Source organism: Tenacibaculum sp. TC6 (genome assembly GCF_050606265.1).
GTDB lineage: Bacteria > Bacteroidota > Bacteroidia > Flavobacteriales > Flavobacteriaceae > Polaribacter.
This window is the reverse complement of record NZ_JBOCUK010000001.1, coordinates 1-115,343: the sequence shown is the minus strand read 5'-3', so window position 1 is coordinate 115,343 and position 115,343 is coordinate 1. Positions and strand designations below refer to the sequence as shown.

Annotated in this window: 104 protein-coding genes and 1 other RNA gene (1 of these 105 running past the window's edge); 63 read left to right on the top strand and 42 right to left on the bottom strand. The window is 30.6% G+C overall.

The window, feature by feature from the left end; all coding sequences use genetic code 11:
- From ACQY1Q_RS00525 to ACQY1Q_RS00500, 6 genes are all read left to right on the top strand, one after another.
- On the top strand, nt 1–1,073 hold the 3' portion of the coding sequence (locus ACQY1Q_RS00525) for an AMP-binding protein (RefSeq protein ID WP_431003321.1). It extends 562 nt beyond the left edge of the window; only the last 1,073 of its 1,635 coding nucleotides appear in the window; its start codon lies off the left edge, out of view; its stop codon occupies nt 1,071–1,073.
- Between the two features lie 4 nt (nt 1,074–1,077).
- Complete coding sequence (locus ACQY1Q_RS00520; protein WP_431003320.1) at nt 1,078–2,391, top strand: hypothetical protein; 1,314 nt, start codon at nt 1,078–1,080, stop codon at nt 2,389–2,391.
- A gap of 23 nt (nt 2,392–2,414) precedes the next feature.
- Nucleotides 2,415–3,194 (top strand): enoyl-CoA hydratase-related protein, encoded by a 780-nt coding sequence (locus tag ACQY1Q_RS00515; RefSeq protein ID WP_431003319.1) that lies wholly within the window; start codon nt 2,415–2,417, stop codon nt 3,192–3,194.
- 13 nt (nt 3,195–3,207) lie between these two features.
- Nucleotides 3,208–3,924: a DUF6733 family protein gene (locus ACQY1Q_RS00510; RefSeq protein WP_431003318.1), complete on the top strand. Its 717-nt coding sequence runs from the start codon at nt 3,208–3,210 to the stop codon at nt 3,922–3,924.
- Nucleotides 3,925–4,044: 120 nt separating this feature from the next.
- A complete protein-coding gene (locus ACQY1Q_RS00505; RefSeq protein ID WP_431003317.1) occupies nt 4,045–4,416 on the top strand; it encodes a DUF4258 domain-containing protein in 372 nt (123 codons plus the stop codon).
- Between the two features lie 426 nt (nt 4,417–4,842).
- Entirely contained in the window at nt 4,843–5,097 is a 255-nt protein-coding gene (locus ACQY1Q_RS00500) for a hypothetical protein (RefSeq protein ID WP_431003316.1), read from the top strand.
- Between the two features lie 83 nt (nt 5,098–5,180).
- Here the strand turns inward: ACQY1Q_RS00500 and ACQY1Q_RS00495 are convergent, their stop codons facing one another.
- The gene (locus tag ACQY1Q_RS00495) at nt 5,181–6,890 is read right to left on the bottom strand and encodes a thiol-activated cytolysin family protein (protein WP_431003315.1); all 1,710 of its coding nucleotides are present in this window, start codon (nt 6,888–6,890) and stop codon (nt 5,181–5,183) included.
- Nucleotides 6,891–7,259: 369 nt separating this feature from the next.
- Here ACQY1Q_RS00495 and ACQY1Q_RS00490 point away from each other — a divergent pair, with 369 nt between their 5' ends.
- Together ACQY1Q_RS00490 and purL are read left to right on the top strand one after the other, a co-directional pair.
- Nucleotides 7,260–8,069 (top strand): carboxypeptidase-like regulatory domain-containing protein, encoded by an 810-nt coding sequence (locus ACQY1Q_RS00490; protein WP_431003314.1) that lies wholly within the window; start codon nt 7,260–7,262, stop codon nt 8,067–8,069.
- An 84-nt stretch (nt 8,070–8,153) separates the two neighbouring features.
- Complete coding sequence (gene purL, locus ACQY1Q_RS00485) at nt 8,154–11,825, top strand: phosphoribosylformylglycinamidine synthase (protein WP_431003313.1); 3,672 nt, start codon at nt 8,154–8,156, stop codon at nt 11,823–11,825.
- Nucleotides 11,826–11,973: 148 nt separating this feature from the next.
- On the opposite strand, the gene ACQY1Q_RS00480 is transcribed toward purL, so the two are convergent.
- On the bottom strand, nt 11,974–13,158 hold the full coding sequence (locus ACQY1Q_RS00480) for a hypothetical protein (protein ID WP_431003312.1): 1,185 nt from the start codon (nt 13,156–13,158) through the stop codon (nt 11,974–11,976).
- Nucleotides 13,159–13,928: 770 nt separating this feature from the next.
- Between ACQY1Q_RS00480 and ACQY1Q_RS00475 the strand changes: the two genes are divergently transcribed.
- On the top strand, nt 13,929–14,363 hold the full coding sequence (locus ACQY1Q_RS00475; protein WP_431003311.1) for a helix-turn-helix domain-containing protein: 435 nt from the start codon (nt 13,929–13,931) through the stop codon (nt 14,361–14,363).
- Between the two features lie 4 nt (nt 14,364–14,367).
- On the opposite strand, the gene ACQY1Q_RS00470 is transcribed toward ACQY1Q_RS00475, so the two are convergent.
- Genes ACQY1Q_RS00470 through recQ form a run of 3 tightly spaced genes read right to left on the bottom strand, consistent with a single transcriptional unit; the run spans nt 14,368 to nt 17,614 of the window.
- A complete protein-coding gene (locus ACQY1Q_RS00470; protein ID WP_431003310.1) occupies nt 14,368–14,955 on the bottom strand; it encodes a YdeI/OmpD-associated family protein in 588 nt (195 codons plus the stop codon).
- Nucleotides 14,955–15,389: a VOC family protein gene (locus tag ACQY1Q_RS00465; RefSeq protein WP_431003309.1), complete on the bottom strand. Its 435-nt coding sequence runs from the start codon at nt 15,387–15,389 to the stop codon at nt 14,955–14,957. The genes ACQY1Q_RS00470 and ACQY1Q_RS00465 overlap by 1 nt, the downstream gene beginning before the upstream one ends.
- Nucleotides 15,390–15,418: 29 nt before the next feature.
- Nucleotides 15,419–17,614 carry a DNA helicase RecQ gene (recQ, locus tag ACQY1Q_RS00460; protein ID WP_431003308.1) on the bottom strand — a complete coding sequence of 732 codons (2,196 nt, stop codon included), beginning with the start codon at nt 17,612–17,614 and terminating at the stop codon, nt 15,419–15,421.
- A 141-nt stretch (nt 17,615–17,755) separates the two neighbouring features.
- Between recQ and ACQY1Q_RS00455 the strand changes: the two genes are divergently transcribed.
- The 4 genes from ACQY1Q_RS00455 to lptB all read left to right on the top strand — a co-directional run bounded on the left by ACQY1Q_RS00455 (nt 17,756) and on the right by lptB (nt 20,687).
- Nucleotides 17,756–18,727, top strand: a complete 972-nt coding sequence (locus tag ACQY1Q_RS00455; protein WP_431003307.1) for a KpsF/GutQ family sugar-phosphate isomerase — start codon at nt 17,756–17,758, stop codon at nt 18,725–18,727.
- Nucleotides 18,728–18,729: 2 nt separating this feature from the next.
- On the top strand, nt 18,730–19,551 hold the full coding sequence (tatC, locus tag ACQY1Q_RS00450; RefSeq protein WP_431003306.1) for a twin-arginine translocase subunit TatC: 822 nt from the start codon (nt 18,730–18,732) through the stop codon (nt 19,549–19,551).
- Complete coding sequence (locus tag ACQY1Q_RS00445) at nt 19,526–19,876, top strand: carboxymuconolactone decarboxylase family protein (protein ID WP_431003305.1); 351 nt, start codon at nt 19,526–19,528, stop codon at nt 19,874–19,876. Before tatC ends, ACQY1Q_RS00445 begins: the two co-directional genes overlap by 26 nt.
- Before the next feature lie 76 nt (nt 19,877–19,952).
- Nucleotides 19,953–20,687, top strand: coding sequence for an LPS export ABC transporter ATP-binding protein (gene lptB / locus ACQY1Q_RS00440; RefSeq protein ID WP_431003304.1), 735 nt, complete (start codon nt 19,953–19,955; stop codon nt 20,685–20,687).
- 35 nt (nt 20,688–20,722) lie between these two features.
- On the opposite strand, the gene ACQY1Q_RS00435 is transcribed toward lptB, so the two are convergent.
- The 3 genes from ACQY1Q_RS00435 to ACQY1Q_RS00425 all read right to left on the bottom strand — a co-directional run bounded on the left by ACQY1Q_RS00435 (nt 20,723) and on the right by ACQY1Q_RS00425 (nt 24,871).
- Nucleotides 20,723–21,454 (bottom strand): DUF6503 family protein, encoded by a 732-nt coding sequence (locus ACQY1Q_RS00435; RefSeq protein ID WP_431003303.1) that lies wholly within the window; start codon nt 21,452–21,454, stop codon nt 20,723–20,725.
- A gap of 111 nt (nt 21,455–21,565) precedes the next feature.
- Nucleotides 21,566–23,347 carry a cytochrome-c peroxidase gene (locus tag ACQY1Q_RS00430; RefSeq protein ID WP_431003302.1) on the bottom strand — a complete coding sequence of 594 codons (1,782 nt, stop codon included), beginning with the start codon at nt 23,345–23,347 and terminating at the stop codon, nt 21,566–21,568.
- A 3-nt stretch (nt 23,348–23,350) separates the two neighbouring features.
- Nucleotides 23,351–24,871: a phosphatase gene (locus tag ACQY1Q_RS00425; RefSeq protein WP_431003301.1), complete on the bottom strand. Its 1,521-nt coding sequence runs from the start codon at nt 24,869–24,871 to the stop codon at nt 23,351–23,353.
- A gap of 1,761 nt (nt 24,872–26,632) precedes the next feature.
- Between ACQY1Q_RS00425 and ACQY1Q_RS00420 the strand changes: the two genes are divergently transcribed.
- The 3 genes from ACQY1Q_RS00420 to ACQY1Q_RS00410 all read left to right on the top strand — a co-directional run bounded on the left by ACQY1Q_RS00420 (nt 26,633) and on the right by ACQY1Q_RS00410 (nt 29,612).
- Entirely contained in the window at nt 26,633–26,830 is a 198-nt protein-coding gene (locus ACQY1Q_RS00420) for a hypothetical protein (RefSeq protein WP_431003300.1), read from the top strand.
- 69 nt (nt 26,831–26,899) lie between these two features.
- On the top strand, nt 26,900–28,939 hold the full coding sequence (locus ACQY1Q_RS00415; RefSeq protein ID WP_431003299.1) for a tetratricopeptide repeat-containing sensor histidine kinase: 2,040 nt from the start codon (nt 26,900–26,902) through the stop codon (nt 28,937–28,939).
- Nucleotides 28,929–29,612 (top strand): response regulator, encoded by a 684-nt coding sequence (locus ACQY1Q_RS00410; RefSeq protein WP_431003298.1) that lies wholly within the window; start codon nt 28,929–28,931, stop codon nt 29,610–29,612. The genes ACQY1Q_RS00415 and ACQY1Q_RS00410 overlap by 11 nt, the downstream gene beginning before the upstream one ends.
- Before the next feature lie 71 nt (nt 29,613–29,683).
- Here ACQY1Q_RS00410 and ACQY1Q_RS00405 read toward each other — a convergent pair whose 3' ends face one another.
- Together ACQY1Q_RS00405 and ACQY1Q_RS00400 are read right to left on the bottom strand one after the other, a co-directional pair.
- The gene (locus ACQY1Q_RS00405) at nt 29,684–30,157 is read right to left on the bottom strand and encodes an outer membrane beta-barrel protein (protein WP_431003297.1); all 474 of its coding nucleotides are present in this window, start codon (nt 30,155–30,157) and stop codon (nt 29,684–29,686) included.
- A 929-nt stretch (nt 30,158–31,086) separates the two neighbouring features.
- Complete coding sequence (locus ACQY1Q_RS00400) at nt 31,087–31,617, bottom strand: DUF3575 domain-containing protein (protein ID WP_431003296.1); 531 nt, start codon at nt 31,615–31,617, stop codon at nt 31,087–31,089.
- An 86-nt stretch (nt 31,618–31,703) separates the two neighbouring features.
- Between ACQY1Q_RS00400 and ACQY1Q_RS00395 the strand changes: the two genes are divergently transcribed.
- Complete coding sequence (locus ACQY1Q_RS00395) at nt 31,704–32,612, top strand: site-specific tyrosine recombinase (protein WP_431003295.1); 909 nt, start codon at nt 31,704–31,706, stop codon at nt 32,610–32,612.
- Between the two features lie 26 nt (nt 32,613–32,638).
- Here the strand turns inward: ACQY1Q_RS00395 and ffs are convergent.
- Nucleotides 32,639–32,737: signal recognition particle sRNA small type (gene ffs / locus ACQY1Q_RS00390), an RNA gene on the bottom strand.
- A 176-nt stretch (nt 32,738–32,913) separates the two neighbouring features.
- On the opposite strand from ffs, the gene ACQY1Q_RS00385 reads away from it, so the two are divergent.
- From ACQY1Q_RS00385 to ACQY1Q_RS00355, 7 genes are all read left to right on the top strand, one after another.
- A complete protein-coding gene (locus ACQY1Q_RS00385; RefSeq protein WP_431003294.1) occupies nt 32,914–33,435 on the top strand; it encodes a DUF4199 domain-containing protein in 522 nt (173 codons plus the stop codon).
- A gap of 124 nt (nt 33,436–33,559) precedes the next feature.
- The gene (locus ACQY1Q_RS00380) at nt 33,560–33,718 is read left to right on the top strand and encodes a hypothetical protein (RefSeq protein WP_431003293.1); all 159 of its coding nucleotides are present in this window, start codon (nt 33,560–33,562) and stop codon (nt 33,716–33,718) included.
- A gap of 137 nt (nt 33,719–33,855) precedes the next feature.
- Nucleotides 33,856–34,812 carry a glycosyltransferase family 2 protein gene (locus ACQY1Q_RS00375; RefSeq protein ID WP_431003292.1) on the top strand — a complete coding sequence of 319 codons (957 nt, stop codon included), beginning with the start codon at nt 33,856–33,858 and terminating at the stop codon, nt 34,810–34,812.
- 32 nt (nt 34,813–34,844) lie between these two features.
- A complete protein-coding gene (locus ACQY1Q_RS00370; RefSeq protein ID WP_431003291.1) occupies nt 34,845–36,554 on the top strand; it encodes a phospho-sugar mutase in 1,710 nt (569 codons plus the stop codon).
- Nucleotides 36,555–37,544 carry a glycosyltransferase gene (locus ACQY1Q_RS00365; RefSeq protein ID WP_431003290.1) on the top strand — a complete coding sequence of 330 codons (990 nt, stop codon included), beginning with the start codon at nt 36,555–36,557 and terminating at the stop codon, nt 37,542–37,544. It abuts the gene before it with no gap.
- 11 nt (nt 37,545–37,555) lie between these two features.
- Nucleotides 37,556–39,388, top strand: a complete 1,833-nt coding sequence (locus ACQY1Q_RS00360) for an ABC transporter ATP-binding protein (protein WP_431003289.1) — start codon at nt 37,556–37,558, stop codon at nt 39,386–39,388.
- 2 nt (nt 39,389–39,390) lie between these two features.
- The gene (locus ACQY1Q_RS00355) at nt 39,391–40,338 is read left to right on the top strand and encodes a glycosyl transferase family 90 (protein ID WP_431003288.1); all 948 of its coding nucleotides are present in this window, start codon (nt 39,391–39,393) and stop codon (nt 40,336–40,338) included.
- Nucleotides 40,339–40,490: 152 nt separating this feature from the next.
- Here ACQY1Q_RS00355 and ACQY1Q_RS00350 read toward each other — a convergent pair whose 3' ends face one another.
- The 6 genes from ACQY1Q_RS00350 to ACQY1Q_RS00325 form a co-directional block, all read right to left on the bottom strand.
- On the bottom strand, nt 40,491–41,915 hold the full coding sequence (locus ACQY1Q_RS00350; RefSeq protein ID WP_431003287.1) for a CCA tRNA nucleotidyltransferase: 1,425 nt from the start codon (nt 41,913–41,915) through the stop codon (nt 40,491–40,493).
- A 4-nt stretch (nt 41,916–41,919) separates the two neighbouring features.
- Nucleotides 41,920–42,468 (bottom strand): L-threonylcarbamoyladenylate synthase, encoded by a 549-nt coding sequence (locus tag ACQY1Q_RS00345; RefSeq protein ID WP_431003286.1) that lies wholly within the window; start codon nt 42,466–42,468, stop codon nt 41,920–41,922.
- 11 nt (nt 42,469–42,479) lie between these two features.
- Entirely contained in the window at nt 42,480–43,331 is an 852-nt protein-coding gene (locus tag ACQY1Q_RS00340) for a glycosyltransferase family 2 protein (protein ID WP_431003285.1), read from the bottom strand.
- 204 nt (nt 43,332–43,535) lie between these two features.
- Nucleotides 43,536–44,750 (bottom strand): glycosyltransferase family 4 protein, encoded by a 1,215-nt coding sequence (locus ACQY1Q_RS00335; protein WP_431003284.1) that lies wholly within the window; start codon nt 44,748–44,750, stop codon nt 43,536–43,538.
- Between the two features lie 56 nt (nt 44,751–44,806).
- Complete coding sequence (locus ACQY1Q_RS00330) at nt 44,807–45,748, bottom strand: glycosyltransferase family 2 protein (RefSeq protein WP_431003283.1); 942 nt, start codon at nt 45,746–45,748, stop codon at nt 44,807–44,809.
- Complete coding sequence (locus tag ACQY1Q_RS00325; RefSeq protein ID WP_431003282.1) at nt 45,745–46,506, bottom strand: glycosyltransferase family 32 protein; 762 nt, start codon at nt 46,504–46,506, stop codon at nt 45,745–45,747. Before ACQY1Q_RS00325 ends, ACQY1Q_RS00330 begins: the two co-directional genes overlap by 4 nt.
- A 52-nt stretch (nt 46,507–46,558) precedes the next feature.
- Here ACQY1Q_RS00325 and ACQY1Q_RS00320 point away from each other — a divergent pair, with 52 nt between their 5' ends.
- Complete coding sequence (locus tag ACQY1Q_RS00320) at nt 46,559–47,308, top strand: glycosyltransferase family 2 protein (RefSeq protein ID WP_431003281.1); 750 nt, start codon at nt 46,559–46,561, stop codon at nt 47,306–47,308.
- Here the strand turns inward: ACQY1Q_RS00320 and ACQY1Q_RS00315 are convergent.
- Nucleotides 47,305–48,057 carry a glycosyltransferase family 2 protein gene (locus ACQY1Q_RS00315; protein ID WP_431003280.1) on the bottom strand — a complete coding sequence of 251 codons (753 nt, stop codon included), beginning with the start codon at nt 48,055–48,057 and terminating at the stop codon, nt 47,305–47,307. The two genes, ACQY1Q_RS00320 and ACQY1Q_RS00315, sit on opposite strands and share 4 nt — an antisense overlap.
- A gap of 67 nt (nt 48,058–48,124) precedes the next feature.
- Complete coding sequence (locus tag ACQY1Q_RS00310) at nt 48,125–48,940, bottom strand: 2,3,4,5-tetrahydropyridine-2,6-dicarboxylate N-succinyltransferase (protein WP_431003279.1); 816 nt, start codon at nt 48,938–48,940, stop codon at nt 48,125–48,127.
- Nucleotides 48,941–49,059: 119 nt separating this feature from the next.
- Between ACQY1Q_RS00310 and ruvX the strand changes: the two genes are divergently transcribed.
- The 4 genes from ruvX to mazG are packed head-to-tail and all read left to right on the top strand — an operon-like array spanning nt 49,060 to nt 51,356.
- On the top strand, nt 49,060–49,470 hold the full coding sequence (ruvX, locus tag ACQY1Q_RS00305) for a Holliday junction resolvase RuvX (RefSeq protein WP_431003278.1): 411 nt from the start codon (nt 49,060–49,062) through the stop codon (nt 49,468–49,470).
- A 54-nt stretch (nt 49,471–49,524) separates the two neighbouring features.
- Nucleotides 49,525–50,109: a peptide deformylase gene (gene def, locus ACQY1Q_RS00300; RefSeq protein WP_431003277.1), complete on the top strand. Its 585-nt coding sequence runs from the start codon at nt 49,525–49,527 to the stop codon at nt 50,107–50,109.
- Between the two features lie 35 nt (nt 50,110–50,144).
- Nucleotides 50,145–50,570, top strand: coding sequence for a DUF5606 family protein (locus ACQY1Q_RS00295; protein WP_431003276.1), 426 nt, complete (start codon nt 50,145–50,147; stop codon nt 50,568–50,570).
- Between the two features lie 6 nt (nt 50,571–50,576).
- The gene (mazG, locus tag ACQY1Q_RS00290) at nt 50,577–51,356 is read left to right on the top strand and encodes a nucleoside triphosphate pyrophosphohydrolase (RefSeq protein ID WP_431003275.1); all 780 of its coding nucleotides are present in this window, start codon (nt 50,577–50,579) and stop codon (nt 51,354–51,356) included.
- Nucleotides 51,357–51,411: 55 nt separating this feature from the next.
- Here mazG and ACQY1Q_RS00285 read toward each other — a convergent pair whose 3' ends face one another.
- Genes ACQY1Q_RS00285 through ACQY1Q_RS00275 form a run of 3 tightly spaced genes read right to left on the bottom strand, consistent with a single transcriptional unit; the run spans nt 51,412 to nt 54,646 of the window.
- A complete protein-coding gene (locus ACQY1Q_RS00285) occupies nt 51,412–52,944 on the bottom strand; it encodes a bifunctional metallophosphatase/5'-nucleotidase (protein WP_431003274.1) in 1,533 nt (510 codons plus the stop codon).
- A 36-nt stretch (nt 52,945–52,980) separates the two neighbouring features.
- A complete protein-coding gene (locus ACQY1Q_RS00280) occupies nt 52,981–53,784 on the bottom strand; it encodes a hypothetical protein (protein ID WP_431003273.1) in 804 nt (267 codons plus the stop codon).
- A gap of 4 nt (nt 53,785–53,788) precedes the next feature.
- Nucleotides 53,789–54,646, bottom strand: coding sequence for a hydroxymethylglutaryl-CoA lyase (locus ACQY1Q_RS00275; RefSeq protein WP_431003272.1), 858 nt, complete (start codon nt 54,644–54,646; stop codon nt 53,789–53,791).
- Nucleotides 54,647–54,832: 186 nt separating this feature from the next.
- Here ACQY1Q_RS00275 and ACQY1Q_RS00270 point away from each other — a divergent pair, with 186 nt between their 5' ends.
- The 5 genes from ACQY1Q_RS00270 to lysA all read left to right on the top strand — a co-directional run bounded on the left by ACQY1Q_RS00270 (nt 54,833) and on the right by lysA (nt 59,110).
- Nucleotides 54,833–55,399, top strand: a complete 567-nt coding sequence (locus ACQY1Q_RS00270; RefSeq protein ID WP_431003271.1) for an RNA polymerase sigma factor — start codon at nt 54,833–54,835, stop codon at nt 55,397–55,399.
- On the top strand, nt 55,389–55,916 hold the full coding sequence (locus ACQY1Q_RS00265) for a hypothetical protein (protein WP_431003270.1): 528 nt from the start codon (nt 55,389–55,391) through the stop codon (nt 55,914–55,916). The genes ACQY1Q_RS00270 and ACQY1Q_RS00265 overlap by 11 nt, the downstream gene beginning before the upstream one ends.
- Complete coding sequence (locus ACQY1Q_RS00260; RefSeq protein WP_431003269.1) at nt 55,903–56,991, top strand: hypothetical protein; 1,089 nt, start codon at nt 55,903–55,905, stop codon at nt 56,989–56,991. The genes ACQY1Q_RS00265 and ACQY1Q_RS00260 overlap by 14 nt, the downstream gene beginning before the upstream one ends.
- Before the next feature lie 28 nt (nt 56,992–57,019).
- Nucleotides 57,020–57,751, top strand: a complete 732-nt coding sequence (locus ACQY1Q_RS00255; protein WP_431003268.1) for a head GIN domain-containing protein — start codon at nt 57,020–57,022, stop codon at nt 57,749–57,751.
- A 153-nt stretch (nt 57,752–57,904) separates the two neighbouring features.
- Nucleotides 57,905–59,110 (top strand): diaminopimelate decarboxylase, encoded by a 1,206-nt coding sequence (lysA, locus tag ACQY1Q_RS00250; protein ID WP_431003267.1) that lies wholly within the window; start codon nt 57,905–57,907, stop codon nt 59,108–59,110.
- Between the two features lie 228 nt (nt 59,111–59,338).
- On the opposite strand, the gene rplI is transcribed toward lysA, so the two are convergent.
- The 3 genes from rplI to rpsF are packed head-to-tail and all read right to left on the bottom strand — an operon-like array spanning nt 59,339 to nt 60,445.
- Complete coding sequence (gene rplI / locus ACQY1Q_RS00245) at nt 59,339–59,788, bottom strand: 50S ribosomal protein L9 (RefSeq protein ID WP_431003266.1); 450 nt, start codon at nt 59,786–59,788, stop codon at nt 59,339–59,341.
- 15 nt (nt 59,789–59,803) lie between these two features.
- A complete protein-coding gene (rpsR, locus tag ACQY1Q_RS00240) occupies nt 59,804–60,100 on the bottom strand; it encodes a 30S ribosomal protein S18 (protein ID WP_431003265.1) in 297 nt (98 codons plus the stop codon).
- A gap of 3 nt (nt 60,101–60,103) precedes the next feature.
- Entirely contained in the window at nt 60,104–60,445 is a 342-nt protein-coding gene (gene rpsF / locus ACQY1Q_RS00235) for a 30S ribosomal protein S6 (protein WP_431003264.1), read from the bottom strand.
- A gap of 129 nt (nt 60,446–60,574) precedes the next feature.
- Between rpsF and ACQY1Q_RS00230 the strand changes: the two genes are divergently transcribed.
- Nucleotides 60,575–60,913: a hypothetical protein gene (locus ACQY1Q_RS00230; protein WP_431003263.1), complete on the top strand. Its 339-nt coding sequence runs from the start codon at nt 60,575–60,577 to the stop codon at nt 60,911–60,913.
- Here the strand turns inward: ACQY1Q_RS00230 and ACQY1Q_RS00225 are convergent.
- The 8 genes from ACQY1Q_RS00225 to ACQY1Q_RS00190 all read right to left on the bottom strand — a co-directional run bounded on the left by ACQY1Q_RS00225 (nt 60,907) and on the right by ACQY1Q_RS00190 (nt 73,003).
- On the bottom strand, nt 60,907–61,572 hold the full coding sequence (locus tag ACQY1Q_RS00225) for a glycosyltransferase family 2 protein (protein ID WP_431003262.1): 666 nt from the start codon (nt 61,570–61,572) through the stop codon (nt 60,907–60,909). The two genes, ACQY1Q_RS00230 and ACQY1Q_RS00225, sit on opposite strands and share 7 nt — an antisense overlap.
- Nucleotides 61,573–61,580: 8 nt before the next feature.
- A complete protein-coding gene (locus ACQY1Q_RS00220) occupies nt 61,581–63,143 on the bottom strand; it encodes a tetratricopeptide repeat protein (RefSeq protein WP_431003261.1) in 1,563 nt (520 codons plus the stop codon).
- 74 nt (nt 63,144–63,217) lie between these two features.
- A complete protein-coding gene (locus ACQY1Q_RS00215; RefSeq protein WP_431003260.1) occupies nt 63,218–64,048 on the bottom strand; it encodes a prohibitin family protein in 831 nt (276 codons plus the stop codon).
- A gap of 32 nt (nt 64,049–64,080) precedes the next feature.
- Entirely contained in the window at nt 64,081–66,066 is a 1,986-nt protein-coding gene (locus tag ACQY1Q_RS00210; RefSeq protein ID WP_431003259.1) for a heavy metal translocating P-type ATPase, read from the bottom strand.
- A gap of 104 nt (nt 66,067–66,170) precedes the next feature.
- Nucleotides 66,171–67,352, bottom strand: a complete 1,182-nt coding sequence (locus ACQY1Q_RS00205) for an efflux RND transporter periplasmic adaptor subunit (protein WP_431003258.1) — start codon at nt 67,350–67,352, stop codon at nt 66,171–66,173.
- A 2-nt stretch (nt 67,353–67,354) separates the two neighbouring features.
- The gene (locus ACQY1Q_RS00200) at nt 67,355–71,671 is read right to left on the bottom strand and encodes a CusA/CzcA family heavy metal efflux RND transporter (protein WP_431003257.1); all 4,317 of its coding nucleotides are present in this window, start codon (nt 71,669–71,671) and stop codon (nt 67,355–67,357) included.
- A gap of 102 nt (nt 71,672–71,773) precedes the next feature.
- A complete protein-coding gene (locus ACQY1Q_RS00195) occupies nt 71,774–72,109 on the bottom strand; it encodes a hypothetical protein (protein WP_431003256.1) in 336 nt (111 codons plus the stop codon).
- Between the two features lie 81 nt (nt 72,110–72,190).
- Complete coding sequence (locus tag ACQY1Q_RS00190; RefSeq protein WP_431003255.1) at nt 72,191–73,003, bottom strand: RDD family protein; 813 nt, start codon at nt 73,001–73,003, stop codon at nt 72,191–72,193.
- Between the two features lie 21 nt (nt 73,004–73,024).
- Here ACQY1Q_RS00190 and ACQY1Q_RS00185 point away from each other — a divergent pair, with 21 nt between their 5' ends.
- The 8 genes from ACQY1Q_RS00185 to ACQY1Q_RS00150 all read left to right on the top strand — a co-directional run bounded on the left by ACQY1Q_RS00185 (nt 73,025) and on the right by ACQY1Q_RS00150 (nt 79,817).
- Nucleotides 73,025–73,990, top strand: a complete 966-nt coding sequence (locus tag ACQY1Q_RS00185) for a stage II sporulation protein M (protein WP_431003254.1) — start codon at nt 73,025–73,027, stop codon at nt 73,988–73,990.
- Nucleotides 73,990–74,712, top strand: coding sequence for a hypothetical protein (locus ACQY1Q_RS00180; protein WP_431003253.1), 723 nt, complete (start codon nt 73,990–73,992; stop codon nt 74,710–74,712). The genes ACQY1Q_RS00185 and ACQY1Q_RS00180 overlap by 1 nt, the downstream gene beginning before the upstream one ends.
- The gene (locus ACQY1Q_RS00175; RefSeq protein ID WP_431003252.1) at nt 74,713–75,927 is read left to right on the top strand and encodes a DUF4350 domain-containing protein; all 1,215 of its coding nucleotides are present in this window, start codon (nt 74,713–74,715) and stop codon (nt 75,925–75,927) included.
- Between the two features lie 2 nt (nt 75,928–75,929).
- On the top strand, nt 75,930–76,928 hold the full coding sequence (locus tag ACQY1Q_RS00170) for an AAA family ATPase (protein ID WP_431003251.1): 999 nt from the start codon (nt 75,930–75,932) through the stop codon (nt 76,926–76,928).
- A gap of 4 nt (nt 76,929–76,932) precedes the next feature.
- On the top strand, nt 76,933–78,267 hold the full coding sequence (locus ACQY1Q_RS00165) for a DUF58 domain-containing protein (RefSeq protein ID WP_431003250.1): 1,335 nt from the start codon (nt 76,933–76,935) through the stop codon (nt 78,265–78,267).
- Between the two features lie 42 nt (nt 78,268–78,309).
- Nucleotides 78,310–78,648: a hypothetical protein gene (locus tag ACQY1Q_RS00160; RefSeq protein WP_431003249.1), complete on the top strand. Its 339-nt coding sequence runs from the start codon at nt 78,310–78,312 to the stop codon at nt 78,646–78,648.
- Between the two features lie 59 nt (nt 78,649–78,707).
- Nucleotides 78,708–79,109 (top strand): DUF805 domain-containing protein, encoded by a 402-nt coding sequence (locus ACQY1Q_RS00155; RefSeq protein WP_431003248.1) that lies wholly within the window; start codon nt 78,708–78,710, stop codon nt 79,107–79,109.
- 183 nt (nt 79,110–79,292) lie between these two features.
- The gene (locus tag ACQY1Q_RS00150) at nt 79,293–79,817 is read left to right on the top strand and encodes a hypothetical protein (RefSeq protein ID WP_431003247.1); all 525 of its coding nucleotides are present in this window, start codon (nt 79,293–79,295) and stop codon (nt 79,815–79,817) included.
- A 2-nt stretch (nt 79,818–79,819) separates the two neighbouring features.
- Here ACQY1Q_RS00150 and ACQY1Q_RS00145 read toward each other — a convergent pair whose 3' ends face one another.
- The 3 genes from ACQY1Q_RS00145 to ACQY1Q_RS00135 are packed head-to-tail and all read right to left on the bottom strand — an operon-like array spanning nt 79,820 to nt 82,419.
- Complete coding sequence (locus ACQY1Q_RS00145; protein ID WP_431003246.1) at nt 79,820–80,212, bottom strand: acyl-CoA thioesterase; 393 nt, start codon at nt 80,210–80,212, stop codon at nt 79,820–79,822.
- A 2-nt stretch (nt 80,213–80,214) separates the two neighbouring features.
- A complete protein-coding gene (locus ACQY1Q_RS00140; RefSeq protein WP_431003245.1) occupies nt 80,215–80,397 on the bottom strand; it encodes a CPXCG motif-containing cysteine-rich protein in 183 nt (60 codons plus the stop codon).
- A 3-nt stretch (nt 80,398–80,400) separates the two neighbouring features.
- Nucleotides 80,401–82,419 carry a VWA domain-containing protein gene (locus ACQY1Q_RS00135; protein WP_431003244.1) on the bottom strand — a complete coding sequence of 673 codons (2,019 nt, stop codon included), beginning with the start codon at nt 82,417–82,419 and terminating at the stop codon, nt 80,401–80,403.
- 144 nt (nt 82,420–82,563) lie between these two features.
- On the opposite strand from ACQY1Q_RS00135, the gene ACQY1Q_RS00130 reads away from it, so the two are divergent.
- Nucleotides 82,564–82,899: a hypothetical protein gene (locus ACQY1Q_RS00130; RefSeq protein WP_431003243.1), complete on the top strand. Its 336-nt coding sequence runs from the start codon at nt 82,564–82,566 to the stop codon at nt 82,897–82,899.
- On the opposite strand, the gene ACQY1Q_RS00125 is transcribed toward ACQY1Q_RS00130, so the two are convergent.
- Complete coding sequence (locus ACQY1Q_RS00125) at nt 82,892–83,299, bottom strand: group III truncated hemoglobin (RefSeq protein WP_431003242.1); 408 nt, start codon at nt 83,297–83,299, stop codon at nt 82,892–82,894. The two genes, ACQY1Q_RS00130 and ACQY1Q_RS00125, sit on opposite strands and share 8 nt — an antisense overlap.
- A 67-nt stretch (nt 83,300–83,366) precedes the next feature.
- Between ACQY1Q_RS00125 and ACQY1Q_RS00120 the strand changes: the two genes are divergently transcribed.
- The 7 genes from ACQY1Q_RS00120 to ACQY1Q_RS00090 all read left to right on the top strand — a co-directional run bounded on the left by ACQY1Q_RS00120 (nt 83,367) and on the right by ACQY1Q_RS00090 (nt 92,571).
- Nucleotides 83,367–83,963: a Crp/Fnr family transcriptional regulator gene (locus ACQY1Q_RS00120; RefSeq protein ID WP_431003241.1), complete on the top strand. Its 597-nt coding sequence runs from the start codon at nt 83,367–83,369 to the stop codon at nt 83,961–83,963.
- Nucleotides 83,964–84,055: 92 nt separating this feature from the next.
- Entirely contained in the window at nt 84,056–87,034 is a 2,979-nt protein-coding gene (locus ACQY1Q_RS00115; protein WP_431003240.1) for a T9SS type A sorting domain-containing protein, read from the top strand.
- A 196-nt stretch (nt 87,035–87,230) separates the two neighbouring features.
- Nucleotides 87,231–88,574, top strand: coding sequence for an adenylosuccinate lyase (gene purB, locus ACQY1Q_RS00110; protein WP_431003239.1), 1,344 nt, complete (start codon nt 87,231–87,233; stop codon nt 88,572–88,574).
- A 12-nt stretch (nt 88,575–88,586) separates the two neighbouring features.
- Nucleotides 88,587–89,009, top strand: a complete 423-nt coding sequence (locus ACQY1Q_RS00105; protein ID WP_431003238.1) for a hypothetical protein — start codon at nt 88,587–88,589, stop codon at nt 89,007–89,009.
- A 4-nt stretch (nt 89,010–89,013) separates the two neighbouring features.
- Entirely contained in the window at nt 89,014–89,787 is a 774-nt protein-coding gene (locus ACQY1Q_RS00100; RefSeq protein WP_431003237.1) for a TerC family protein, read from the top strand.
- A gap of 85 nt (nt 89,788–89,872) precedes the next feature.
- Nucleotides 89,873–90,193: a hypothetical protein gene (locus ACQY1Q_RS00095; RefSeq protein ID WP_431003236.1), complete on the top strand. Its 321-nt coding sequence runs from the start codon at nt 89,873–89,875 to the stop codon at nt 90,191–90,193.
- A 113-nt stretch (nt 90,194–90,306) separates the two neighbouring features.
- Complete coding sequence (locus ACQY1Q_RS00090) at nt 90,307–92,571, top strand: TonB-dependent receptor (RefSeq protein WP_431003235.1); 2,265 nt, start codon at nt 90,307–90,309, stop codon at nt 92,569–92,571.
- Nucleotides 92,572–92,660: 89 nt separating this feature from the next.
- On the opposite strand, the gene ACQY1Q_RS00085 is transcribed toward ACQY1Q_RS00090, so the two are convergent.
- Nucleotides 92,661–92,816 carry a hypothetical protein gene (locus ACQY1Q_RS00085; protein WP_431003234.1) on the bottom strand — a complete coding sequence of 52 codons (156 nt, stop codon included), beginning with the start codon at nt 92,814–92,816 and terminating at the stop codon, nt 92,661–92,663.
- Nucleotides 92,817–93,075: 259 nt separating this feature from the next.
- Nucleotides 93,076–95,499, bottom strand: a complete 2,424-nt coding sequence (gene priA, locus ACQY1Q_RS00080; protein ID WP_431003510.1) for a replication restart helicase PriA — start codon at nt 95,497–95,499, stop codon at nt 93,076–93,078.
- A gap of 87 nt (nt 95,500–95,586) precedes the next feature.
- On the opposite strand from priA, the gene ACQY1Q_RS00075 reads away from it, so the two are divergent.
- From ACQY1Q_RS00075 to ACQY1Q_RS00065, 3 genes are all read left to right on the top strand, one after another.
- Entirely contained in the window at nt 95,587–96,441 is an 855-nt protein-coding gene (locus ACQY1Q_RS00075; protein WP_431003233.1) for an alpha/beta fold hydrolase, read from the top strand.
- A gap of 162 nt (nt 96,442–96,603) precedes the next feature.
- Complete coding sequence (locus tag ACQY1Q_RS00070) at nt 96,604–96,948, top strand: hypothetical protein (protein ID WP_431003232.1); 345 nt, start codon at nt 96,604–96,606, stop codon at nt 96,946–96,948.
- 313 nt (nt 96,949–97,261) lie between these two features.
- Entirely contained in the window at nt 97,262–97,597 is a 336-nt protein-coding gene (locus ACQY1Q_RS00065; RefSeq protein WP_431003231.1) for a hypothetical protein, read from the top strand.
- Nucleotides 97,598–97,648: 51 nt separating this feature from the next.
- Here ACQY1Q_RS00065 and ACQY1Q_RS00060 read toward each other — a convergent pair whose 3' ends face one another.
- The gene (locus ACQY1Q_RS00060) at nt 97,649–98,200 is read right to left on the bottom strand and encodes a TlpA family protein disulfide reductase (RefSeq protein WP_431003230.1); all 552 of its coding nucleotides are present in this window, start codon (nt 98,198–98,200) and stop codon (nt 97,649–97,651) included.
- Complete coding sequence (locus ACQY1Q_RS00055) at nt 98,200–99,828, bottom strand: aminopeptidase P N-terminal domain-containing protein (protein WP_431003229.1); 1,629 nt, start codon at nt 99,826–99,828, stop codon at nt 98,200–98,202. The genes ACQY1Q_RS00060 and ACQY1Q_RS00055 overlap by 1 nt, the downstream gene beginning before the upstream one ends.
- 169 nt (nt 99,829–99,997) lie before the next feature.
- Between ACQY1Q_RS00055 and gcvT the strand changes: the two genes are divergently transcribed.
- Nucleotides 99,998–101,080 (top strand): glycine cleavage system aminomethyltransferase GcvT, encoded by a 1,083-nt coding sequence (gene gcvT / locus ACQY1Q_RS00050; protein WP_431003228.1) that lies wholly within the window; start codon nt 99,998–100,000, stop codon nt 101,078–101,080.
- A gap of 64 nt (nt 101,081–101,144) precedes the next feature.
- Here the strand turns inward: gcvT and ACQY1Q_RS00045 are convergent, their stop codons facing one another.
- The gene (locus tag ACQY1Q_RS00045) at nt 101,145–102,581 is read right to left on the bottom strand and encodes a pyridoxal phosphate-dependent decarboxylase family protein (RefSeq protein ID WP_431003227.1); all 1,437 of its coding nucleotides are present in this window, start codon (nt 102,579–102,581) and stop codon (nt 101,145–101,147) included.
- 248 nt (nt 102,582–102,829) lie between these two features.
- On the opposite strand from ACQY1Q_RS00045, the gene ACQY1Q_RS00040 reads away from it, so the two are divergent.
- The 8 genes from ACQY1Q_RS00040 to ACQY1Q_RS00005 all read left to right on the top strand — a co-directional run bounded on the left by ACQY1Q_RS00040 (nt 102,830) and on the right by ACQY1Q_RS00005 (nt 115,190).
- Nucleotides 102,830–104,467, top strand: a complete 1,638-nt coding sequence (locus tag ACQY1Q_RS00040; protein WP_431003226.1) for an OstA-like protein — start codon at nt 102,830–102,832, stop codon at nt 104,465–104,467.
- A 6-nt stretch (nt 104,468–104,473) separates the two neighbouring features.
- Nucleotides 104,474–105,649, top strand: coding sequence for an aspartate aminotransferase family protein (locus tag ACQY1Q_RS00035; RefSeq protein WP_431003225.1), 1,176 nt, complete (start codon nt 104,474–104,476; stop codon nt 105,647–105,649).
- A 38-nt stretch (nt 105,650–105,687) separates the two neighbouring features.
- A complete protein-coding gene (locus ACQY1Q_RS00030; protein ID WP_431003224.1) occupies nt 105,688–107,460 on the top strand; it encodes an AMP-dependent synthetase/ligase in 1,773 nt (590 codons plus the stop codon).
- 72 nt (nt 107,461–107,532) lie between these two features.
- Nucleotides 107,533–109,305 (top strand): AMP-dependent synthetase/ligase, encoded by a 1,773-nt coding sequence (locus ACQY1Q_RS00025; RefSeq protein ID WP_431003223.1) that lies wholly within the window; start codon nt 107,533–107,535, stop codon nt 109,303–109,305.
- Nucleotides 109,306–109,377: 72 nt separating this feature from the next.
- Nucleotides 109,378–110,997 (top strand): RluA family pseudouridine synthase, encoded by a 1,620-nt coding sequence (locus ACQY1Q_RS00020; protein WP_431003222.1) that lies wholly within the window; start codon nt 109,378–109,380, stop codon nt 110,995–110,997.
- Nucleotides 110,998–111,100: 103 nt separating this feature from the next.
- The gene (locus ACQY1Q_RS00015; protein WP_431003221.1) at nt 111,101–111,610 is read left to right on the top strand and encodes a nuclear transport factor 2 family protein; all 510 of its coding nucleotides are present in this window, start codon (nt 111,101–111,103) and stop codon (nt 111,608–111,610) included.
- Nucleotides 111,611–111,895: 285 nt separating this feature from the next.
- Nucleotides 111,896–113,914 (top strand): hypothetical protein, encoded by a 2,019-nt coding sequence (locus ACQY1Q_RS00010; protein WP_431003220.1) that lies wholly within the window; start codon nt 111,896–111,898, stop codon nt 113,912–113,914.
- 187 nt (nt 113,915–114,101) lie between these two features.
- A complete protein-coding gene (locus ACQY1Q_RS00005; protein ID WP_431003219.1) occupies nt 114,102–115,190 on the top strand; it encodes a hypothetical protein in 1,089 nt (362 codons plus the stop codon).
- Nucleotides 115,191–115,343: the final 153 nt, after the last annotated feature.

Here is a 115,343-nt window from a genome sequence, read left to right as displayed (position 1 = left end):
AAATATACAGAAATCTTTATGGCAATATAAAACTCATTAATTATAAAAACAGTAATCCGGATAAAACATGTTTTATCTTATTTACATCCGGTACTACAGGAATACCTAACGGAGTACAAGTAACTCATAAAAACTTATGTAATATTTTATACAACGCTCCCGGTAATCTTGATATTAAACCCGGTACCAAAGTAGCTCAAATCTTAAATATTTCTTTTGATATGGCTGCTTGGGAAATACTGGGGTGCTTAGGTAACGGAGGCACCTTATTAATACGAGGAAAAGACATTAATGAAACAGCTCAAAAAGCTCATGTAATTATTGCTACCCCTACAATTTTAACAACCATTAATGCTGAGAATTGTAAACAAATTAAAACCGTAACTGTTGCCGGTGAGCCTTGCCCTGTTATTCTTGCTGACACTTGGTCTAGAATAGCTACTTTTTATAATTCATGCGGACCTACCGAAACTACGATAGTAAATACGATGAAAAAATGTATACCAGGTGCCAGTGAACTCTCTATAGGTAAGCCAACTCCTAACAATACTGTTTATGTTTTAAATGAAGACCTTTCTCCCACTCCTATTGGTGAAATCGGTATTATGTGGGCCGGCGGAGATTGTGTTACCAAAGGATATGTAAATAATGAAGAATTAAACGCTAAAAAATATGTTGATGATCCTTTTTTAAACAATGGCAATAAAATGTTTAATACAGGGGATTTGGGACGTTGGAATGAATTTGGTGAATTAATTCATTATGGTAGAGTTGATGATCAGGTAAAAATTAAAGGCTTTAGAGTAGAGCTTGATTCTATTTCAAAAATTATTGAAGGTTTTAGCAATGTTAAAAGAGCTGTTACACTCAAACACCAAACATATTTAGTTGCTTTTGTAAGCTTACATTCTAGTAATGATAAAGAAACCTTACTTCAAAGCATACAAGAAGCCATACAAGAAAATCTTCCGTATTACTATTTGCCTGATGAATTTGTTTTTTTAGAAGAATTACCAAAAACATCAAGAGGTAAAATTGATAAAAGAAAATTGAAAGAATCCTTAATCAAATAATATCATGGAAAATATAGTTTTACCGCCAAAAAAAAGTTTTTTATACAGATTAGGTAAAAGCCCTTTATTCATACCTTATCACAGATTATTTATTTTAGTTTCTGTAGTAAATATTATAATCTTTATAAAAGCAACAACAACTTGGAATTGGTTTCATAAAAACGGTATTGCCATTGATAATATAGCTCTAGTTGTTTTAATCAATTTTGCAATAGGTATTTTAATCAGACAACAATACATTATTAACCTATTGTTTACAATAGCTACCAGCGTACCTAAAAATTGGCCTTTGTTTATTAGAAGAATTGCCGCTAAAGTGTATCATTTTGGAGGAATTCACAGTGCCAGTACCACAATGGGGACTTTATGGTATTTAGTTTTTGTGGCTTCATTATATTATCATTATACCAATTCATTACCTGGTGTGAGTACTGAAATAATGGTTATACCCGTATTTATATTGGCACTACTTTTCATAATCGTTCTAATGGCTTTGCCTAAAATGAGAGCAAAGTACCATAATCAATTTGAGCTGACTCATCGATTAGGTGGTTGGACGGTTTTACTGCTCTTTTGGGTGCAAATGTTCTTATTTATCGGTCTTAAAAATGAACAAGTGTCTATTGTGTATAGTGTTGACTTTTGGATATTGATGACCATAACAATTAGTGTTGTTTTACCTTGGTTACGATTAAAAAAAGTAGCTATTGATATTGTTAAACCTTCAAATCATGTTGCCTTAACTTCTTTTAACTATGGGGTAACGCCTTTTGCTGGTTCTTCAACCGCATTGAGCACTCGTCCCTTATTAGAATGGCACTCATTTGCTAATGTTCCGAGTCCGAAAAAAGATGGATTCCGATTAACAATTTCTCGTGCGGGAGATTGGACCGGAAAATTTATTTCTGAAAAGCCTGAAAAAATATGGGTTAAAGGAATTCCTACCGCAGGTGTTGGTAATGTTGACAAGTTATTCAATAAAGTAATATGGGTTGCTACCGGTAGTGGCATTGGCCCTTGTTTACCTCACCTATTACTCAATGAAACTCCTTCAGTTTTAGTATGGGCAACAAGAAACCCGGAAAAAACCTACGGAACCAATTTAGTTAATGAGATAAAAAAAGTACAGCCAAATGCTATTATTTGGGATACGGATGCTGATGGTAAGCCCGATTTAGTCAAACTTGCTTACCAAGCTTATTCCGATTTTAATGCTGAGGCTGTGATTTGTATTTCTAACCAAAGTCTTACTAAGAAAGTTGTTCATAATATGGAGTATAGAGGAATTCCTGCTTATGGAGCTATCTGGGATTCATAATAATCAATTAAACATAATAAATAATGAATGTACTATTTGAACAAATAGACAGGGTTGTCATTGCCAAATTAAACCGCCCTAGTGCTCTGAATGCACTCAATTCTGAAACCATGTATGAGCTGATTTCTAAATTAAAAAAATATGATCAATCACCAAGTGTAGGTTGCATTGTCATTACAGGAAGTGAAAATGTTTTTTGCGCCGGAGCTGATATTAAAGAAATGGCGAGTAAAAATTTTTCTCAAATGTTTGAAGAAGATTACTTTGGGTATTGGGAAGTTTTTTCAAAAATAAAAACACCTGTTATTGCCGCCGTTTCAGGATACGCTTTGGGTGGAGGTTGTGAATTAGCTATGATGTGTGACATTATTTTAGCTTCAGAAACCGCTGTTTTTGGGCAACCTGAAATTAAATTAGGAGTTATCCCCGGAATTGGCGGTACCCAGCGACTTACCTCCTTAGTTGGAAAATCAAAAGCGATGGAACTAATTCTTTCCGGCAGAAATATAGAGGTTGAAGAAGCAGAAAAAATAGGATTGGTTTCTAAAATATTTCCACAAACAAATTTTTTAACCAATGTTATCAAATATGCTAAAGATTTAGCTAACTACTCCAAGACAGCCTTAATAGCTTCAAAAGAATCCATCAACCAATCTTTAGAATGTAGCCTGAAAGATGGGATTGTTTTTGAACGAAGGATTTTTCATTCTCTTTTCAATACCAAAGATCAAAAAGAAGGCATGAACGCTTTCCTTGAAAAACGATCTGCAAACTTTAACTCAATGTACCAATTAAAAAACTAAACCTATATCAATCATGAAAAAAATCAGATTAATTTATATCCTATATCTATTATTAATTTCTTTTGCTGTACAAGCTCAAGAGGAAGGAAAAAAAGGAAAAACTTCTTTTGCCATTATGCCAATTCATAATAGTGGCGCCGGATTTAATAATGTTTTTTTAGGTTCTCATGAGCTTAAACCTAAGAAAAATCTAACCTTTTATAGTGTTTTTTGGGTAAACCCTTCTTTTGGTAATCAAGGGAAAGATTTATTCCTAGAAACCGGTGTTGGTTTAGGGTACTCTTTGGCTAATAATAAATTGTATTTAAACCCTAGTTTAGGTTTTGGGCACGGTAAACTTTTATCAGGAGCACAAGAAACTAAAATTGCCGAAAGTATTATTCCTAGTTTATTTATGGTATATAATTCCGGTAAGTTTGAGTTTGAAGCTTATACAGCCTACTATAAAAGTCTAAGAGGTGAAGGTAATTCTCAAGATTTGTTATTAAACTGGGTAATTCCCGGTTATAAAGTTAACGATCACTTATCTTTTGGGGCATTTTATGAGCATTTAGGACAAACCAGAGCCGATGCCGGTGACACAAAAACGCTTTATCAATTTTTAGGAGCTTATATTAAAACAACGCTTAACAATGGAGTATGGTTTAGATTTGCTGCAGGACCAAATGTATCCGGAGATAATTTAAATTCTAAAGAATTTTATAAAATTCAAGCATTTATACCTATATAATTTTCATTTTAATCATTATTAGAAGTTTTTAGAAAACCGGAGAAAACAAGCTTTCTTTGGTTTTCTTTTTTTAGCAAAACAGTATATTTATTTCTACTTTTGCACCTGAAATATAAAATTATGCAATTACTAAAACGTGTAGGATATTATTTAATAGGGGTAGCTTTGGGATCTGTTGGTGTACTTTATTTTTGGAAAAATAAAAATGTTACTTTCGATTATGGTATGGATGCCCGAACGTTAAAGTCAATCCGAACAAAAGAACGTATTTTTTCTGAAGAAGCTAAAGAAGTATTAGTTACTAAAAAAATTGATACCTCGCTAATTTCTTCTATATTGAAGCATGGTGATGTTGACTTTGGTAAAAGTAAACCTAGAACAAAGCCTTGTGCAGAATATTTTATCACAGGAAAAGATAGCTTACAACATATTAGTTTATATGTTATTCGTTGTGATTCTACAGCTACTATTAAAGAAATTCATGTAAAGTAAATTTCTTTTTATATATAATAAAAAAAGCTATGAATTATTTTCATAGCTTTTTTATTAATCCTACATATAAGTCTATTCACCGTTAAAAAATTTCAAACCAACGATATTTAATTTTTCAAGCGAAAATCAATAGTAATTTTACTATCAGAAACAAGAAAATAAGATTCCCCTTTAAGTATAAAGTTTCCCCTTGATACAGAAAAAGCTCCCATTAGGAGCTTTTTCTCATTTTATTTTATATTTTTATAGCTTAAGCAAATGATTTAAGGGGTATTACCTATTCAATTAAGGGTTAACCCTGATAGATCAACTAGTAATATTGAGTATTTTTATTTAAAACAATAAAAGATATATTTGCTTATATATTAGAATTCCCCCTAGTGTTCTTTGTATCAAATTTTTAACTTTAAAACATTTCCAGAGAATATGACATTTAACAGCATTTTAAAAATGAATGAGTTTGATAGTAAGATTGCTTTACTGGAAAACAACATTAAAAATTATTTAAGGGAGAATAAGTATAGAATTGATTCTAAAAAAATCAAAGAATTAGTTCAATGGAATCATACTATTAGAGATCAAAAAATAGTAAGAATGATTTATCCCAATGAACATTGCCCAGATGATCTAAAAAAAATAGTGAGAGGTTTCATTAGAAATGAATTTAACGGTTTTGAATAAAAACCACATTGTCTCTTCTATTGAATTATATTAACAAAAAAGAAAACCATCAATAAAATTATTGATGGTTTTTTGATTATTACTTATTGAAGAATATAAGTATCATAGTCTAAATAACAAGTATCTCCTTGAACAATAGTTTTAACTCCGTTCCAAGTTCTGTCATTAAAACTGCCTCCTACTGAATAATCATCAACATACGGATTACGCTTAGTATAATCTACCCATTTTTTTACAGTAGCATTATACTCGTATTCATTTGAACTCATAGTTCCATCTGTATACACATAACATCCTGAATCACATTCACCTACTACAGATACTATTCTAAAGCGTTCTCCAATACGAGCTTTTGCTTTAAAATCAACGACTTGTCCATCTGCAACTGATCGCTTTTCACCAAATCGATAATAATCTCTTCCAACATAGCTATCAATACCATAACCCCAGTAAATTTTACGTCCTGTTTGATACCAAGTTCCTAACTCTCTATCATATTTTTCTACATAAAATCTACCAAAAAGTTCTGCCCCGCTAGTTCCATGATCACTTCCGTATAAAGCAACATTCGTAGGATCTACTCTAATGTTATCATAATACACCAAATCACAATCTCTTTTAATATATTCTAAATTAGAAGTTACTTTAAAAGGTCTGTTATCATACGTATAATTTACCTTATAAGAAATAGGATACCCAGGATTATCTATAGACACCTCTGCTCCTTCCTTTAAAAACTCAACAACTTTATCTAAATTATTAGCCATAGCTGCTAATGAAGAAGCTATTCCTGAAGTAGCACTACCTCCTAGCTGTTTTACTTTAACAGAAGATTCGTTAAAAATAGAGCTGTATTTAGCCTTTATTTCTGCATTCACACTTGTGCCTATTGATTTGTAAGCAAAATTTAATGCCGCTTCTACTTCTAATGAGCTACTAGTTGACTCATATATAAGCGTGTACAACTTACCATAAGTAACTGATTCTATATAAGCTGAAGGATTTTGTTGGTCTGCACTTACATTTAAATAATCTGTAACATAAGGAGTTAACCTTTCCGGATTTACATCTTTATCTAACCACCCGTTAACACCAATAATACCTTCTTTAGGCGCTACAGAAGCAGTAAAGAAACGCTGTTTTAATGTTACTGCATATCTAGTTTTTTGCTTTGAAAAATCTAATCCAAAGCTTCCGGCTACACTAACACTTGGTCCTGAATATCCTGCATTTAATGATAATTGAAACTGTTTTTCATCATAAATTCGTTGAATAGATATATCAAAACTAGCCGGAAATTTAGCATCACTTTTATAATAAGCATTTAAAATAGCATTCAAATTATCCTGAACTTTCCCAGGGGTTGGTGCTTCTATTGTTTTTGATGTAGGAGCTGATGTTCCTGATAAAACATTAACTCTTACCTCTACTGAATTTCTATCTGTTTCTGATATAGGTATAGATACAGGTGCTCCTTCTTGAATTGACCTGGAAGCCACTAAATTTCCCGGCCATAATAAAGAGCTATTAGCATCTAAAATAAAAAAATCTGAATCTGTTTGGTTGAAAGAAACTTTAGTATCAACACAATTTTCTTCTACAGCCTCTCCTCTGGCACTCAAACCTTTTTCAGCTTCTTTTATTTGTATATCAGTAATACCATCTGGTATATCTTGATTTATAAATTGCGCTACTTGTTTAGTAGTTGGGGAAATTTCTCGCGCAATTTCGTCATTTTGACATGAAATGATTAGTAGCAAAATACTACTAATTAGTATTGAAGGGTATTTCATTTTTTAGTTTTTATTAATAATGAATAATTAATTTTTTCGCATGCCTATACATGCAAGTTCCTATTTTCTATGTTTTATGATAGAAACATTAAATTGTTGGTTAAAACTTAAAGAATAACATCAATAATATCACACCTGATCAGTAATTAAATATGTGTTTAAGATGTTACAGATACTACATTTAATGCAGCTTACAATATATAGCCGGTAGTAAAACAGTACCTGCGCATGGTACTTTATGTTTTACTATGTATTGCTATATAAGAAGGCTTTTAAAATTATATACTCTTAAAAATATCTTTTTTTTATTATCGCTAATATTCACAGATTATTAACTAAACCAATAGCTTTTATTCTTATTTTCGCAATATGCAAAACAGACATATAATTGCCGTTGTTATTATGTTTTTTTCACTGATAGCAACAGCTCAAAATGATAAGGAAAGTAGCTTAAAAGGACAAATTGTAGATAACGAATCTAAAAAACCTTTAAGTGCTGCCCATATTTTAAATCTTAATACTGTTGTTGGTACTATAACTAATGAACAAGGTTTATTTGAATTAAGTGCTAAAGCAAATGACACAGTATTAGTTTCATTTTTAGGATATTCATCTATAAAGCTTAAGATTACCAATGACCTTTTAAAAGGTAATGAAGTAGAAATTTCTTTAACAGAAAAACCGGAGGAAATTAAAGAGATTATTATTAAATCAACAAAATTAATTGGTGTTTTAGAAGTAGATGTGAAACAAGTTCCAAAAGATAGATTTACCAGAATACATATTAACGGACTACCACAAACTTATGAAGTAGGACGTCCTCAAAAAATAGCTTCGCCAATAGCTAAATTACTTAACCCTGTAGATTTAGTTTACAATTTATTCGGAAAAAAACCAAGGCAACTTCAAAAGCTTCAAAAACTTAAAAAAGAAGATGATTTACGCAAAATGTTAGCCGGTAAATTTGATAGAGAAGTTATGATGGAATATCTTGAAATGGACAGAGCTGAATTAAACAAGTTATTATCTGACTGTGACTATTCTGAATATTTCATTAAAAAAGCCAGTGATTTACAACTAATAGAAGCCGTTTTGAATTGTTATGAAAATTATAAAGCACTCAAAAAAGGTAAAATAGAACGTAATAGAATACCGGAAAAAACAGAAATAGGGCAGTAAAATTTTACTGCTTTTTTTATGCTTCTAATTCGGGTAAAAAAACTAAATTTACACCTTTCAAAAACACACACAAACACAACTATAATGATTCATTTCTTTGGAAACGTAAGCAGTAAAGTATTTGCTGTTCAAACAACAGAAGAATTAACATCTGAAACAATTTCGAAATTAACATGGTTATTTGGCAACCAACCGAAAATAAATGCGGCGTCTCTTGACGCCTTTTTTGTTGGCCCTAGAGCAGCAATGATTACTCCTTGGAGTACCAACGCTGTTGAAATTACCCAAAACATGGGGATTTCCGGTATAATCAGAATAGAAGAATTTGAAGCCGTTGCTGATGATTTTTCTGGCTTTGACCCTATGATTTCTCAAAAGTTTAACGGATTAAACCAAGAGACTTTTACAATCAATATTCAACCGGAACCTATTTTAGTAATTGAGGATATTGCTGCTTATAATGAGCAAGAAGGATTGGCTTTAAGCGAAGAAGAAATTACTTATTTAGAAGAAGTAGCTACTAAAATTGGTAGAAAATTAACAGATTCTGAAGTATTTGGATTCTCTCAAGTAAATTCAGAGCACTGTCGTCATAAAATTTTCAACGGAACTTTTGTTATTGATGGTGAAGAAATGCCTACTTCTTTATTCAAATTAATTAAAGAAACGTCTGCAAAGAATCCTAACGATATTGTATCTGCTTATAAAGACAATGTAGCTTTTATTCAAGGACCAAAAGTGGAACAATTCGCTCCTAAAAGTGCAGACAAACCAGATTTTTACGAAACAAAAGAATTTGAATCTGTTATCTCTTTAAAAGCAGAAACACACAACTTCCCTACTACGGTTGAGCCTTTCAATGGTGCTGCAACCGGTTCAGGAGGTGAAATTCGTGACAGATTAGCTGGAGGTAAAGGATCGTTACCATTAGCAGGTACTGCTGTTTATATGACTTCATATTCTCGTTTAGAAGAGAATCGTCCTTGGGAAAAAGGAATGAATGAGCGTAAATGGTTATACCAAACGCCTATGGATATCTTAATCAAAGCTTCTAACGGAGCTTCTGATTTTGGTAATAAATTTGGCCAACCCTTAATCTGTGGTTCTGTTCTTACTTTTGAGCATGAAGAAGATGCTCGTAAACTTGGTTTTGATAAAGTAATCATGCAAGCAGGTGGTATTGGGTATGGTAAAAAAGACCAAGCCATAAAAGATAAACCACAAGAAGGAGATAAAATAGTAATTCTAGGGGGTGAAAACTACCGTATTGGTATGGGAGGAGCTGCGGTTTCTTCTGCTGATACCGGAGAATTTTCAACAGGAATTGAATTAAATGCAGTACAACGTTCAAATCCTGAAATGCAAAAACGTGCTGCCAACGCGGTTCGTGGTATGGTAGAGAGTGATGAGAATTTTATCATTTCTATTCATGATCATGGAGCTGGTGGGCACTTAAACTGTTTATCAGAATTAGTAGAAGATACGGGTGGAAAAATCGATTTAGATAAATTACCAGTTGGAGACCCTACGCTATCTGATAAAGAGATTATTGGAAACGAATCTCAAGAACGTATGGGGTTAGTGATTGCTGAAAAACATATAAACACCCTTAATAAGATTGCTGAACGTGAACGTTCACCTATGTACACTGTAGGTGACGTTACTGGGGATCACCGCTTTACTTTTGAATCTAAAACTAACGGAAACAAACCAATGGATTTATCTTTAGAAGACATGTTTGGTAGTTCTCCAAAAACGATTATGACTGATCATACAGTTGATCGTAAGTATGCTGATGTGGGGTATTCTAAAGAAAACTTTACTCAGTATTTAGCACAAGTTTTACAATTAGAAGCTGTTGCCTGTAAAGATTGGTTGACTAACAAAGTTGACCGTTGTGTAGGTGGAAAAGTAGCAAAACAACAATGTGTTGGTTCTTTACAAATTCCACTAAACAATGTTGGCGTAATGGCCTTAGATTATAAAGGTAAGGAAGGTATTGCTACTACGATTGGACACTCTCCTATTTCTGGATTAATTGATCCTGAAGCTGGAAGTAAAAATTCAATCGCTGAGGCTCTAACAAATATTGTTTGGGCTCCTTTAAAAGATGGTTTACAATCGGTTTCATTATCGGCAAACTGGATGTGGCCTTGTAAAAATGAAGGTGAAGATGCTCGCTTATATAAAGCAGTAAAAGCGGTTTCTGATTTCTCTATCGATTTAGGAATCAACGTTCCAACAGGAAAAGATTCTTTATCGATGAAACAGAAATATCCAAATGAAGAAGTAATTTCTCCGGGTACTGTAGTTATTTCTGCTGCTGCAAACTGTAACGATATTACAAAAGTAGTAGAGCCTGTTTTACAAGCAAACAAAGGAGATATCTATTATATCAACTTATCACAAGATGATTTTAAATTAGGAGGAAGTTCATTTGGACAGGTAGTAAATAAATTAGGAAACTCTGCTCCTACGATTACTAATAATGAGTTCTTTAAATCAGCATTTACTATTTTACAGAGTTTAATTAAGGAAGGAAAAATCGTTGCTGGTCACGATGTTGCATCAGGAGGATTGATTACTACTTTATTAGAATTATGTTTTGCAAATGTAAATGTAGGTGCAAACTTAGATTTATCTGCTTTAAACGAAGCTGATAGTATCAAATTGTTATTTGCTGAAAACTCTGGAATTGTTTTCCAAGCAACAGATGCTTCTGTTGAACAAACTTTAGCAGATAATAATATTGAATTCTTTAAAATAGGTTCAGTAACTGAATCTGATCGATTAAATATTAAAAACGGATCTGATGTTTTTGCTTTATCGGTTGCTGAATTAAGAGATACTTGGTATAAGACTTCGTATTTATTAGATCAAAAGCAAACAGCTAATGGTTTAGCTAAAGATCGTTTTGACAACTATAAAAACCAACCTTTACAATATACATTTCCAACTCATTTTACAGGAAAGCTTATTGATACTGTGGGTACTGTAACTAACAGACCTAAAGCTGCTATTATTCGTGAAAAAGGTTCTAACTCTGAACGTGAAATGGCAAACGCTATGTATTTGGCTGGTTTTGATGTGAAGGATGTTCACATGACAGATTTAATTTCTGGTCGTGAAACGTTGGAAGATATTCAATTTATTGGAGCCGTTGGAGGTTTTTCTAATTCAGATGTTTTAGGTTCTGCTAAAGGATGGGCCGGAGCATTTTTATATAATGAAAAAGCGAATACTGCTTTGAAAAATTTCTTTAACAGAGAAGATACACTTTCTGTTGGTATTTGTAACGGATGTCAGTTGTTTATGGAATTAGAATTAATTAATCCAGAACATAGTGAACATGGTAAGATGTTACACAATGAATCTAAAAAGCACGAAAGTTCGTTTACGTCTGTAAAAGTTCAAGAAAATAATTCAGTAATGTTATCTAGTTTAGCTGGCACTGAATTAGGAGTTTGGATTTCTCACGGAGAAGGAAAATTCAATTTACCGGAAACTGAAGACAAGTATAATATTGTGGCTAAATATGGATATGAAGGCTATCCTAATAATCCAAACGGTTCAGATTATAACACGGCAATGCTATGTGATAAAACGGGGCGTCATTTAGTAACGATGCCACATATTGAGCGTTCTACTTTCCAATGGAACTGGGCTTACTATCCACAAGACAGAAAAGATGAAGTTTCACCTTGGTTAGAAGCTTTTGTTAATGCAAGAAAGTGGATTGAAAATATTGAAAAATAGTTTTGTAACAAATGTTACAAAACTATTTAAAATTTAATAATACCTTTGCAGATTAATAATATTAGTCTGTTTTAGAAGGGTTTTAGATTAATAATATTAAAAAGGCACGCTTTTGCGTGCCTTATTTTTTTATTGAAATTTTTCCTTATTAATTTCTAAATTTATTTCTGGTTATAATAGCTTTAAGCTTTTCTTTTACATCTTTACCAACATCATAAATCATTTGTTCATTACTAGGAAAAGGAACCGAACGGTACCCTAATAAATCTATATACTGCTTTTCTAAAGCACGTTTATCCCCCTTATAGTTAGCATAAACATGTTCAAAAACAAATTCACTTTGTAATGGAAATGATTCTACCAATTGTTTTGTGTAGTTATTTACAAATCTAACTTGGCCGGTTACCTGAACAGATTTTGATTGTGTAAATTGATAAAAATGACACGTAGCTTTTATAAACTTATCTACTTTAATTTTATTGCCTAAACTATCTTTCACCTGGTTACCATTACTATCTAATAAATATTTATAACCATCTTTTATTTGTTTTTCTTTTACAAATTCTTTTTCATAAATGTGTTCCGGAGAAATTTTGATATCTCTAAAAATCAGCTCAAGCGTAAAATCGTAATTAACTCTTCTATCTTTTTTATTATGATAAACTGTCCAAAAATCATTAAGTTGATACGCTTCAAAATTTAATAGATCTTCTTCCAATCTTTTCGGAATAACTTTATCTGTTTTATTTTTCATTGATACAAATACAAAGTCTGTTCCAATAGCATGAGCTTCATCTAATAATTGTCTTACATCTTTATAATTAGGATTTATTCTATCTAAATATTCTAAGTCCTTATAAACTCTTCTGTAATCTTGTTTATTTTTTGAACCAAAAATATTTTTAGCCTCAGCATATAAATAATCAGAAAAGTCATTTTTTGAATTGATGATTAAATCGTCATAATTTTTAAAATTGAAAGCAGCATTTTTTCCTGAAGAGAAGATTCTTAAAGGTAAAAGAGGTCTGATTCTTTCTTGTCTATTATTCAATGCTACATATAGGTTGAATATTTTTTCTAAGTTCTCAGGGTTGTCATCTTTTTTTAAAAAGTCAATTTCTGATAAATCTCTCGAAGTTGCTTTATTAAATGCATCTTGTAACATTATAACATAAGGCTCATTTTTCTCCTTTGTTTTATTGCTTACTAATTTTTTTAAAGATAAGTTTATGGCCTCATCATAATTTCCTTTATTAATAGCTTCCTGTGTTGATTTAACACTGCTACACGCATAAATTAAAGCACATAATAATAATAGTATAGTTTTTTTCATAAATGGTTATAGTTTCATTATAACTTGTATTTTGCAATTAAAATGCCAAAGAGTACTTTACGGCAAAACTATAGTATTTTAGTTTTATACAACTTAACTTTTGATAATTATTAATGTATATTTTTAAACAATAATATATTGTATTCAGCCTTACCCCATTTTATCAAAGCTAATCCTTAAAATATCAATAAATTTACATTTGTAAATTATGAAATTTCCAGTTTTTACGTAATAATACTCAGTATCACAGTCAGAATTAGCACTATTTTGTCAGTAATTATAGTTTGTTACATACGCTCTACACTATTTAAGTAATCATTTAGTTAATACTATTTATAAATACTGATATTTAGTATATTAAGTGTTATAAAATATTAAAAAATTCGTTTTAACAACTGATATATTAAATGTTACCTGCTTTTTACCACTCATTCATAGTTTACTGTATAATAAAGCCTATTACTTATCCCATGTAAAGTAATTTAGACGAGCTATATGAATATCATTTAAAACAGTGTTAATTACATTTGTAAACACACCCTTATTCGAAAAATGTTATTGACATTTGTAACCAATTAAATACCGAGTTTTTCAGCTGTATTTATAAGATATTTTTATAATACAGTATTAAATACCTATTTTTAAGTGATTTAAGAATCACTATCTTAAGTTTTAGTTTAATTATACTGTGTGTTATTTATAAATCTATTCAATTTTGTTAATCTATTTTATTTTGTTACATTTGTGTATTGATTATATATTTTACAATTGTGAATTTTGATAATTTCATTTTACGTTTAAAAACTATTTTAGATCATTACAATTTAACATCTTCAACTTTTGCTGATACAATTGATGTTCAACGATCTAGTATGTCTCATTTAATGTCTGGAAGAAATAAACCAAGTTTAGACTTTGTACTAAAGATTGTAGATAAATTTCCGGAAGTAGATTTGTATTGGTTATTAAATGGTGAAGGTACATTTCCTAAAAAAAATAATGCAGTAGAAAAAAATAACAATTCAACTCAGGAGTATCAGCTCAAAAAAACAGATATAGTTACTCCTTCATTATTTGAGCAAACAGAACAGAAGGACGATGTTGTTTCAAATATGCAATTCTCAGAGAGGTTGAATTCAACCAAAAAAATTAAAAAAGTAATCCTTTTATATGAAGACGGATCTTTTGATGAGTATAATAAATAACATCTTACCTGTATTTATCATGTAATCCAATACTATTTAGTATTAATGGAATTATTTTTTCTAAACGTTTTTGCTTTGTATCTTCTCGTTTAGCTTCCGTAATATATTCAGAAAACTCTCTTTTTTTACTTAATGAGAAGTTCTCGAATTTTTCTTGTAGAAGTTTATTCTCTATAAATTTCTCTTGTAATTCTTTAGGTAATTCAATAGGAATATTATTCCTTTTAGGTTTCAACACTTTTCCTTCTTCAGCATTTTTCATAGCTTCAAGCACATATTCTTTAACCATTAGAATAGTTATATCTTGAATTGAATAAAATCTCCATTGGCGCATTGCTTTTGTTTTTCCTTCTTGCGCATTTATCAATACTTGGTATTCATCTTTCAAAAAGACTCCTTGATGAAACCATAAACATACATATTCTTTAAAAGCTGCTATTCCTAAAATATTTTTTCCTTTATATAAATATGCTGGTTTTCCCCATTTTATAGTTTCTTCTAAAGAAAGTTCTAATAAAGAAGAACGCAAGAGCGATAACTCTTGCGTCCATGTATTATTTGTTGTTATATATTGGGTAACTTCTGTATTCATTATGAAATTTGACTATCATCTTCCAATGACATCATCCAGCTTACACCAAATTTATCTTTTAACATCCCAAATTTACCACCCCAAAAGGCGTCTTCAAAAGGCATTAATATGGTACCTCCTTCAGCTAATCCATTAAATACAGATAATGCTTCATCTTCATCATCAGCATTTAAACTTATGGCAAAGTTATTTCCGGCATTAAACTTTTCATCGGCATTTAAATAATCAGAAGCTAAAATAGCCATATCGTCACTTACTTCTAATGTGCAATGCATAATTAATTCTTTAGCAAAATCCGGTATATTTTTAAGGACTTCTTCCGGTGCTTCTTTAAATTGCATCATCATGGTTATAGTACCTCCTAAAATATCGGCATAGTAGTTCATTGCTTCTTCACAATTTCCATTAAAATGTAAGTATGTATTAGTTTTCATGCTATTCTTATTCTTTTTAGTTTAGTTTATTAATTTGCTATGTCACTCGTAAACTTTATTCGCATTAAACGCAATTCATCATCATCATAATCTCCATCAAATTCATCTAAAGCTTCTTGAATTTTATCCGTTTCTGCCTCCATAAAATACTCATGAATTTCTTGTTGTTGATCTTCATCTAACAATTCATCTATAGCATAATCTATGTTTAATTTTGTTCCCGAAAAAACAATAGCTTCCATTTCCTTTATCAACTCAGACATTTCCAAACCTTTGGAACTTGCTATATCTTCCAGTGGTAATTTTCTATCTGTATTTTGAATGATGTATAATTTTAACCCTGAGTTAACTCCTGTACTTTTTACAATTAAATCGTCAGGTCGGATAATATCATTTTCTTCAACATAAGCTTTAATTAAACTTATGAAATCACTTCCGTATTTTTTAGCTTTTCCTTCACCAACTCCATGAACTTTGGATAATTCATCTAATGTTATTGGATATTTTAATCCCATATCATCAATAGATGGATCTTGGAATACAGCAAAAGGAGGTACGCCTAGTTTTTTACCTACTTTTTTACGTAAATCTTTCAACATTCCCACCAACTTATCATCTACACCTCCGGAAGATTTGCTATTCGTTATAATGGTACCATCATCATCAGTAGTATATACGTGGTTTTCAGTCATCATAAAAGAAGTTGGATTCTTTATAAAATCTTTACCTTCTTTTGTTACTTTTAAAACACCGTATTGTTCAATCTCTTTTTTTATGAGATCTGCCACCAGTACTTGTCTGATTAATGCATTCCAATAATGTACGTCTTTTTCTTTACCTATACCAAAGAAAGGTTGTTTATGGGTTTTATGTGATTTTAACAACGCATTTTCTTTACCTATAATTGTGTTAACAATCTCTTTAGGTTTGTACATTTCATTGGTTTCAACTATTACAGACAAAAGTTTTTCTACCTCAGTTTGAGCTTCAAACTTTTTCTTAGGATTTCGCATATTATCATCCATGTCTGCACCTTCTCCATTTACTTCATCAAATTCTTCTCCAAAGTAATGTAACAGGTACTTACGTCTGTTCATAGATGTCTCGGCATACCCTACAACTTCTTGTAAAAGTGCATGTCCAACTTCTTGCTCAGCTACCGGCTTATTAGCCATAAACTTTTCAAGCTTTTCTATATCTTTATATGAATAGAACGTTAAACAATAGCCTTCACCTCCATCACGTCCTGCCCTTCCAGTTTCTTGATAATAACTTTCTAAACTTTTAGGTATATCATGATGAATAACATATCGTACATCCGGTTTGTCAATTCCCATACCAAAAGCTATCGTTGCTACCACCACGTCGCAATCTTCCATCAAAAACATATCTTGATGTTTTGCTCTGGTTTTTGCATCTAAACCTGCATGATACGGAACTGCTTGTATACCGTTTACTTGTAAAACCTGAGCAATTTCCTCTACTTTTTTACGACTTAAACAATATATAATTCCTGATTTCCCTAAACGTTGTTTGATAAACTTTATAATATCTTTTTCAACATCTTTTGTTTTAGGTCTTACTTCATAAAACAAATTAGGGCGATTAAATGAAGCTTTAAAAACATTAGCGTCTGTCATTCCTAATGTTTTCAAAATATCTTCCTGTACCTTTTCTGTTGCAGTAGCTGTTAAACAAATAATTGGTACATTATCTATTTGCTTAATAATATTTTTTAAATTCCTATACTCTGGTCTGAAATCATGCCCCCATTCAGAGATACAGTGAGCTTCATCTATAGCTACAAATGAAATTTTCTGAGATTGTAAGAAAGAAACATACTCCTCTTTAATTAAAGATTCCGGTGCTACATATAGTAGCTTAGTTATTCCTTCCTCAATATCAGATTTAACCTGATTGATTTCCGTTTTATTTAATGAAGAATTTAAAACGTGGGCTATTCCCTGTTGTTCTGAAATCCCCCTAATAGCGTCAACCTGGTTTTTCATTAAAGCAATTAATGGAGAAATAACAATAGCTGTTCCTTCCTTCATTAATGCTGGTAATTGATAGCATAGTGATTTTCCGCCCCCCGTTGGCATTATCACAAACGTATTTTTATTGTTTAAAATGCTATTTACAACATCCTCTTGTAAACCTTTGAATTGATTAAATCCAAAAATTTTCTTTAACGACTCATATAAATCCGACTGCTCTATATCCATCTTTTTAATAACAAAATTAAAAACAAAAACTAATTTATAAAAAAACTCTAGATAAAATGTTATAATCTCTTTTTTTATGAGATTTTGTACCTAAAATATTTCTATTTTTACAACTTCATTTTGATAACTAAATTTTATATCTTGAAAAATTCAAGCGATATCCTTTCAACTGCTAAAGATACTATCCTTTTGCAAAGTAATGCTGTTGCTAATTTAATAAATTTATTAGATAATTCCTTTGTAGATGCTGTAAACTTTATACTCAAGTCAAATGGTCGGGTTATTGTTACAGGAATAGGAAAAAGTGCCAACATAGCTACTAAAATTGTTGCAACCTTAAATTCAACAGGTACTCCAGCTGTATTTATGCATGCTGCTGATGCCATTCATGGTGATTTAGGAAATGTACAAGAAAATGACACCGTTATTTGTATTTCTAAAAGTGGAAATACTCCGGAAATAAAGGTATTGGTTCCTCTTATTAAAAATTCTAACAATAAAATTGTAGCCATTACAGGAAATCCTGATTCTTTTTTAGGGAAAAATGCTGATTTTGTTCTTAATTCATATGTTGAAAAAGAGGCCTGCCCTAACAATTTAGCACCGACCACCAGCACAACAACTCAGCTTGTTTTAGGTGATGCTTTAGCGGTTTGCTTATTAGAATTAAGAGGTTTTACCAGTAGTGATTTTGCTAAATATCATCCGGGAGGTGCTTTGGGAAAACGGTTGTATTTACGGGTTTCTGATCTTATAAAAAATAATGAATTACCTAAAGTTTCACCTACAGATCCTATAACAACAGTTATTATTGAAATTTCAGAAAAAAGATTAGGTGTTACTGCAGTTATTGATGATTCAAATAAAATTATTGGAATTATTACTGATGGTGATATCAGGCGAATGTTAAGTAAAACAACTCAAATTGACACACTTACAGCTACTGATATTATGAGTAAAAACCCGAAATCAATTCATGTTGACGCTATGGCTGTTGAAGCCTTAGATACTCTTGAAAATAATAGCATTACACAAATATTAGTTACTAACGACGCTAAAGAGTATGTAGGTGTTGTTCATTTACATGATTTAATTAAAGAAGGAATATTTTAAGTATGGCTTCAAAAGAAATGTCTTTTCTAGAACATCTTGAAGAGTTAAGATGGCACTTGGTTCGTAGTTTTGCCGCTATTTTTATTATAGCTATTTTAATTTTTGCAAACATTAATTTTGTTTTTGACAATGTTTTATTAGCTCATTTAAAGTCCGATTTTTCAACTTATCAATTCTTTTGTAAAGTATTTTCATCAATAGGAATAGATAGTAGTTTCTGTGATATTAAATTTAAGCAAACACTTCAAGCTTTAAACCCTACACAACAATTAATGACCGGAATTTGGTCATCATTAATTTTAGGATTTGTTGTAGCTTTTCCTTACGTATTATGGGAAATATGGCGTTTTATAGCTCCGGGATTGCACGAAACTGAAAGAAAAAAGTCTAAAGGTTTTATTTTTGTTTCTTCTCTTTTATTTTTCTTAGGAGTTCTTTTTAGCTATTTCGTTATCATTCCTATGTCTGTGTATTTCTTTTACAATTTTCAAATCTCAGACGCTATTCAAAACAACTTTAAACTAGAAGCATACATTAGCTTAATAACCAACACAATACTTGGCGTTGCTATATTTTTTGAGTTACCGGTAGTTATTTTCTTTTTATCGAAAATAGGATTAGTTACTCCTCATTTTCTAAAAAAATACCGCAAACATGCTTTAGTACTTGTTTTAGTAATTTCTGCTATTATAACACCTCCGGATGTAGCCAGCCAAATAATTGTTTCGGTTCCTATCATGATTCTTTATGAAATAAGTATTTATGTTTCTAATTTTGTCTTAAAAAAACAACAAAAATATGTCTCAAAAAGTCCAAGAGTTTAATGAATATCGTTCTAAAATGAACGAAAAAATATTAGCATCTGATAACAAAGTAATTAAGCGTATCTTTAATCTAGATACTAACACTTATACAGAAGGGCATCTATCAGTAAAAACTAAAGAGTTACTAGGATTGGTAGCTTCTGCCGTTTTGCGTTGTGATGATTGTATTGCTTATCATTTAGAAACTGCACATAAAAACGGAGTTACCAAAGAAGAAATGATGGAAACCATGTCTATAGCTACTTTAGTTGGCGGAACTATTGTGATTCCTCACTTAAGAAGAGCTGTGGAATTTTGGGAAGCTTTGGAAGAAAACAACCAATAAAATACACAGACGTTTAAGAGTATTTTAAGAGCTTTTTAAGTTATAATAAGTACTTTTAAACGTTTTTTAAAATAATATGAAGTTAAGAGCTAACGATATACAAAAAATTTACGGAAAGAGAAAAGTTGTTAAAGGTATATCCTTGGAAGTTGAACAAGGAGAAATTATTGGGCTTTTGGGCCCAAATGGGGCCGGTAAAACAACTTCTTTTTATATGATTGTAGGCATGATTAAGCCTAACGCAGGGAGTATATATTTGGATAACCAAGAAATTACCGAAGATGCCATGTATAAAAGAGCTCAAAAAGGAATTGGTTATTTGGCGCAAGAAGCTTCTGTTTTTAGAAAATTATCTGTTGAAGATAATATTCTATCTGTTTTAGAATTTACCAATCGTACTAAAACGGAAAGAAAACAACGCTTAGAAGAGTTGATAGAAGAATTTAGTTTAGGTCACGTTCGTAAAAACCGTGGAGATTTACTTTCCGGAGGAGAACGTAGAAGAACTGAAATAGCTCGCTGCTTAGCTTCTGATCCTAAATTTATTTTATTGGACGAACCTTTTGCCGGTGTTGATCCTATTGCGGTTGAAGATATTCAAGGAATTGTAGCTCAATTAAAAAATAAAAATATTGGTATTTTAATTACAGATCATGATGTACAGGCTACTTTGGCTATTACAGACAGGACTTATTTAATGTACAATGGTGGTATTTTAAAGGAAGGAACTCCTGAAGAGCTTGCAGAAGATGAAACGGTACGTAGAGTTTATTTAGGGAAAGATTTTGAGTTGAAAAAGAAAAAATTCTAATTATATAGAATTTTTTCTCTACTTAAAATAGTCGCCTACTCAAAATGTATTTCAATATTTTTCAATTCTATTTCCGATAACTTTTTAAGTTTACCTTCTTCATATAGTTTACCTATAGTATAAAAATCTATAGGCTTATCTTCCGGTTTATAGTTCGTATAATCTACTAAACGAATATTTTTCACATACTGTTCTTTTTTAACATCTCTAAAACGAATTCCTCCTCCGTTAGTATGGTATTTGTACGCTAAAAACTCCACTAAAAAAGTTTCTTTATTAAACCAGTAAAGAAATACATCATCAAAGTCATCACCTCCTCCGTTTTCATTAAATGTAACTTTAACTTTATAGTATTCTTTACCATGAATTGTTTCATTTTCAAGTAACTTCTTGTTAACAGCAGTATCATTTAAACCAAATGGTAAGATTGAAAAATAATGTACTGAATTTATCGAATTACTAAATCGTTTTTTATCAGTATCCGTTAATTCAACTGGTATATTATTAACCAATCGCTCAAACCCTTTATTAGATAAAACATCAATAGTAGTTATAGTATCATTTTGAGTTATTCTTTTTAATTCGTAATTCCCTTTATTTCTGTTAGCTATATAGTGCTTATCTCTAAAATCGAATGAAATTTTAGCATTTTCAATATGATTTAGCCCGGATTTTTGTATTGATAAATCAACAATTTCTTGTGCTGTATAGTTAGGCTTACAGCTTAAAAAAAATACTGTAATGATCCCTAAATAAATTTGCTTCATTTATTTTTTATTTGTTTTGGTCATTATTGATACTCAAAATTACAAGAAACCTCCGGTAGTTAATAATAAAGTTCTGTTAATTAAAAAACGACTACCTGGGTAGTCGTTTTTTTAATCTTCATCTGTAAGAGTTTCCATAAAAGCTATTAAATCTTGGATTTCCTGATCTGTTAACTTTAACTCATCAAAAGGTAATGTTTGAAGTGGCGCATCAAATCCTAAACCTGTTCCTCCTCCATTGTTGTAAAATTCTATAACTTCTTTTAACGTAGTAAATACCCCATTATGCATATATGGCGCTGTTTTAGCAATGTTACGAACGGTTGGGGTTTTAAAAAAATGCTTTCTTTCTTCGGTTTTAAATAAATTATACCTTCCTAAATCTTCACTTATGGCTGTTTGTTTTAAATTAGGAGTTCCTATAAATTCCAATTCTGTATCAGTATAATTCGGAGGTACTGTACCGTTAAAAACGGGAGCAAAATGACAAGTAGCACATAATGCTTTTCCCATAAATAAATTAAAACCATGTTTTTCAGCTGCTGTCAAGGTTTCTTCTTCTCCTCGTATATTCTTATCGAATTTAGAATTAAATGTGTTTAATGTTCTGATATAAGTAGCAATAGCATGTCTTATATTAAAATCTATTCTTTGATTGTTATACAGCTTTTTGAGTTGATCTTTATAACCCTGGTTTTTCATTACTCTGACTACAACAGAATCCATCGTCATATTAAATTCGTTATGATTTTTCACAACACCTACCACCTGCCCTTCTAAACTACCTGCTCTTGAATCCATAAAAAAACCTCTTTGATAAGCCGCATAAGCTACTGTTGGTGTGTTTCGTGTTTGGTTTTCATCAAAAACCCTCTTTCCGTCTGCAAAACCTAAATCTTTTACATGACAGGTAGCACAGGCCATATTATTCTTTTTAGAGAGTGACGTATCATTAAACAAGGCTTTTCCAAAAGCTCTTTTTTCTTCAATATAAGTGGTATCACTTTTTAAATCAGAAAAAAATGTTTGATTCAATGCTGTTTCTGAAAAAAGAGTTGACATGGTATTAGAAAGAGCCATTTCAAAAGGAAAAGTTACTTTCCAATCTTTTTGAATATCAACCAACATAGCTAATTGAGGATGAATATGTTTTTTAATAAATTCATATCTATCAAAAATATCAAAATCACTTTGAAGAGCCTTTTGAGCTTCTTCAATAAGCTGTATAAAGTTGTTTAATAACTCTTCAGAACTAAATTTAGATTGACACGTTTTTACAATAGTGGCAATAGTAGTATACGTATACTCCGATTCTTTTAATGATTGATTGAGTACCGGTGAGTCAAATCCCGTAATTCCTGTTGTTGCTATTCTTACAATCTGATCTCTTAACAACCAAATAATATGATAATCCTTCAACTGTAAAACCATATTATTTTGAATTAACTTCAATCGAGCTTTAGTTACATTAACTAAATTTTTAAGGGCTAAAGTATCTAATGAGTCTTCATACAACGTTTCTTCTATAACTTGAAAACCTATAGGTTTCATTACTTTAGTATCCAGGCTTTCTTCACCTTTAACAATTAATATGTTGGGAGCATTAAGAGATTTATAGTTGCTTTTATCTGAATAAGCTAGTAAAGGTTCAGAAAACTTAAAGTTTTTTCTTGCTTGAATATAGTAATCTTTCTGTTTACTTACTTCATTTGTTGCATTGATACTATCTAAATATTGAATCGTTTTTGTTAAGTATGATGAATAAAGTTCTTTAATATCTCCTTCTATAGAGCTTACAGTTGTATATTTTTCTTTTTTCTTACCGCAAGCTATTAGTAAAAGCAAAAGACATACACAAAGGTATGCCTTAGCTTGATTGAATATGTTTTTCATATATTATCTGTCTAATCCGGTGATAATATGTAATACTGAACCTTCATTACTACTATTAACAACATCTGAATTAGCTAACGGATCTGTAAACACAGTACCATCAGCAGGAGTCCATCCATGATTTTGAGTGATTACCATAAATGTGTTTTTACCATTATTAACAACATCAGTAATATCAAGCATTCCAGTAATTTCCCACGCTGTAGAAACTGAACCGTATCCTTGAGATGCTGCATAATCTTGATTACACTCTAATACAACTTTTAACTCCCCGGTTTTTAAATTATATTGATATAATCTAGCATGGTGATTTTTTTCAGCTACATCAAAATACCCGTTAGGATCTTCTTGAATATATGCGTAGTTTTCAGTAACAGTGATGTTATCTGGGCTGTGGAATTCTTTAGCCTTACCGTCTAAAATATCACCATCTAATACACATGTAATTTTAGCTGCTCCGGTTGGATCATTTTCATTTAATACTAATTTGTATACACGTCCGTAAAAAGTTCCTTTATCTTTTAAACCATCTTTTCTTCTTCCGGTTACACAAAAATAAACTTCTCTATTATTAGCAGCAGAACCTCTTCTCCAATCAATATCTTCTAATCTAGAGAATCCCATTACTCCTTTAGTTTTACATTCAGCATCTAAAGCATTTAATTCTTTTTCAGCTAATTCTACAAAAGTTGCTTCGTATTCTGTACCTTGCTTCATATCTGCTTCATAAGTAACTCCGGCTGTAGTAACTTTTAAACCATATAACTTACCCCCTTGTAAATCTCCTTGATTACCAACATACATACCTAACTGACCAGATGGTACATTGTTATCACTATGATCATCTCCTATAAACACTACTGTTTTTCCTGCATAAGCTTCTTTACCAATGGCTACCGCATTTTCTGTAGACCATTGTCCTAAAGCTGTTAACATTTGAGCTGTACCTGCTTCACTTGCATTCTTAGTTGGTTCAGTAGCAAAAACACCTTTTGAAGCTCCACCCCATTCACCTCCTGAAAGGTATAACGGACCAAAACCATGTTCTTGTGGTGTTATTAATGATCCTGAACATTGCGCTGTTTCAGCTGTAGCAGAAGCATTTAAAATATACTCTCCAGAAATAGGTCTTAAATTCTTGTTTAATTTTATTCTGGCAATAGAATAATCTGCTTCAATATTATTGATTAACGTAAACGTTTCATCAGCTTCAGCAATTAATCCGGCTCCGTCTGCCATAGAACCATAAACAAAATTTGGTGAATTAGGAATTACATCTTCTGAAGATAAAATCGGAGTAATTTTTAAGTGAGAAAACTCTCCGGTAACTTTTAAAAAGTTAGGTGTTTTTGAAGAGGCTAAATATACAGTAGCATCTGTACCGTTTGCTCCATCAACTCCATCCTGACCATCTTTTCCGTCTTTACCATCAATTCCGTCAACTCCGTCTTGACATCCAACAAAGGTCGATAGTACTAATGATAATGACATTACAGTCAACTTACTTAAGTTAAAATTTTTCATTGTGATAATTTTGGTTTCTTTATAAGCGCAAATCAACGTCCATTAAATTACCTTACTCTTATCTCAACTTTAAATTGATATAAGTAAAAAGTTAACAACTTTATTAAATCATAAATAACTAGAATTGTTCTAAATAAAACAAAGAAGAAGATATTTAGCTTGAGTACAAGTATTTAATTGTAAAAAGAACAAAATATAGTGAGTTAAATAATTTACATTAAATAAACATACTTGTCTAAAAAAGAAAAAACGTCAATATTTGACGTTTTTTTACCCTTCATTCATGAGCGAATAAAAATTGCTACAAAGAATCTTCAATTAATACTTTATGCAGTAAATCTGCATCAAATAAACAATGAGAACATCTCCGATTCTTTATAACTCTTTTTCATAAAAATTTTCCCCGACGACACCTAGTATTATTTTTTCATTGTTTATGTAATCTTTTACATATTGTTTTTGTACGTGACAAATATATAGGGCTTATTTTTAAAAGTAGTAAGTCAGTGACTTACTTTTGGTAAGTCACTGACTTACTTTTTACCTCTTTTTTTGCATTTTTTGCCAATTTTTAGAAAATTTACTCAAATTCTATTTTTAAAAACAAATATATTTGCACTCTAATGAAAAAAATAAAATTACATATCCGTTCAAATGCGCAAGAAAGCTCTTGTTTTGTTATTGGAGATCAACCTTTGAAGCAAAAACGGCGTCGTATGTACTAAAAAATGATATTATTTTTAACTATGATATAATTAAAAATTACAGAAATACATAAGCGCCCATAAATTTTGGGCGCTTTTTTTATTTTTTTTTGAACTGAATGAATAAAAATTAAAAACATATACACTAATTGAGTTTTATCATTAAGCAATTGACTAACAAAAAGTTGCAGCTCAGCTCTTTCTCGGGAACTTTCCGAGCAGGTATCTTCTATTTTTAAAACAAAACATAAATTCCTGATAATCAAAATTTTAACACCTTAAAAGTTTGGTAGTTTCAAAAATACTTCACATCTTTGCCCCATCAAATAAAAACAAATATTAACAATTAAAAACAACAATTATGTATTTACACAGACAATTCGGAAGTGAGTTTGCGATGAAAGTTGGATCTGATAATACGATAGTAATTAAGGGTGCTTGTTGGAAAACGGTAAGTATGGTGCGGTAAACGAATCATAAGAATATACGATATATCCAAGGCATCTTTCAAAAAAGGTGCCTTTTTTATTATGTAATAATTAAAAAAATAATGAAATACAGGATATTACATTTAATAAATGTTAAAATATCTAAAAAATTTGCATATATCGTAATTTCTTATTATATTAGAGCATATGAAAAATTGAAAAAAAATATGAAAAGTTTAAAATTGCACATACTAAATGAAAAAGGACGTTTACTCATCCAAATGGAACGCTTACTAAAATTACGTACACCGTAAAATGATAACCCGCTAATTTAGGGTCAAATCAACTAGCGTTCACACCAAAATTGCAAACGCTTCCTAATTTATGACAATGTAGAATTTCCTGAAGTCTGTTGTACTCAATAGGCCTTGGTAGTAAAAAAGTCTTCAATGTTGTTGGGCAAAAAATTTGTCCGTAAAATTCTACTAACACACCCATTGCTATGGGGTGTATGGCTATATCGCTAATTAAACAACGGCGAGTTTATTTACATCGAAAACATCGATGCTACCTAAAGCTGCAATAATGCGGCCAGGGAAATTATTGTCAACTATTTAAATTACAAAGTTATGAAAACGTTAAAAACTATTTTTGTTATGATTATCCTATTCGTGTTTACTACATCTTGTACTGACTTAAGTGAAGATTTAAAATTACACGATAAATTAAAAAAAGAACAAGTTATTTCAACCGATACTCCAACCAACACAACCTTTCAGGATACTGGTGATGGAAATGATGGAAATGATGGAACCGGTAAAGGTTAACAAATAATTTTATAAGTAAAAGTCTTTGGTTATCCCAAAGACTTTTTTCATAGATTTGTATTTTTCGTAATGAATAAAATTATTTTATTAACCATTTCATTATTTTCCATACAACTGTTCGGAAAAAATTATTATACTTCACTCACAAACTACAGCTTGACTCAAAGTATTGATAGTATTGAATATTTTTTGAAAGCATCTAAAAATAAAAAAGATGTAAAACAAAATAGAATTCAATATCTTGAAAAAGCTTTTATTTTTTCTAGTGAAATTAAAAGTGACTCTCAAAAAGCAAAATATTTTAGTTCTATTGCATATCAATTTTATCAACTTGGTGATACAATTAAATTTTTACAGATAAATTCTAAAGCTGAAAAAATTGCGTATAAAGTAAGAGATACATTTTTAATTGCTGATATACATTGGAGTTATGCTGATTACTACAATAAAAAACAAGCTTTCAATAAATCCTATACCCATTATAATCAAGCATATAAATATTTCAGTAATCTAAATAAATTATATGAATCAGCAAGAATGCTTTTTGCTATGTCATATCTTAAAGGTAGATACAGAGATTATATGGGAAGTGAAATCTTAGTTATTAAAGCAATAGAAATTTTTAAAGAGTTAAAAAATTATAAACGACTTCATATTTCGTATAATCATCTAGCACAATTACAAATGGATATAAAAGAATATGATAAAGCTATCTTCTACTACAATAAAGCATTGTTATATTTTAATAAAATTGACTATAAAGAAAAAAACGATCAATATATTGCTATTTACAATAATATAGGCAATGTATATCTTGAAAAAAGGGACTTTACTAAAGCATTACAGTACTATAAAGAAGAACTAAACAATAAAAAATTAAAAATAAGCCAATATGCAAGAGTCATAGATAACAGAGCTTATTGTAAATTATTAATGTGTGATACTACAAATATTAAACATGATTTTTATAAAGCATTGTATATCAGAGATAGTTTACATAATAAAGCAGGTATAGTTTCTTCAAAAATAAGATTATCTGATTATTATAAATATATAAAAGATACGTTAACCTCATTTAAGTTTGCTAAAGAAGCCAATATTTTAGCTAAAGAAATAAAAAACGGAGGTGATTATTTAACTACGTTGCAACAACTTGCTAATTTAGACACCAAAAACTCTAAACAGTATTTAGACCGATATATTGAGTTTAATGATAGCTTGATTAGTGAAGAACGACGTATGCAAAACAAGTTTACCCGTATTGAGTTTGAAACAGATGAATATATTGAAGAAACAGAACGCTTATCACAACAACGTATCTGGATTATCGTTACTAGTATCGGCGGTGTGCTTATTTTAAGTTTGTTATACTTTTTGCGAGTACAAAAAGTGAAAAATGAAAAATTAAGCATCGAAGCTGAACACCAAAAAGCAAATGAAGAAGTGTATATTTTAACCTTACAACAACAAGCTAAACTGGAAGAAGAGCGTATTAAAGAACGTAATCGAATTTCTGAAGAACTCCATGATGGTATTTTAGGAAAATTGTTTGGTACTCGTTTCGGTTTAGGGTTTCTTCCTCTAAAAGGAGATGATACAACTCTGGAAAAACATCAAGAATTATTAAACGAACTCCAAGATATAGAAAAAGAAATCAGAGATGTTTCTCATAAATTAAGTGATAACTTTAATAGCTCTAACATAAATTTTACCTCAATTATTAAACAATTATTAGAAGATAAAGGTTTAATTGGTAAATTTACCCACAGCATTCATTTTTCTCCGGAAATTTCATGGAAAGAGCTAAATGAAATAACAAAAGCCAATATTTATAGAATTATACAAGAAGCTTTACAAAACATTATAAAACATGCTAAAGCCACTCATGTAAGTTTGGATTTTTCTTTAAAAAATACAGATCAGCTTATTATCAAAATACAAGATAATGGTGTTGGATTTGATGTAAAAAAAGGAAAAAAAGGTATTGGAATAAAAAATATAAAATCGAGAATTGAAAAATTAAAAGGAAGCCTTAACATTGAGTCAGAAATTAACATAGGAACAACCCTACATATAAATACCCCTTACATCAAAAAAGATGGAAACTAAACAATTAACCGCTTTAATTATTGATGATCATCCGTTAATCTCAGAAGCTTATAAAAGTGCTTTTAAATATTTAGAAAGTCAAAATAACATGTATTATTTTGATATTCATGTAAAACACAACTGTGATGATGCCTATCAAATCATTTATCAATATGCTACTACGCAAAAAAATATTGATGTTATTTTTCTAGACATGAGGCTCCCTCCTTCTAGTGATGGGAAAATTTTATCCGGAGAAGATTTAGGTATTCAAATAAATGAATTACTCCCTGAATCAAAAGTTATAGTATCAACAACTTTTAATGATAACTATAGAGTTCATAGTATCATCAGGCGTATAAACCCGGATGGTTTTCTTGTAAAAAATGATATTACTCCACAAGAATTAGTCACTGCTATTGAAGAAGTTTTAACCACTCCACCCTACTATAGCAAAACAGTTATGAAAATGATTAGAAATCAGGTTTCCAGTGATTATATTTTAGATGATATTGATAGAAAAATATTATATGAATTATCAATAGGTAATCGAATGAAAAAACTACCGGAAGTAATTCCTCTATCATTTGCAGGTATTCAAAAAAGAAAAAGACAATTGGCTAAAATTTTTGATGTTGATAGTAATGATGATCGCGAATTAATTTTAGCAGCCAGGGACCGAGGTTTTTTATAATAGCATCATACATAAAAAAGGGTGTAATTTAAAATTACTCCCTTTTTTATTCTTATAAGCCTTTAAAATGATTATAAAGAGAAAGAATAAGTTCCACCAATACCTACAGTAGAAGCACTACCTCCATCTAAGCTAACTCCAGTGTAATCAGCATGGATAGTAATTTTATCTGTTACTTGATAACCTACAATCGGACGGTAGTAAAAACCATCTTGAGTTAACCCAGAAGGTCTAACTCCTAATCCGTAACCTAAATCAGCACCAATAACAAATTTATCAGCTACATTGTAACGAGTAGCAACCGCTAAAGGAATAAAAGCTAAATCAGCTCCTTCTCCTTGAAAATGTAAATATGACACAGAAGGACCGATTTTTAACCCTTCAGCAACATTAAATACATAGTTAGCTTCAATAGCTCCTGTAACATTAGCCCCACTTGTATCACCTACAGGTAATCCAATGGTACCACCAACATTAAGTTGTCCTTCTTGTGCACTAACAGCTAAACCAAAAGCCATCATAGCAACTACTAAAAATTTTTTCATATTTTTTAAATTAAATTTTTGAAGTAGCAAATGTAACTTTAAAACATAAAGTTTTACTTATTTTTTGTGTTAAAATTACTTATAAAATAACTTTGAAGTTTAACTTTTTTTTAACATAAAAAAGGTAGGGTCAGTAATTAAATAGCACTTATTTATAAGTTATTATTATTTGGTTAAACAATCGGCTTAACACTTACGTTCTCTCCTAAAAATAAAGCATAACCTACTTGTAAACCAATCCAGTTTATACTTCCTTCTGAAAAAGAATATCTTGTGAGGTCAATCCCTACTGGAATATTACCGTTGATATAGTTTTATAATTAAAAACATCAGAAATACCTAAACTAGCTTATTACAAAGCAACCTCCGTCTAAACCAACTATCCAAACAGTATTACCGTTACATGAAGGTAAAGTAAAAGCCATATTTCCTGTTGTTGCAGAACCTGTGTTACCCTCAATTACAAATTGATCCTTTTGAAGTTTGTTCGTTAGACTCTTGATTGTTAACAGCTATAAACCAAAAACTATCGTTACTATTACTATTTTTTTATATTTCTTAAAATTATATTTTTTTGGACGGCGAATGAACTTCAAAAAAGTTGATTAAACTTCGTTTTTTTTTAATAAATTCTAGATTTAAGGTTGGTTTTACAGTTTAAAGATATATTCATTAAACTAAATGCCATTCTTATTAAGTAGTATAAGTTATTATCAGTTACCAATAAAAGTATCTGAATAAATAAAAAATCAGTTAATGTAATTTTAATCTAATTAACTATAACTGATTATAGCTATATATTAATATCAAATTTTATACAATATTGAATAAGATAGAAAATATATTTATAAAAAAAATCGAAGTAATATGATATTACTCCGATTCAATTATTAATTGATTATATAACCTTACTAAAGGCTTATATTTTTTTACCAAGCGTATCCTATAGACACTCCTAATCTAGGTAAAAACCCATCTATATTTACTGTTGTACCTCCAGTTGCAGAAGTAGAAATATACTGAGCACCGAAGTTTAAATCAAGAGCAAAACCAGTATTTCCTCCACCAAATACCCATTGATAACCAGCTAAAGCTCCTCCTGAAAAAGCTGAGAAACCTACATCTGCACCAGAACTACTCTTTGCAGAAGAAGTTGAATAACTTACAAATGGCGCTGCATACCAACCTCTTGGAGCATCATTTTCTGACGAAAAATAAAATTTATATTTTCCTTCTCCTCCAATAGCACTTGTACTGATAACCTCACTGCTTGTTGTTACTTTAGCTCCAGCATACGATAATCCTATTTCAAATGATCCTTTTTCAGAAATAACTCTTTCATAAGATAAATCAGCAACACCAAAAGCAAGACCTATTGGGTTCGCCTTAATAACATTCTTTTGTGCATAGGCAATAAAACTAAATGCTACCATAGCAATAACTAGTAAATTTTTTTTCATAATTTTATAATTTTACATTTGAATGACAAAAATATATTTATTTTTTTAATAACAAATTTTTAACATAAAAAAAACAATAACATTAAGTGAACTGGGTACAAGCTTTACAAGATTATACTGCTTTTTTAAAAATTGAAAGAGGTTTGGCTAAAAATTCTATTGATAGCTATCAAAGAGATATAAAAAAACTTATTCTATATGTTCAATTGTTACAAGAAACTCCCTCTCCTACTAATATTTCTTCTACAGTCATAAAAGATTTTATATATGACATTAGTAAAACTATCAACCCAAGAAGCCAAGCTAGATTAATATCCGGATTACGTAGTTTTTTTGATTATTTAGTTTTTGAAGATTATAGAGAAGACAATCCAACTGATTTAATTGAAAGTCCAAATATTGGTAGAAAACTGCCTGATACACTATTAAAAGAAGAGATTGATAATTTAATTGCTGCTATTGATTTAAGTCATCCACAAGGAGAACGTAATAAAACTATTATTGAAACTATTTACAGTTGCGGACTCCGAGTAAGTGAAGCCATCAATTTACAATTAGCAGATTTTTTTTTTAATGATGGTTTTATCAGAATTTTAGGAAAAGGAAATAAATATCGCTTTGTTCCTATACATCATACAACTATTAAACGTATTGAACTGTATATAAATGAAGTTCGCTCTGACATTATTCCGCAAAAAAAAGATGAAGATATTCTGTTTTTAAACAGAAGAGGAAAACGATTAACACGTCAAATGGTCTTTATAATTTTAAATGATCTAGCTAAAAAAATAAACCTCAGTAAAAAAATAGGTCCTCATACTTTACGTCATTCCTTTGCTACCTATTTATTGCAAAACGGAGCTGATTTACGTGTTATTCAACAATTATTAGGTCATGAAAGTATTACTACTACAGAGATTTATGTACATGTAGACAGAGAATATTTAAAGAAAACTGTAGAAGAATTTCACCCTAGAAGCAACTCTAATAAGTAAAGAATAACTTAAATTTTAGGCATAAAAAAAGGCAAGCTACCTACATCACACTGCTACAACCTAATACCCTTGCTGCGTTCCCGCCCTGGGGGATTCAAAGGGAGCTAGTTGTGTAGGACTTGCCGAGGCAAATGTACAGTCTTTTTTTTATAAAAAACAACAAAATTTACATAAAATTAATGTAACATTTTTAAGTTTTTGAGTACTAATGATTTGTTATCGTACTTTTTTATGACCTTACAAATTCATTTAAAGTACCATAAAAAAGAAATATATTTGTATAACTAACTAAATTCACACAATGGAAAATCAAACAAACAGTAAGAGTATTATTTTAAAATATGGTTTAATTTATGGAGGAATTGTTATCCTTGCCAATTTAATAATTTATGCCCTTGGTATGACTTATGAAACAACTGGAGGTATTATTAACCTCCTTGCTATTGCTTTTGCTATAATAGCACTACCTATTATTGGAATTGCTAAGTTTAAAAGAGATAATAATGGAAATTTAACGTGGGGAGAAGGCCTTAAAATAGGGGTTGGAATTGTATTTATAGGAGCAATAATATCTATTTTGTACACCAAAATATTCACAGGTATAATAGAACCAGACTTCTACATGAAAGTTGAAGAAATGACAAAAACAAAGCTTTTAGATGCTGGGATGAGCGAGGAGCAAATAGATACTCAGTTAACAATGCAAGCTAAATTTCAAGGTACTATAATTGGTGATGCATTAGGATTATTATTTTATACTTTTTTAGGTTTTGTGGTCTCTGCCATAGTGAGTTCCGTAAAGAAAAAAACAGAAGAATATTAGATATCCTATTGAGCTATAAATTTCATTAATTATTTCCTAATGAATTAGAGCATATGAATACTTTTGATTTATACTTTTTTAATATAAAATAATATATTTGCATTAAATAACAATTATAATTATTATGATAGAAAAATTTAAGAATTTTGAGCTTGACAAGAAAGAACAAAAAGAAATTAACGGTAGTACTATAGTACCTAATGAAGATGCTTGTGCTAGAGCTACAGGATTATATTCTGGTGGTAGTTGGTGGGCCGGTGTAGGCATGTGGATTCATTGTTAATCTTTTAGAAAAACAATAAAGGGTGTCTAAAATTTCAGACACCCTTTATTGTTTACTTCTATAAATAATTATCTTTAATAAAAGTAAATAAATTAAAAAGTTAGTAGGATATTTTTTATCTTTAAGTTTAATAAAACATGAATATATCGGTAGTAATACCACTTCTTAACGAAGAAGAATCTATAAATGAATTATATGATTGGATTGCAAGAGTTATGCAATCCAATCAGTTTTTATACGAAGTTATTTTTATTGATGATGGTAGTACAGATAATTCTTGGCAAATCATACAAGAATTATCTTTAAAAAACGAATCTGTAAAAGGAATTCGCTTCCAAAAAAACTATGGAAAATCTCAAGCTTTAGATGCCGGATTTAACGTGGCTATGGGTGAAGTAGTTATTACTATGGATGCAGATTTGCAAGATAGCCCGGACGAAATTCCTGAACTTTACAAGTTAATTACACAAGAAAACTACGATTTAATTTCCGGTTGGAAAAAAAAGCGTTATGATAATGTAGTTACTAAAAATTTACCATCTAAACTATTCAACTGGGCGGCACGTAAAACTTCAGGTTTGCATCTTCATGATTTTAACTGTGGTTTGAAAGCTTATAAAAATGAAGTTATAAAAACCGTAAAAGTAAGCGGTGAAATGCACCGATATATACCTGTTTTAGCTAAAAATGAAGGTTTTAATAAAATTGGAGAAAAAATTGTGCAGCATAAAGCCCGTAAATATGGTGTAACTAAATTTGGTATGGATCGATTTATTAATGGTTTTTTAGATTTAATTACTATTTCCTTCTTATCAAAATTCGGTAAAAGACCTATGCATTTTTTTGGTTTATGGGGAACACTTATGTTTATTTTTGGTTTTCTGTCTGCCTTTTATATAGGAGCCATGAAATTATACCGAGTAGCCTATGATATTAAAACAATATTAGTTACCAGTAATCCTTGGTTTTATATAGCCTTAACTTCAATGATTTTAGGTACTTTATTATTTTTAGCGGGCTTTTTAGGAGAACTCATTATAAAAAATAATTCTCATCAAAAACATTACAATATTAAAGAGGAGCTAAATCTTTAAAATTGTACCTTTGTCATTTTATAAATTTATCTATGAAAGATATAATAGCTAAAGCAAAAGAGTGGCTTTCTGATACTTTTGACGCTGAAACTAAAAGTGAAATTCAACAATTAATAAATACAAATTCTGAAGATTTAAACGATCGTTTTTATAAAGATCTAGAATTTGGTACTGGTGGAATGCGTGGTGTTGTAGGATCAGGTACTAACAGAATTAATAAATATACTATAGGTAAAGCTACTCAAGGATTGAGTAATTATTTACATAAATCTTTTCCTAATAAAAATATAAAAGTAGCAATTGGTTACGATTGTAGGCATGATAGCAAATGGTTAGCTAAAGTTGTTTCAGATGTTTTATCTGCTAATAATATTCATGTTTTATTATTTGAAGACTTACGTCCTACTCCTGAGTTATCTTTTACCGTAAATCATTTAGAATGTGATGCCGGAATTGTTTTAACTGCATCACACAATCCTCCTGAATATAACGGGTATAAAGTATATTGGAATGATGGTGGGCAAATTGTGCCCCCTCAAGACAAAGAAATTATAGCTGAAGTTAACAAATTAGATTATGCTGACATTAACTTCAATGCAAATGAAAGTTTAATAACTACTATAGGTAAAGAAATTGATGAAACTTTCTGGAACGCTTCTCTACAAAACGGAACTTTTCTTATAAAAGGCAGAGAGGATTTAAAAATAGTTTTTACCTCTTTACACGGAACCTCTATAAAACTAATTCCGGAAGTATTAAAAAGAGCCGGATATACTCAAGTTCACGTTGTTGAGGAACAAGCTGAACCTAATGGTAGTTTTCCTACAGTAAAATCTCCTAACCCGGAAGATCCTGAAGCTTTGCAAATGGCTGTTGATTTAGCCAACAAGATAAATGCTGATATTGTTTTAGGAACTGATCCTGACTCAGACAGAATTGGTATTGCTGTTCGTGATTTAGAAGGTAATATGAAGTTATTAAACGGAAATCAAACGATGAGTTTAATGACTGATTTTCTAATAAACGACTGGAATAAGCAAGATAAATTAAACGGTAAACAATTCGTTGGCTCAACCATAGTATCGACCAATTTAGTAAATGAAATTGCTGATAGTTATGGTGTAGAAACAAAGGTTGGTTTAACCGGTTTTAAGTGGATTGCCAAAATGATTAAAGATCACCCTACTCAAGAGTTTATTGGTGGTGGTGAAGAAAGTTTCGGTTATATGGTTGGTGATTTTGTTAGAGATAAAGATGCGGTTACTTCTGCCCTTTTGGCTTGTGAAATAGCTGCAGAGGCCAAAGCAAAAGGAAGTTCGTTTTATCATGAGCTTTTAACACTGTATACTCAACATCATTTTTATAAAGAACATTTAATTTCTTTAGTAAAAAAAGGAATGGATGGTGCTCAACAAATTCAGCAAATGATGAGTGATTTACGTACAAATCCGTTAACAAGCATAGATGGTGAAAAAGTAAGTTTTTTGTATGACTATCAATCGTCAATCAAAAAAAATATTATTACAAATAAAGAAACTATAATAGATGTTCCTAAGTCAAATGTATTGATATATGAAACCGAAGCTGGTACCAAAGTAGCTGCTAGACCTAGTGGAACAGAACCCAAAATAAAATTCTACTTTAGTGTAAAATCTAAATTAGATACGATCAGTGATGCAAAAGAAATTGAAGCAAAATTAGATTCAAAAATTCAACGCATTATTAATGAACTAAAGTTATAAATGAATATAACCATTGTACATTATAATACAATCCCTGTGTCTCTTTATGGTGGAACAGAAAGAGTTATCTGGTATTTGGGGAAAGAATTAGCTAAACTTGGGCATAGAATAACCTATCTTGTAGAGCAAGGTTCGTATTGTGACTTTGCTACTGTAAAAGCTATCAATCATTCCGAAGATATTTGGTTACAAATTCCAGAAGATACTGATGTAGTACATTTTCAACATCAGCCTAATATTACAGAAAATGCTAAACATCCCTACATTGTTACTATGCACGGCAATGCAGGCAGTAATGAACAATTAGATACCAATACTGTTTTTGTTTCTAAAAATCATGCCGAAAGATACGGAAGTACAACTTTTGTTTACAATGGTTTAGATTGGGATGATTACTCCTCTCCCAATTTAAAAAAAGAAGAATACTTCCATTTTTTAGGCAAGGCCGCTTGGCGTATTAAAAATGTAAGAGGAGCTATTAATGTTGTAACGAAAGCAAAAAATAAACGTCTAAAAGTCTTAGGTGGCCATCGTTTTAATTTTAAAATGGGAGTGCGTTTTACATTATCTCCCAAAATTTCATTTTATGGTATGGTTGGAGGGACTCAGAAAAATGAGTTACTCAATAAATCGAAAGGACTAATTTTTCCGGTTCTTTGGCATGAACCTTTTGGTTTAGCCATTATTGAAAGCTTATATTATGGTTGCCCCATTTTTGGAACTCCTTATGGATCTTTAACTGAACTAATCTCTAACGATGTAGGTTATTTATCTAATAAACGAAGTGACTTAACCAATGCCATTGAAAATGTAACTACTTTTTCTAATGAAAAATGTAGTGAGTATGCTATAGATTGCTTCAATTCAAAAAAAATGGCAATTTCATATGTAGAACTCTATGAAAAAGCTGTTAGCGGAATTATTTTAAACATAGAAAAACCTAAACTTAAAAACGCTCAAAACTCCAAGTTTTTAGAGTGGTATGAGTAATAATTAATTAAATGAAAGATTTACAAAAAGTCATTAAATTTATTTTCCCCTATAAAAGATTAGTCATATTAAATATTATTTGTAATGTTTTTTATGCACTTTTCAGCACTCTTAGTTTTGTTGCCTTTATTCCTATGCTCGATATTTTATTTGAGAATAATAAAAGAGTATATGTAAAACCTACATATCAAGGATTAACAGAACTTAAAGACTATCTTGAAAATAGTTTAAATTATTTTATTACACATCAAATTGAGTCTAAAAGCAACGGTGAAATAGTAGTATTAGCTTATATCTGTATTGTTGTTGTATTCTTATTTTTCCTTAAAAACGTAGCTAATTATGCCTCTTTATATTATATGGCTATTATTAGAAATGGAGTTATTAGAGATATGAGAAATGAAGTGTACTTAAAAATACTTAACCTTCCTATTTCCTTTTTTACAGAAAAAAGAAAAGGTGATGTAATGTCAAGAATAACCAACGACGTTGGTGAAGTTCAATGGTCTTTTTTAAGTGTATTAGAAATGTTAGTTAAACAACCTTTAATTATCATTTTTACATTAGTGGCTATGTTTTCTATTAGTCCGAAACTAACATTGTTTATTTTTGTTTTTATTCCTATTTCCGGGCTTGTTATTGCTTATATAGGAAAAAAGCTACGCGCCTCATCTGATAAAGTACAAAGGGAAAACGGGCAATTTTTATCGCATTTAGAAGAAACATTAAGTGGATTAAAGATTATTAAAGGATTTGTTGCTGAGCCTATATTTAAAAGTCGCTTTTTTAATACTTCTGAACTTATTTTTAAGTTTTCTAATAAACTTATGTTTAGGCAAAATTTAGCTACTCCTCTAAGTGAGTTATTAGGAATAGCTGTAATTGCCGTTGTGCTATGGTACGGTGGAAAAATGGTTTTGGTAGACAAATCAATGAGCGGAGGTACTTTTATTGGGTTTATGGTACTAGCATATAATATTTTAACGCCTGCTAAAAACATATCCAATGCTATGTATAGTATTAAAAGAGCCAGTGCTTCTGTAAACAGGATTTCTGAAATTATGGAAACTGAAAACCTAATAGCTGATAAATCTGATGCTATTGATAAAGAAAGTTTTAACTCAGAAATTAAAATTGAAAATATTTCTTTTAAATATCAAGACGATCACGTTTTAGAAAATTTTTCTCTAAATATTCCTAAAGGAAAAACAGTTGCTTTGGTGGGACAGTCAGGAAGTGGAAAATCAACTTTAGCAAATTTAATTCCTCGCTTCTATGAAGTAAATCAAGGAAATATTTATGTTGATGGCATTAATATAAAAGATATTTCAAAACATTCCTTAAGAACTTTAATGGGTATTGTAACACAAGATGCCATCTTGTTTAATGATACAGTAAAAAATAATATTGCCTTGTCCAATCCAAATGCTACACTAGAAGAAATTCAAAAAGCTGCTGAAATAGCTAATGCTCATGAGTTTATTAAAGATTTACCTAAGCAATATGACACCAATATTGGTGATGGAGGTGGAAATTTATCTGGAGGGCAAAAACAACGCCTATCTATAGCTAGGGCTGTGTTAAAAAATCCCCCAATAATGATTTTAGACGAAGCTACTTCTGCTTTAGATACTGAATCTGAAAAGCTAGTACAAAATGCCTTAGAAAAAATGATGTTAAACAGAACCTCTATTGTTATTGCTCATCGATTATCTACCATTCAAAATGCAGATATTATTGTAGTTATGAAAAAAGGGAAAATCATTGAGCTAGGTAAACATGAAGAACTAATGCTAAAAAAGGGGGAATATTTTAAGTTGGTAACCATGCAATCATTTGAATAATTATGAGTTTTTTAAAAAAAGTTAAACGTTTAAAATTTTATTATTACGCCACTAATATTCTTGAATATATAGTTCCAAAATTTTTTTCTAGATTTTTCCTAAAAAAATGGTTGAAAAAAAAACCAACAGACCAAATTCTTTTTGATAAAAGATTAAATCACTATATCTCCCCTAGAGTTGATACTGAGAAGAAAATTGATTGGATTTTATTAAAAAAATTCAAATTCCCAAAGAAAGCCACACTCTATTTTTTTGATCTTTATAGGATTACCAAATACTTTGATTCGAACAAGCGAATCAAATATAAATTTGGAGATGTGACAGAAGTTTTTGAAGAGCCTACTATTGTTAAAAGTCGTCCAATAAACCATAATGGTAACTCTATTATTATGAAACTTGATTCTTTAAGGCACTTTAATTTTATTGAAGATTCATTAAGTTTCGAAGATAAAGATGATAGAATAGTTTGGCGTGGAGAAATTCATAAAGAAAATAGACGATTACTTGTAGAAAAGTTTCATAATCATGATTCTTGTAATATAGGAGAGGTAAGTAAAACAGGTTATTTTCCAAAACATTGGCAGAAGCTTTTTTTAACACCGAAAGAACAATTAAACTATAAGTTTATTATATCTATTGAAGGAATGGATGTAGCAACAAATTTAAAATGGATAATGAATTCTAATTCATTATGTTTTATGCCAAAACCTAAATACGAAACCTGGTTTATGGAAGGTTTATTGATTCCTAACCATCATTATGTATTATTAAAAGATGATTATTCTGATTTAATAGAGAAAAGAAACTTCTACTTAAAAAATATTAGTGAGGCTAAATTTATCATAAAAAATGCAAATGATTGGGTCAATCAATTTAAAGATTTAAAAAATGAAAAATTATTGTCTATTCATGTCTTAAATCAATACTTTAAACAAACTAGCCAAATTTAAATAGAAGGATGGCAATAACGAGTTTAACTCTTACCAAGAAAAACCAAGCCTCTGCACTTGAGTGGAGTGGGGTTAATCCTTTTTGAGACCAATAAACTTATTATTCCTAATGATACCGTATGTTTATATTGGAACTATTCATTAGCCATCTTTCATTTTACAGGTTGTAATCCTATTTTTTTTCCTCTTTCTAACATAAATTGAAAAGAAGCTTCGTACTCATTAGGTATTTTTCCGTCTAAAATAGCTTCTTTAATAGCTTCTTTTATTTGGCCTATTTCCCTACACGGCTTTAAGTTAAACGTTTCCATAATTTCTTTACCGGTAATTGGTGGTTGAAAATTACGTACTCTATCTCTTTCTTCTACTTCCTTAATTTTTTGACGTACAATTTCAAAGTTTTTATGATATTTTTTAAACTTCTTAGGGTTTTTAGTAGTAATATCAGCCTCGCAAAGGATCATTAAACTTTCCACATCTTCGCCTGCATCAAAAACCAACCTACGAACAGCAGAATCTGTAACATCAGTAGCTAAAACAATAGGTCTGGAACTTAATAATACCATTTTTTGAACAAACTTCATTTTATTATTTAAAGGCATTCGTAAGCGCTTAAATAATTTATATACCATTTTTGAGCCAACAAACTCATGTCCGTGAAATGTCCATCCCTGCTTAGGATTGTATTTTTTTGTTGGTGCCTTTCCTATATCATGTAATAAAGCCGCCCAACGTAACCAAACATCTGTGGTATTTACCGAAATGTTATCTACAACTTCTAAAGTATGATAAAAGTTATCTTTATGCTTTTGTCCTTCAACTTCCTCAACTCCTTTCAAAGCTATTAATTCAGGTAAAATTCTTTTTAACAACCCTGTTTTTTCTAATAGTAAAAAACCTATTGAAGGTACCGGAGATTCTAAAATTTTATGTAATTCAACAATGATTCTCTCTCTTGTTATAATATCAATACGTTCGGCATTTCTAGTAATTGCCTCTAAAGATTGCTCTTCTATTTCAAAATTTAATTGAGTAGCAAAACGTATGGCACGCATCATCCGTAAAGGATCATCAGAATAGGTGATATCCGGATTTAATGGTGTACGAATAATTTTACGTTCTAAATCAACAATACCCTCAAATGGGTCTAATAACAACCCAAAAGTCTCTGTATTTAAACTCAATGCTAATGCATTAATCGTAAAATCTCTTCTATTTTGATCGTCTTGCAGCGTTCCGCTTTCAACTTCCGGATTTCTACTATCTTCAGTATATGATTCTTTTCTAGCTCCAACAAACTCTATTTCAATATCATTAAATCGAAGCATGGCGGTACCATAGGTTTTAAAAACCTGTACTTTGGGCTTATTAGGTAATAAACTGGCTACTTTTTCAGCAAGTTCAATACCACTTCCTACGGCAACTACATCAATATCTTTGGCATTTCCTCTTTTTAATATATAATCTCTTACAAAGCCACCTATAACATAACATTCTAGGTTTAATTCTTCTGCAGCTTTGGTTATGTATTGAAAAATTTCGTTGTTTATGGCTTCTTTAAAATAGTGGTTCGGCATAGTTTTACTCTCTAATCACAATCACATCATCTCCTTCTATTTTTAAAATGGTAGATGATTTTTCTGCTACTTTATCTTGATGCAAATTTACCACATAATCTACATTATTTAAAATAGCTTTGCTTATTTCTGAAAAACACTTTGGCGTAGGCTCTCCACTTACATTAGCAGAGGTAGAAACTATTGGCTTTCCAAATTCTTTAATCAATTGTTTGCAAAAATCATCTTGAGGGATTCTAATTGCAATAGTATTGTCTTGCGCAATGGTATTTTTAGCTAAATTTTTAGGATTATTATAAATAATGGTAGTGGGTTTAGTCGCATTTTGAAGAATTTCCATAACCTTTTGAGGAATTTCTTCTACATACTGTTCTAACATAATTATTGAATCCACCAAAATTATTAAGCTTTTGGTTTCTTCTCTATTTTTTAATGTATATATTTTTTTTACTGCTGTTTCATCTGTAGCATCACAACCTAATCCCCAAACCGTATCTGTTGGGTATAGTATTGTATTACCATTATACAGAGTTTTTAATAAACTATTAATCATTTTTTTATCTGTTATATTCTAATTCTTCCTAAAGAAAAATACCTGATTTTTACTAACCTCTTTATTATTCTAAAAATTGATTTTATGTATATTAATTTGCCCTTTATTCCTTTTTTTTCTCTTTTTTTATTCTCAAAATACTCTTTTACATTATGTTTTGAATAATTATGTATATCAAATACCTTTATTAAACCTTTAGGTATTTTATTTCTAATTAACTTAAAATATTCTTCATGAATTCCACTGGTTCTTTGAAATAATGATTTTCCATTATCAATGAATCTGTATCTGTAAGCACAATAAGGTATATGTTTAAATTTCAAGTCATTAATCCCACATTTAATCCAAAAATCATAATCTTCAAAAGTTTTTAAACTTTCATCATATCCTCCTACCTTCTCCCACGCTTCTTTTTTAAAAAAAGAACAAGCTTGAATAATATTTTTATAAAATAATAAAGTCAGTTTATCATATTCGGGATATTTTTTAATTAAATCTTCATCTCCAAAATGGTGTAAGTCTCCATATAAAATATCAACTTGTTCATTTTTATTAAGATATTCTATAAATATCTTAAAATCTTCATTTAACACATCATCAGAATCTAAAGGAAAAATATATTTTCCTTTAGCCTCTTTTATACCTGTATTTCTTGCTGATCCTAGACCTCCATTTTCCTTATGTATTAATTGGTATTTTTTTTCTATGCTTTTTAAGTAGTTTAACGTTTCTACTTCTTTAGAACCGTCATTTACTATAATAATCTCGTGAGGAATTGAAGGTATATGATTTAGACTTTCTAGACATTCATCTAGAAAAATTTTGGAAGTATTATAAACCGGTATAATAATAGATAAAAACATAATATTTAATTATTGTTATTTCCTTAAATAAGTTAATTCTAATTTAATTTTAATTTTACAATATGATATTCTTTTATTATTTAATTTTACTATACATAAACGTATAACTTTTTGTAGTTAATTTCTAAGCTATTGATCTAAAACACACCCTGTGCGAAAGTAAGTATTTATTATGCATATACTTAAAAGCTAAAAATGTGATATTTATAAAGATTCTTTGCTCATATTAAACTTTTCAATTTCTTCTTTATAAAAAGCTATGGTATTATTTACCATAATTTCGTATGTAAATTTTTCTTTAACTGTAACTCTAGCATTATCAGATATGAGTTTTACATCTATTCTTTTATCCAAAACATTTATTATTTTGTAATAAAAATCATCATCATTTTCAGCTATAAAACCATTTCTGTTATTTTCTATAATTTCATAAGAAGGTTTAATATTACTTACAATTACAGGTTTAGATAAAGACATCGCCTCTAAAAATACAAAAGGAAAATTCTCTCCACGCGTTGGAAAAACAAACATACTTGCTTTAGATAATACTTTTTCTAGTTTATCATAATCTACAACTCCATAATACTTGGTTCTTTTCAACGCCTCGTTTGTTAAAACATGTTTTTTTAAATATTCCCAATATTCATCTCTTCTTCCAACTAAATGTAAAGTGGCTGATTTGTTTTCCTCACATATTTTATTAAATGTAGTACATAAAATTTCCACGCCTTTCTCTTTAGACAGTGTCCCAAAATAAAAGATAGAATCTTCAATAATTTTTTCTTTTTGCTCTTTAAATTTTCCAATATTAACACCATTATAAATAACTTTATAATCATCTCTATCAAAAAAAATATTGACCAATTCTCCAGAAAAATCTGACACTGTAATAAGGCTTTTTGAAGTATCTTTGAAACTCATTACTTCAATTTCATTAAGTATCTTATCGGTTGTCTTAGAAAAAGGATAATGAAAATAATCTGTTAACACTATATTGGTTCCGTGACATCTTACCACTATTGGTTTCTTTTTTCCTATTTTTAAAAAATACCCTCCATAATCTTGAGTTTCAATAATATCTATTTCTTTTCCTTTTATAAATTTTTTGAACTCTTTAGCTATATACTCTCTTTCTTTTATAAATAATCCAAAATATACATTATAAAATCTATCACTATTTTTTGTTAACGACCTTATTAATTCTTGTATTCTATTTGATTTAAAAAAGTTTTTTAGAACTCTAATTTTTACTCCATCATCTTCAAAATCAAAATTTTTCTTTCCTTGATATATAAATACGTATACATTATATCCTCTAGCTATAAACTCATGGGCTAATATTTTAAAAAAAGTTCCTATTCCTCCATATACAGGAGTATTTTCATGAGAATATTCTGTTGTTAAAAAAGCTATATTCATTATAATATATTTCTGATTTCTACTTAACTTATTAAGGTTCTTAACTACTTTTATCTTTACAAAAATAATATTATTTTACATTTAAAATAGAGTATAAGCCCCATATCAAAAAGAGTTAATTCTTTTAAAAACTTTTTAATATTTTGATTTATTTTCTCTTCTTCCTGCAAAAACTCACTTCTATTATGTTGTTTTATAACCCTCTTTTTAAGTCTATAAAATTTCCTTAGAATTTCTCTTTTTATTTTTTTTTGATTGTTATACTTATATTGACTATTAAGAATGTTATTAAATTGATCAAAGAAACTTTCATAATAGTCTTTTTCTTTCTGAATGGAGTTATTTACCTTTGATGTTATATTATCTGTTCGCTGTAGGTAATGTGCTAAAATTTTATTTGTTTTTACAATTTTTTTAGATTTAAAAAAAAGCTTGTAGGTTGTAAAAACATCTTCATAAAACAATCCTTCAGGATAACTTATTTCTTTAAAAAGCGCTGTTTTATACATTTTACCCCAAGCATAATTTTTAATTTTTCTATCTGTAATTAATTCAAAAATAGCTTCTGAAACACTGAAAACCTCTACTCTACCATTATTATTTCTAGATTTAATTTGATTTTTATTTCCTTTTTCTTCAAATACAATATCATATTCCACCACTGCAATATCAGCATCATATTTAATTAGAGAATTATACAAAATTTCAATATACTCTGCTTCTATCCAATCATCTGAATCAATAAATGTTATATATGGAAACTGTGCTGCTTTTATCCCTGTATTTCTCGCTCCTGAAAGCCCTTTATTTTCTTGAGTAATTATGGTTATTCTAGAATCTTCTTTTTCAATTTTTTTACATATTTCTAATGATGTATCAGTTGAGCCGTCATTTACTATGATAATCTCTATATCTTTAAAAGTTTGATTTACAATAGAATTAATACATCTTTCTACATATTTTTCAACATTATATACCGGTACTACTACACTTATCATATTTTATTGTTTATATAATAAAATTTTTCTCCTTTAAATAAATAAACTAGCTTTTCTAACAGTAATAACGGTAGTTTTTGTAGTTTTCTAGTTATACTATCTAAATAATAATTAAATCCTTTCTCTTTATTTTTCCATGAATACTCCCACCAGTGAATACAAATGGTTTCCTGTCTTACACAATCTTGGGTAAACTCTTCATTAATATAGTAAGGATAAAAATATTCTTTTTCTAAAACTAATACATCATTAATTTCCTGTGTTTTATATTCTGACAAACCATAATTCTTCAACACTTTTGTTAAAATAATTGGACTTCCCATTGCATTAAATTTTAAACGCTGTTTTATTTCAGTTTCTTTAATACAATCCAAGATAAATTTGCTCCCTTTTTTTGCCCCTATTATTCCAGCTCCAATAGGATTAGGGGAAGAATCCATATCTGTTTGAAAGCCTGTAAAGTTTTCTTTTTTATGCAAATCATCAAACCTTTTTAAAATTTCAATATCTGTATCTAAATAAACCCCTCCTTCTTTATATAAAGCATATAGTCTCATATAATCAGATACAAAGGCCCATTTCTTTTGTTTATACAGTAGCTTTAGAAAAGGTAATTTATCAAAAGGAGTGTTTTCTTCATTCCAAATTTTAATTGTATAATCAGGAAGTCTTTCTTTCCAAGATGTTATACATTTTTTGGTTAAATCATTAAACTCTCCATTTCCATACCAACAAAAATGAATTATTTTAGGAATCATTTATTATATAATATTGTATTTTTATCCGCGCAATTTACAACAAATATATACAATGGCTGTTAGTGGTTTGATTATTTCTTATAATGAAGAAAACAATATAAAAGACTGTATTACCTCCTTAAAAAAAGTATGTAATCAGATTATTGTGATAGATTCTTTTAGTACAGATGCTACTGTTGAAATAGCTAAAAAAATGGGGGCAACTGTACATTTGCAAATTTTTTTAGGTGATGGACCTCAAAGAGTTTATGGTTTACAATTTTGTGATAATGATTGGATTTTAAATTTAGATGCAGATGAACGTTTAGATAATGATAGTCTTGAATTTATTAAGAGTAAAGTTTACGAAAAATCTCCTTATGATGCTTATAATTTCAGATTTCGTCATTTTTTAGGTAAAGAAGAAATTAATCATTCTGGATGGTATCCTTCCTATACTTGTAGATTTTTTAACAAAAAAACAGCCTTTCCTGCAAAAACAAGAGTTCATCAAAGTATTCAAGCTACCAATATAACTAATACAAAATATCATATTGTTCATTATGGATGGAAAGATTTTCATCAAATCATAAACAAATATAATCTTTACACAACTTGGCAATCAGAAGAATATTTAGAGCAAAATAAAAAGATTAATTCATTTACACCTTTAATTCATGGCATTTGGTCCTTTGTTAGGTGTTATTTTTTTAAGAAGGGTATTTTTAATGGTATCGATGGAATGACTTTCTCTTTAATGCAAGCTTTTTTTTCCTATATAAAATATGCCAAGCTTATAAAACTTTATAAAAACAATCATTAGTTTTTCTTTGTATTCAACACTTCTAATTCTTTATATCTAAAATACACTCCTTTTGCATGTAAAAAGGATAAAATAAACCCTTTTTTGCCGTCTAAAAACCCTAATTTGATAATGTAATGTATAAAAAACCTTATTAGTGGTTTTATGAAAAAATGGTATACCGTAGGTTGTTTTCCTTTTGCATATAATTCTTGTGACTGCAAAATAGCATATTTTTTAAGTTTATTTTCATATTGAAAATACGACTTATAGGAAAAGTGGTTTATTCTTCCTTTTAAGTTTTCTACATTAGTTGGTAGTATGTCTATTTTCTCATGAACCTTACCTACATACTTACAGCTATTTTTTATTAAAAGTCTTATAACACTTCCGTTTCTGAATCCTGAATAAGAAATTTTTTTATTTTTAAAATAGAAAGTTCTATTTATTCTATAAGCACTGTATAAACTTTCATTTGAAATGGTTTTTTGAATCTCTACTCTTAATTCATTAGTAACCTGTTCATCAGCATCTAAAAATAAAATCCATTTATTTGTAGCATACTGAAGGGCATAATTCTTTTGTGATGAAAAATTATCAAAATTACGTTGTAATAATCTCACATCATATTCTTTTACAATAGCAACAGTAGCATCTGTACTAAAAGAATCAATCACTATAATTTCATCTGCAAAAAAAACAGAATCCAACGCTCTTCGAATGTTAGATTCTTCATTAAATGTTGGTATTATTACTGATAATTGGGTCAATTACTTAATTTTTGCCAAATATATCATTTTAAAAATTTAGTTGTTCAAAATATAATCACTTAATATTTTACACAGCTACATCGTACTCGCGTAATGCATCATTTAATGATGTTTTCTTATTGGTACTTTCTTTACGTTTTCCAATAATTAAAGCACAAGGTACATTATACTCTCCTGCAGCAAATTTTTTGGTATAACTTCCCGGAATCACCACAGAACGCGCAGGTACTACACCTTTCATTTCTATCGGAGTATCTCCCGTTACATCAATAATTTTAGTAGAAGCAGTTAAAACTACATTAGCTCCTAAAACAGCTTCTCTTTCAACCCTAACTCCTTCAACAACAATACATCTTGAACCTATAAAAGCATTATCTTCTATAATTACAGGAGCTGCCTGTAAAGGTTCTAAAACTCCTCCGATTCCTACACCTCCTGATAAGTGTACGTTTTTACCTATCTGTGCACATGAACCTACAGTAGCCCAAGTATCAACCATAGTTCCTTCATCTACATAAGCTCCAATATTTACATAACTAGGCATTAAAATAGTTCCTGACGAGATATAAGCTCCGTGACGTGCCACAGCATTAGGAACAACTCTTATTCCTTTAGCTTCATAATTTCTTTTTAACGGAATTTTATCATGATATTCAAAAATTCCAGCTTCTAAAGTCTCCATTTTCTGAATAGGAAAATATAGCACTACCGCTTTTTTTACCCATTCATTTACTTGCCATCCGTTTTCAATAGGTTGTGCAACTCTTAACGCTCCTGAATCTAATAAATCAACTACTTTTCTTATGGCTGCAACCGTGCTTTCTTCTTTTAAAAGTTCACGATTGTCCCATGCTTTTTCTATAATAGATTGTAATTCTGTCATCTTTAAAACTAATTTGCCACAAATATAATTTGTGTTACTGAATTAGGCACGAAGATACATTTTTTAAACAGAAAATAGGCTCTTGTTAAAAATCATTACTTTTGCAAAAAATAAGTTATATGGGCAGAATTTTAGCCATTGATTTTGGAAAAAAAAGGACAGGAATTGCCGTAACAGATGAGTTACAAATCATCGCTTCCGGGTTAACTACTGTAACTACAGATAATTTAATTGATTTTTTAAAAGAATACATTTCCAAGGAAAATGTTGAATTATTTATCATAGGAAAACCTAAGCAGTTAAATAATGAGGACAGCGAAAGTGAAGCACTTATTCTTCCTTTTTTAGAAAAATTGACTAAAGAAATTCCTTCAATTCCTTTTCAACGTGTTGATGAACGATTTACTTCTAAAATGGCTTTTCAAACCATGATTGATAGCGGGTTGACAAAAAAACAGCGGCAAAATAAGAGTTTAATAGATGAAATTAGTGCCACAATTATACTTCAATCTTATTTATATAGTAAATAGTTGTATTCAAAACACCTTTCTTTGTATTTTTGCCGACACTTAAAAATAAAATAAATGATTTTACCCATTGTAGCATACGGAGATCCTGTATTACGTAAAATAGGAAAAGAAATTGATGCTGACTATCCTGATTTAAGTAAATTAATTGCTGACATGAAGGAAACAATGTATAATGCTCAAGGTGTAGGAATTGCTGCTCCTCAAATTGGTAGAGACATACGTTTATTTATAATTGATGCAACACCTTTTGCTGAAGACGAAGATGTTAGTGAAGAAGAAAGAAAAGTTTTAGAAGGGTTTGACAAAGTTTTTATCAATGCTAAAATTCTTAACCAAGAAGGTGAAGAATGGGCTTTTAATGAAGGGTGCCTGAGCATTCCTGATATTAGAGAGGATGTTTTTAGACAAAAAACGATTACAATAGAGTATCAGGATGAAAATTTTAAAAAATATTCTGAAACATTAACCGGTTTAGCCGCAAGAATATTTCAACATGAATACGATCATATTGAAGGAGTGTTATTTACTGATAAATTATCTTCTTTAAAAAAGAGATTAATAAAGAAAAAATTAGAAAGCATTTCTAAAGGGAAAATAGATCCCGGTTATAGAATGCGTTTCCCTAATGCAAAAAAATAATATAGTAACAAGACGTTTAAATATTTTAAAAATATATGGAATTTAGTAAAATTATAGCTGTAACAGGAAAGCCTGGTTTATTTGAAATTTTATCACAAACTAAAACAGGAGTCATTGTAAAATCAATTGTAGATGGTAAGCGTTTTCCTATCACGGCAACACATAACGTAAGTTTATTAGAAAACATTGCTATTTATACCTATGAAGAAGAAGTTCCTTTAGCAAAAGTTATTAAAAATATTGCCGATAAAGAAAATAACGGAGAGTCTATTTCTCATAAAGAAAAAGACAGTACATTAATTTCTTATTTTGGAGAAGTTCTTCCTAATTTTGATGAAGAGCGTGTATATGCCTCAAATATTAAAAAAGTAATTCAATGGTATAATTCTTTAGTTAAAGCTGGTTTTGATTTTAGTACTTTAAATGAAAAACAAGCTGTTTCATCTGAAGAAGAAGAATAAAATAGTATGAATACTCGTAAGCAACAATTAGAAGCTTTTAATCGTTTGTTAGATATTATGGATGAACTTCGTGAGAAGTGTCCTTGGGATAAAAAACAAACACTCCAAAGCCTTCGACATTTAACTATAGAAGAAACTTACGAGTTAGCAGATGCTATTTTAGATAACGATTTATCAGAAATAAAAAAAGAATTAGGCGATGTGCTTTTGCACATCGTTTTTTATGCTAAAATAGGTAGTGAAAAACAAGCCTTTGATATAGCTGATGTAACCAATAGTATTTGTGATAAACTTATTGAAAGGCACCCGCATATATACGGTGATGTTGAGGTTGCTAATGAAGAAGAAGTTAAACAAAATTGGGAAAAGCTAAAACTAAAAGAAGGTAAGAAATCAGTATTAGAAGGAGTGCCAAAAAGTTTGCCTGCTTTGGTAAAAGCTAGTAGAATACAAGAAAAAGTAGCCGGAGTTGGTTTTGATTGGGAAGAGCCCCACCAAGTATGGGAAAAAGTTCAGGAAGAGCTAGAAGAATTAAACACAGAAATCCAAAATAACAGTCAGGAAAAAATTGAAAAAGAATTTGGTGACGTGTTGTTCTCTATGATTAATTATGCTCGTTTTATTGGTGTTAACCCTGAAAATGCTCTGGAAAAAACAAACAAAAAGTTTATTAATAGATTTCAATTTTTAGAAAAAGAAGCTTCTAAAATAGGCAAACAGCTTTCGGAAATGACACTTGCTGAAATGGATGTTTTTTGGGAAGCATCAAAAAAATTCTATAAATAAAAGGCTATTTTTACAATTAAAAACAGCCTTCCTTATTTACTCTTCTTATTTTAATTTACAAGCTTTTTAAATACATGATAACCGCTTTTCTAATGTCAAAAGCAACTTCATCCTTTGTAGGTTCGTTTATTTGTAAAACTTCCGGATTTTTATCTGATAAGAAGGGAATATCAAACCCTTTTAATAAATAATCAGAAAAAGCTACGGTATACTCTTTTTCTAATTCAATTTTTTTGTTCTTTATCAACCACTCTTCTCCTATTTTTTCTGCATTATAGCGTTGTAAATAAGCTCCGGTTCCTGCTGCTTCTTGGCCAAAAGCTAACACTTTTTTAAGTAAACTCCCCTTTATCTTAACATTTAAAACAGCTCCTCCATAAGGTAAAACTCTAAAAATATCAACCGCATTAATTTCTCCTTCCAACTGATCATCTATTCTGATTGAACCACCGTTTACCAAAGCACAGTCAACCTTATCATTATAAGCATAACTCATAGCCTTGGTAATTACTTCTCCCATATTAGTTTGAATGCTTCTCACCGGAGTATCTCTGGCATCTAAAGGAATAGTAGCTGTATAAATTATTTCTGTAGGATTATTAATTACCTCTTTAATTTTTGTGTTTAAAATATCTTGCCATTTAATAACAATAGTTTCAATATTCTTATCTGCAATAATTGTTTTATTAATTTCTTTTAGCTCCGATTTTAGGACAACTTTTTTTGTTTTTGCATCATATTCAAATCTATGAATATAAATTGTTTTAGCATTTGCATCTGCTTTAGCAATAGTAACCTTTCCTATGTGTTCATATTTATGAGTATGCTCATGTCCTCCCATAATCAAAGGTATATCCGGCAACAATTCTGCTATATGCCTATCTTGCTCTACTTTTACATGTGTTAAGCCTAACACTATGTCTACCTTTGGTTTTATCTCATTATATGCTCTTTTTATTTCTTTAAACACATCTCCATAAAACACATAATCTCTAGGGTTTGAAGGAATACATACACTTATGAAACCTACTTTCACCTTTTTACCATCAGGAAAAATAAATTCTTTAATATAAGAATCTTTTAAAGGCTCTTTATTTCCATTTACATCTTTATAAAAATAACTTTTTTGTCCTGATTTATTATGAAGCACGTTGGCTGAAATCCAATCAAATGTACTTTCATTTATTCTTTTTTGTAAGTCTACATAGCTTAAATCAAACTCGTGATTACCAAAAGCAACAACATCAAAATTCATGGCATTCATAACCTCTACCATTTGTTTACCACGAACTCTTTCTCCATTTACTTTAATGGTTCCTAATAAAGACGGATTTAAAAAATCTCCAGCTAAAACTAAAAGGGTATTTTTATTTTCCTGTAGTAGTTGTTTATGAACGGTTTCAACTCTCGCCAAGCCTCCGTATTTTCCATTTTGAATCGGAGCTATTTCATAAACGTCATTCAATTGAATAATATTGAATGTATATTTTTTATCAGATAAAGAATCAGATACTACCTTATGTTGTGTAGTACAACTTAGTAAAAGGTGAAATAAAAATAGAAATAATAAAAACTTTATTGATCTCATTAAAATAGGTTAAAAATGAAATCAAATTTACTAATTCTAATGTAGATAATAGCGCGTATTGTATCTAATTAACTTTCTATACTCTACTAATTCCGGAAATTCATAGAAAAAGTTTATTTTCTTTTGCGCTATTGTTTTTGGGTTTTTTATTTTCTTCTTTAAAACGAAGTAAGTCCAGCTTTCAACAATGTCTTCTTCCGGGCTTTCAGCAGCATAATCTGTTACAAAATCAGCAAAGTTTTCTTTATACAATCCAAATAACTTTTCTACACAACTCTCTTCCGTAAAACAATGTCTTTCTTTAATAACATCCCATTTTTCAAGAAGCTTACCTTTCCAAAACAGCGATACAAATTTATTTAAATAGCTATTTTTATATGCTTCTCCTTCAAGTGTTAAATAAGGTTCTCCTTCTTCCTGGCTTATCTTATTGGTAGGTCTAATTTGGGTATTATTCAAGGTTAGTAAGTGTCCAAATTCATGAACAAGGGTATACACAGATTCTTTTAGCCTTCTTCTGTCTTTAGACCTGAAGTTAACATCTAACGTATCTATAACCAATTGCCATTGATCATTTCTCGTGCTAAGCGCCGCTAAAGCTCCTGTTTTTTCGTCTAGTCCATCAGAAATCAGAACTATTTTTTTGATGTATTTTTTGGTAATAGTTTTAGGAAAAATATCATAAAAGGTCTTCCAATGAAGCTCTGCTAAGTCATCATTTTTGGAATGGTTTCTAATAAATTTTCCGTTTTTAATATTCCATACCCCTATTTTCTCATCATCCGAAGAATAATGGAAAATTGAAAATGTAATAAAAAAAGTAACTACTATTAACTTCATATCTTTAAAATACTTCTAATGCTTTATTATAAGCACTTTCAAAACTCATTGGTTTAATATTAGTTTCGACTTTTATTGAGGTAAAATATGACAACAACTTTTCAGTTGGCATATTACCTGTTAAATCATCTTTTGCCATTGGGCAACCACCATAACCTTTTATAGCCCCATCAAAGCGTTTACATCCTGCTCTGTAAGCACTATCAACTTTTTCAAACCAAGTATCGGGTGTTGTATGCAAATGCGCTCCAAATTCAATGTTTGGATACTTGGGGATTAAATTAGAAAATAAGTACTTTATTACTTCAGGAGTAGAACTACCTATTGTGTCAGATAAAGATAATATTTTTACTCCTAAATCACAAAGTTTTTCTGTCCATTCTCCAACTATGTCAACATTCCAAGGATCTCCATACGGATTCCCAAATCCCATAGACAAATAAGCTACCACTTCTTTATTGGTTCTGTTAGCTATAGATAACACTTCTTTTAATGTATCAATAGACTGATCAATTGTTTTATGTGTGTTTCTCATCTGAAAATTTTCAGATATCGAAAACGGGTAACCTAAATAATCTATTTCTTCAAAATTTGATGCATCGTTTGCCCCCCTAACATTGGCTACAATGGCTAATAATTTACTTTTGGTGCTTGATAAATCTAATTTAGACAATACTTCAGCGGTATCACGCATTTGAGGTATTGCTTTAGGTGAAACAAAGCTACCAAAGTCTATGGTGTCAAACCCTACTTTTAGTAATGAATTTATATATTTTACTTTAGAATCTGTCGAAATAAAATGGCTCTTAATGCCTTGCATAGCATCTCGAGGGCATTCAATAATTTTAACGCTATCACTCATCGTTCAAATATACATATTTTCATTTACTCTTTAATTTATTTTAAAGTTAACCAATATTCAATAATTAATTTTTAATAAAAGGTAGATCTTTCTGTATATTATCTACTTTTACTTCTGTTAGACCCTTTTTTTATAAAAAGTGTCACATTTAAAAAAACAAATTGTCGTTAGTGTAGAAAATATTTTTTGGAAGAGCAAAATTTACATATCAATCAACTAATCGAACGCTGTAAAAAAAACGATACTAATGCTCAAATGCTTTTATATGAAAAGTATTACAAAGCTATGTATAACAGTGCGTACCGAATACTAAAAGACAAGTTTGAGGCAGAAGATTTAATGCAAGAGGCCTTTCTTTCTGCCTTTACAAAACTTCACACATTTAAAGGAGAAGTTACTTTTGGTGCTTGGTTAAAAAAAATAGTTGTAAATAAGAGTTTAACTCAGTTGAAAAAAAATAACAAATATGATATTGTAAAAATGGATGTAATTCCAAATTATGAGGTTGAAGATACAGCCATTGATTATAGCAATTTAAACGTTGCTGATGTTTTACACACCATACAAAGTTTAAAAGAAAATTATCGTATAGCACTTACATTAAATCTCATTGAAGGGTATGATTATGAAGAAATAGCTCAAATACTTAAGTATTCTAACGAAAATGTTAGAACCACAATTTCAAGAGCTAAAAAGAAATTAAAGCAAGAATTACTTGCTAATAACATTAAAAGAAATATTTATGGCAAATGATTTAGAATCTTTTTTCAAGACTAATGACTTTGATATTCATGAGCCACATTCAGGTCATTTAGAACGTTTTAAAAGAAAATTAAACCTTCCTAAAAAGAAATCTCCTTTTCCGTGGCAGTGGTTAAGCATCGCTGCTTCAGTAATTCTAGTATTAGGTTTCTATTTAGGTCAAATGCAAAGAACTAACATCAGTTTAACTGAAATAGCTCCTAATATGGCTGAAACTGAAAGTTTTTTTATGACAACAATTAAACAGGAGCTTAAAGAAATTGAAAAACATAGAAATATTGAAACTGAAACTTTAATTGAAGATGCTCTTGATGAAATTGAAGAACTTGAAGAGCAATACCAAACCTTTATTAAAGAATTATCAAAAAACAATAATAAAAAACTAATGATTCAAAACTTGATTAATAATTATCAACAACGACTCACAGTTTTAGAAAATTTACTCACCAAATTAGAATATCAAAGGAATCCAACAAAATTTGAACTAAAATACGATGAAATTATATAAGACGCTTACAACAATACTAATAGTTTTAACTTCAACAATCATGTTTGCCAACACGGGAAATGGCCCTAAAAAACATGAAAAAAATAAAATAATCAAAAAGCAATTTTCGGTTACTAAAAATGCTACCCTATACTTGAATAATAAATATGGAAATATTAATGTAACTACTTGGGATGAAAATCGCGTAGAAATTGATGTGAAAATTATTGTAAAAGGGAATAATTTAAGTGATGTTAATGACAAATTAGACGCTATTACGGTAGATTTTCAAGCCACAAATGATTTAGTTGAAGCCAGAACGATAATTCGTGAAACTAAGTCTAGCTGGTCTTGGTGGAAAAATAACAACACCTCTTTTAAAATTAATTATTTTGTTAAGATGCCTATTACTAACAATGCCGATTTTAATAATAAATACGGAAATATTGAAATTGATGTCTTAAAAGGTAAATCAAATATTAATTGTGATTACGGAAATATTGATATTGATAAACTATTAAATATTGAAAATAGTATTGATATTAATTACTGTGGTTCTTCAGAAATTAATTTTATAGAGTCAGGAAACATTTCTGCTGATTACTCTACTTTAAAAATTGAAAATTCTGAAAAGCTAAAAATAAATGCCGACTACTCTACTGTTAAAGCAAATAAAATCAATACACTTCACTTTAATAGTGATTATGGAAGTATTATTGTTAATGAAGGGGTTGATGTATATGGAAATTCTGATTATGCTGGAGTTAAAATAGGAACCATTCATAAAAATTTAGAAATTGATACCGATTACGGAGGTGTTAAGGTAGAAAACATAGCAAACGGTTTTGAAAAAATTTCTATTAAAGGAAGTTATGCCGGTATTAAACTAGGTACTAAGGCTTCTAATAGCTTTAAGTTTACTGTAAGTTTAGAATACGCCAGTTTCAATCATCCGGATGAAAAAATAGAATTCTTTAAAAGCATAAAAAAGTCATCTAAAAAATATTATGAAGGGATATTTGGAAGCTCTCATACAAATTCTGTTATAGATATAAAATCTAGTTACGGAGGAGTTTCATTAAACATAAACGATTAACTAAACAACAATAATAAAGATGTATAAAATGAAAAAATTAACTGCAATTCTATTTTTAGCTCTAAGCTATACAGTAACAACACAATCTCAAAGTTGGTGGAGTTCAAAAAAAGTTACCGGAAATGGTACTATGACAACAGAAACAAGAAATGTACAACGTTTTGATAAAGTAAGTGTTGGAGGTTCTTTTGATGTTGTACTAACTGATGGTAACGAAGGAAAAATAACTATTGAAGGAGAAGAAAATATCATTCCTTATGTAGAAACTGAAGTTCATAACGGAAAATTAAAAATTAATTTTAAAAATAACACGAATATAAGAACTACTAGAAAATTACTTGTAACGGTGGCTTTTAACGAATTAGAATCTGTTTCTTTAGGAGGCTCAGGCAATGTTAAGGTTACTAAAGAAATTAGCAATAGTGATGTTTCTTTCAGTGTTGGAGGTTCCGGAAATATTTCGGCTCTTGTAGGTGCAAACAATGTAAAAGCATCTATTGGAGGTTCCGGAAATATTAAACTAGAAGGAAAAACAAATGATTTTAAATGTTCTATCGGAGGATCAGGAAATGTTAAAGCTTATGAATTAAAAGCTAATAATTTAAAAGCAAGTATTGCCGGATCAGGAAGTATACAAACTCACGTTACTTCTAATATTAAGGCTAGCATTGTAGGTTCGGGTAGCATTTATTATAAAGGAAAACCAAATAGTATAGATACTACATCTTTAGGTTCTGGAGATGTGGTTAATAAAAACTAGTCACCTAGTAGTATTTACTATAAAAAGCCTGTTAACTATGTATAGCAGGCTTTTTTTATTTTACACAAAAAATATAGATATGTTTATTTCTTTTAATTAATTTTCCTACCCCATACCCTTCTCTATTTTTGGGCTTTTAAATTTTAACAAATAATGAATAGAAAAGAATTATTAAGGTTGGCAGAGACCTATGGTTGCCCTTTGTATGTTTATGATACAGATGTTATAATTAATCAATACAAAAAAATTACCGGAGCTTTTTCTAAGGTAAAGAATGTAAAAATTAACTATGCTGCCAAAGCACTTTCTAACGTTAATATTTTAAAAGTTTTTAATTCGTTAAAAAGTGGATTAGATACCGTTTCTATTCAGGAAGTACAATTAGGGTTATTGGCAGGTTTTGACCCTAAAGATATTATCTATACTCCTAATGGGGTTTCCTTACAGGAAATTGAAGAAGTAGCAACGCTAGGGGTACAAATTAATATTGATAATTTATCAATATTAGAACTTTTTGGACAAAAGCATCCTAACATACCTGTTTGTATCCGTATTAATCCGCATGTAATGGCCGGAGGAAACAGTAAAATTTCTGTAGGTCATATTGATTCTAAATTTGGAATCTCTATTCATCAGGTACCGCATATTAAAAGAGTGGTTAAAAATACGGGAATGCATATTAACGGAATACATATGCACACCGGGTCTGACATCTTAGATATAGACACATTTTTACGTGCAACTGAAATTTTATTTGATGTTGCTGAACAATTTGAAAATATCGATTTTATCGATTTTGGTAGTGGTTTTAAAGTTCCTTATAAAAAAGATGATATTTCTACTAACATAGTTGAATTAGGAGAAAAACTATCAACTCGTTTTAATCAGTTTTGTAAAAACTATGGTAAAGATGTTACTTTAATGTTTGAACCTGGCAAGTTTTTAGTAAGTCAATCCGGATATTTCTTAGCTAAAGTAAATGTTATTAAACAAACAACATCAACTGTTTTCGCAGGAATTGATAGTGGTTTAAATCACTTAATAAGACCTATGTTTTATAATTCATATCACTACATAGAAAACATTTCTAATCCAAAAGGTAGAGAACGTTTTTACAGTGTGGTAGGTTATATTTGTGAAACAGATACTTTTGGTTCTAACAGAAGAATTTCAGAAATAGCTGAAGGGGATATTTTATGTTTCCATAACGCCGGAGCTTATTGCTTTTCAATGGCTTCTAATTATAATTCAAGATATAAGCCTGCTGAGGTAATGCTATATAAAGGAAAAGATTATCTAATCAGAAAACGAGAAACGTTTGAAGATATACTTAGAAATCAAGAACAAATATCTTTATAAAAACAAGAACTCCAATCATTATGATTGGAGTTTTCTTTTTAAACACCCTTTATCGAAATAAATATTTTGGAGTGTGTTTGCAAATAAACTTCCCCTATTATTCATTTGCATGCGCAATATCATAATAATCTATTAGTTATGGTACAGGAAAATCACCTAATATATTACCATAAAAAAACCCGCTTAAAAAAGCGGGTTCTTAATTTTTATAATGTTATGTTGATTATATTACTTTTCAGCAACAACTTCAAACATAATATCAGCTACAACAGCTCTGTGTAAACGAACAGCAGCATTGTATTTCCCTAATCTCTTAACACTTCCTCCGGTAACTTTGATAAACTTTTTGTCAACTTCAGTTCCTGCTTTTGCTAAAGCTTCAGCAACATCTGCGTTATTAACTGAACCAAATAATTTATCTCCAGCTCCTACTTTAGAAGCAATTTTAAGCTCGTAACCTTTAATAACTTCTGCTAACTTGTTAGCGTCATCAACTAATTTAGCTTCTTTAAAAGCACGTTGCTTTAAGTTTTCTGCTAATACTTTTTTAGCTGAAGAAGTAGCTAAAATTGCATATCCTTGAGGTATTAGGTAATTACGTCCGTAACCATTCTTAACAGTTACAACATCGTCTTTAAAACCTAAGTTTTCTACGTCTTGTTTTAATATCAATTCCATGTTTCTACTTCTTTATTATTTTAACATATCACCAACGTATGGCATTAAAGCTAAATGACGTGCTCTTTTGATTGCTTGAGCTACTTTACGTTGATATTTTAAAGATGTTCCTGTTAAACGTCTTGGTAAAATTTTACCTTGCTCGTTTACTAAATACATTAAGAAGTCAGCATCTTTGTAATCGATGTACTTAATACCGTTTTTCTTGAAACGACAGTATTTAGCTTCTTTTTTAGTTTCAATATCAAGTGGAGTTAAGTAACGTACTTCTCCTTGCTTGCTTCCTTTTGCTTGTTGATCTATAGACGACATAGGTTATTTTTTTGCAGATTTAACACGTTCTTTTCTCTTCTCAGCCCAAGCTGCAGCATGCTTGTCTAACTTTACAGTTAAATAACGCATAATGCTATCGTCACGTCTGAACTCTAGTTCAAATGGAGCAATAACTTCACCTGAAGCTTTAAACTCAAATAAGTGGTAAAATCCACTTTTTTTCTTCTCAATTGGGTAAGCTAATTTTTTTAAGCCCCAATCTTCTTTGTAGATCATTTCTGCACCCTTCGAAGTCAAATAGTCTTCAAACTTTTGTACTGTTTCCTTTATCTGAGCTTCAGATAAAACGGGATTCAAAATGAAAACAGTTTCGTAATGATTCATAATTAATGTTTTTATTTTTAAGGGTGCAAACATACTCTTTTTTTTCTTATAAAACACAAAAAAATTATTTTTTATATTTCATTATTTAGACTAATTTTGCTAATCGGTTTATCATTTAAAAATTAGATTATGAAAAAACTCTCCATTTTTTTACTATTTTCAATGTTAACATTAACATATTCATGTTCTTCTGAAAAAGATACTCCTCTTTCACTTACATGTGAGGAAGCAGAAGATAAAGTTAAAAAAGCATTTACAAATGCTATCGAATTAAATACTGTTGAGGCTTGTAACGAATATAAAGAAGCTGTTTTGAATCAGTCAGGACCTTGTGGTTACAACAAAGAATGCATACAAAACCTTCTAGAAGAAGGGGGCACATCATGTATTGATACAGGTAGTGGTATTCTTATAGGCTCTGGAATTGTTATAAACGATGGATCTTTCTTTGGCGGTTGTAATCAATAGTTTTTAACTAGAACATAAATAGCTCTAATACCATCTTTCCAATTAATTTTTTTCCCATCTTTTTTTGTTCTAGGAAAATAATTAATTGGAATTTCTCTTATAGAAATGTTCCTTTTAGCTATTTTTGCTGTCACTTCAGAACAAAACCCAAACCTATCTTCTTTTAAGCGTATAGATTTTAACAAAGTACTTTTAAACATCTTATAACATGTTGCTTGATCATTTAAAGATGTTTTATAGAGAAAATTAGTCAAACCAGTGATTATTTTGGCACCTAAATAATAATGAACACTTCTTTTTCCAAGTTTATCTTTCCTAACACCATAAACAACCCCTGTATCATCAACAATATTAAGTAGTTTAGAATAATCATTTGGATCATATTCCAAATCCGCATCCTGAATTAAAATATAATCTCCTGTACAATATTTAATACCTTTTCTTATACAATATCCTTTACCTTTATTTATGTTATTAAATAATACTTTACAATTACTATTTTTTTTAAGCAGCTCTATTGTTCCATCAGTAGATTTATCATCAACTACAATAACCTCAATTATGGTGTTATTTAGTTTTAAATTTGTAATTACCCCAAGTAACTTTGATATTGTTTTAACCTCATTGAAACAAGGTATTATAATTGATAATTTTTTCATATTTCAACTTATTTTATATTGCCCTCAAATAAAAACTCCAAATCTTTTTTAATAATACTTCTATTTCCTTCTATTGCAATTTTATTTATTAAAGAAATTAGTTTTTCTCGTTTTAAAATTTGGTAATCCTTATATATTAAATACAATAGTACATAAGCATTGATCATATCTGGTTTTTTATCCACTATCTTCAATAATAGCTCTTCTGCTTTACTTTCTTTTTTTAACCGTATATAAACGATTGACATATTAAATAAAGCAGTTATGTTATTTGGATCGATTTTTAAAACCTTTAAATAGCTCTCTTGTGCTAAATTGAACTTATCTTCATTTAAATATATATTCCCAAGATTATTATTCATTCTCTTACTATTTGGAGAATATCTCAGTTCATTTTTGTAGAATAACTCAGGAGATGACCACTCAATATTTCTAATAATTGTTCTTCCTCCAAATAAAACTAACAAAACAACTAAAACACTTTTAATTCTCCTTCCAATAATATATTTATCATAAAAAGTGCTTAATAAAATTAGTATTCCAAAAAATGGAATATAAAACCAATGCTCGAGGAAATTAGCATTCAACCTTATAATTCCTGTATAAGGGAACAAAGTTATAGCCAACCAACTACATGCTATAATAATTCTATTATTACTTTTTAATATTGCTTTAAAAAGTGTGACTGTGATAAGTATTATCAATAATACTCCTAAAATTACGTTGAACTTATCCCATGAATCATAAAGATTCATTGGCTTCTCTATATATAGGTCAATTGGATAAATTAGAGTTTTTAAATACTCAGGTAGAGTACCTATGAAATTAATTATTCGTTTAATTAGCCCTACATTTACGTCATCTGATAGACCAAGAAAACTAGTGAAGTTAAAAATTGTAAATTTGGCCCATAGATAAACCCCAAGAATTAAAAAATTGATAAAATGGATAATCAAACATTTTTTTGTTTTTAATTCAACTTTGAACAGAACAATTTCAATTAATAACATTATCAGAGGAAAAACAACAGCGATTTCTTTAGATGTAAGTCCTAATATAAAAATTACAGGTAGAAAAAATAGTAGATTTCTTTTTTTAAAATCAATATAAGTCCCTAATAAAATAAAAAAAAGCGCTAATGGATCGGAAACACCTGAAACATAAGAGATTGCTTCACTATTAATGGGATGTACAATGAATAACAATGTTGACAGTAAGGCCGCATCTGGAGTAAACTTCAATCCTCCCTTCAGTATTTTATAAATTAAAATTGAATTTAGTAAATGAAGGAATATTGAAAATATATGATATGGTTTGGTATTATATTCAAAAAAAAAGTAAAGGATTGAATTTATAATATGTTGGTTAGGACGATAAAAATTACTTCTAATTATACCGCCATAATTCGTCGGGTTTTCTACAAAAAAAAGAGGAATGTTTTGTAGCGATTTAATAAATGGATTATTTTTTATCAAAATTATATCATCATACAAAAAAACTCCATTAATAACATTTCCATAGACTAGAATAGTGCTTAAAATTAGAATACAATATGTAAATCTCTCTTTCATATAAATAATTATAAAAATCCTCCTTTATAAAGGCAAATAGTATTTGATTATCTTTTATTTTTGCATCAATATTGTCAATTCTGGTTTCCTAAAATAATAGGCATTCCTGTTTTTCCGGAACCAATAATCACCACTTTACTATTGGTAGATTCAGCTAACTTATTCGTAGCTTCAATACCTTTATCTTGTAAGATTTTATCTGTTAAAGAAGCACTTAAAATTCGGTTAGCATCTGCTTTACCTTGAGCTTCTATTCTTTGACGTTGTGCTTCTTTTTCAGCTTTTTCAATTCTGAATTGGTACTCTAAAGCTTCTTGTTCTTGCTTTAACTTACGTTCAATAGCGTCTTTAATGGTGTTAGGTAATTGAACATCTTCTACTAAAACACGCTCTATAATAATATATTGATCTTTTAACTCTGCCTGAGCATCTTCTAAGATTTCTTGTTCTATTACATCACGTTTACTTGAATATAATTGTTCCGGAGTGTATCTCCCAACAATACTTCTGGCAGCAGCATTAATTGCCGGATCTAAAATATCTGAAATGTAATTTACTCCTTTAGTTTTTATTAGTTTACCTAAATTTTCATAATCGGGTCTAAACCACACTGTACCGTCTACTCTAACTTCTAAACCGTTTAACGATAAAACATTCATTTGATCTGAAATAGACTGCTGACGCACTTTTTGCACAATCATATCATTCCACGGAGCTACAAAATGGAATCCTTCTCCATACGTTTTTTCGGTATTAATCCCCTCACCAAAACGTTCAAATAGTACTCCAGCTTCTCCTGGCCCAATGGTTTTTGTTGATTTAGCTATAAAAATTAATAGTATTACTGCAACCGGGATTAAAAATGCTCCTTTAGGGATATTAAATCCTATTTGATTTCTTGCCATCTGTATTTATTTTAATACCCAAATGTACAGAATTAATTTTCATTATACCTTAATAAACGTAGGGCATTTAGTACTACAAGTAAGGTAGAACCTTCATGCATAATTACAGCCGGACCAATAGAGGCAAATCCAAATAATGTTGCCGGAATAAGCAGCGCCACAACTCCTAAGCTAATCCAAAGATTTTGTTTAATGATACTTTTAGATTTTCTACTCAACCCAATCACAAAAGGTAAATTTTCTATCTTGTCTGAAAGTAATGCTACATCCGCTGTTTCCAAAGCTACGTCGCTTCCTGCTGCTCCCATAGCTATTCCTACCGTGCTATGTGCCATTGCAGGTGCATCATTTACCCCATCTCCTACCATGGCTATTTTTGTGTTTGCTTTTTTTAGTTGTTGAATAGCAGTTACTTTATCTTCCGGCAATAAATTCCCTTTAGCTTCAGTTAATCCTATTTGTTTAGCTATTGAATTTCCTACGTTTTGATGATCTCCGGTAAGCATTATCATTTTTTGAATTCCTATATCTTTTAATTTCGATAAGGTTTCTTTGGCATGTTTTCTTGGAACATCCATTACACTTAATAAACCTATAAGGTTTTGTTTATAGGCCACTAACATCGTTGTTTGTCCTTCTTGTAATAAAACATTCATCTGTTGTTTTACCGTTTCAGAAATTAATATGGATTGGCTATCCATTAATGCTTCATTTCCGATAAACACCATATTTTCCATATAATCTGCTGAAATTCCTTTACCTTGAATAGCTTTAATATTAGAAGCATTTCCTAAAGAGGCAACAGCATATGTACTTTGTATATCTTTTGTAATAGCTTTTGCTAACGGATGATTACTTAACGTTTCTACCGCTAACACAATACGTAAAAACTCATTTTTTTCAAATCCATTTAACGGAATTGCATTTGTTAATCGTGGTTTTCCTTCTGTGAGCGTTCCTGTTTTATCAAAAGCGATGGTAGTTAAACTTCCTAAATCTTCCAAGGCTCTTCCTCCTTTAATTAATACGCCCTTATTTGCAGCTCTTGCAATACCACTTAACACTGCACTTGGTGTTGAAATTGCTAAAGCGCACGGACTAGCCGCAACCAATACCGTAATGGCTCTGTATAAACTTTCATTGACTGTTTCATTAATTACTAAATGAGCAAAACACAAAGTAAAAACCAAAATAATCACAAAAGGAACAAACCATTTTTCGAATTTCTTGGTAGCTAGTTGAGTCGGTGATTTTTGAGTATCCGCTTCACTAACCATTTTAATTAACCTTGATATTGTAGAATCTTTATGTAATCTAAGCACTTTAACTTCTATTACATTATTTCCGTTAATTGTGCCTGTATATACTTTGTTTTTTTCTTCAATATCTTTAAAATCCGGTATTTTATTAAGCTCTCCTATTTCCTCTTTATCAACCGGCATACTTTCTCCGGTAATTGAAGCTTGGTTAATACTTGTTTTTCCTTTTATGATTACTCCATCAGCAGCTATTTTAGTATTCGGTTGTACTACAATTACATCATTAATCTTAAGAGCTTCAACACTTACTTCTTTAGTTGAATTGTTTTCTTTTACAAGTGCTGTTTTAGGAGTTAATTCTCCTAAAGCTTCTATAGATTTTTTTGCCTTGCTCATTGCATAGTTTTCCAAGGCATGACCCAAGCTGAATAAAAATAAAAGCAATGCACCTTCTTCCCATTTCTCTATATAAGCTGCCCCTAAAGCTGCCACCAACATTAAAAAATCTATTTCAAACTCTCTTTTTTTAATTTTACCAATAGCTTCTATCGTTGTATAATAACCTCCGAAGAAAAAAGCAATCATGAAGCTTACTAATAACTTTATACCGGAAAGGTTTGTAAACTTTTCCAAAATGAGACCTATAAAGAAGAATACACCACTTAAAATCGCAAAATAGAGCTCTGTTTTTTCACCAAAAATTCCTCCGTGGTTATGATCATGATGTTCATCATGTTTTTCATGTGTATGTGTTGACATGGTATGTTGTTTTTATTAATTGACTTTTTATCTGTTAAAAAGATGCATTTTGTATAAAAAATAGTACGGTTGCCAGTAAGCATAAACCGTACTATTTTTCTTATTTAATGAGCGTGACCTTCCATTTCACCTCCCATTTGTAATAGTTTTCCTTTTAAAAAGTGAGCTCCTTTAGTTACTACAGTCACCTCAAAATTATCGTCCTGAATTGTCTTTATTTCTATGAAACCTACATCCGTTTTACCGGTAGTAACTTCTACAGGAACAAATTCTTCTGCTGTTTTAGCTATAAAAATAAAATTTTCTCCTTCATTTTCTATAACCGCTTCTTCAGGCACAGCATACACAGCCTCTTTTCCTGCCAACAAAATTTCGGCATTAATAAACATACCCGATTTTAATTTACCTTCAGGGTCTTCAAAATGCCCGTGTACATTAACTGTTTTGTTTTTATCATTTACTTTTTGGCTTATCAACTTTATATATCCTTCATACGTTACATCCATTCCCGAAGGCTTAAAAATAAACTCATCGCCTTTCTTAATTTTAGAAATATCGGTACCAAAAACATTTAATTCAGCATGAATATGATCGTTATCAATAATTTCCATCATTTCAGAATTTGCTGATAAAAACTTTCCTTTATTCAGGTTATTTTCAACCACGTAACCGGTTATAGGTGATTTTATATACACGTACTGTTGAATGCCTTTTTGGGCTACTACACTAGGTGATAAACCTGCCATTTTTAATTGAGAAGCATAATTTTCTACCAAACTCTGTAACGATTTATACGTGCCTTCAGATGCTTGGTACGATTTTTTAGAAGCAATATCTTTTTCAAACAATGTCTTTTTACGCTCATAATCAGCCTTTGCTACCGTACGCTTATTCACTGCTTCTAAATATGCATACTGTAACTCAATAAAATTTGGATGTTGTAGAATGGCTACCGTTTGCCCTTTCACTACTTTATCTCCGGGTAGCAATTCAGTTTGATACACAAATGCTTCCATAGGTGCATAAATTGTTGCTTTATTTTGTGGTGGTGCTTCAATAGTACCGGTAACGGCAATTCGGCTTCTCATGTTTTTCTTTTCTAGTTTTCCGGTTTCTATTTTTGCAGCCAAAATTTGCGAACCTGTTAAATGAATTTCATTTTCTTGAGGTTCATTATTCGTCGTTTTTTTATTTTCTTCTGCATGATCATGTCCGGAATGATCTTCTTTTTTTGAGCTACATCCTACTATTAGCAGTGTAATTATAAGTAATAAATATCTTTTCATGTTTAGTCTTTTTTATAAAATTCATATTCAATTACTGTTTGATTGTAATTGTTTATAAGTGATAAATAGTTTTGCATTACCTGAAAATAAGCTCCGAAGCTTTGGCTATATTGATAAGCGTCAATTTCTCCTGATGTATAAGCTAACTGTAGTTTTTCTATAAACTTTGTTGCTATAGAAACCGTTTTGTCTATATCAGATAATTCTTTATCTAAATAATAAATTTGTTCTTGTAAGCTTTTAAAATTGGTATGAATAGCTATTGATTGAGCTTTATTTTCAATGGCTATTTCTTCTTTTAAAATTTTTTGTTTTTTAATTTTTGAATCATTACTCCAAAATGAAATTGGAATGGTAACACCTACATTAAATCCTGTAAAACTTGAATTTACTCCTGTTTTTCTGTTAATAATACCGGCATTAATCCCCGGAAAGTAAGCTGCCTTTGCTAAGGCAATATTTTTTTCTGCAGCTTTATCTTTTTTATCAAATACAGTAAAGAATGTATCTGAAATGGAGTCTTGATTCATGAGTATTACTTTTTTAGCAGGGAATTTTTCTTGCGGTTGAATGCTGTAATTAATTTGCAATACTGCTTTTAACTCATTTTCTGTTTGAGAAAACTGCTTATAAATTCGGTTTTTTTGAGATTGTACTCCTAAAAATTGTAGCGCAGTTAAATCATTTTCTAATCCGCCAATTTCTCCTGAAGCATGTAATTCTTTAGCAACCTTATTAATTGTATTACTATTCTGTTGCTGTTCTTCTACCAAAGAAAGCAACCCGTATAAATAATTCCATTGTTGGTATAAGCTTTTTACTTTTCTAATGGTTTCTTTTTTAGAAAGTTTTACAGTACTCAAAGCTAAATCTTTGGACGCTTTTGCCGCTTTTTTCTTTTGAATATGGGTAAGAATTGATCCAAAATTTTGGTTTACAGACCATTCTTGTTCACTAACTCCCGGTGTAACTCCAACGTCTTGGTATTGAATACTCGTTGGGTTTAACGCAATAGCTCCGGAAACCTCTGTGCTACTTTTAGCTACAGCTAATTCAGCCTTTTTTAAAGATACCGAGTTTTCTAACGCTAAGGCTACTACCTCCTGCTCCGTTACTATTTTTACAGCTTCTTGTGATTGAACTGTAAATACTCCGCTTATAAATACGATTATAACAGCCATTGTTTTTGTTAACTTTACCTTACCAAGCTTCATTTTTTCAAATAAAACGTACAATACAGGCAAAATAAGCAAGGTTAATAAAGTAGCTGAAATAAGCCCTCCCATAACTACGGTAGCTAATGGCTTTTGCACTTCTGCTCCTTCCGATGTAGATATAGCCATAGGTAAAAAGCCTAATGAAGCTACTGCTGCTGTCATTATTACCGGGCGTAAACGCACAGAGGTTCCTTGTTTAACAATTTCATAAATATCTGAAATACCTTCTTTTTTTAATCGGTTAAACTCGGCTATTAAAACAATACCATTTAATACTGCCACTCCAAACAGTGCTATAAATCCGATTCCTGCTGATATTGAAAAAGGCATATTTCGTAATTCTAAGGCAAAAACACCTCCTATTGCCGACATGGGGATGGCCGTAAAAATTAATAAACTTTGTTTTACAGACTTAAAAGTTAAGTACAGTAAAAAGAAAATTAATAATAATGCTACCGGTACAGCAAAACCTAACCTTTCTTTAGCTTCCTCTAAATTTTTAAAGGTACCTCCGTAGGTTACATAATACCCCGGATCAAATTTTACTTTCTCCGCTATTTTTTGTTTTAATTCTGCTACAATACTTGCTACATCTCGCTCTCTTATATTAAATCCAACAGTAATTCTTCTTTTAGCATCGTCTCGTTGTATTTGGTTTAAACTTGTTTTAAAGCTTACTTCTGCTACATTAATTAAAGGTATTTGAGTTCCTTTAGGGGTACTTATGTATAATTTTTTTATATCATCAATACTTCCTCTGTTGTTCTCTGCCATTCGTACTACTAAATCAAATCGTTTTTCGCCTTCATAGACTACTCCGGCACTTTGCCCTGCAAAAGCTGCATTTATTGCCGTATTAACATCTTCAATATTTAATCCGTAGTAAGCTAATTGATCTCGTTTATAATTAATTACAATTTGTTTTAGCCCTGTCATTTTTTCTATATACAAATCTTCTGCTCCTTCAACTTCCGGAATAATTTTTCCTAATTCATTTGCATACGTAACTAACTTTTCCAGGTTTTCTCCATAAATTTTAAGTACAACATCTTGCCTCGCACCCGTCATTAGTTCATTAAAACGCATTTGTATTGGTTGTTGAAATCCATACGAAACTCCCACCATGTTTTCTTCCAATACTTGTTGCATTTTTTGAGTTAACTCGTTTTTAGTACTTGCTTTAGTCCACTCACTTTTTTCTTTCAGAATAATAATCATATCGGTAGCCTCAATAGGCATGGGATCTGTTGGTATTTCGGAGGATCCTATTCTGCTAACAATTTGTGCTATTTCATTCGGAAATTCTTTTAGCAATAATTTGGAAGATTGATTGGAAACATCAACAGAATATGATAAAGAACTTCCGGTAGAAACTAACGTTTGTACCGCTAAATCTCCTTCATCTAAAGAAGGAATAAATTCAGCTCCCATTCTGGTAAATGTAAAAATGCTTACTAAAAAAATGAGTACAGCAATAGCAAGCACTTTTATTTTATTGGTTAAAGCAAAACTCAACACCAGGTTGTACGCTTTTTTTAAATACTCTATAAATGTATCTGACAGTGTTTTTTTATGTGTTATTTTTTTACTTAAAAACAAAGCACTCATCATTGGAACGTAAGTTAAGGATAGTATGAATGCTCCCAGAATGGCAAAACTTACCGTAATAGCCATTGGTTTAAACATTTTTCCTTCAATACCTACCAGGGCTAGAATAGGAAGGTACACGATTAAGATTATAATTTCTCCAAAAGCGGCACTGGTTCTTATTTTTGATGCTGATGCATACACTTCTTTATCCATTTGCTTTTGGGTTAGTGTTGTTCCTGATTTAGCGTATGCCAGGTAATGTAAGGTTGCTTCAACAATAATTACCGAGCCATCTACTATAATACCGAAATCAATTGCTCCTAAACTCATAAGGTTTCCGGATACTCCAAAAACATTCATTAAACAAATAGCAAATAGCATAGCTAGCGGAATAACAGAAGCCACGATTAGTCCTGCTCTAAAATTCCCTAGTAAGATTACTAAAATAAAAACAACTATTAGTGCGCCTTCTACTAAGTTTTTAGTAACTGTTTGTATGGCTTTATCAACTAATTTAGTTCTGTCTAAGTAAGGGCGTATGGCTACTCCCTCAGGCAAACTTTTTTCTATTTGTGCTATTCTTTCTTTTACATTGGCTATTACTTTTGATGAGTTGGCTCCTTTTAACATCATTACAATAGCTCCAACTACTTCTCCTTCTCCGTTTCTGGTCATAGCACCATAACGTACAGCATGGCCTAATTGTACAGTTCCAACATCTTTTATTAAAACCGGAGTACCATTCTCGGTATTTTTAACCACACTATTTCTAATATCATCAGGGCTTTTAATTAAGCCTTCACTTCTTATAAAATATGCTTTGGGGTTTTTATCTATATAAGCACCTCCTGTATTTTGGTTATTTTTAGCCAGTGCTTCAAATACTTCATTAATACTTACTCCCAAAGTTTGTAAACGTTCCGGTTGCAAGGCTACTTCATATTGTTTTAAATATCCACCAAAGCTACTAACATCGGCAACTCCTTCTAAGCCTAATAATTGACGACGAACAATCCAATCTTGAATGGTTCGTAATTCCATAGCCGAATATTTTTTTTCATAGCCTTTTTTAGCGTGTAACGTATATTGATAAATTTCTCCCAATCCTGTAGTTACAGGCGCCATTTCAGGAGTTCCAACACCTTCCGGTATTTGACTTTTAGCTTCTATTAAACGTTCGTTTATTTGTTGCCTGGCCCAGTAAATATCAACCTGATCTTTAAATACTACCGTAACCACACTAAGTCCGAAACGAGAAAACGATCGTACTTCCTCAATATCAGGAATATTAGACATGGTCATTTCTATAGGAAAGGTAACTAAGCGTTCTATATCTTGTGCAGATTGTGAGGGTGCAGTGGTAATAATTTGCACCTGATTATTGGTAATATCCGGAACAGCATCTATAGGTAATTGTTGTAAAGAATAAACACCCCAACCTATTAATGCCACCACTAACACACCAATAATCAATTTATTTTTTATTGAAAATTTTATGATGTTATCTAACATTATATTTTGATTTTAATTTATACAGTTTTTCGTGTATTAACCATACACAACAAGACCATACATCATGTAAACGATGTATGTATTAAAAATGAAAACAATAAATTAAAATCGAGGTGGTTGGAATATTTCTTTTAAATAAGAATTGCAGTACGTATTTTGATAGTAGTTTATTTTCTCTCTTATTTCTACAAATGAAATAAATTGAAAGTTATAAACCATTTCAGATACAAATTCAAGTGTTAGCGTAATTACTGTACAGTGATGATGATGTTTTTTGTCTTTTTCATCATGTGTATCATTTTGATGATGAATTTCTTCATGCAGTTCATCAATATCAACATGACTTTCAACATTATCATAAACCACAATATCGCTATGTGCTTGCACCGGAGGCGCAATAACAAGTAACATTAATATGGCTAGAAGTATGTTTTTCAAGTCTTTCTGAATTTTTACAAAAATAAGAATTTAGTTTTTGGTTGGTTTAAAAATTATAAAATATATACAGATTTGTTTGCTTTACATATTTTGAGTATAGTAATTATAATCTTTTAAAACGGTATCTATAAATTGAATATCTGTTTCTTTTTGAGATTTAATGTCGGTTACCTCCTCTATTTTTTTTCTTAGTTTACTAAGCGTTTTATAATCTCTTGCTTTTTTAGCAGCATAGAATGTATCCTTTATAATACGTGCATCATTGTCAGATAATTTTATAACACTGGCATATTTTGGCGCATAGGCATCGTGTATTTCTTCTAAAATAGTTTGTGAAAATGCAGCTTCATCTCTTAAATTGATAACTACTGTGTTTGCAGACAAATCTCCTATTCTTTGGTTATTTTTTGTGGTAAGTATAGAAAATAATCCTACAAATTTTCCACCTATAAACAACAACCATAATAATACCAGATATTCATCTAACCCTAATGAATACACATAAATAAAGACTAAAATAAAAAAGTTAAAATCTACAATTCGCATAAACCAGCGCATGGTATAATCAATAAAAGAAGGCTTAAAACCATCAATATTAATCACTCTAATTTTTGCTAATTTTTTCCCTATTGTTTGCCCGTTCAATAATATTTCAGAGTATAAAGAATAAAAGGTAATGGGTAAAAAAAGTAATACGTCAATTGCCTTTACAGACCACATATCACCATTGGCTGCGGCATTAATAAGTGTAAAGTTAAATAAACGAATAACTAAATACAGGTAAGCAAACTTAACAATGTTATCTACAAAAAAAGCAAGTATACGATGTCCTACATTAGCTAATTCAAAGTTTATTTTTACATTTTGTGTCGTATTTACTTGCAGTCTTTTCATACATTAATTACATTTGTCTCAATGAGAGAGGTAGCTTTTATTAAGCAAAATAAAGAAAAATGGCTTGAATTTGAAGAAGTAATTTCAAATAATACAAAAAAAAGCCCCGACGAAATTGCTGATTTGCACATTAAGATTATGAACGATTTGTCTTATGCTCAATCGTTTTACCCAAAAAGTAACGTGGTTTTATATCTTAATAAATTAGCAAAAAAAAGTTATGGAAAAATTTATCACACCAAAAAGCAAGACAAAAATACTTTTGTACAATTCTTTTTAGAAAAAATTCCGCTCCTTGCCTACAAGCATCGAAAATATATTTACCTGTCCTTTACCTTCTTTTTTATCTGTTTTTTTATCGGATTACTTTCTACTTTTAATGATGAGAGTTTTGCCAGAGAAATATTAGGAGATTCATACGTAGATCAAACTATTGAAAATATTGAAAGCGGTGATGCATTAGCTATTTATAAGAGCGGTAGTAATTGGGGAAGTTTTATTGGTATTTTTGACAACAACCTGCGCGTAGGTCTTAATATGTTTTTATCCGGGTTGTTTATTGGCTTAGGCACCGGATATTATATTATATACAACGGTATTATGGTAGCTGTTTTTCAAGCCTTCTTTTACCAAAATAATACGTTTTTAGATAGTATTAAAGGAATTTGGATTCATGGTACTTATGAAATTTTTGCTATGATTATTGAAGCAGCTGCCGGATATATTATTGGAGCCAGTATTTTATTTCCGGGATCTCTTAACCGATTTGATTCGTTTAAAAAAGGACTTAGAGAGGCTTTTTTATTATTTTTAAGCACTATTCCTTTTACCTTTGTGGCAGCTTTTTTAGAAGGATATGTAACTCGCTTTTACAATCAAATGCCAACCCTGCTCTGCTTTTTAATTATTATCTTCTGTTTAGTTTCTATATCGTATTATTATCTAATTTTACCTTATAAGGTAGCCTCAAAACACCAATTACGATAATGCAGAAAATAGTTTTACTTTTACTATTCCTTGTTAGTATGCATCTGTATGCAAATACATACAGCTTTACTTTTTATCAAAAAGAAAAAGATAGTATTTCATACGCCAAGAATAGTGATCGGGTTAAGCAACGCAGTTTTTCTGATGAATTGACCTCAAAATACAACGGTAAAGATTTTATATATACTGAAGAAAAAACGCCTGAAAAGAAACCTCAAAAAAAGGCTAATTTAAATTTTGGAAAATCTGCCGCATCTATAGTTAAATTCATGGCCTCTGTTTTTCCTTATCTTTTAGCTATCATCGTTATTTTTATTCTTATCAAAAGTTTTGTGTATGGTGATAAAGATTTTTGGAAGTTTAGCAAAACAACAAAAAAAGGAACAAAAAAATTGATTTTTGAAAATGAAGATGAAAATATTAATGAACATGATTATGATAAGCTGCTTGCTCAAGCCATACAAAATAAAGAGTACAGATTGGCTACCCGCTACTACTATTTGTCTTTATTGAAAAAAATGTCTAAAAAAGGACTTATAGATTATCATAAAGATAAAACCAACTCTCAATATCTTTTTGAATTAAAAGATAACGATACCAGAAAACAATTTTCATATTTACTGTATATCTATGATTATGTATGGTATGGTGAGTTTGTTGTAGATACACCCAAATTTAACAGTATAGAAAATAGCTATAAAAACTTTATTAACACCTTATAATTGACTCTATCTAAAAACATATCATTTCTTTTATGCTTAGCTTGTATGCTTGTTATGGTAAGTTGTAAAAAAACTAACTGGCAAGAAAATTACAGAGAAAGTGCTAAAAGTCCGTTTGGCACTTATATTATAAACCAAGAAATTTCAGCTATATTTAATCAGAATGAGGTGATTAACATCAAAGAAAATATTGCTGATTATTTTGATAATATATACTATGATAATACGGCTAACTATGCCAATTATATTTGTATTAAATATTATGCTAACCGATTAGATAAAGTTTCTATTAACCGATTACTTGAGTTTGTTAAAGCCGGAAACCATGCTTTTTTAGCCTTAAACTCTTTTAATGAAGAGCTAAAAGATTCACTTAAATTTGACACCAGAAATTTAGATATTGATTTATACAATGCCATCGATTTAAAATCATTAAACGGCACTTTTCAACTATACCCTAAAAAAGATACCTTAAAAAACCGATATACTTTTGACAGAAATATCAGGCGTAATTATTTTTCAAACTTTGAAGCAAAAAACACCATCGTATTAGGTTCTCAGATAGTAGACGGACATGATCAACCGAACTTTATTAAAATAAAGTATGGTAACGGAGCCGTATATTTGCACACCCAACCCATAGCTTTTACCAATTATTATTTACTGAAAAAGCAACAAAACTATGTAACCGATGTTTTTTCTTTTTTACCTAACAATACCATTTTGTGGGATTCTCAACAACGAATCAGAAAAAACTCACACCAAAAAGATGATAAATCTGTTTTTAAATTTTTCTGGAAGCACGAATCGTTAAAATGGTCATTATATGTAGCGTTCTTCGGCTTATTATTATTTTTAACATTTAATGCCCGAAGAAAACAAAGAGCCATACCTACCATTGAAAAACTAAAAAACTCTACGGTAGATTTTACGCACACCATTGCCAATTTATACCTAAAAGAAGACAACCATAAAAATTTGGTTACTAAAAAAATTACGTACTTTTTAGAGCGCGTTAGAACCAAGTACTTATTGAATACGCAAAACTTAAATACTGATTTTATTGAAAAACTAGCCTCTAAATCAGGAAACAAACTAAGTACAACTAACTATTTAATAAACACAATAGTAGCATTAAACAAAAAGTCAGACTGTACACAAGATGAACTAATGCGACTAAATACTTTAATTGAAAACTTTTTTGAAAATAGCTAATTATGGAAGATACAACTACCAATACTAATAATTTAGAATTTGAGAATAGAATTGATTTATCTGAACTACAAGAAAGTGTTTACCAAATCAAATCACAATTAGGAAAAGTAATTGTAGGTCAAAAAAATATGATTGACTTATTGTTAGTTGCTATACTTTCAGACGGGCATGCCTTAATTGAAGGAGTTCCGGGAGTGGCTAAAACTATTACCGCCAAATTACTTTCCGGCACTATGTCTGTTGATTTTAGCCGCATTCAGTTTACACCGGATTTAATGCCTTCAGATATTTTAGGAACCTCTGTTTTTAATGTAAAAACTTCAGAATTTGAGTTTAAAAAAGGACCTATTTTCTCTAATATGGTTCTTATTGATGAAATTAACAGAGCCCCGGCAAAAACTCAAGCAGCTCTTTTTGAGGTTATGGAAGAACAACAAATAACAATAGACGGAGCAACCTATACTATGGACAGCCCTTTTATTGTATTGGCTACCCAAAACCCGATAGAGCAAGAAGGAACTTACCGTTTACCGGAAGCACAATTAGACCGTTTTTTGTTTAAAATAAATGTTGATTACCCTAGTGCTGAAGAAGAATTAGAAATTGTTACCCGAGAGCAGGCATTAATTAACGGCTCTAAATTAGGTCAAATTGAAACGGTTATTTCTGCTGAAGCCATTCAGAAATACAGACAGTTGGTAACACAAATAAAAGTAGAAGAACATTTACTTAAATACATTTCTAATATTGTAGTGAATACCCGTAACAATTCGTTTTTATTCTTAGGTGCCTCACCTAGAGCAACTATTGCTATTTTAAAAGCTTCTAAGGCTTTTGCAGGAATTAACGGACGTGATTTTGTAACACCTGAAGATATTAAAAATGCCGCTATTCCTGTATTACAACACAGAGTTATTGTAACACCTGAAAGAGAAATGGAAGGGTTAACCAGCAAACAAATTATTGAGCAAATTATTGAATCTGTAGAAATACCAAGGTAATCAAATGAAGAAATTATACGCTTCTTTATTTTTAAACAACAGGCTTTTTTACATAGTAGCCTTTATTGCCCTGCTTTTTGTTGCCGGTTTTTTTATACCTGTACTATTTGCCATTGCTAAAGTAGCGTTGTTTACCATAAGTGTATTAGCTTTTATTGATTGTATTCTGGTATATCTTGTTTCCAAAGGTTTTGAAGTACAACGTACACTTCCTGAACGTTTATCTAATGGTGATGATAATAAAATTACGTTGCTATTAAAAAACAATTATAAGTTTAATACCTACTCTACGCTTATTGAAGAATTACCCTTTCAGTTTCAAAAAAGAGATTTTCAATTTCGCCAGGTTTTAAAATCCGGACAAGAAAAAAGTATTCATTACAATTTACACCCGGTAAAAAGAGGCGTTTATCACTTTGGACATATTAATGTATATGTCAGCACTCCTCTACAACTGGCTACCCGAAAATATATTTTAGGAGATGAAAAAGAAGTTAAATGTTATCCGTCGTTTTTAAAACTAAACGATTTTGACATTAAAGCGGTTTCTAATAATCTAAATTCTTACGGTAGTAAAAAAATAAGACGAATAGGACATTCTTTAGAATTTGAACAAATCAAAGAATATGTTTCCGGTGATGATATTAGAACATTAAATTGGAAAGCTACTGCAAAGCGTAACCATTTAATGGTAAATCAATATGTAGAAGAAAAATCGCAACCGGTATATTCTATTATAGATAAAGGACGTCCAATGCAAATGCACTTTAACAATCTTTCTTTGTTAGATTATGCCATTAACGCAACCTTAGCCGTAAGTAATACTATTTTAAGAAAACATGATAAAGCCGGAATGCTCACCTTTTCTAAGAAAATTGAAAATTTAATTGTAGCTGAACAACGCAGCTCACAAATGAATTTAATTTCAGAAGCTTTATACAATGTTTCTACTGATTTTTTAGAGGCTGATTACAGTTTGCTTTACGCCTCTATAAAACGTAAAATTACCAGTAGAAGTTTATTAATACTCTACACTAACTTTGAAACCTTAGATGCTTTACACAGGCAACTTCCTTATTTAAGAGCTATTGCCAAAAACCACCTTTTATTAGTTGTTTTTTTCCAGAATACGGAACTAAATACCATTGTTGACCAAAAAGCTGCCTCTGTAGAAGATGTTTATGACAAAATAATTGCGGAAAAGTTTATGTACGAAAAAAAGCAAATAGCTAATGAATTAAAAAAATACGGAATTCAATCAGTACTAACCAAGCCTGAAAACTTAACAGGAAGTACCATCAATAAATACTTAGAATTAAAATCGAGAGGATTATTCTAAGCATATTAATAACAACCAAATAGTAACTTAAAAATTATAACTATGAGTAATTTAAAATTAAAATTAAAAAAAATTGATCCGGTAAAATATGCTCTTATTGTGGGGTTAATGATGGCCTTAATGTCGTTTATCATGATAGGCTTTGTTACCTTATTAGGAAGTGTTTTTGGTGCCGCTTCTAATGAGTTTGGTGCTTTTGCTTCTATAATGGGCGGTGGAATACTGGCATTAATTTTTGTTCCTGTTTTATATTTTATCCTTGGTTTTATTATGGGATTAATAGGCACTATGGTTTTAAACTTTATTTTAAACAAAACCGGTGGTTTAGATTTAGATTTTGAAAAAAACGGCGTGGATATTTCCAGAATTGGTGAAGAATAATAAGCTCTTTACAGAAGGGAAATAACTTTCCTCTCTGTGAAGCACATAAAAATTAGTCTATGAATTGGTATTTATATTGCATTAAAAATGCTTTTAATTTCTCCGGAAGAGGAAGAAGAAAAGAATATTGGATATTTCTTTTATATAATGTAGTTATTATATTTTCTATTATCCTAATTGGTACCTCTTTGGGTTCTATTAGATATAGAGATACTACTTTTAGTATTGCAGCTTTATATGTGTTGTTTATTCTCATTCCACACTTAGCTGCTGTTGTAAGAAGACTTCATGACACAGGAAGATCCGGTACTTGGTGGTTCATTCGTTTTGTTCCTCTTGTAGGTTCTATTTGGCTATTTATTTTATTAATTGAAAATAGCCAACACGGAACCAACAAATGGGGTAAAAACCCTAAAGGACTTGGTAATGATTCTGAAATTAATCAGATAGGTAGAGAATAAAACATTTTGAAAAACCGCTATAAAGCGGTTTTTTTATGCTTTTTTGTACAATAATTTTATTTTTTTCTTGTTGTATTGTACAATCTTGTACAACATTTATATTTTTTTGAAATTTATTGTACAAAAAATATTTTTCAGCTCTGTACAAGGTTATTTTACTTTTTAAAAAAAATTGTACAAATAATGCTTAAACAAATTAAACAACATTTTGATGTTTCATCGTTATCAATAGCTCTTTTTATAAAGGGTTCTTTAAACACACTAAACTCATATTCTATCAACAGAAGAGGATTATCGTTTCAACAAAAAGATAATTTACTGACACTTTTTAATGCCTTAGAATTAGAAAAAAATAACAGTGTAGTTATCAATGAAACTGTTGAGGTACTCAATAAAAATGTTCACACAACGCTCTCACCATTAGTTACAGCATTGTCTCGAAGAATTAAAAAGAAAGAGCAGCTATTACAAAATTATAAAACTTCCGTTACCTATTATTTAAGAGGATTACACGCATGTGAAAACCTGATACACAAAACTACTTTTACTGAAGAACAACAGAAGTGGATTATACTAAGAAAAAAGCATCTTCAACAAAAGCTTCAAGAAAGAGCAACGGCCATTTTGCAAATGCATGCTGAATTAGAGGGATTAAAAGCTCGAAAAAACAGCCTTGAAAAGGTTCAACTGAAAGAGTTACTGTTTTAAGGTTACTTATTTTTTAAACGATCAGACACGTATTCTTTCTTTGTCTTTCCATGCTCTTTTGGTACTCCGTTATCATCTAAACTAACCATGATAATTTTGTCTATTTCTATAATAGTTTTGTGGGTTAATTTATTACGCACTTCGCACTTAAGAGTTATAGAAGTTCTTCCAAACTTAACAACATCTATACCTATTTCAATAATATCACCTTGTTTTGCCGAGCTTACAAAATCTATTTCCGACATAAATTTGGTAACTGTTTTGGGTATTTCTAACTGAATAATGGCATAAATACCTAACTCTTCATCAATCCATTGTAATAACCTTCCGCCAAATAATGTTCCGTTAGGATTCAAGTCTTCGGGTTTTACCCATTTACGTGTATTAAACTTCATAATTATTGTTCTATATTAATTGCTTCAAAACTCATTAATTCGGTATGAGAAAAAGAAGCATGAATTTGAATTGGGTTACAGCAAATTTCACAATCTTCAATATAACTTTGAGTAGTAACACTGGTATCTAATAACATCGATATTTCTTCCCAACAATACGGACATTGAAAAAAGTGCTCTATCATATTTTAAATTTTTCCGTAATACTTTCTAATAAACCATTCTACAGAAAGAAAAACAGCAATCAGTATTAAAATCCACTTCCAATCAATTAAATTCTTTTGGCTTGTTACCGATTTTTGAACTGTAAAATAACTTGGATCATTCATTAAATCAGCCACTATGTTTTCTACCTGATTCTTAGTATACAAATGACCTTTGGTTTTATTGGCTAACTTTTGTAGTTTTTGCTTATTAGCATTGGTAAATTGTTCTTCTATTTGATACGTAGTTATTTGAAACCTTCCGTATTGCTTTACCGTTTGTCCGGCCACTGATACTTGGTATGCATATTCTCCGGATGCAAGTCCTTCAACCGCTACCTGATATGAGTTATTTACTAATGAAAAAGGAACTGTTTTGACCTCTTTAGTTGCTACATTCATAATTTTTAGTTCTAAAGAAGCTCTGTTGTCAAAACGATAATTCTTATCTACATAAAAAGCTGAAAAAGTTATAGGTGCATTGGCAGGATATATATTTTTTGCCTTTACCTCTAGCCTATTTCTCTTTTGATTAGACGCTAAGTATTGAGTTATATTTCCTATAAATGTATCAAAGTTTTCAAATGTTTGGTCTTTTAAATAACTGGCAGCCCGCCATTTCCAGATACCTTCACCCATTATGAAAAGGTGTTTTTGCTCATTTTTTTCAATCGTGGTAATTAAAGGTTGTTCTGTAGCAATGCCGCTTATTTGCTGATAAAGTAATACCTGAGCCTCACTATTTACTTGTAATTTTCCAAATTTATCTTCTAACGGAGGAAAATCATTAAAACCAATATCTTCTTGCAGAAAGGTTAAAAAGTTTTCATTATAAACTGCTCCTGCATTTTCTGTTTGATTAATTACATTCTTTTTAACTCCTAACTCTAAAGAATTCAAATAATGCCAATCGGTTTTAGTACCGGTTACAATTAAAAGATTTGAGTTTACTTGCTTAAAATATTCTCGAAAATAAAAGTTAGGCTGATAAAAAATATACATTTGATACTCATCTAAAGCTATTCGTTTTTTACCTACTATTTGTATGTCAACACTACGTTGCTTATTACTTTCTATCGCTTTTTTGATAGCCCCTAAATCCGGGTGCATTACAGAGCTTAATAACAGTACTTTGGTTTGTTCATCAATTACTTCTACAGAAAAACTTTTGTAGTTATTAGCGGTATTTTTTTCATTGGTTAATTTGCTAATAGAAGCTTGATAATACTGTACTCCTTTTTCTTCGGAAGTTAAATTTACAGTAACTGTTTTAGCAGGATTTTCAGGAGAAAATTTTAAAGATTCTGAATATACTTTTTTTCCTTTATGTGTTAAGGTAAAGGTAGCTGTTACTTCTTCTTTTCCTTCATAAAGCAATAAGGCTTCAACAGGAAATTTATTTTTAATATAACTATATTTATTAACGTTTAACTGTGTTATTTGAAGGTCTTGATATTGGGTGGTATCTCCTATTATTACAGGATAAATTTTATGTTTTGACGTTACAAATTCATAATCATTTCCGGTAGTTTGATTACCGTCAGTAATTAATAAAGTGGCTAACTTTTCTTTTCCGTACAACTCATTAACAGAAGTTATTGCTTTGTATATATCTGTTTCTCCTTCATTAAAGGTTAAGCTATCTGCTATTTGAATAGCGTTTCCGAAAGAAAACGGTTGTATTGAAAATTTACTGTTTAGCTGTTCATTATTTTTTAATGCAGTATAAATAGCTGTAACGTCTTTTTCTTCTTTGAAATAGCGAGTTGACAAAGAGTTATCTACCAAAAGTGCCAAGGTAGGTTTTACATTTTCTGTTTGTACAATATCTATTTTAGGATTAATCAGCAATAAACCAATAAGAAATAGGCTTAGCGTTTTTAAAGCAAATAGTAAAACAGTTATTTTAGGTTGTTTTTTTTCTTTAAAAAAATATTGAAAAAAAGCAATAACAATACTGAGTAGTAAAACTAAAATTATATAAACTAATGTTAGTGTTTGCACGAATTATTTTTTAAAACGTGAATATAAAAATATCTCCTTACATACGCATAGTTATGCAGTAGCTAATTTGCTTCTTGTTTATGATTTAGGTCATAAACAAAAGATAAACAGCTTAGTAACTTTAGGCAAACAATTTTATGTATTATGAATCATATTAAAACGTTACCCTCAGAAAATGTATTTATAAAAAATCATCATTTAGATTTTATACATCAAATTAACCGCTGGATAAAAACTCAAGAAGAAAATGCTATTGGTATTTCAATCATTCTAATTATGGTAGGCACCATGATTGCGTCAATTTCAGTTGCTTTGGCTATTCATAAAGAGATTGCTTATATTCCGCTAATATTTTCTTGTTTTTCTGCCATGGGAGCCAATGCCATTGCTATAAGTCAACGACCTTTTAAAGTAGTTATATGGGCTTTTTTAATTAATATTATCGGTAATATTGTCTGTATAATTTATCAACTTATTTAACGGTTGATTTAGGTTTGGCTTCATACATTTTAAAGAAAAGCATGGAAGCTATATTACGGGCTCTTTCTTTAGCTTCATGTGCTTTTTCGCCTGTAAATAAATCATCAATTGTAGAAAACCAAAGTTGCAACCAACGCCCAAAATGTTCTTGAGAAATACTGTAATTAAACTCCTGATCAACATCTTTATGAGCTTTCATTGGGTTTCCTTTAAACTTTCGAACAAAAAACAAATTGGTTTCCCAAAAATCGGTTAGCTTTTCAAGGTGGGCTTCCCAATCTTGTTCAGGAATTGTTTTTAAAAAGATAGGACCTATAAAATCATCTTGCTTAATTCTGTTATAAAAAGTTGATACTAATAAAAATACATCTTCTCTGGTTGTTATTTCTCTTTTATCCATATAAATCCTAAATTTACGCTTTCAAAAGTATATCTTTATACTCTTAGCGTTTATGACTTAAATCATAATGATTCCACAAGAAATACTACTGTCTTTTCAAGCAGAAATTAAAAGTTTTCGTAAAGATGAAAAAATCTTTTCAGAAAATGATACGGCTCGTAATTATTATCAGGTAATTAGCGGAGCTGTTAAAATGAGTAATTTTAATGATGATGGTAAAGAGTTTATTCAAGGTATATTTTATAAACAGCAAAGTTTTGGAGAACCGCCCTTATTTATTGATGTAAAATATCCGGCAAGTGCTATTACATTATCTGACTCTGAAATTATAGTGCTTCCTAAAGAACAGCTACTGGTTTTACTACAACAACATCCTAAAGTACATTTAACCATTACCCAAAACCTGGCGCAACGCTTGTATTACAAAGCTATTATTGCTTCTGAAATTTCAGGACAAGAGCCTATGCACAGAATTCTTCGTTTTTTAGATTATTTAAAAAATGATGTGCATAAATTAAGCGGAAATTTCACCTTTAAAGTACCTTATACAAGACAACAAATTGCAGACATTTTAGGTCTTCGTGTTGAAACTGTTATACGATCAATTAAAAGCCTTGAAAAAAAAGGAGAAGTAAAAATACTATCTCGAAAAGTTTTTAGGTAGTTTATCTTTCTCAATTTTTCTTCATTAAAATTGCATTTTTTATATTAATCTTTAACTTTGCGACCTTAATTTTATAAAAAAACAATTTTGTTATGAAGAAAAACTACTTTTTTCTACTAATAAGCCTTTTTTCTATTTTTTATATTTCAGCTCAATCAAACTTAGTTCCTAACGGAGATATGGAAAATTGGGATAGTTTAGATGACAATCCTACAGAGTGGGCAAGATTTAGTACCGGAATATGGAAAAAAAGCACAGACTTTCAAAATGGCTCGGCTAGTTTAGAGCTTGAAATTAACTCAGGAGATACTCAAAACTTCATTTTTTCTCCTAATATAGCCTTTACTAATGGTACAACTTATGTTTGTACTTTCTACTATAAATTAGTTACCGGTACATTTAGTAAAGTAAACTTTAATTTAGTGCATAAACCGGGAGTTTGGCCTGAAGATTTAGCTACCAATGAATTTACAAATTTTCCTGCCAATACATGGGTAAAAGGTGAATTTGAATTTACAGCAACTACTACCGAAAATATTCAGGTATATATTAAAACTTATGGAACTGAAGGTGCAAAAATTTTAATAGACAACGTATCTGTAATAGATAACAATCCTATTGTTAATATTCCGGATGCTAATTTTAAAACAGCCTTATTAAATCATTCTCCTGTTATTGATACGAATAATGATGGAGAAATTCAAGTATCAGAAGCAGAAGCGGTAACAGAAGCGATATATGTTATCGGTCAAAATAAAGCGGATAATGAAAAAATCAATGACTTAACAGGTATTGAAGCTTTTATTAATATTGAAAACTTATTCGCAAACAATAATAAAATTAGTACTTTCAATGGATCAAATTTAAGTAAACTTATACGAATTAATATTAATGACAATAATCTCACCAATTTTAATTTAGCCAATGGGAAAAATGAACTAATACAACAATTAATCATAAATAATAATCCTCAATTATTTTGTATTCAATTAGATGCTGATTTTGAGGCTCCTTTTGAAACTAATTATTTTTGGCAAAAAGATGCTATATGTAGCTATAACAGCAGTTGTGACTCAAGTAATGTAATAGATATTCCTGATCCTAATTTTAAAAAGAGATTACTTTCTAATAAAAATTTAAACACTAATCAAGATAATGAAGTTCAATATTATGAGGCTGTTGTTTACACAGGGTTTATCGACGTTAGTAATAATTATGACACGCCTGATAATGAAAAAATTTCTGATCTAACAGGAATTGAACACTTTAAAAAAATAATCAACCTTTATTGTTCTTATAATAAACTAACTCAACTTGATTTAAGTCAAAATACAGAATTACGATTAATCAATTGCGATAATAATCAATTAACAAAATTGAACTTTAGTAAAAATATACGCTTAGAAAAACTTTCATGTAATAGTAATATTTTAACTCAATTAGACCTCACAGGAAACACAAATTTAAAAGAGCTTTCCATTCAATCTAATAATTTATCGCAAATAGATCTTAGTAAAAATATTAATCTAGAAAAAATTCACTTAGGTCATAATCAATTTTCATTACTGTTATTTGATCAAAATATTAAATTAAAAGAGCTAATCTGTTCTTATAATCAACTAACACAACTGGATTTAAGTAACAATATAAATCTTACAAAATTAAATTGTGAAAACAATTTACTAACCAGCCTAAATATAAAAAATGGGGTTAATGAATTACTTGAAACCCTAGACGCAACAATTAATAGAATGTTTTGTATTACTGTTGATGACCCTAGCTATTCAAATACTAAATCAACTTGGCATAAAGATAAAGCTGCGAGCTATAGTACAAACTGTTCTAATATTACTTATGAAGTGGTTTCTATTCCTGATGCTATTTTCAAAGAAAAATTACTTACCAATACTTGGATTAATATTAATAGAGATAGCGAAATACAGCTAGTAGAAGCTCAAAGCTATACAGGAGCCATTGATGTTGATAATTCCTATGATACACCTGATAAAGAACGAATTTCAGACTTAACAGGTATTGAATATTTCAGTAAATTAACTGGTATTTATTGTAAAAACAACAACTTAACTCAATTAGATTTGAGTCATAACTCTAACTTAATATCCATAGAATGTGGATTGAACAAAATAAAAGAGTTATACATTAGTATGGACGCTCCATTACAATCTTTACAATGTTATAATAATGACCTAACTGAATTAAATTTAAAAAATGGTAAGAATAACCTTTTAACCTCTTTAGATTTACAAAGTAATAGACGATTATTATGTGTTACTGTTGATGATGTAGAATATGCTTATAATCAATCTTCTTGGTTCAAAGCTCCTTTTATGACATATAAAATAGATTGCTCTACTGCTTTAACAGATATTGCAATTATACCTGATGAAAAATTTAAAGAAGAGCTTTTGGCTAACACTTATTTAAATGTTAATAATGATAATGAAATACAAGTTTTAGAAGCTGAGAGATATAATATTACTTTAAATGTAAGAAACTCTTACATCACTAATATAGCAGGGATTGAATATTTTACAAATTTAACTAACTTTAATTTAGTAGGTACTCAAATTAAAAATTTAGATTTAAGTGCTAATACTACTTTAAAGGAAATTTATTGTCGTTCAAACTACCTTACTAATATTAATATAAAAAATGGAAACAATTCTCTCATTAATAAACTAGATGTAGATTTTATAAATACGTTAACCTGCATTCAGGTTGATTCTGTAACTTCTGCTGAAAATAATCCTAATTGGAAAAAAAGTAGTTCCGCAACCTATAGTGAGGATTGTTATAAAACAGCAGGTATAGATGATGTTTTTACAGAATCTATAAGCCTTCATCCAAACCCTGTTGAAGATACATTGATTATTGAAACTCAACACAATCAACCTATTAAAAAAATACAGATTTTCAACACGTTAGGTAAAGAAATCATGATAACCAACCAACATCATATTAATTGTACTAGTCTACCTTCCGGTGTTTATTTAATTAAAATCGAAAGCACAGATCAAAAAACAGGATTGAAAAAGTTTATCAAACTATAATACACCTAAAAATTCAAGAACAAACCCTTTTCATAAGCTTATGAAAAGGGTTTTTATATATACAGCTATTTCAAAATAGATCTACGTTTTATACTAGATTAATCTTGATTACGAAACTCCTTATAAATTTCAAGAATTATATAAGCATATCAAGTTTAGAATTTTTACTTTTGTTGCTTCAACACAACAAATAAACATGAACTTAACACAATTAAATGCCATATCTCCTATTGATGGTAGATACCGTAACAAAGTTGCTGACTTAACTAATTATTTTTCAGAAGAAGCTTTAATCAAATACCGAGTAAAAGTTGAAATTGAGTATTTTATTGCTTTATGTGAAATACCATTACCTCAATTGGCTGATTTTAATAAAAATTTATATGCAAATTTACGTGCTATTTATGAAAATTTCACCACTGAAGATGCACTTAAAATAAAGGAGATTGAAAGTGTTACTAACCATGATGTTAAAGCTGTAGAGTATTTTATTAAAGAAAAATTTGATCTTTTACACATACAGGCTTATAAAGAGTTTATCCATTTTGGATTAACCTCTCAAGATATTAACAATACAGCTATTCCTTTATCTATTAAAGATGCTATGGAAGAAGTTTATTACCCAGCCTTAGATGGTTTGGTTTCTAAACTGGCTGAGTTAGCAGAAGAATGGGAAAATATACCTATGTTAGCACGTACTCACGGACAACCAGCCTCTCCTACTCGTTTAGGAAAAGAATTTTTTGTATTTGTTGAGCGCATTAACAACCAAGTAATTCATATACAACATACACCAAATGCTGCTAAATTTGGTGGTGCTACCGGAAATTATAATGCTCATAAAGTAGCTTATCCGAATATAGATTGGAAAAACTTTGGTACTCATTTTGTTGAAGAGATTTTAGGATTACATCATTCTTTTCCTACAACACAAATTGAGCATTATGATCATATGGCTGCTTTGTTTGATGGCTTAAAACGTGTTAACACCATTTTAATTGATTTAGATAGAGATATTTGGACGTATATTTCTAACGACTATTTTAAACAAAAAATCAAAAAAGGTGAAGTAGGCTCTTCTGCAATGCCACATAAAGTAAACCCTATTGATTTTGAAAATTCAGAAGGAAACTTAGGTATTGCCAATGCTATTTTTGAGCATTTAGCCATTAAATTACCGGTTTCACGTTTACAACGTGATTTAACAGACAGTACTGTTTTACGTAATGTAGGCGTTCCTTTTGGACATACATTAATTGGTTTTTCGGCTACATTAAAAGGGTTAAATAAATTATTATTAAATCAAGATAAGTTTGCTGAAGATTTAGAAAATAACTGGGCCGTAGTAGCTGAAGCTATACAAACTATTTTACGTAGAGAAGCATACCCTAACCCTTATGAAGCTTTAAAAGGACTTACGCGTACCAATGAAAAGATTACGCAAATATCTATTGCAAACTTTATTGATACTTTAGAAGTTTCTGAAGCTATAAAACAAGAATTAAAAGCAATAACTCCTTCTAACTATACAGGTATTTAATTTCCATTATAAATGAGAGTATCAATATTTTTAACACTCCTATTAATTATTATTTCTATTAGTTGTTCTTCTGAAAAAAAAGGAGATCCTACTCGATTCAAGTTTGGTACATTTGAAATTCCTGCTAGTGATTCTTACGGAAAAACAACGATTACCAGAGTAGATAGCTTACAAATTGAAGAGTACACAAAAAAAATAAGTATTACTTCTGATAGCACAGTTATCCAAAAAGAAGAAAAGCATATTGATACCTTATATATTAAGTGGAAAAATAATTTTGCATATACCTTGCGAATGAAAAGCCCGAAAACAGATTTGGATAAAGATCCTATATTTGTACAAATAACTAAGGTAACCGATGACTCTTATGAGTTTACCGCTAAAATTGGTTACTCTAATTTTAAACAAAAAGGAACCGTTTATAAAGTAAAATAAAACTATGGAAATTTTCTTACAGGCAGACACATGGGGCGCCTTAGTAACCCTAACTTTTTTAGAAATCGTACTAGGTATTGATAATATTATTTTCATATCCATAGCCGCTAATAAACTACCGGAAAGTGAACAAAAGAAAGCCACAAACATTGGGTTATTCTTAGCTATGCTTTTACGTATAGGTTTACTATTTGGTATTTCTGTACTTATTGCTATGAATGCTCCTTTTTTCCATCTTGATTTATCTTGGTTTAAAGCCGGGTTTACAGGGCAAAGTTTAATTTTATTTGCCGGTGGACTTTTCTTACTGTATAAAAGTACTAAAGAAATTCACCATAAAGTAGAAGGTTTAGATGAGCATTTACTTGAAGAAAAGCCTAAGAAAAGACATACTATTGGTCAGGCTATTGTACAAATTACCTTAATTAATATTGTTTTCTCTTTTGATTCAATTTTAACTGCGGTTGGTATGACTAATGGTGTTAATGGGGCAATGATAATTATGATTACTTCTGTGGTTTTATCAATGATTATTATGATGGTATTTGCTAACCCGGTTGGAAAATTTGTTAATCAACACCCTACAATTCAAATGCTTGGTTTAGCATTCTTAATTCTTATCGGATTTATGTTAATAGCTGAAGCAGCTCATTTATCACATGCTAAGCTTTTCGGACAAGAAATAGGAGCTATACCCAAAGGATATTTATATTTTGCTATCACATTTTCATTAGTAGTTGAAATGTTAAATATGCGTATGAGAAGTAAGAAAAAATAGTCGTCTTTTTAACGTCTATTCTAAGTAAATAAACCTCAATAAATAAAAAATATTGAGGTTTATTTTTTTTAGTTACTTTTGCTATGTGTTAAAGCTTCAAAAATATATAGCAATTGTTAGTTTGTTTATATTACTGGTACCTTCAGTAATACAAACTATTCACGCTTTTGAAGATCATACACATATTGTTTGTTCTGCTGTTGATGAACATCATTTTCACGAACAAGAAGTTAACTGTTCTATTTTACATTTTCACTTTGAGGTTTTTTCTTTTGACCACTCAATTAGTTTTTCTGTAATACCGGAACACTTTTATAAAACTATTTTTACTTTACAACCTCAATTTTTCTCTCATCAGGTTGTAAAACAACAAGCTTCCAGGGCTCCCCCCTGTTTTACTGTTTAAATATGTATTCTATAAATAGTAATAGTTGAAAATCAACTATTAACTATTGTCTGTTTCTTATTATCCCAAATAAGGAATAGCTTCTCGTAAAATTTAATTAGTAAAACATAACAATGAAAAAATTATTCATACTACTACTCTTTATTGAGTTTTCTAACCTATACGCACAAAATACCTTAACCGGAAAAATTACAGATAGTAATAACACCCCTTTATTAGGAGTAGAAATATATGCCCCTAACCTACACAAAGGAACAACTTCATTAGAAGACGGAACTTATACTTTTAAAAATATTCCGAATGGTAAAGTAATTATCAATTTTTCTTTTATTGGATATAAAACCGTTTCTAAAACATTAGCCTTTTCTAATCAAGATTTAACTTTTGACATTCAATTAGAAGAATCTATCTTTAAAATAGACGAGGTTATTATTTCTACACCATTTAATAAATTACAATCTGAAAACGTAATGAAGGTAGAACGTTTATCTGCCAGAGCTATTCAAAAAACCGGGGCTACTACTCTAGCGGAAGGACTTAGCAGTATTGCCGGGGTAACACAAGTTTCTACGGGAGTATCTATTGGCAAACCTGTTATTAGAGGTTTAAGCGGAAACCGCGTTTTAGTTTATACACAAGGGGTACGTTTAGAAAATCAACAATTTGGAGGAGAACACGGGTTAGGTATTAATGCCGCCGGTGTTGAAGGTGTTGAAGTTATCAAAGGCCCGGCCTCTTTATTATATGGTTCAGATGCATTAGGAGGTGTATTATACATTCAGCCTGAAAAATTTGCTTCAGAAAATAAAACCAATGTGAATGTACAACAACGTTTTTACAGCAATACTTTAGGTAGTAATACTTCAGTTGGTGTAAAATCATCATTACAAGACTGGCAATTTTTAGCAAGAGGTACTTATGCCTTTCATTCAGATTATAAAATACCTACAGAACAAAGAGTAACTAATACTCGTTTTAATGAAAAAGATTTAAAACTAGGTGTTGGTTACCATAGCAAAAACTTTTCATCTGAATTACGCTATAACTTTAACGATTCTGAATTAGGATTAACAGAAGGTATTGGTGAACAATCAACAGAAACTCATTTAGAACTTCCATACCAAAGTATTAACAATCATATTCTTAGTTTACACAATCATATTTTCTTTAAAAACTCAAAACTTGATATCGATTTAGGATATATAGTTAACAGCAGAAAAGAGTTTGAAGAACATGAAGACCACGATCCTAACGAACCTCTGGGAGCTCATGAAGAACATGCAGAAGGTGAAGCTGCCTTAGATATGTCCTTAAAAACTTTTAGTTATAACACAAAATACCATCTTCCTAAATTTGGTGATGTAGAAGTGCTTGTAGGTTTACAAGGAATGCATCAAACTAATAAAAATTTTGGAGAAGAACTTTTAATTCCTAATGCTACAGTTAATGATATTGGTGTGTTTACCACTGCTAATTACAGCATAAATGATGATACTGCTTTACAAGCCGGTATTCGTTTTGATAATCGTTCTATTGATAGTGAGCGACATGAAATAACTCATGAAAACGAAGTTCATGTTTTTAATGCCATTAATAAATCTTTTAACAGTTTTACAGCTTCTTTAGGATTTAAAACCAAACTATTTAATTTACTTACTACCCGATTAAATATAGCTAACGGATTCAGAGCTCCTAACTTAGCTGAATTAACATCTAATGGTGTACATCATGGAACGAATCGTTTTGAAGAAGGTAATAATGATTTAGTAAATGAGAAAAACCTGCAATTTGATTTAGCGTTAGAATATGATACAGAACATTTTGAATTATTTGCTAATGGTTTTTATAATGCCATAAATAACTACATTTACTTATCACCTACCGGTGAAATTGAAGATGGGGTACCTGTTTATACTTATTTACAAGAAAGTGCTAAACTATACGGAGGAGAATTCGGTTTTCATTTACATCCGCACCCTTTAGATTGGTTACACCTTGAAAGTAGTTTTGAAACCGTAATTGGTAAAAGAGATACCGGAAACTATTTACCGCTTATTCCTGCTAATGTATTTAAAAATCAAATAAGAGGAGAATTTGATATCAATAAATGGTTTCAACAAGCGTATGCATCTGTAAGCTTACATAGTTACTTAGATCAAAATAGAGTAAGTGAATTTGAAACAACAACTCCTGCATATAGTTTACTTAACTTAAGTATTGGTGGTGATTTTATACTTAATAAATATAAGTTTACAACTTCGCTTATTGTTAATAACCTATTAAACGAAAAATACATCAATCATTTATCTCGATTAAAATCTGACGGAATATTAAATCCGGGAAGAAACTTTGTTTTTAGTTTACAATTTAACTTATAAAAAACATTTTCATATAAAGTAATAAGGGCTCTATCAAATAGATAGAGCCCTTATTGTTTCTAGTTCAAGGGGAAAAAATTTATATCATCTTAGTTCAAAAACACACATCCAAAATCCTTAACCATATACACTTGATTAAATAATATTTCATTAGAAACTACCGGAATTTCAATAAAAATATATTGACTGGTAGCCTCATTTCCTGCTTTATTAACTAGCTTAATTTTAATAGTTTCTGTTTTCATACTCTAAAGCCTTTTAATAATTATACTGCAAAGTAGTAACTAAAATGAAAGCTTAGGTTTGGTTTTAGCTCAAATCATCATAGCTACCTTTCAACTAACCAATTCAATAGATAAAGTGTAAAAAATTAACGATAAAAAAAACCCACCCAAAAGATTGAGTGGGAAAATTGCTATGAAAAAGAAAGTCTAAGGACGTCTCCAAAGACTCTGCTAAGATAAAACTTTTTTTTAAATTATAATAACTTTTCTTAAAAAAAATTTAATAGGCATCTACATCCACTATAAAACGTATAGCTCTAAAGTCTTTTATAGATTCAAATGCATTCTTAATTTTCTGTATTTGTTCTTTTGTTTTTCCTAACGATTGCTTAGGTGGTATTTTAAGGGTTAGATTTTTTATATACTGATTACGAATACGAGAAACAGATGGTTCCGTAGGCCCCATAACATGCTCTCCAAAAGAATTTTGTAACGCTTTAGCTAACCAATGAATACCGGTATCAACCCGAGTATAATCTTTATGTTTTAACGTAATTCTGATGATTCTATAATATGGCGGATAATGAAATTGCCAACGATCTTGTAACTGTTCTTTATACATTTCTGTATACTGGTTGGCAGATACTTGTTGTAAAATTTGATGATACGGATTGTATGTTTGAATTACCACATTTCCTTGTTTTTTAGAGCGTCCAGCCCTACCCGATACCTGTACCATTAATTGATATGCTCTTTCATGTGCACGAAAATCAGGGAAATTCAGCATGGAATCGGCATTTAAAATTCCAACTAACGATACATTTTCAAAATCTAATCCTTTAGAAAGCATTTGAGTTCCTACCAAAATATCTATTTCCTGGGCTTCAAAAGCTCCAATAATTTTTTGATATCCGTATTTTCCTCGGGTTGTATCTAAATCCATTCTGCCAATAGAATGTTCGGGAAACAATTCTTTAAGTTCTAACTCAATTTGTTCAGTTCCGAATCCTTTAGTATCTAAAGTAGAACTTCCGCAAGCTCCGCAACTATGAGGCATGGCTCGCTGATAATGACAGTAATGACACTTTAACTCTTTTCTGAATTTATGATACGTTAAACTAACATCACAATTTGGGCACTGTGGTGATGTTCCGCAAGTTGTACATTCTACCACAGGAGAATATCCTCTTCGATTTTGAAATAAAATAACCTGTTCTTTCTCATTCAGTGCTTCTGTAATCATTTGTAATAAACGATCAGAAAAGTGCCCTTTCATTTCTTTTTTTCTATACTTTTCTTTTATATCAATTAACTCTATTTTAGGTAATTGAATATTCCCAAAACGTCTTTGTAATGCAACAAACCCATATTTTTGTTGCATTGCATTGTAATAACTTTCTATAGAAGGTGTTGCTGAACCTAATAAAAGCTTGGCTTTATGTTGATAAGCTAATACCACAGCCGCATCTCTTGCATTATAACGTGGTGCCGGATCATATTGTTTGTAAGAGCTCTCGTGCTCCTCATCTACCACAATCATTCCTAAATTTGAAAATGGTAAAAACAAGGAAGATCTTGCTCCTAAAATAATTTGAGCTTTCGGTTTATTTTCTATAACATTGTTCCATACTTCTACTCTTTCATTCATTGAATATTTAGAATGAAAAACAGAAATTTGATTTCCAAAATAATTTTGAAGTCTGGTTATGATTTGCGTAGTCAATGCTATTTCCGGCAGTAAAAATAATACTTGCTTTCCGGTAGCTAAAACCTCTTTGATGAGCTTAACATAAATTTCTGTTTTACCTGATCCGGTAACACCGTGTAATAAGGTTACCTCATATTTTTCAAAAGAAGTTTTAATTTCATTATATGCTTGCTCTTGATGTTCATTAAGAGCTTTTATATTGTTTGTAGTACCACCAAAACTAACTCGATCTGTTTGTACGTAATAAAACTCAAAAATTTCTTTATCAACTAACGCTTTTATAACCGCTGATGAAACCGCTGCTCTATCTTCTAAATCTTTAACTTTAATTGGCTTTTTATTTCCTGCTAATTGGAAATAATGTAAAATAGCTTCTCGTTGTTTTTTAGATCTGGTAAGTTCATCAAGCAATACTTGTAAACTTTCTTCTGAGCTATATTTAGCTGATAACCGAATATACTTGACTAATTTAGGCTTATACGTTTCATAGATTTCTTCCTTTATATAAACGGCATTCTTTTGTAGTAATTCGTCTATAATAGGTAATACTTTCTTTTTATCAAGAATATCTGAAACTTGGTGTATGGTTAATTGGGAATGATATTGTAATGCTTCAACGATTAAAAAGGCTTCATCACTAAGTTCAACATCAGCTATAAACACTTCGTTTTTGTAAATAACGGTTTCACTTTCTAATAAAAATGCAGAGGGTAACGCGGCCCTGAAAACATCTCCTAATGAACACATATAATAGCCGGCTATCCATTCCCAATGCTTTAACTGCTGCTCATTAACAATAGGGTGTTCATCTAAAATTTGATGAATATCTTTGGCCTCATACAAATCCGGAGGCGTTTGATGAATGGCAAACACTAATGCTGTATATATTTTAGATTTACCAAAAGGAACAGCTACTCTCATTCCTTTTTTAAGAAAGGTAGCTTCTGCTTCTGTTACTGTATAAGTAAACGTTTTTTGCAGAGGAATGGGTAATATGACATCTATAAAATAAATAGGAAACGTATTTTAGCGAGGCTCAAAACTACATAAATTTCACTACATTGTAAACTGTTTTTTAGAGTTATGAGAGCAACTGAATGGAAATCTTTAGGAAAATTAATCTGTATTGAAAATAAATCTGTTTTTGTTATTGATACCGGCGGTAATAAAGAGGTATTAGTTATTTTACATGGTTTTCCTACCTCCTCTTTTGATTATTATAAGGTACTTCCTGTTTTAGCTGAAAAATACAGAGTGATACTTCACGATCATATTGGTTTCGGATTTTCTGAAAAACCTTTGAATTATTCATATTCACTTATTGAACAAGCAGATGTAGCCATTAGTTTATGGCAGAATTTAGGGCTAAATACAGTTACCTTATTAGCACATGATTACGGAACCAGCATTGCTACCGAAATTATTGCCCGATACAACCGTAAACAAATTAATTTTAATTTTAAAGAACTCATACTTTGTAATGGTAGTATGCATATAGAATTAGCCAAACTTAGAATAATTCAAAAACTCCTAAAAAATAAATGGACAGGAAAATGGGCGGCTAAAATGACGAATCCTTATATTTTTAATAGAAATATAAAAAAGACATTTTTTAATAAAACAAAAATTAATAACGAGGAATTACGTGATATATGGTTTTTACTAACCTATAATAATGGTAGAAAAGTTTTCCATTTAATTAGTAATTATCTGAATGAAAGATATTTTTTTTGGCATCGATGGATAGGCGCTTTAACTGTATGTCAAATTCCTGTACGAATTGTTTGGGCAGTTAATGATCCTATAGCCATACCGGCCATCGCTAAACAACTGCATAGTGAAATTCCTATCAATCAACTTACTTGGATTCATAACTCCGGACATTTTCCTATGCTCGAAACTCCTAAAGAATGGTGTGTACAAATACTAGCCTCATAAATTAACTTATTCTTAGTGATTATTTAATTATTTTAAGAATAACATACCTTGAACACCATTTAATGTTAAAATTTTACTAAATCAATCACACTCTTTGAAACGTTTTATAGTATCGTACGTCATATAACTGATTTTAAAAATTAAAACTTAAAAACATTCATTATGAAAACAGTTATAAACATTTTTCTTGCTTTAGGTATCGCTTTACTTTCTTCAGTTTCTGCTGTAGCTGCTACCACAAATCCTACAACCAGTAAAAATAATTTACGTGAACAAGTAGTTAGCTTAATTGGTAAAAGAATTCCTGTTAAGGCTAACGGAACCATCAATGCTCAAATTTCTTTTATGGTAAATGATAAAAACGAAATTGTTATTATTGATGTTACTTCTGAAAACACAGAGTTAAGTACTTATATTAAAAACAAATTGAATTATCAAAAAGTAAATATTACTAAAGAATATCAAAAAGAGATTTATGAGTTACCTATAAAAGTTAACAAAGCATAATATAAATTTCTTCATTTGTTATATAAGAAAAGCGTCAAAATTTGACGCTTTTTTTTATGAGTAAAGTTAATGTAAACAACTTAAATCATAAAAAATCATGGAATTCTTTAGAAATTAATATAAAGTTAAAATCATTACAATCTAAAACAGATAAAAAATAAATTATCATCAAAAAACAACTTTAAAAAAACCTTAATTTTGACTATTTATTAAAAAAAAGTTAATTCTATTTTTAAATATTCATTAATCAAAAACACCCATGTATCTTTGCGCCATCAAAATTAAATTTTAAAAAAATTAATAAAAAACGATTATGAAATCAAAATTTAGTTCGTTAGTTGTAGGTGTAAGTTTATTAATGTCTGTAGCTGCATTTGCTAACGACAAAACCCCTAAAGCAACCAGTTCACTTCGCTCACAAGTTGTTGATTTAATTGGGAATAAAATACCTTTAAATACTGAAGAAAACTTAGTGGTACGTGTTTCTTTTGTTCTTAACAATCAAAACGAAATTGTGGTTGTTGATGTTATTTCAAAAGATGAAAAAGTAAACGCTTTTATTAAAGATAAACTAAACAACAAAAAAGTTTCTGCTTCTAAAGTAAAACAACACGATATTTTTATTTTACCTATTAAAGTAAAAAAATAATACAAACAACCTAATATAATTAAAAAGCTGCTTCTTTTGAAGCAGCTTTTTTTATTTTGTGAGTAAAGAATCTAACAAACCCCGAACACTTTTACTGTTCCAATCTGCAGCTCCGTTTTTATTTACCACAACTTCCCCGTTACCCTCAATAATAAAAGTAGTTGGAATAGATGTTACGTTAAATAATTGTTCTTGAGTTCCGTGAAGTACATAAGTAGGTAAGTTATAGGTGTTTTTCTTATAAAAAGTATCAATTGTCTCCCATTTCTCATTACTTATAAAAACAAAAGATACTTTATCTTTATAATCATTATACAACTGCTGTATACCGGGAAGCTCTGCTACACAAGGCGGACACCATGTTGCCCAAAAATTTAAAAAAACTATTTTTCCTTTTAGTGTTTCTCCTTCTATTGACGTTGTATTTAATCCTGTTAACCTCCAATTGTAATCTTGTAGGGTCTGTCTTTTTTCCTTACTAATAGTAGAAGGAGAAAATGAAACCAAACGAATAAAATATACTTTAGTTGGTGGGTATAAAAGCAACCCGATAACAACCAAAAAAACAAGGTTTGTAATTATTTTTTTTCTGGTTAATTTCATTAATTATCTAAATTGGGTAAAACAAAACCATCTAAAACACTTTTCTTTTTCATCATATTTTCTATAGCTTTCACTTCTCTTGGTGCTTCTCCTGATAAATTAACAGGCTTTTGGTCAGTAATTAAAATATCATCTTCAATACGCACAGCAATACCCCACCATTTTTTATCACATTGGCTTCCTTCCGGTATGTATATCCCCGGTTCAACGGTAATAACCATATTAGGTGCTAAGGTATTGTATGTTCCCGGATCATGAACATCTAAACCAATATGATGAGAAGTACCATGAGGAAAATAAGAATGACCTGCCTCAGGTGACTCGATAATTCCTAATTTATATAGTCCCTCATTAATCACTTTTTTGGCTTCAGTGTTAGGTTTCCAAAAATCATTACCTTTTACACAAGCTGCAATTCCGGCATCCTGAGCTTTTAAAACCAATTCATAAATTATTTTTTGTTCGGGAGAAAATTTACCGTTAGCCGGTATGGTTCTGGTTACATCAGCAGTATATCCTCTGTATTCAGCTCCTAAATCCATTAAAACCAATTCATTTCCTACTTTCATTTTATTATTGTCAATATAATGAAGTATACATCCATTATTTCCGGCTCCAACTATAGATGGGTATCCTTCATACTCTGCACCGTATTTTTTATATACAAATTCATGTATTCCTTGAATTTCGGTTTCAGACATGTTGGGTTTCATGGCTTTCATAACTTCTACCTGACCAATTGCAGATATTCGAACTGCTTTTGTTAATAGTTTTAATTCTTCTTTAGATTTTATTTCTCGTAATTCTGCCATGGTTTTAGGGAAATGACTTATATTAAGATTAACTTGATTCATTTCTTTAATCACTCTTTCTCTTATTTCTTTTCTCAAATCATTATTCTCTGTATCCTTATAATCCATCAATAATTTATCATTCTTAATAGAAGGGTAATAAGTTATTGCCTTTCCTATATACCTTGCAACATTTGCTGAATTTTCTATAGGAGTAGATTTTATAAGTGTATAAATTGATTCTTTCTCATTCAAGAAGAAATTTGCTTTATTATAACCTGATTTGTTTTTGAAATGCGTAACCAAATCATGCAAATCGGTCATGTTTCGTTTAGAATCTCTGTAATCATCTTTAAATTTCTCTATATATACTGCCTCAAAGTTTTTATAGTCAATAGCGTCTGTTAAAAAATTATCGGTAGTTTTTACGGTGGTAAATCCTAGTTCATTTTTAGCCCCGGCTACTCCTAGTCTTTTCCCATTCCACATTTCATATCTTTCATCTTTCTTTGGAACATATAAAATCTCGTTGTAAGTGTTTCCGGTAGCATCTGTTTGGTCTTCAGAAAAAAGAAGTAAAACAGCATTGGGCTCTCTAAATCCTGTTAAATAATAAAAATTAGGGTCTTGATGAAAAACATAATCCACATCATTAGCCCTGTTTCTTATCGGATTAGAAAACACAACAGTTACAGAATTTTTAGCCATTTTATTACGTAGCATGTCACGTTTTTCTTTATGAAAACTTGCCGGTAAATAGTCGGTAGGTGTTTGTCCTATACATACTAAACTACTTAGTAACGTAGTGCAAACAAATAAAATACCCTTCCATCTCATAAACTTATAATTTAGGTTTCTATTCAAAGTTAAAATTATTTAAAAAGTTTGCTAAAATATTAACATAACTTTAGTTAAAATACCATTAAAATATTCAACAATTTCACGCTTTTTGTTTCTCTTTTTTTATATACTTTAGCAACATTATAAAACAAACAATTCTAAAAAAATGAAAAATACTGCATTAACACACATTCATGACGCTTTAGGTGCTAAACTAGTTCCTTTTGCCGGGTTTAATATGCCTGTACAATATGAAGGTGTGAACATTGAGCATGAAACTGTGAGAAACGGTGTAGGTGTATTTGATGTTAGCCATATGGGTGAATTCTTTTTAAAAGGTGAAAACGCCTTGGCTTTAATTCAAAAGATAACGTCTAATGACGCTTCAAAATTAACTCCGGGAAAAGCTCAATATAGCTGTATGCCTAATGCTGACGGTGGTATTGTTGATGATTTAATTATTTACATGATTAGTGAAAATGAATACATGTTAGTAGTTAATGCTTCAAATATTGAAAAAGACTGGAACTGGATTTCAAAACACAACGATTTAGGAGTTACTATGGAAGACCGTTCTGATGATTGGTCTTTATTAGCTATTCAAGGTCCTAAAGCTGCTGAAGCAATGCAATCGTTAACCTCAGTAGATTTATCTACCATTAAATTTTACACTTTTGAAATTACTGACTTTGCCGGATTACCCAATGTAGTTGTTTCTGCTACCGGATATACAGGTTCAGGAGGTTTTGAAATTTATGTAAAAAATGAAGATGTTGAGGCAGTTTGGAACAAAGTGTTTGAAGCGGGTGCTGATTGGGGAATTAAACCTATCGGATTAGCCGCTCGTGATACACTTCGTTTAGAAATGGGATATTGCTTATATGGCAATGACATTGATGATACAACTTCTCCTATTGAAGCTGGTTTAGGATGGATTACTAAGTTTACTAAAGATTTTGTAAACTCTGAGGCCATTAAAAAACAAAAAGAAGAAGGAGTTTCTCGTAAATTAGTTGCTTTTGAATTAACAGAACGTGGTATTCCTCGTCAAGGGTATGAAATTGTAGATGCAGACGGAACCATTATTGGAAATGTTACTTCTGGAACAATGAGTCCTTCTTTAAATAAAGGAATCGGTTTAGGATACGTAACTATTGAAAACTCAAAATTAGATAGTGAAGTTTTTATCCAAATCCGTAAAAAACAAATTCCTGCAAAAGTGGTTAAATTACCATTTTATAAAGGATAATATACAGTCAAATAAAAAAGGCTACTCTGTTACAGAATAGCCTTTTTTTATACCATAAACTTTTTTACTTCTTTTCTTCATTCAGAATTTCTTCTGCATAGGAATTACACTGTAAGAATGTAGACTTTACGTCTTCAAAAGTAGTTTTAGGGTTAATTAAACACATTCTTAATACCACTTGTTTATTTAACACAGTGGTTACTAAAAACGCCTCACCGGAATCCATTATTTTTTGCGAAATCTGTTGATTTAATTTATCAATTCTTTCTTCAGATAAATTCAACCCAATCGGATTGTATCTAAAATTAATAACTGCCAAGGTTGCCGGAGAAATAATTTCCCAGTTTCTACTCTTACGTAGCATTTTTTCTACATCATCAGCCAATTGAATATTATAAGTAACCGCCTTTTTAAAGGTATCTAAACCATACGTTTTGATAGACATATAAAACTTTAAAGCTCTAAAACGTCTGGTTAATTGAATTCCGTAATCATAAAAATTAATTTCTGATTCATTTCCTTCAATATCTCTTAAATACTCAGGCTTTTCGCTAAATGTATTGCTTAACCAACTGGCGTCTTTTACTAATAAACACCCTATTTCATAAGGCTGATAAAACCATTTGTGCGGATCTACAGTTAATGAATCGGCTCTTTCAATACCTCTCAAAGCCTTAGCTCCTTTTTCCGATAAAATTGCCGCTCCACCATAAGCTCCGTCAACATGCATCCATAACCCTTCTTCCTCACAAATATCTGCAATATCATTTAACGGATCAACTGTACCTGTATTGGTAGTTCCTGCAGACGCTATAAAACAAAACGGTTGTAACCCTTCTAGTCGGTCTTTAGCAATAGCATTTTTTAACTTGTTAATACTAATTCTAAACTCTAAATCTGTAGGTAAAACTCTGATTTGTTCTTTCTTAAAGCCTAAAACGCGAATAGCTTTAATATTTGATGAATGGGCTTGATCTGATAAATAAATAACAGCCTTTGAAAAATCATCTCCACACTTAATACGTCTGGCAGTTACTAAAGCGGTTAAGTTAGCCATAGAACCTCCGCTGGTAAAAATACCGCCCCCTTTTTCTACCGGAAAATTATACATTTTCAATAACCAATTCATGGTTACAATTTCCAGTTCGGCAGCTGCCGGTGATACCATCCATCCACCTGAAAAAATATTAAACCCTGTAGCTAAAGTATCTGCCATAGTACTAATAAAATTACTAGGACCAGGTACAAAAGAAAATGCTTTTGGATGAGATATAACCGTACTGTTTGGCATTACATTTTCCATAACAAAATTTAAAACCTCTTCAGCAGGCATACCGTTGCTTGGTGCTTCTTGTAAAAAAACGCTATCCATTTCTTTTCGAGTAGCACGAATTACCGGTTTTTTACTACCAATACTATCCCAATGATCTGCAATTAAATCAACAATTTTATATCCATACGATTTCATCTCTTCTTTGGATAAATCAAAGTGAGCGCTCATAATCTTTTTATTTATTTAAGTTTCTGCAAAATTAAAACAATAAAAACCGTTTACCTTTCTATTTTCGGTTTATCTTTTGCAAACATTAATCAAAGCTGTTGAATTTTCAACTAAAATTGACAAAAAGCTTCATCTATAAATACCAAAAAAAACTAACATCTGTTTTGTATTTATACATTTTATCTTCTCCTTAAGAAATTTGGCATATTCTTTTCATTATTTTTGTCTACCTAAAAAAACCATAAATTTTGAAAAGATTATTCATTCTATTCTTTTTACTAGGTAGTATCGGTGTATTTTCTCAAACAAAGAAAATAAGGGTATTGTCAAGTGAATACTCAGAAGCAGATGAGAAAAAATATCCGGGAGCTACTATTTTAATAGGAAATGTAAAAATAGCTCATGAGGGAGCAACCTTAGACTGTAAACAAGCCTTATTATACAAAAAAGAAAACCTGTTTAAAGCATTAGGTGAAGTAGTGATTGAACAAGGAGATAGTATTATTCAGTATAGTGATTTTGCTATTTATAACGGAAATACTAAAAAAGCAACTTCTTGGGGGCATGTTGAAATTAACGACAAAGAAATGAAAATGAGCACCGATACGCTTTATTTTGATAGAAACGAACAAGTTCTGTACTACCAAAGCGGTGCCACAATTACCGATAAAAAAAACACCCTAAAAAGTACCGAAGGAACTTATTTTTTAAAAGAAAAAAAGTTTTCAGCAAAATCAAAAGTAACCGTTGTTAACCCTGATAATTTTCTGGAATCTGATCATTTAGATTACTATACCAATACCAGTTTAGCCTACCTGTACGGCCCAAGTACCATTACGAACTTAAAAGATAGTACCAAAATATACTCTGAAAGAGGATTTTATGACACCAATACTGAAGTATCTTATTTTGTAAAAAGAGCCAAATTATTTTTAAAAGACAGAACTGTTGAAGCTGACAGTTTATACTACGATAAAAGAAAAGGTTTTGCTTCTGCTACCAACAGAATAAAAGTAATTGATACCATACAAAATATGGTTACCAAAGGGAATTATGCCGAATTATTCGAGCAAAAAGACTCTCTTTTTATTATTGACAGAGCCGTAGCCATTTCTATACATGAAAAAGATTCTATGTATGTTCATGGTGATAAAATTCTGGTAACCGGAAAACCTGAAGAACGAATTGTCAGAATATTTAACAACGTTAAAATATTTAAATCTGACCTACAAGGCAAATGTGATTCTATTCATACCAGTCAGGTAACCGGATTAACCCGAATGTTTAAAAATCCGATCCTTTGGTCAGGAAAAAGTCAAATTACAGGTGATAGCATTCAGTTACTTTCAGATAAAGAAACTAATAAATTAGATTCGCTTCGAGTGCTTAGAAATGCTTTTATGATTCAAAAAGATTCTTTAGCAGAAGACGATTACAACCAGATTAAAGGACGTAACATTTATGGTAAATTTATTGATAATGAGCTAAAAACAATGCTTGTTAAAGGAAATGCAGAATCATTGTACCACAATAGAAACGATGATACTCAAAAACTGGAAACCATTACCAAAGAAATTGCCAGTGATATTGAGTTTACGCTTGAAAACAATGAAATAGCTCAAACAAAGTACTTTAAAAAGTCAGAAGGTAAAACCTTTCCTCCTTCTGAGTTTCCTCAAAATGAAAAAAAATTTAAAGGGTTTATATGGCGTGGTGATGAGCAACCTCTTGTAATGGAAGATATTTTTAAGAAAGATGCATCCGAAGCCCAAAATACTCCTACACCTAAAAAAGAAAACAAAGCTGTAACCAAAGCAAAAGAGCAACTTTCAGAAGAACAAAAGAAAAAAAACGTACTGGAAGAATACAATTTTAAAAGAGAATAGTTTTATATGAAGAGTGATTTTTTAAAATATCAAGGCCAAACCTCTCCACATCCTTTAGCTATTGAAATTTCTCATGCTAACGGAAGTTATATATACGATAGTAACGGAAAAAAAATGTTAGATTTTGTTGCCGGAGTATCTGCCAACAGTTTAGGACACAATCACCCAAAAGTTACAAAAGCTATTCAAGAACAAGTAACACAGTATACCCACGTTATGGTATATGGTGAATTCATACAAAAACCCCAGCTAGAACTTTGTAAAGCTTTAGCCAAAACATTGCCCGATCATCTTTCTTCTGTTTATCTGGTAAATTCAGGTACCGAAGCTACAGAAGGTGCTTTAAAATTAGCCAAAAGATATACCGGTAGAAGTGAAATGATAGCTGCTAAAAATGCGTATCACGGTAATACACAAGGAGCCATGAGTGTTTGTGGTGCTGAACAACAAAACCAAGCCTTTAGACCACTTATTCCGGGTACACGCTTTATTCAATTTAATAATGAAGCTGATCTTGCTAAAATAACCACTAAAACAGCCGGAGTTATTTTAGAAACCATACAAGGAGGTGCCGGATTTATTGAACCTGAAAACGGTTTTTTAACCAAAGTAAAACAACGTTGTGATGAGGTAGGCGCCCTACTTATTTTAGATGAAATACAATCAGGAGTTGGAAGAACCGGAACTTTTTGGGGCTTTGAAAACTATCAGGTTGTACCTCATATTATCATCACAGGAAAAGGACTTGGTGGAGGAATGCCTATCGGAGCTTTTATCACATCATTTGAACTGATGAGTTGTTTAAAAGAAAATCCAAAATTAGGGCACATAACTACCTTTGGCGGGCACCCGGTAATTGCCGCAGCAGGATTAGCTACAGTAAATGAAATTACCCAAAGTAATCTTATGGCGGAAGCTTTAAGAAAAGAGCAACTTATACGATCTATTTTTAAAAATCATTCTAAAGTAAAAGAAATAAGAGGACGCGGATTAATGTTAGCACTTTTGGTTGATACTCCTGAAATAGCTACAGAAGTTATTTTGAATTGTATGGATAACGGACTTATCTTATTTTGGCTACTCTTTGAAGGGAGAGCTATTAGAATTACTCCGCCATTAACCATTACAGATGATGAAATTAAAGAAGGATGTAATATCTTATTAAAAGCACTAGGCGAATAAACGTTTTTTTAGTAGATTTAGAGCAAAGAGTCCCTCATATGCATAAATCTAATACGATTACCAGGCTTTTTGATTTTGCCTATCATCAATTACATCAATATCCGCAGGAAAAATGTTTTGTATCAAAAGTCAATAATTCCTGGCAAAGTATTTCAACTCAAAACTATATCAAACTTGCTAATACAGTAAGTAGAGCATTACTATCATTAGGTGTAAAACCCAACGATAAAATTGCTGTTATCACCTCTGTAAATCAACCCAAATGGCATATTCTTGATATAGGCATTATGCAAATAGGTGCTGTGAATGTACCTTTATACCCCACTTTTTCTGAAAAAGATTATGCTTATATTTTAAACCATTCAGACAGTACTTACTGTTTTGTATCAGATCACCAACTCTATGAAAAAGTAAAAGAAGTTGCATCAAAAACACAACTTAAAAAAATATTCTCTTTTGAGGAATTAGCTACCGACTATGATTGGAATTCGTTTCTAAAATTAGGTGCTTCTGAAGAATTACAATCCGAAGTTGATGAACTAAAAATAAAAGTACAACCAAATCATCTTGCTACCATTATTTATACCTCCGGAACTACAGGAACTCCCAAAGGCGTTATGCTTTCACATCACAATATAGTAAGCAATGTATTTGCGGTGGGTAATAAATTGGATTTACAAAACAATCAAAAAAAAGCAATCAGTTATTTACCCATCTGTCATATTTTTGAACGAGCCAGTTCATACTATTGTCAATATATGGGATTTCAAATACACTTTGCTGAAAGCATTGATAAATTAGGAGATAATTTGAAAGAAATCCAACCTCACTTTATGGCGGTGGTACCAAGGTTGTTAGAAAAAGTATTTGATAAAATTGTAGATAAAGGAAGTAATCTTAAAGGACTCAAGAAAAAACTATTCTTTTGGGCATTACAATTAGGAGAAAACTATCAACCATACCAGCAAAACGGTTGGTGGTATGAAACACAATTATCATTTGCTAAAAAACTTATTTTTTCTAAATGGAAAGAAGCCTTAGGAGGCAATTTAGAGTTTATGATTGCCGGAAGTGCCCCAATGCAGGCCCGATTAATTAAAGTGTTTACCGCTGCCGGTATTCCCGTTTGTGAAGGATATGGATTAACAGAAACCTCTCCGGCTGTATCGGTTACAGATATGAGAAACTATGGCTTTAAAGTAGGCACCGTAGGTAAAATAATAGAAGAGGTTACCGTACGTATTGCTGATGACGGAGAAATTTTAGTAAAAGGCCCTAATGTTATGTTAGGCTATTATAAAAATCCGGAGCTAACAAACGCGGTTTTAAAAGGCGGATATTTTCATACCGGAGATATTGGCGAGCTAGATACTGATGGCTTTTTAAAAATTACCGATAGAAAAAAAGAAATGTTTAAAACCTCCGGCGGTAAATACATTGCTCCTGCTATTTTAGAAAGTGAATTAAAAAAATCTCGATTTATAGAACAAGTAATGGTTGTTGGTGAAGGTGAAAAAATGCCGGCTGCGCTTATACAAGTTTCGTTTCACTTTGTTAATGAATGGGCAAAACGCCATAACCATATAATTACCCATATTAGTAGCGACGAAAAACTACTAAACAGACTGCAAAAAGAAATTGATAAATGCAATCAACATTTTGGAAAATGGGAACAAATTAAACGCTTTGAAATTACCCCTGATGAATGGAGTATTGAAGCAGGGCATTTAACCCCAACGTTGAAAATAAAGCGCAAAAACATCTTAGAAAAATACAACGATTTGTACAAAAAAATATATAATCATCAATAAATCAAGCTGTAAACCTTTATTTGTGCAATCAAGCTATTTTTCCTAATTTGCAAAGCCCAAAATTTTGAATTTATGCCGAGTGAAATTACACGTCTTTTTGATTTCCCTTATTACCAATTAGAAACTTACAACTTATCAAAAGCTCTTATCACTAAGTATGATGGTAAGTGGGAATCATTATCTACTAAAGAATATATAGCGCAGGCCAATACTATTAGCCGCGGATTATTACGCTTAGGTGTACAACCTAATGATAAAATTGCTGTTATATCAACCAATAACAGAACAGAATGGAATGTTTGTGATATAGGTATTTTACAAACAGGTGCGCAAAACGTGCCTATATACCCTACGATTTCAAAAGAAGATTACGAATACATTCTTAATCACTCTGAAGCTACCTACTGCTTTGTTTCTGATGAAACTATTTTAGAAAAGTTAAATCAAATTAAAGCCAATACCAAGCTAAAAGACGTTTTCACTTTTGATGCCATAGCAGGAGAAAAAAGCTGGAAAGAAGTATTAACACTTGGTGAAGATGAGAGCAACCAAAACGAAGTAGAAGACCGTAAAAATGCGGTTACTTCTGATACCTTAGCTACTTTAATATATACTTCGGGTACCACCGGAAAACCTAAAGGAGTTATGCTTTCTCATAGAAACATTGTATCAAATGTTCTTAGCAGTGAATTACGAGTGCCTTTAACATACGGACAAGAAAAAGCATTGAGCTTTTTACCGGTATGTCATATTTTTGAACGTATGATACTGTATTTATATCAGTATTGTGGAGTTTCAATCTATTTTGCAGAATCTATTGAAAAACTTAGTGAAAACGCTCAGGAAATAAAACCTAATGTAATGACCGCTGTTCCGCGTTTATATGAAAAGATTTATGATAAAATCTACGCAAAAGGAACAGAATTAACAGGTATTAAAAAGAAATTATTCTTTTGGGCTATAGAACTGGGATTAAAATATGAACCTTACGGTGCTAACGGTTGGTGGTATGAAAAACAATTAGGATTAGCACGAAAACTAATATTTTCAAAATGGCAAGCCGCTTTAGGAGGTGAGTTAAAATTAATGGTTTCAGGCTCAGCTCCTTTACAACCAAGATTAACTCGTGTTTTTGCTGCTGCAGGTATGCCTGTTATGGAAGGTTACGGACTTACGGAAACGTCTCCTGTAATTTCTGTAAATGATGTTAGAAACGGTGGCTTTAAAATTGGTACTGTAGGTAGAATAATTAAAGATGTAGAGGTTAAAATTGCTGAAAATGGTGAAATTCTGGTAAAAGGACCTAACGTAATGATAGGTTACTATAAAGATCAGGAAAAAACTGCTGAGGTATTAAAAGATGGATATTTCCACACCGGGGATAAAGGCGAAGTAAGCGAAGATGGTTTCTTGAAAATAACCGGACGCACTAAAGAAATGTTTAAAACCTCAGGAGGTAAATATGTAATACCACCATTATTAGAGGGTGAATTAAAACAATCAAGATTTATAGAACAGGTAATGGTTATTGGTGAAGGCGAAAAAATGCCTGCAGCCTTTATACAACCTAATTTTGAGTTTGTAAGAGAATGGGCAAGCCGTCATCAAATAACATTGGGTAACAATGCTGATCTTATTACCAATCCGAAAGTTATAGAGCGTATTCAGGAAGAAGTAGATAACTGTAACCAACATTTTGGTAAATGGGAACAAATTAAACGTTTTGAATTAACACCGGATGAATGGAGTATTGATGCTGGGCATTTAACTCCAACCATGAAAATGAAACGTAATGTGATTAAAGAAATTTATGCCGATTTATACGATAAAATCTATAAACCATAAATAAATGTAACTGCATAAAAATTTAAAACGTCATTGTAACCATTACAATGACGTTCCTTTTTTAAAGCCTATATGAATAAATTACATAGATTTTCCTCACCTATTCCCTCTGTAGAACTCCCAAAAGAGTTTGACTACCCGCATAACTATACTCCTCACCCATTAGCTATATTAGCAGCAAAAGAGTTACAAAACTATTTAGCCACTCAAACAGACTTTAATCATGATTTTGGTCTAACTTACAATAACGAATCTGCTCTAGGTAAAATGTTTGGTGTATTGGTGGTAAAAGACACTCACGAAAACTTAGGTTATTTAGCTGCTTTTTCAGGAAAACTGGCTAATACAAATCTACATACACATTTTGTTCCTCCTGTATTTGATATCCTAAACCCAGACGGTTTTTATGTACAAACTGAGCTAAAGTTAAATGCTATTACAGCGCAAATTTCAGCCTTAATAAATGACACAGCATATATTCAGCTTCAAAAAAAATATATGCATCAAAAAGAAACTTTTAAGTTACTTTTAGAAGAGGAACAATTAAAAATTAAAAAGAGAAGAAAGTTACGAAAAGAACAAGGCATAACTGACAATCAAAAAAACATTAATGAAGAGTTTTATCTAAAAGAATATGCCATATATCTTTCTAACAAAATGCAACCGCTACAAGAAGCCTATACAGCTGTACAGAAAAAAATTGATCTTTTAAAAAAACAAAGAACTGAGATTTCTGCTACTGTACAACAAAAAATATTTGAGCACTATGTGTTTTTAAATAGTAAGCAACAAACCCAAAACCTATTGACTCTTTTTAATAACAATCCTCAAAACATACCTGCCGGTGCGGGAGATTGTTGCGCTCCTAAACTATTACAATACGCTTTTAACCATCAACTTACCCCTATAGCTATGGCTGAATTTTGGTGGGGTAAACCCCTACCAACTGCGATAAGAAAACATCTACAATATTATCCTGCCTGTACCGGAAAATGTAAACCTATTTTGGAATTCATGCTTCAAGGCTTACCCGTGGCTCAAAACCCGTTACTTTCAGAATTACAATATCCTAAAGAGCTTCCGGTGTTGTTTGAAGATGAACATTTAGTAGCAATTAACAAACCTGCTGAGTTTTTAAGTGTAACCGGAAAAGAAAGCACCTATACTGTTGAAAGTATTATGCGTACTAAATACCCTGAGGCTACTGGTCCGCTTATCGTTCATCGGTTAGACATGTCTACATCAGGTATTTTAATAGTTGCTAAAACCAAAGAAATACACAAACGACTACAAGAACAATTTATCAAAAAAACCATACAAAAAAGATATATTGCTTTATTAAACGGTGTGTTATCTCAAAAAAAAGGCATCATTGAATTACCCTTACGTGTTGATTTAGAAGATCGTCCTAAACAATTGGTTTGTTTTGAACATGGAAAAAAAGCAATAACTCATTGGGAAGTAATAAATATACAAAACCAACAAACCAAAGTGTATATGTATCCTATAACCGGCAGAACACATCAACTACGTGTACACGCTGCTCATAACTTAGGGCTTAACATTCCCATTGTAGGTGATGATTTATACGGCACTAAAAGTACTCGTTTACACTTACATGCTGAACAACTTATGTTTACACATCCTGTAACAAAACAACAAATCACTATTACTGCCCCCTGCCCTTTTTAACAGCTATTAAAGTTTTTTAAAAGAGCATACAACCATTTCATTTAAATAAAAAACAAAAGGTATGATGTAAATTAATACATTTAGAAACCTAAAACTTATACCTATGAGATTTTTATGTCTTTTAATATGTTTAGTTATACATACTAGCCTTTATTCACAAACTAATAATACCAAAGAAATAGCCTTGCGGTATATGGAAGCTTATGGTGCTTGGGATTTTGACACCATGAAAACTTTTTATGCGGATACAGTTTCTTTTGAAGACCCTACAGGTACAGAAGCCTTTAAACAAACATTTAGTTTTCAAGGAAAAGAAAACGTATATAACTTTTTTAAGGACGTTTTTAAAAACAGATTTCAAAACAACAAACCGCCTTATGTGCATTTTACTATAGAAAAAAGTTTTTTTACAGAAACATATGCGGTTATCAACTCTACTTTTGAGTGTATTTTACCCACTTCTTGGTTTGACAAAAACAGTAATGAATCTATCTTAATAGCCATACCCTTTGTAACCGTGCTAACCATAAAAGATGGTCTAATTACTAAACATATAGATTATGGTAACTATACTAAATACCACGAGCAAATTAAAGCTCAAATGAAAAAGTAAAGCCTTTTATATGAACTGTATTTGATCTTTATTCAACAATCCATAATCACGATTACGGCAAATATAGCTACGCTTAAGACTAACTAAAATCCTCTCGGAATCATCAAGGTTTGCTCTGAACCTAAAATCATTACCTTTAATACTGCTAACTAACGGTTACAATAAGAAACCGTTATACGTAATGAGCTTAATTCAGAAAGAATCAACTATAAAAAATACATTGTTTTTTCTTTTCTCTGGAATTAAACATTTTTATATGAAAACTAACCCGTTAATCTTAAAGCTATGTCTCATCAAACAACTATTAAAGGAAAACTATCATTCAACCAATCTAATAATGTTACAGCAACAATAAAATTATGGGAGGCCAACAATGAAAATGCAATTGGTGACTATACCGTAACAACTGAAGCTAATGGTGAATTTACCATAATTGCAACTCCTGAATCCGATACCTCTATTCTCTATATTACTGCTGAACTAACAGGCTCTGAAGTCGTTTTGCTTTCTGTTTTATCTCCAAAATTGCAGGAAGACATTAGTAAAAACGGCATTGTTGTTAATGAATTAACCACAGTAGCTTCTGCTTTTACTTGTGCTCAGTTTTTTAATGAGCTTCGTTTATCCGGGAACTTACACGGGATTAGAATTGCCGCTAAAAATACCCCAAACCTTGTTAATCCTGTAACAGGAACTTGGGGAGATGTGCTAACAAATCCATTCAATATCACGCAAAATGAAACGTTGGCTCGATTGAATACATTAGCTGCGCTAATTACAGCTTACGGTACAGTTCAAATTGAGGACTCAAACTGGAAAAAGGATTTCTTAAAATATACAACTTCCTTAGAAGGTAATACACCAAAAAATACTGCCGAGGCTATGATTGGCATTGCTCAATCTCCTTGGTTATATCCAACAGATATATTTAACTTGTTTGACAAAGCCTATCCATCACCAAAAGATGGTTTTCCTGCTAAACCTAACAGTAAAGTTCCGGCCAGCCGTCGAAACTCACCTTTTGTACCTTATTTAAGTTTTGCTCCGGAAGATTTTTCTATGATTTTAGCTTTTGGACAAGGAGGAATCTGCGCTCCGGGAAAACTATCCCTTGATAAAGAAGGAAATTTATGGACAGGATTAAACTGGATGCCGGGGGCACAAAACGGCGTGTATCAAGGCATCGGTGGCGGACTTGTTAAACTAGATTCAACGGGTCAGTTAATATCACCTCCCGTTGCCGGTTATACAGGAATGGGGGTTGATGGTGCCGGTTGGGGTACAGCAGTTACCAAAGAAGGTACTTGCTGGGTATCTAGTTTTAATGGATCTATAGGAGTATATAATTTAGAAGATGGTACTCCCGCATTTGATGAAATTCCGGAATACCTGACTGAAATCATTAATAAAATCGGAGGATTGCAAGGTATAGGCGTAGCACCTAATGGAGATATATGGATTGTGGGAACTTCATCCAACCGAATGCTTTACTTTCCGAACGGTGACTTTACTAAAGGAAGAGTTGTTATAAACAAAAATCTTGATGATCATTTATCTGCTCCGTTTGCAGCTACTATTGACAATGCTAACCGTGTATGGATTAGTAATACAAATAGCAAGTCTTTAGTGCGCTATTCTCCGTTTGAAAAAGACAGGCCTGTAGAACGTTTTATTCTTGCAGGTGGTGGTCGCGGCGTAGCTTTGGATTCAAAAGGAAATTTCTGGGTAGCCTGTAATACAAGTCCCGACTTCCCTCCTACAACTACTACAGATAATGTTTCTATCATTGAAGGATTTGCACTTGGGTATCCTCATCTGCAACAAACAGTAGGACGCAACCATAAAACAGGTGCGGTTTTTATGATTCCTGCAGATGCTACCCCTATAGATACTATTGATAAAACCACTCACAAGTCTAATTTAACAGCTTACGGAGACGGTAAACTAAACGCACCATGGGGAGTTTCAGTTGATGGAAATGATGATGTTTGGGTTGCTAACTTTATGGGAAGAGGCGTATCATTCATGGCAGGTGCTACCCCTAGCGGACGTACTGAAGCTTTTAATACCGGAGATTTGATCCATACCATTCATTCGGGGAGTATTCAAATGCTCACAGATGTAGTCGTTGACCAAGCGGGAAATCTTTGGTGTGCTAATAACTGGAATCTACCTCAAACCGTTATGGAGGCGAAACCTGACCCTGCCTTTTCTACTTGGGGAGGTGGTTCCGGAGTAATCGTTATTTATGGAATAGCTAAACCTGCGCAAACTCCTCTTACCGGTCCGGTTAGTGGTATTTAAAACCTATAATAATTAATAAGCGTCGATTTAACCGGCGCTTATTTTAATTACCGTAATTAAGTTAGATTGCTATACTTTTTTATTTTTATATTTGGCTGAAATGTGCTCTTATACTTCTAAAAGATTCGTATAAAAACACAAAAAGTGCTTATATAAACAAGTTGGGTACAATACAAAAACAAACTGAATGAGTGATAAAATAATAGAAAAATACTTCGACAATGTTGCATATAAAACCGTAGTTACTCTATTAGGAGTTATAGGAGCAGTGGTAACAATTTATGCTTTTCTACAAGAGAAAAAAGTAGATTTAAGATATGAAATAATTGCAAATACCAATGTACTTGACTTCAATGCAGATATTAGTAAGTTAGAAGTTGCATATGATAGTACCAATTTAAAACAAACTGGAGAAAATTTAAGAATTTATACTGTAAAGATTGTTAATAATGGAAATGAAAATATAATTAAGGAATTTTATGATGAAAATGACCTAGTAGGAATAAAGTTAAGTTCAGGAAAAATCATTGAAAAACCTGAATTAATCCAATCTAGCAATGACTACTTGAAAAGAAATTTACACTTTAAAGATTATCAGAAAGATAAAGTGATTTTTTCGAGAGTAATTTTAGAGTCTGAAGAGTTTTTTATAATTAAGCTTCTCGTTCTTCATAAAATAAATGAAATTCCTGAAATTATTTCATTTGGTAAAATAGCAGGTCAACAAAAAATTGCTGTAGTTAATTCTACCGATGTAAAACAAGAATTAACTTTTTTAAAGAAAGCTTTTTATGGGAATTTTTGGACTCAACTATCGAGATTAATTGCATATTTCATAATTGGAGCAATCATTTTTATTTTAATAATGGAATTGTCTGTGAAACTAGATAAACGGAAAGAATATAATAGAAAGAGAAAAAATGTAGTTAATTTCAAAAATCTAAAAGATTATCAGTATACAAGAATGGATGATGCTATTTTTGACAGATATTTAGAAGGAAAGTACTCATTTATGGGGTTATCGAATTTAAAAGAGATATCAAATCTCGTTAAAGATGAGAAAGAATTAAATGACAAATATAAAGTACTTTCAGAACATGTAAAAAGTAAAGAATATAAATTATTTCGACGAGATGGAGGAGATTGGTCTTTAATTAACGAAATGTTGAATGACGGAATAGTTTTTAAAGAAAATGAAGAATTACGTATTAACCAAGCAATGAAAGACACATTGGAAAAATTCTTAGATTATCTATCATCAAAGGGAGAATTTTAAGAGGCATTATAGATTTGGAGATATTAATTCATCTGAAAGAAAAGATGAAAATGAATAATAGAAAAGTACTGTACCCAACAAAGAACTGAGGTAAAAAACAAGTAAATTTTATACTTTTTTAAACCAAAGTACTTTTATAATTTACATCATAAG

What these genes read in the sequence shown, in the direction of transcription:
- ACQY1Q_RS00520 (WP_431003320.1), top strand. Translation starts at nt 1,078, where the DNA reads ATGGAAAATATAGTTTTACCGCCAAAAAAAAGTTTTTTATACAGATTA.
- ACQY1Q_RS00515 (WP_431003319.1), top strand. Translation starts at nt 2,415, where the DNA reads ATGAATGTACTATTTGAACAAATAGACAGGGTTGTCATTGCCAAATTA.
- ACQY1Q_RS00510 (WP_431003318.1), top strand. Translation starts at nt 3,208, where the DNA reads ATGAAAAAAATCAGATTAATTTATATCCTATATCTATTATTAATTTCT.
- ACQY1Q_RS00505 (WP_431003317.1), top strand. Translation starts at nt 4,045, where the DNA reads ATGCAATTACTAAAACGTGTAGGATATTATTTAATAGGGGTAGCTTTG.
- ACQY1Q_RS00500 (WP_431003316.1), top strand. Translation starts at nt 4,843, where the DNA reads ATGACATTTAACAGCATTTTAAAAATGAATGAGTTTGATAGTAAGATT.
- ACQY1Q_RS00495 (WP_431003315.1), bottom strand. Translation starts at nt 6,890, where the DNA reads ATGAAATACCCTTCAATACTAATTAGTAGTATTTTGCTACTAATCATT.
- ACQY1Q_RS00490 (WP_431003314.1), top strand. Translation starts at nt 7,260, where the DNA reads ATGCAAAACAGACATATAATTGCCGTTGTTATTATGTTTTTTTCACTG.
- purL (WP_431003313.1), top strand. Translation starts at nt 8,154, where the DNA reads ATGATTCATTTCTTTGGAAACGTAAGCAGTAAAGTATTTGCTGTTCAA.
- ACQY1Q_RS00480 (WP_431003312.1), bottom strand. Translation starts at nt 13,158, where the DNA reads ATGAAAAAAACTATACTATTATTATTATGTGCTTTAATTTATGCGTGT.
- ACQY1Q_RS00470 (WP_431003310.1), bottom strand. Translation starts at nt 14,955, where the DNA reads ATGAATACAGAAGTTACCCAATATATAACAACAAATAATACATGGACG.
- ACQY1Q_RS00465 (WP_431003309.1), bottom strand. Translation starts at nt 15,389, where the DNA reads ATGAAAACTAATACATACTTACATTTTAATGGAAATTGTGAAGAAGCA.
- recQ (WP_431003308.1), bottom strand. Translation starts at nt 17,614, where the DNA reads ATGGATATAGAGCAGTCGGATTTATATGAGTCGTTAAAGAAAATTTTT.
- tatC (WP_431003306.1), top strand. Translation starts at nt 18,730, where the DNA reads ATGGCTTCAAAAGAAATGTCTTTTCTAGAACATCTTGAAGAGTTAAGA.
- ACQY1Q_RS00445 (WP_431003305.1), top strand. Translation starts at nt 19,526, where the DNA reads ATGTCTCAAAAAGTCCAAGAGTTTAATGAATATCGTTCTAAAATGAAC.
- lptB (WP_431003304.1), top strand. Translation starts at nt 19,953, where the DNA reads ATGAAGTTAAGAGCTAACGATATACAAAAAATTTACGGAAAGAGAAAA.
- ACQY1Q_RS00435 (WP_431003303.1), bottom strand. Translation starts at nt 21,454, where the DNA reads ATGAAGCAAATTTATTTAGGGATCATTACAGTATTTTTTTTAAGCTGT.
- ACQY1Q_RS00430 (WP_431003302.1), bottom strand. Translation starts at nt 23,347, where the DNA reads ATGAAAAACATATTCAATCAAGCTAAGGCATACCTTTGTGTATGTCTT.
- ACQY1Q_RS00425 (WP_431003301.1), bottom strand. Translation starts at nt 24,871, where the DNA reads ATGAAAAATTTTAACTTAAGTAAGTTGACTGTAATGTCATTATCATTA.
- ACQY1Q_RS00420 (WP_431003300.1), top strand. Translation starts at nt 26,633, where the DNA reads ATGAAAACGTTAAAAACTATTTTTGTTATGATTATCCTATTCGTGTTT.
- ACQY1Q_RS00415 (WP_431003299.1), top strand. Translation starts at nt 26,900, where the DNA reads ATGAATAAAATTATTTTATTAACCATTTCATTATTTTCCATACAACTG.
- ACQY1Q_RS00410 (WP_431003298.1), top strand. Translation starts at nt 28,929, where the DNA reads ATGGAAACTAAACAATTAACCGCTTTAATTATTGATGATCATCCGTTA.
- ACQY1Q_RS00405 (WP_431003297.1), bottom strand. Translation starts at nt 30,157, where the DNA reads ATGAAAAAATTTTTAGTAGTTGCTATGATGGCTTTTGGTTTAGCTGTT.
- ACQY1Q_RS00400 (WP_431003296.1), bottom strand. Translation starts at nt 31,617, where the DNA reads ATGAAAAAAAATTTACTAGTTATTGCTATGGTAGCATTTAGTTTTATT.
- ACQY1Q_RS00385 (WP_431003294.1), top strand. Translation starts at nt 32,914, where the DNA reads ATGGAAAATCAAACAAACAGTAAGAGTATTATTTTAAAATATGGTTTA.
- ACQY1Q_RS00380 (WP_431003293.1), top strand. Translation starts at nt 33,560, where the DNA reads ATGATAGAAAAATTTAAGAATTTTGAGCTTGACAAGAAAGAACAAAAA.
- ACQY1Q_RS00375 (WP_431003292.1), top strand. Translation starts at nt 33,856, where the DNA reads ATGAATATATCGGTAGTAATACCACTTCTTAACGAAGAAGAATCTATA.
- ACQY1Q_RS00370 (WP_431003291.1), top strand. Translation starts at nt 34,845, where the DNA reads ATGAAAGATATAATAGCTAAAGCAAAAGAGTGGCTTTCTGATACTTTT.
- ACQY1Q_RS00365 (WP_431003290.1), top strand. Translation starts at nt 36,555, where the DNA reads ATGAATATAACCATTGTACATTATAATACAATCCCTGTGTCTCTTTAT.
- ACQY1Q_RS00360 (WP_431003289.1), top strand. Translation starts at nt 37,556, where the DNA reads ATGAAAGATTTACAAAAAGTCATTAAATTTATTTTCCCCTATAAAAGA.
- ACQY1Q_RS00355 (WP_431003288.1), top strand. Translation starts at nt 39,391, where the DNA reads ATGAGTTTTTTAAAAAAAGTTAAACGTTTAAAATTTTATTATTACGCC.
- ACQY1Q_RS00350 (WP_431003287.1), bottom strand. Translation starts at nt 41,915, where the DNA reads ATGCCGAACCACTATTTTAAAGAAGCCATAAACAACGAAATTTTTCAA.
- ACQY1Q_RS00345 (WP_431003286.1), bottom strand. Translation starts at nt 42,468, where the DNA reads ATGATTAATAGTTTATTAAAAACTCTGTATAATGGTAATACAATACTA.
- ACQY1Q_RS00340 (WP_431003285.1), bottom strand. Translation starts at nt 43,331, where the DNA reads ATGTTTTTATCTATTATTATACCGGTTTATAATACTTCCAAAATTTTT.
- ACQY1Q_RS00335 (WP_431003284.1), bottom strand. Translation starts at nt 44,750, where the DNA reads ATGAATATAGCTTTTTTAACAACAGAATATTCTCATGAAAATACTCCT.
- ACQY1Q_RS00330 (WP_431003283.1), bottom strand. Translation starts at nt 45,748, where the DNA reads ATGATAAGTGTAGTAGTACCGGTATATAATGTTGAAAAATATGTAGAA.
- ACQY1Q_RS00325 (WP_431003282.1), bottom strand. Translation starts at nt 46,506, where the DNA reads ATGATTCCTAAAATAATTCATTTTTGTTGGTATGGAAATGGAGAGTTT.
- ACQY1Q_RS00320 (WP_431003281.1), top strand. Translation starts at nt 46,559, where the DNA reads ATGGCTGTTAGTGGTTTGATTATTTCTTATAATGAAGAAAACAATATA.
- ACQY1Q_RS00310 (WP_431003279.1), bottom strand. Translation starts at nt 48,940, where the DNA reads ATGACAGAATTACAATCTATTATAGAAAAAGCATGGGACAATCGTGAA.
- ruvX (WP_431003278.1), top strand. Translation starts at nt 49,060, where the DNA reads ATGGGCAGAATTTTAGCCATTGATTTTGGAAAAAAAAGGACAGGAATT.
- def (WP_431003277.1), top strand. Translation starts at nt 49,525, where the DNA reads ATGATTTTACCCATTGTAGCATACGGAGATCCTGTATTACGTAAAATA.
- ACQY1Q_RS00295 (WP_431003276.1), top strand. Translation starts at nt 50,145, where the DNA reads ATGGAATTTAGTAAAATTATAGCTGTAACAGGAAAGCCTGGTTTATTT.
- mazG (WP_431003275.1), top strand. Translation starts at nt 50,577, where the DNA reads ATGAATACTCGTAAGCAACAATTAGAAGCTTTTAATCGTTTGTTAGAT.
- ACQY1Q_RS00285 (WP_431003274.1), bottom strand. Translation starts at nt 52,944, where the DNA reads ATGAGATCAATAAAGTTTTTATTATTTCTATTTTTATTTCACCTTTTA.
- ACQY1Q_RS00280 (WP_431003273.1), bottom strand. Translation starts at nt 53,784, where the DNA reads ATGAAGTTAATAGTAGTTACTTTTTTTATTACATTTTCAATTTTCCAT.
- ACQY1Q_RS00275 (WP_431003272.1), bottom strand. Translation starts at nt 54,646, where the DNA reads ATGAGTGATAGCGTTAAAATTATTGAATGCCCTCGAGATGCTATGCAA.
- ACQY1Q_RS00265 (WP_431003270.1), top strand. Translation starts at nt 55,389, where the DNA reads ATGGCAAATGATTTAGAATCTTTTTTCAAGACTAATGACTTTGATATT.
- ACQY1Q_RS00260 (WP_431003269.1), top strand. Translation starts at nt 55,903, where the DNA reads ATGAAATTATATAAGACGCTTACAACAATACTAATAGTTTTAACTTCA.
- ACQY1Q_RS00255 (WP_431003268.1), top strand. Translation starts at nt 57,020, where the DNA reads ATGAAAAAATTAACTGCAATTCTATTTTTAGCTCTAAGCTATACAGTA.
- lysA (WP_431003267.1), top strand. Translation starts at nt 57,905, where the DNA reads ATGAATAGAAAAGAATTATTAAGGTTGGCAGAGACCTATGGTTGCCCT.
- rplI (WP_431003266.1), bottom strand. Translation starts at nt 59,788, where the DNA reads ATGGAATTGATATTAAAACAAGACGTAGAAAACTTAGGTTTTAAAGAC.
- rpsR (WP_431003265.1), bottom strand. Translation starts at nt 60,100, where the DNA reads ATGTCGTCTATAGATCAACAAGCAAAAGGAAGCAAGCAAGGAGAAGTA.
- rpsF (WP_431003264.1), bottom strand. Translation starts at nt 60,445, where the DNA reads ATGAATCATTACGAAACTGTTTTCATTTTGAATCCCGTTTTATCTGAA.
- ACQY1Q_RS00230 (WP_431003263.1), top strand. Translation starts at nt 60,575, where the DNA reads ATGAAAAAACTCTCCATTTTTTTACTATTTTCAATGTTAACATTAACA.
- ACQY1Q_RS00225 (WP_431003262.1), bottom strand. Translation starts at nt 61,572, where the DNA reads ATGAAAAAATTATCAATTATAATACCTTGTTTCAATGAGGTTAAAACA.
- ACQY1Q_RS00220 (WP_431003261.1), bottom strand. Translation starts at nt 63,143, where the DNA reads ATGAAAGAGAGATTTACATATTGTATTCTAATTTTAAGCACTATTCTA.
- ACQY1Q_RS00215 (WP_431003260.1), bottom strand. Translation starts at nt 64,048, where the DNA reads ATGGCAAGAAATCAAATAGGATTTAATATCCCTAAAGGAGCATTTTTA.
- ACQY1Q_RS00210 (WP_431003259.1), bottom strand. Translation starts at nt 66,066, where the DNA reads ATGTCAACACATACACATGAAAAACATGATGAACATCATGATCATAAC.
- ACQY1Q_RS00205 (WP_431003258.1), bottom strand. Translation starts at nt 67,352, where the DNA reads ATGAAAAGATATTTATTACTTATAATTACACTGCTAATAGTAGGATGT.
- ACQY1Q_RS00200 (WP_431003257.1), bottom strand. Translation starts at nt 71,671, where the DNA reads ATGTTAGATAACATCATAAAATTTTCAATAAAAAATAAATTGATTATT.
- ACQY1Q_RS00190 (WP_431003255.1), bottom strand. Translation starts at nt 73,003, where the DNA reads ATGAAAAGACTGCAAGTAAATACGACACAAAATGTAAAAATAAACTTT.
- ACQY1Q_RS00185 (WP_431003254.1), top strand. Translation starts at nt 73,025, where the DNA reads ATGAGAGAGGTAGCTTTTATTAAGCAAAATAAAGAAAAATGGCTTGAA.
- ACQY1Q_RS00180 (WP_431003253.1), top strand. Translation starts at nt 73,990, where the DNA reads ATGCAGAAAATAGTTTTACTTTTACTATTCCTTGTTAGTATGCATCTG.
- ACQY1Q_RS00170 (WP_431003251.1), top strand. Translation starts at nt 75,930, where the DNA reads ATGGAAGATACAACTACCAATACTAATAATTTAGAATTTGAGAATAGA.
- ACQY1Q_RS00165 (WP_431003250.1), top strand. Translation starts at nt 76,933, where the DNA reads ATGAAGAAATTATACGCTTCTTTATTTTTAAACAACAGGCTTTTTTAC.
- ACQY1Q_RS00160 (WP_431003249.1), top strand. Translation starts at nt 78,310, where the DNA reads ATGAGTAATTTAAAATTAAAATTAAAAAAAATTGATCCGGTAAAATAT.
- ACQY1Q_RS00155 (WP_431003248.1), top strand. Translation starts at nt 78,708, where the DNA reads ATGAATTGGTATTTATATTGCATTAAAAATGCTTTTAATTTCTCCGGA.
- ACQY1Q_RS00150 (WP_431003247.1), top strand. Translation starts at nt 79,293, where the DNA reads ATGCTTAAACAAATTAAACAACATTTTGATGTTTCATCGTTATCAATA.
- ACQY1Q_RS00145 (WP_431003246.1), bottom strand. Translation starts at nt 80,212, where the DNA reads ATGAAGTTTAATACACGTAAATGGGTAAAACCCGAAGACTTGAATCCT.
- ACQY1Q_RS00140 (WP_431003245.1), bottom strand. Translation starts at nt 80,397, where the DNA reads ATGATAGAGCACTTTTTTCAATGTCCGTATTGTTGGGAAGAAATATCG.
- ACQY1Q_RS00130 (WP_431003243.1), top strand. Translation starts at nt 82,564, where the DNA reads ATGAATCATATTAAAACGTTACCCTCAGAAAATGTATTTATAAAAAAT.
- ACQY1Q_RS00125 (WP_431003242.1), bottom strand. Translation starts at nt 83,299, where the DNA reads ATGGATAAAAGAGAAATAACAACCAGAGAAGATGTATTTTTATTAGTA.
- ACQY1Q_RS00120 (WP_431003241.1), top strand. Translation starts at nt 83,367, where the DNA reads ATGATTCCACAAGAAATACTACTGTCTTTTCAAGCAGAAATTAAAAGT.
- ACQY1Q_RS00115 (WP_431003240.1), top strand. Translation starts at nt 84,056, where the DNA reads ATGAAGAAAAACTACTTTTTTCTACTAATAAGCCTTTTTTCTATTTTT.
- purB (WP_431003239.1), top strand. Translation starts at nt 87,231, where the DNA reads ATGAACTTAACACAATTAAATGCCATATCTCCTATTGATGGTAGATAC.
- ACQY1Q_RS00105 (WP_431003238.1), top strand. Translation starts at nt 88,587, where the DNA reads ATGAGAGTATCAATATTTTTAACACTCCTATTAATTATTATTTCTATT.
- ACQY1Q_RS00100 (WP_431003237.1), top strand. Translation starts at nt 89,014, where the DNA reads ATGGAAATTTTCTTACAGGCAGACACATGGGGCGCCTTAGTAACCCTA.
- ACQY1Q_RS00090 (WP_431003235.1), top strand. Translation starts at nt 90,307, where the DNA reads ATGAAAAAATTATTCATACTACTACTCTTTATTGAGTTTTCTAACCTA.
- ACQY1Q_RS00085 (WP_431003234.1), bottom strand. Translation starts at nt 92,816, where the DNA reads ATGAAAACAGAAACTATTAAAATTAAGCTAGTTAATAAAGCAGGAAAT.
- ACQY1Q_RS00075 (WP_431003233.1), top strand. Translation starts at nt 95,587, where the DNA reads ATGAGAGCAACTGAATGGAAATCTTTAGGAAAATTAATCTGTATTGAA.
- ACQY1Q_RS00070 (WP_431003232.1), top strand. Translation starts at nt 96,604, where the DNA reads ATGAAAACAGTTATAAACATTTTTCTTGCTTTAGGTATCGCTTTACTT.
- ACQY1Q_RS00065 (WP_431003231.1), top strand. Translation starts at nt 97,262, where the DNA reads ATGAAATCAAAATTTAGTTCGTTAGTTGTAGGTGTAAGTTTATTAATG.
- ACQY1Q_RS00060 (WP_431003230.1), bottom strand. Translation starts at nt 98,200, where the DNA reads ATGAAATTAACCAGAAAAAAAATAATTACAAACCTTGTTTTTTTGGTT.
- ACQY1Q_RS00055 (WP_431003229.1), bottom strand. Translation starts at nt 99,828, where the DNA reads ATGAGATGGAAGGGTATTTTATTTGTTTGCACTACGTTACTAAGTAGT.
- gcvT (WP_431003228.1), top strand. Translation starts at nt 99,998, where the DNA reads ATGAAAAATACTGCATTAACACACATTCATGACGCTTTAGGTGCTAAA.
- ACQY1Q_RS00045 (WP_431003227.1), bottom strand. Translation starts at nt 102,581, where the DNA reads ATGAGCGCTCACTTTGATTTATCCAAAGAAGAGATGAAATCGTATGGA.
- ACQY1Q_RS00035 (WP_431003225.1), top strand. Translation starts at nt 104,474, where the DNA reads ATGAAGAGTGATTTTTTAAAATATCAAGGCCAAACCTCTCCACATCCT.
- ACQY1Q_RS00030 (WP_431003224.1), top strand. Translation starts at nt 105,688, where the DNA reads ATGCATAAATCTAATACGATTACCAGGCTTTTTGATTTTGCCTATCAT.
- ACQY1Q_RS00025 (WP_431003223.1), top strand. Translation starts at nt 107,533, where the DNA reads ATGCCGAGTGAAATTACACGTCTTTTTGATTTCCCTTATTACCAATTA.
- ACQY1Q_RS00020 (WP_431003222.1), top strand. Translation starts at nt 109,378, where the DNA reads ATGAATAAATTACATAGATTTTCCTCACCTATTCCCTCTGTAGAACTC.
- ACQY1Q_RS00015 (WP_431003221.1), top strand. Translation starts at nt 111,101, where the DNA reads ATGAGATTTTTATGTCTTTTAATATGTTTAGTTATACATACTAGCCTT.
- ACQY1Q_RS00010 (WP_431003220.1), top strand. Translation starts at nt 111,896, where the DNA reads ATGTCTCATCAAACAACTATTAAAGGAAAACTATCATTCAACCAATCT.
- ACQY1Q_RS00005 (WP_431003219.1), top strand. Translation starts at nt 114,102, where the DNA reads ATGAGTGATAAAATAATAGAAAAATACTTCGACAATGTTGCATATAAA.